This window comes from Acidovorax sp. FG42 (assembly GCF_057809195.1).
The window spans coordinates 1-106,395 of record NZ_JBMDJM010000022.1 but is presented as its reverse complement, the minus strand read 5'-3'; the positions used below and the strand labels follow the sequence as shown (position 1 = coordinate 106,395).

Annotated in this window: 96 protein-coding genes and 1 tRNA gene; 46 read left to right on the top strand and 51 right to left on the bottom strand. The window is 66.1% G+C overall.

The features are described 5' to 3' along the window. The coding region (locus tag ACODSM_RS20180) for a M48 family metalloprotease (protein ID WP_488806665.1) at positions 1–1,150 on the bottom strand (1,150 nt) is incomplete at its 3' end. A gap of 67 nt (positions 1,151–1,217) precedes the next feature. Here ACODSM_RS20180 and ACODSM_RS20175 point away from each other — a divergent pair. Continuing rightward, a complete protein-coding gene (locus tag ACODSM_RS20175; RefSeq protein ID WP_309825895.1) occupies positions 1,218–1,472 on the top strand; it encodes a DUF1653 domain-containing protein in 255 nt (84 codons plus the stop codon). Positions 1,473–1,562: 90 nt separating this feature from the next. Here ACODSM_RS20175 and purN read toward each other — a convergent pair whose 3' ends face one another. Then, the gene (gene purN, locus ACODSM_RS20170; RefSeq protein ID WP_488806664.1) at positions 1,563–2,144 is read right to left on the bottom strand and encodes a phosphoribosylglycinamide formyltransferase; all 582 of its coding nucleotides are present in this window, start codon (positions 2,142–2,144) and stop codon (positions 1,563–1,565) included. Between the two features lie 24 nt (positions 2,145–2,168). Between purN and ACODSM_RS20165 the strand changes: the two genes are divergently transcribed. The 4 genes from ACODSM_RS20165 to ACODSM_RS20150 all read left to right on the top strand — a co-directional run bounded on the left by ACODSM_RS20165 (position 2,169) and on the right by ACODSM_RS20150 (position 6,720). Then, positions 2,169–2,870, top strand: a complete 702-nt coding sequence (locus tag ACODSM_RS20165; RefSeq protein ID WP_488806663.1) for a YceH family protein — start codon at positions 2,169–2,171, stop codon at positions 2,868–2,870. Positions 2,871–2,915: 45 nt separating this feature from the next. Then, positions 2,916–4,097 (top strand): acyl-CoA dehydrogenase family protein, encoded by a 1,182-nt coding sequence (locus tag ACODSM_RS20160; RefSeq protein WP_488806662.1) that lies wholly within the window; start codon positions 2,916–2,918, stop codon positions 4,095–4,097. A 24-nt stretch (positions 4,098–4,121) separates the two neighbouring features. Then, on the top strand, positions 4,122–5,237 hold the full coding sequence (locus ACODSM_RS20155; RefSeq protein ID WP_488806661.1) for an acyl-CoA dehydrogenase family protein: 1,116 nt from the start codon (positions 4,122–4,124) through the stop codon (positions 5,235–5,237). Positions 5,238–5,325: 88 nt separating this feature from the next. After that, the gene (locus tag ACODSM_RS20150) at positions 5,326–6,720 is read left to right on the top strand and encodes an alpha/beta fold hydrolase (RefSeq protein ID WP_488806660.1); all 1,395 of its coding nucleotides are present in this window, start codon (positions 5,326–5,328) and stop codon (positions 6,718–6,720) included. A 154-nt stretch (positions 6,721–6,874) separates the two neighbouring features. Here ACODSM_RS20150 and ACODSM_RS20145 read toward each other — a convergent pair whose 3' ends face one another. Beyond that, on the bottom strand, positions 6,875–7,432 hold the full coding sequence (locus ACODSM_RS20145) for an HNH endonuclease (protein WP_015013076.1): 558 nt from the start codon (positions 7,430–7,432) through the stop codon (positions 6,875–6,877). 255 nt (positions 7,433–7,687) lie between these two features. Here ACODSM_RS20145 and ACODSM_RS20140 point away from each other — a divergent pair, with 255 nt between their 5' ends. From ACODSM_RS20140 to ACODSM_RS20125, 4 genes are all read left to right on the top strand, one after another. After that, positions 7,688–8,737, top strand: a complete 1,050-nt coding sequence (locus tag ACODSM_RS20140) for a bifunctional riboflavin kinase/FAD synthetase (RefSeq protein ID WP_488806659.1) — start codon at positions 7,688–7,690, stop codon at positions 8,735–8,737. 113 nt (positions 8,738–8,850) lie between these two features. Then, on the top strand, positions 8,851–11,736 hold the full coding sequence (gene ileS / locus ACODSM_RS20135; protein ID WP_488806658.1) for an isoleucine--tRNA ligase: 2,886 nt from the start codon (positions 8,851–8,853) through the stop codon (positions 11,734–11,736). After that, positions 11,736–12,239, top strand: a complete 504-nt coding sequence (gene lspA / locus ACODSM_RS20130; protein ID WP_291445070.1) for a signal peptidase II — start codon at positions 11,736–11,738, stop codon at positions 12,237–12,239. The genes ileS and lspA overlap by 1 nt, the downstream gene beginning before the upstream one ends. Positions 12,240–12,468: 229 nt before the next feature. Then, positions 12,469–14,124, top strand: coding sequence for a Na/Pi cotransporter family protein (locus ACODSM_RS20125; protein ID WP_015013072.1), 1,656 nt, complete (start codon positions 12,469–12,471; stop codon positions 14,122–14,124). 68 nt (positions 14,125–14,192) lie between these two features. On the opposite strand, the gene ACODSM_RS20120 is transcribed toward ACODSM_RS20125, so the two are convergent. Then, positions 14,193–15,173 (bottom strand): bile acid:sodium symporter family protein, encoded by a 981-nt coding sequence (locus ACODSM_RS20120; protein ID WP_056747466.1) that lies wholly within the window; start codon positions 15,171–15,173, stop codon positions 14,193–14,195. A 131-nt stretch (positions 15,174–15,304) separates the two neighbouring features. Here ACODSM_RS20120 and ACODSM_RS20115 point away from each other — a divergent pair, with 131 nt between their 5' ends. Continuing rightward, positions 15,305–16,228: a LysR family transcriptional regulator gene (locus ACODSM_RS20115; RefSeq protein WP_488806657.1), complete on the top strand. Its 924-nt coding sequence runs from the start codon at positions 15,305–15,307 to the stop codon at positions 16,226–16,228. 80 nt (positions 16,229–16,308) lie between these two features. Here ACODSM_RS20115 and ACODSM_RS20110 read toward each other — a convergent pair whose 3' ends face one another. After that, complete coding sequence (locus ACODSM_RS20110; RefSeq protein WP_488806656.1) at positions 16,309–17,241, bottom strand: LysR family transcriptional regulator; 933 nt, start codon at positions 17,239–17,241, stop codon at positions 16,309–16,311. Between the two features lie 97 nt (positions 17,242–17,338). Here ACODSM_RS20110 and ACODSM_RS20105 point away from each other — a divergent pair, with 97 nt between their 5' ends. After that, on the top strand, positions 17,339–18,433 hold the full coding sequence (locus tag ACODSM_RS20105) for an NAD(P)H-binding protein (protein ID WP_488806655.1): 1,095 nt from the start codon (positions 17,339–17,341) through the stop codon (positions 18,431–18,433). On the opposite strand, the gene ACODSM_RS20100 is transcribed toward ACODSM_RS20105, so the two are convergent. Both ACODSM_RS20100 and ACODSM_RS20095 read right to left on the bottom strand, forming a co-directional pair. Then, positions 18,387–19,220 (bottom strand): NUDIX hydrolase, encoded by an 834-nt coding sequence (locus tag ACODSM_RS20100; protein ID WP_488806654.1) that lies wholly within the window; start codon positions 19,218–19,220, stop codon positions 18,387–18,389. The two genes, ACODSM_RS20105 and ACODSM_RS20100, sit on opposite strands and share 47 nt — an antisense overlap. Next, positions 19,217–20,200 (bottom strand): quinone oxidoreductase family protein, encoded by a 984-nt coding sequence (locus ACODSM_RS20095; RefSeq protein WP_296337999.1) that lies wholly within the window; start codon positions 20,198–20,200, stop codon positions 19,217–19,219. Before ACODSM_RS20095 ends, ACODSM_RS20100 begins: the two co-directional genes overlap by 4 nt. A gap of 159 nt (positions 20,201–20,359) precedes the next feature. Here ACODSM_RS20095 and ACODSM_RS20090 point away from each other — a divergent pair, with 159 nt between their 5' ends. Beyond that, the gene (locus ACODSM_RS20090) at positions 20,360–21,259 is read left to right on the top strand and encodes a DMT family transporter (RefSeq protein ID WP_488806653.1); all 900 of its coding nucleotides are present in this window, start codon (positions 20,360–20,362) and stop codon (positions 21,257–21,259) included. A gap of 97 nt (positions 21,260–21,356) precedes the next feature. Here ACODSM_RS20090 and ACODSM_RS20085 read toward each other — a convergent pair whose 3' ends face one another. The 3 genes from ACODSM_RS20085 to ACODSM_RS20075 form a co-directional block, all read right to left on the bottom strand. Further along, on the bottom strand, positions 21,357–24,026 hold the full coding sequence (locus ACODSM_RS20085) for a bifunctional diguanylate cyclase/phosphodiesterase (RefSeq protein WP_488806652.1): 2,670 nt from the start codon (positions 24,024–24,026) through the stop codon (positions 21,357–21,359). Further along, positions 24,023–25,138 (bottom strand): TRAP transporter substrate-binding protein, encoded by a 1,116-nt coding sequence (locus ACODSM_RS20080; protein ID WP_488806651.1) that lies wholly within the window; start codon positions 25,136–25,138, stop codon positions 24,023–24,025. The genes ACODSM_RS20085 and ACODSM_RS20080 overlap by 4 nt, the downstream gene beginning before the upstream one ends. A gap of 150 nt (positions 25,139–25,288) precedes the next feature. Then, positions 25,289–26,119 (bottom strand): SDR family oxidoreductase, encoded by an 831-nt coding sequence (locus tag ACODSM_RS20075; RefSeq protein WP_488806650.1) that lies wholly within the window; start codon positions 26,117–26,119, stop codon positions 25,289–25,291. 63 nt (positions 26,120–26,182) lie between these two features. On the opposite strand from ACODSM_RS20075, the gene ACODSM_RS20070 reads away from it, so the two are divergent. Both ACODSM_RS20070 and ACODSM_RS20065 read left to right on the top strand, forming a co-directional pair. Further along, positions 26,183–26,809 (top strand): SH3 domain-containing protein, encoded by a 627-nt coding sequence (locus ACODSM_RS20070; RefSeq protein ID WP_488806649.1) that lies wholly within the window; start codon positions 26,183–26,185, stop codon positions 26,807–26,809. Positions 26,810–26,821: 12 nt separating this feature from the next. Then, positions 26,822–27,862 carry a M48 family metalloprotease gene (locus ACODSM_RS20065; RefSeq protein WP_209817287.1) on the top strand — a complete coding sequence of 347 codons (1,041 nt, stop codon included), beginning with the start codon at positions 26,822–26,824 and terminating at the stop codon, positions 27,860–27,862. Positions 27,863–27,918: 56 nt separating this feature from the next. Here the strand turns inward: ACODSM_RS20065 and ACODSM_RS20060 are convergent, their stop codons facing one another. From ACODSM_RS20060 to ACODSM_RS20025, 8 genes are all read right to left on the bottom strand, one after another. Beyond that, the gene (locus ACODSM_RS20060) at positions 27,919–28,818 is read right to left on the bottom strand and encodes a DMT family transporter (protein WP_343735185.1); all 900 of its coding nucleotides are present in this window, start codon (positions 28,816–28,818) and stop codon (positions 27,919–27,921) included. A gap of 189 nt (positions 28,819–29,007) precedes the next feature. Next, positions 29,008–30,306, bottom strand: coding sequence for a DUF3422 family protein (locus ACODSM_RS20055; protein ID WP_488806648.1), 1,299 nt, complete (start codon positions 30,304–30,306; stop codon positions 29,008–29,010). A gap of 119 nt (positions 30,307–30,425) precedes the next feature. Beyond that, a complete protein-coding gene (locus ACODSM_RS20050; protein ID WP_060984541.1) occupies positions 30,426–31,937 on the bottom strand; it encodes a tripartite tricarboxylate transporter permease in 1,512 nt (503 codons plus the stop codon). 15 nt (positions 31,938–31,952) lie between these two features. Then, complete coding sequence (locus tag ACODSM_RS20045) at positions 31,953–32,441, bottom strand: tripartite tricarboxylate transporter TctB family protein (protein ID WP_015013056.1); 489 nt, start codon at positions 32,439–32,441, stop codon at positions 31,953–31,955. A gap of 196 nt (positions 32,442–32,637) precedes the next feature. After that, on the bottom strand, positions 32,638–34,431 hold the full coding sequence (gene tfpB / locus ACODSM_RS20040) for a type IV pilus assembly ATPase TfpB (protein ID WP_488806647.1): 1,794 nt from the start codon (positions 34,429–34,431) through the stop codon (positions 32,638–32,640). Positions 34,432–34,444: 13 nt separating this feature from the next. Further along, entirely contained in the window at positions 34,445–35,209 is a 765-nt protein-coding gene (locus ACODSM_RS20035) for a class I SAM-dependent methyltransferase (RefSeq protein WP_209817291.1), read from the bottom strand. Beyond that, positions 35,210–35,839: a DNA-deoxyinosine glycosylase gene (locus tag ACODSM_RS20030; RefSeq protein ID WP_488806646.1), complete on the bottom strand. Its 630-nt coding sequence runs from the start codon at positions 35,837–35,839 to the stop codon at positions 35,210–35,212. Positions 35,840–35,965: 126 nt separating this feature from the next. Further along, the gene (locus ACODSM_RS20025) at positions 35,966–36,814 is read right to left on the bottom strand and encodes a TatD family hydrolase (protein ID WP_488806645.1); all 849 of its coding nucleotides are present in this window, start codon (positions 36,812–36,814) and stop codon (positions 35,966–35,968) included. Between the two features lie 147 nt (positions 36,815–36,961). On the opposite strand from ACODSM_RS20025, the gene ACODSM_RS20020 reads away from it, so the two are divergent. The 4 genes from ACODSM_RS20020 (at position 36,962) to ACODSM_RS20005 (ending at position 41,142) form a co-directional block, all read left to right on the top strand. Further along, positions 36,962–37,909: a S1C family serine protease gene (locus tag ACODSM_RS20020; protein ID WP_488806644.1), complete on the top strand. Its 948-nt coding sequence runs from the start codon at positions 36,962–36,964 to the stop codon at positions 37,907–37,909. 53 nt (positions 37,910–37,962) lie between these two features. Next, positions 37,963–38,979, top strand: coding sequence for an AAA family ATPase (locus ACODSM_RS20015; RefSeq protein WP_488806643.1), 1,017 nt, complete (start codon positions 37,963–37,965; stop codon positions 38,977–38,979). 11 nt (positions 38,980–38,990) lie between these two features. Further along, positions 38,991–40,028: a DUF58 domain-containing protein gene (locus ACODSM_RS20010; RefSeq protein ID WP_488806642.1), complete on the top strand. Its 1,038-nt coding sequence runs from the start codon at positions 38,991–38,993 to the stop codon at positions 40,026–40,028. A 67-nt stretch (positions 40,029–40,095) separates the two neighbouring features. Further along, positions 40,096–41,142: a VWA domain-containing protein gene (locus tag ACODSM_RS20005; RefSeq protein ID WP_015013048.1), complete on the top strand. Its 1,047-nt coding sequence runs from the start codon at positions 40,096–40,098 to the stop codon at positions 41,140–41,142. A 923-nt stretch (positions 41,143–42,065) separates the two neighbouring features. On the opposite strand, the gene lolD is transcribed toward ACODSM_RS20005, so the two are convergent. Continuing rightward, the gene (gene lolD, locus ACODSM_RS20000; RefSeq protein ID WP_488806641.1) at positions 42,066–42,752 is read right to left on the bottom strand and encodes a lipoprotein-releasing ABC transporter ATP-binding protein LolD; all 687 of its coding nucleotides are present in this window, start codon (positions 42,750–42,752) and stop codon (positions 42,066–42,068) included. 152 nt (positions 42,753–42,904) lie between these two features. Continuing rightward, on the bottom strand, positions 42,905–44,158 hold the full coding sequence (locus ACODSM_RS19995; protein ID WP_056646585.1) for a lipoprotein-releasing ABC transporter permease subunit: 1,254 nt from the start codon (positions 44,156–44,158) through the stop codon (positions 42,905–42,907). Positions 44,159–44,238: 80 nt separating this feature from the next. On the opposite strand from ACODSM_RS19995, the gene ACODSM_RS19990 reads away from it, so the two are divergent. Together ACODSM_RS19990 and recJ are read left to right on the top strand one after the other, a co-directional pair. Further along, the gene (locus tag ACODSM_RS19990) at positions 44,239–45,201 is read left to right on the top strand and encodes a phosphoglycerate mutase (RefSeq protein WP_488806640.1); all 963 of its coding nucleotides are present in this window, start codon (positions 44,239–44,241) and stop codon (positions 45,199–45,201) included. After that, on the top strand, positions 45,198–46,922 hold the full coding sequence (gene recJ, locus ACODSM_RS19985) for a single-stranded-DNA-specific exonuclease RecJ (protein WP_488806639.1): 1,725 nt from the start codon (positions 45,198–45,200) through the stop codon (positions 46,920–46,922). Before ACODSM_RS19990 ends, recJ begins: the two co-directional genes overlap by 4 nt. 74 nt (positions 46,923–46,996) lie before the next feature. On the opposite strand, the gene ACODSM_RS19980 is transcribed toward recJ, so the two are convergent. Both ACODSM_RS19980 and ACODSM_RS19975 read right to left on the bottom strand, forming a co-directional pair. Further along, a complete protein-coding gene (locus ACODSM_RS19980) occupies positions 46,997–47,158 on the bottom strand; it encodes a tautomerase family protein (RefSeq protein WP_488806638.1) in 162 nt (53 codons plus the stop codon). A gap of 127 nt (positions 47,159–47,285) precedes the next feature. Then, positions 47,286–49,058 (bottom strand): methyl-accepting chemotaxis protein, encoded by a 1,773-nt coding sequence (locus ACODSM_RS19975; RefSeq protein WP_488806637.1) that lies wholly within the window; start codon positions 49,056–49,058, stop codon positions 47,286–47,288. Between the two features lie 218 nt (positions 49,059–49,276). Between ACODSM_RS19975 and ACODSM_RS19970 the strand changes: the two genes are divergently transcribed. Both ACODSM_RS19970 and ACODSM_RS19965 read left to right on the top strand, forming a co-directional pair. Further along, the gene (locus ACODSM_RS19970) at positions 49,277–50,134 is read left to right on the top strand and encodes a 3',5'-nucleoside bisphosphate phosphatase (protein ID WP_110959833.1); all 858 of its coding nucleotides are present in this window, start codon (positions 49,277–49,279) and stop codon (positions 50,132–50,134) included. A gap of 97 nt (positions 50,135–50,231) precedes the next feature. Then, a complete protein-coding gene (locus ACODSM_RS19965) occupies positions 50,232–50,867 on the top strand; it encodes an L-threonylcarbamoyladenylate synthase (RefSeq protein ID WP_488806636.1) in 636 nt (211 codons plus the stop codon). Positions 50,868–51,009: 142 nt separating this feature from the next. Here ACODSM_RS19965 and ACODSM_RS19960 read toward each other — a convergent pair whose 3' ends face one another. Then, positions 51,010–52,158 carry a methyl-accepting chemotaxis protein gene (locus ACODSM_RS19960; protein WP_488806635.1) on the bottom strand — a complete coding sequence of 383 codons (1,149 nt, stop codon included), beginning with the start codon at positions 52,156–52,158 and terminating at the stop codon, positions 51,010–51,012. Positions 52,159–52,414: 256 nt separating this feature from the next. Between ACODSM_RS19960 and ACODSM_RS19955 the strand changes: the two genes are divergently transcribed. The 7 genes from ACODSM_RS19955 (at position 52,415) to ACODSM_RS19925 (ending at position 61,011) form a co-directional block, all read left to right on the top strand. Continuing rightward, positions 52,415–53,083, top strand: coding sequence for a site-2 protease family protein (locus ACODSM_RS19955; protein ID WP_488806634.1), 669 nt, complete (start codon positions 52,415–52,417; stop codon positions 53,081–53,083). Between the two features lie 59 nt (positions 53,084–53,142). Continuing rightward, positions 53,143–54,447 carry a tryptophan--tRNA ligase gene (locus ACODSM_RS19950; protein ID WP_488806633.1) on the top strand — a complete coding sequence of 435 codons (1,305 nt, stop codon included), beginning with the start codon at positions 53,143–53,145 and terminating at the stop codon, positions 54,445–54,447. A 196-nt stretch (positions 54,448–54,643) separates the two neighbouring features. Then, positions 54,644–54,904: a hypothetical protein gene (locus ACODSM_RS19945; RefSeq protein ID WP_015013035.1), complete on the top strand. Its 261-nt coding sequence runs from the start codon at positions 54,644–54,646 to the stop codon at positions 54,902–54,904. A gap of 47 nt (positions 54,905–54,951) precedes the next feature. Further along, complete coding sequence (locus ACODSM_RS19940; RefSeq protein WP_488806667.1) at positions 54,952–55,959, top strand: formylglycine-generating enzyme family protein; 1,008 nt, start codon at positions 54,952–54,954, stop codon at positions 55,957–55,959. Between the two features lie 118 nt (positions 55,960–56,077). Then, positions 56,078–56,776, top strand: coding sequence for a response regulator transcription factor (locus tag ACODSM_RS19935; RefSeq protein ID WP_488806632.1), 699 nt, complete (start codon positions 56,078–56,080; stop codon positions 56,774–56,776). 52 nt (positions 56,777–56,828) lie between these two features. Further along, positions 56,829–58,571 carry a FecR family protein gene (locus tag ACODSM_RS19930; protein ID WP_488806631.1) on the top strand — a complete coding sequence of 581 codons (1,743 nt, stop codon included), beginning with the start codon at positions 56,829–56,831 and terminating at the stop codon, positions 58,569–58,571. Between the two features lie 103 nt (positions 58,572–58,674). Then, complete coding sequence (locus ACODSM_RS19925) at positions 58,675–61,011, top strand: CHASE2 domain-containing protein (RefSeq protein WP_488806630.1); 2,337 nt, start codon at positions 58,675–58,677, stop codon at positions 61,009–61,011. A 3-nt stretch (positions 61,012–61,014) separates the two neighbouring features. Here the strand turns inward: ACODSM_RS19925 and mnmH are convergent, their stop codons facing one another. Both mnmH and selD read right to left on the bottom strand, forming a co-directional pair. Continuing rightward, on the bottom strand, positions 61,015–62,121 hold the full coding sequence (mnmH, locus tag ACODSM_RS19920; RefSeq protein WP_488806629.1) for a tRNA 2-selenouridine(34) synthase MnmH: 1,107 nt from the start codon (positions 62,119–62,121) through the stop codon (positions 61,015–61,017). Then, entirely contained in the window at positions 62,121–63,158 is a 1,038-nt protein-coding gene (selD, locus tag ACODSM_RS19915) for a selenide, water dikinase SelD (RefSeq protein WP_488806628.1), read from the bottom strand. The genes mnmH and selD overlap by 1 nt, the downstream gene beginning before the upstream one ends. 509 nt (positions 63,159–63,667) lie before the next feature. Between selD and ACODSM_RS19910 the strand changes: the two genes are divergently transcribed. The 9 genes from ACODSM_RS19910 to ACODSM_RS19870 all read left to right on the top strand — a co-directional run bounded on the left by ACODSM_RS19910 (position 63,668) and on the right by ACODSM_RS19870 (position 69,163). After that, positions 63,668–65,002: a tyrosine-type recombinase/integrase gene (locus ACODSM_RS19910; RefSeq protein WP_488806627.1), complete on the top strand. Its 1,335-nt coding sequence runs from the start codon at positions 63,668–63,670 to the stop codon at positions 65,000–65,002. A gap of 15 nt (positions 65,003–65,017) precedes the next feature. Beyond that, a complete protein-coding gene (locus ACODSM_RS19905) occupies positions 65,018–65,341 on the top strand; it encodes a type II toxin-antitoxin system RelE/ParE family toxin (protein ID WP_488806626.1) in 324 nt (107 codons plus the stop codon). Beyond that, complete coding sequence (locus ACODSM_RS19900; protein ID WP_488806625.1) at positions 65,338–65,628, top strand: helix-turn-helix domain-containing protein; 291 nt, start codon at positions 65,338–65,340, stop codon at positions 65,626–65,628. The genes ACODSM_RS19905 and ACODSM_RS19900 overlap by 4 nt, the downstream gene beginning before the upstream one ends. A gap of 92 nt (positions 65,629–65,720) precedes the next feature. After that, complete coding sequence (locus tag ACODSM_RS19895; RefSeq protein ID WP_488806624.1) at positions 65,721–66,455, top strand: hypothetical protein; 735 nt, start codon at positions 65,721–65,723, stop codon at positions 66,453–66,455. A gap of 97 nt (positions 66,456–66,552) precedes the next feature. After that, complete coding sequence (locus ACODSM_RS19890) at positions 66,553–66,807, top strand: hypothetical protein (protein WP_488806623.1); 255 nt, start codon at positions 66,553–66,555, stop codon at positions 66,805–66,807. A 185-nt stretch (positions 66,808–66,992) separates the two neighbouring features. Next, a complete protein-coding gene (locus ACODSM_RS19885; RefSeq protein ID WP_488806622.1) occupies positions 66,993–67,196 on the top strand; it encodes a hypothetical protein in 204 nt (67 codons plus the stop codon). Then, a complete protein-coding gene (locus tag ACODSM_RS19880) occupies positions 67,193–67,489 on the top strand; it encodes a hypothetical protein (protein ID WP_488806621.1) in 297 nt (98 codons plus the stop codon). Before ACODSM_RS19885 ends, ACODSM_RS19880 begins: the two co-directional genes overlap by 4 nt. Before the next feature lies 1 nt (position 67,490). Beyond that, positions 67,491–68,540, top strand: a complete 1,050-nt coding sequence (locus tag ACODSM_RS19875; RefSeq protein ID WP_488806620.1) for a plasmid recombination protein — start codon at positions 67,491–67,493, stop codon at positions 68,538–68,540. A 356-nt stretch (positions 68,541–68,896) separates the two neighbouring features. Next, positions 68,897–69,163, top strand: a complete 267-nt coding sequence (locus ACODSM_RS19870; protein ID WP_488806619.1) for a hypothetical protein — start codon at positions 68,897–68,899, stop codon at positions 69,161–69,163. Between the two features lie 157 nt (positions 69,164–69,320). Here ACODSM_RS19870 and ACODSM_RS19865 read toward each other — a convergent pair. The 3 genes from ACODSM_RS19865 to ACODSM_RS19855 form a co-directional block, all read right to left on the bottom strand. Then, positions 69,321–69,410, bottom strand: a tRNA-Ser gene (locus tag ACODSM_RS19865). Positions 69,411–69,443: 33 nt separating this feature from the next. Further along, on the bottom strand, positions 69,444–70,760 hold the full coding sequence (gene serS, locus ACODSM_RS19860) for a serine--tRNA ligase (RefSeq protein WP_488806618.1): 1,317 nt from the start codon (positions 70,758–70,760) through the stop codon (positions 69,444–69,446). Between the two features lie 32 nt (positions 70,761–70,792). Beyond that, positions 70,793–71,734: a threonine/serine dehydratase gene (locus ACODSM_RS19855; protein ID WP_488806617.1), complete on the bottom strand. Its 942-nt coding sequence runs from the start codon at positions 71,732–71,734 to the stop codon at positions 70,793–70,795. Between the two features lie 166 nt (positions 71,735–71,900). On the opposite strand from ACODSM_RS19855, the gene ACODSM_RS19850 reads away from it, so the two are divergent. Then, positions 71,901–72,632, top strand: coding sequence for a CBS domain-containing protein (locus tag ACODSM_RS19850; RefSeq protein WP_488806616.1), 732 nt, complete (start codon positions 71,901–71,903; stop codon positions 72,630–72,632). 131 nt (positions 72,633–72,763) lie between these two features. On the opposite strand, the gene ispH is transcribed toward ACODSM_RS19850, so the two are convergent. Beyond that, entirely contained in the window at positions 72,764–73,759 is a 996-nt protein-coding gene (ispH, locus tag ACODSM_RS19845) for a 4-hydroxy-3-methylbut-2-enyl diphosphate reductase (protein ID WP_488806615.1), read from the bottom strand. Then, the gene (locus ACODSM_RS19840) at positions 73,759–74,223 is read right to left on the bottom strand and encodes an FKBP-type peptidyl-prolyl cis-trans isomerase (RefSeq protein WP_015012908.1); all 465 of its coding nucleotides are present in this window, start codon (positions 74,221–74,223) and stop codon (positions 73,759–73,761) included. The genes ispH and ACODSM_RS19840 overlap by 1 nt, the downstream gene beginning before the upstream one ends. 97 nt (positions 74,224–74,320) lie before the next feature. Between ACODSM_RS19840 and radC the strand changes: the two genes are divergently transcribed. After that, a complete protein-coding gene (gene radC / locus ACODSM_RS19835) occupies positions 74,321–75,034 on the top strand; it encodes a RadC family protein (RefSeq protein ID WP_056641656.1) in 714 nt (237 codons plus the stop codon). Positions 75,035–75,219: 185 nt separating this feature from the next. Then, a complete protein-coding gene (locus tag ACODSM_RS19830) occupies positions 75,220–75,963 on the top strand; it encodes a Smr/MutS family protein (RefSeq protein WP_488806666.1) in 744 nt (247 codons plus the stop codon). Between the two features lie 140 nt (positions 75,964–76,103). On the opposite strand, the gene ACODSM_RS19825 is transcribed toward ACODSM_RS19830, so the two are convergent. The 9 genes from ACODSM_RS19825 to ypfJ form a co-directional block, all read right to left on the bottom strand. Next, complete coding sequence (locus ACODSM_RS19825) at positions 76,104–78,170, bottom strand: bifunctional 2',3'-cyclic-nucleotide 2'-phosphodiesterase/3'-nucleotidase (protein WP_488806614.1); 2,067 nt, start codon at positions 78,168–78,170, stop codon at positions 76,104–76,106. 120 nt (positions 78,171–78,290) lie between these two features. Further along, entirely contained in the window at positions 78,291–78,524 is a 234-nt protein-coding gene (locus tag ACODSM_RS19820) for a DUF7661 family protein (protein ID WP_099729467.1), read from the bottom strand. A gap of 11 nt (positions 78,525–78,535) precedes the next feature. Continuing rightward, positions 78,536–78,949 (bottom strand): GFA family protein, encoded by a 414-nt coding sequence (locus ACODSM_RS19815; protein WP_488806613.1) that lies wholly within the window; start codon positions 78,947–78,949, stop codon positions 78,536–78,538. Next, complete coding sequence (locus ACODSM_RS19810) at positions 78,946–79,419, bottom strand: RidA family protein (protein ID WP_199170872.1); 474 nt, start codon at positions 79,417–79,419, stop codon at positions 78,946–78,948. Before ACODSM_RS19810 ends, ACODSM_RS19815 begins: the two co-directional genes overlap by 4 nt. 41 nt (positions 79,420–79,460) lie before the next feature. Further along, positions 79,461–80,552, bottom strand: a complete 1,092-nt coding sequence (locus ACODSM_RS19805) for a M48 family metalloprotease (RefSeq protein WP_488806612.1) — start codon at positions 80,550–80,552, stop codon at positions 79,461–79,463. A gap of 19 nt (positions 80,553–80,571) precedes the next feature. After that, the gene (locus tag ACODSM_RS19800) at positions 80,572–81,165 is read right to left on the bottom strand and encodes a LemA family protein (protein ID WP_015012900.1); all 594 of its coding nucleotides are present in this window, start codon (positions 81,163–81,165) and stop codon (positions 80,572–80,574) included. 113 nt (positions 81,166–81,278) lie between these two features. Then, complete coding sequence (locus tag ACODSM_RS19795) at positions 81,279–81,701, bottom strand: group II truncated hemoglobin (RefSeq protein WP_110959517.1); 423 nt, start codon at positions 81,699–81,701, stop codon at positions 81,279–81,281. Positions 81,702–81,827: 126 nt separating this feature from the next. After that, positions 81,828–84,017, bottom strand: coding sequence for a SulP family inorganic anion transporter (locus ACODSM_RS19790; protein WP_488806611.1), 2,190 nt, complete (start codon positions 84,015–84,017; stop codon positions 81,828–81,830). A gap of 33 nt (positions 84,018–84,050) precedes the next feature. Further along, positions 84,051–84,935, bottom strand: coding sequence for a KPN_02809 family neutral zinc metallopeptidase (gene ypfJ / locus ACODSM_RS19785; protein WP_110959519.1), 885 nt, complete (start codon positions 84,933–84,935; stop codon positions 84,051–84,053). Between the two features lie 121 nt (positions 84,936–85,056). Here ypfJ and pcp point away from each other — a divergent pair, with 121 nt between their 5' ends. The 3 genes from pcp (at position 85,057) to ACODSM_RS19770 (ending at position 88,538) form a co-directional block, all read left to right on the top strand. Then, positions 85,057–85,731, top strand: a complete 675-nt coding sequence (pcp, locus tag ACODSM_RS19780; RefSeq protein WP_209817322.1) for a pyroglutamyl-peptidase I — start codon at positions 85,057–85,059, stop codon at positions 85,729–85,731. Between the two features lie 117 nt (positions 85,732–85,848). After that, entirely contained in the window at positions 85,849–86,838 is a 990-nt protein-coding gene (locus ACODSM_RS19775; protein ID WP_488806610.1) for a delta(1)-pyrroline-2-carboxylate reductase family protein, read from the top strand. Beyond that, positions 86,835–88,538: a diguanylate cyclase gene (locus ACODSM_RS19770; RefSeq protein WP_488806609.1), complete on the top strand. Its 1,704-nt coding sequence runs from the start codon at positions 86,835–86,837 to the stop codon at positions 88,536–88,538. The genes ACODSM_RS19775 and ACODSM_RS19770 overlap by 4 nt, the downstream gene beginning before the upstream one ends. A gap of 35 nt (positions 88,539–88,573) precedes the next feature. On the opposite strand, the gene ACODSM_RS19765 is transcribed toward ACODSM_RS19770, so the two are convergent. The 12 genes from ACODSM_RS19765 to ACODSM_RS19710 all read right to left on the bottom strand — a co-directional run bounded on the left by ACODSM_RS19765 (position 88,574) and on the right by ACODSM_RS19710 (position 102,288). Continuing rightward, complete coding sequence (locus ACODSM_RS19765) at positions 88,574–88,990, bottom strand: hypothetical protein (protein ID WP_488806608.1); 417 nt, start codon at positions 88,988–88,990, stop codon at positions 88,574–88,576. 147 nt (positions 88,991–89,137) lie between these two features. After that, on the bottom strand, positions 89,138–89,710 hold the full coding sequence (gene dcd, locus ACODSM_RS19760; RefSeq protein WP_015012892.1) for a dCTP deaminase: 573 nt from the start codon (positions 89,708–89,710) through the stop codon (positions 89,138–89,140). A gap of 80 nt (positions 89,711–89,790) precedes the next feature. Then, positions 89,791–91,089: a guanine deaminase gene (guaD, locus tag ACODSM_RS19755; protein WP_488806607.1), complete on the bottom strand. Its 1,299-nt coding sequence runs from the start codon at positions 91,087–91,089 to the stop codon at positions 89,791–89,793. Between the two features lie 112 nt (positions 91,090–91,201). Continuing rightward, positions 91,202–92,302 (bottom strand): BMP family ABC transporter substrate-binding protein, encoded by a 1,101-nt coding sequence (locus tag ACODSM_RS19750; protein WP_291444936.1) that lies wholly within the window; start codon positions 92,300–92,302, stop codon positions 91,202–91,204. A gap of 181 nt (positions 92,303–92,483) precedes the next feature. Next, on the bottom strand, positions 92,484–94,058 hold the full coding sequence (locus ACODSM_RS19745) for a methyl-accepting chemotaxis protein (protein WP_488806606.1): 1,575 nt from the start codon (positions 94,056–94,058) through the stop codon (positions 92,484–92,486). Positions 94,059–94,273: 215 nt separating this feature from the next. Beyond that, positions 94,274–95,326, bottom strand: coding sequence for an adenosine deaminase (locus ACODSM_RS19740; RefSeq protein WP_488806605.1), 1,053 nt, complete (start codon positions 95,324–95,326; stop codon positions 94,274–94,276). Continuing rightward, positions 95,326–96,309, bottom strand: coding sequence for an aromatic ring-hydroxylating dioxygenase subunit alpha (locus ACODSM_RS19735; RefSeq protein WP_488806604.1), 984 nt, complete (start codon positions 96,307–96,309; stop codon positions 95,326–95,328). The genes ACODSM_RS19740 and ACODSM_RS19735 overlap by 1 nt, the downstream gene beginning before the upstream one ends. A 118-nt stretch (positions 96,310–96,427) precedes the next feature. Beyond that, positions 96,428–97,594, bottom strand: coding sequence for a BMP family ABC transporter substrate-binding protein (locus tag ACODSM_RS19730; RefSeq protein ID WP_015012885.1), 1,167 nt, complete (start codon positions 97,592–97,594; stop codon positions 96,428–96,430). 109 nt (positions 97,595–97,703) lie between these two features. After that, entirely contained in the window at positions 97,704–98,624 is a 921-nt protein-coding gene (locus ACODSM_RS19725) for an ABC transporter permease (protein ID WP_488806603.1), read from the bottom strand. Next, a complete protein-coding gene (locus ACODSM_RS19720; RefSeq protein ID WP_015012883.1) occupies positions 98,624–99,697 on the bottom strand; it encodes an ABC transporter permease in 1,074 nt (357 codons plus the stop codon). The genes ACODSM_RS19725 and ACODSM_RS19720 overlap by 1 nt, the downstream gene beginning before the upstream one ends. Further along, the gene (locus tag ACODSM_RS19715) at positions 99,690–101,276 is read right to left on the bottom strand and encodes an ABC transporter ATP-binding protein (protein WP_015012882.1); all 1,587 of its coding nucleotides are present in this window, start codon (positions 101,274–101,276) and stop codon (positions 99,690–99,692) included. Before ACODSM_RS19715 ends, ACODSM_RS19720 begins: the two co-directional genes overlap by 8 nt. Before the next feature lie 79 nt (positions 101,277–101,355). Continuing rightward, the gene (locus tag ACODSM_RS19710) at positions 101,356–102,288 is read right to left on the bottom strand and encodes a LysR family transcriptional regulator (RefSeq protein WP_082522392.1); all 933 of its coding nucleotides are present in this window, start codon (positions 102,286–102,288) and stop codon (positions 101,356–101,358) included. A 104-nt stretch (positions 102,289–102,392) separates the two neighbouring features. Here ACODSM_RS19710 and xdhA point away from each other — a divergent pair, with 104 nt between their 5' ends. Continuing rightward, positions 102,393–103,904: a xanthine dehydrogenase small subunit gene (gene xdhA, locus ACODSM_RS19705; protein WP_488806602.1), complete on the top strand. Its 1,512-nt coding sequence runs from the start codon at positions 102,393–102,395 to the stop codon at positions 103,902–103,904. Beyond that, entirely contained in the window at positions 103,901–106,249 is a 2,349-nt protein-coding gene (gene xdhB, locus ACODSM_RS19700) for a xanthine dehydrogenase molybdopterin binding subunit (RefSeq protein WP_488806601.1), read from the top strand. The genes xdhA and xdhB overlap by 4 nt, the downstream gene beginning before the upstream one ends. Positions 106,250–106,395 lie beyond the last annotated feature (146 nt).

Sequence of the window (106,395 nt, the reverse complement as noted above, 5' to 3'; positions counted from 1 at the left end):
GGCGCCGCGCCCGCCCCAGCCAGGCGTGGTGCTGCTTCCATTCGCTGGCGTTGTCGCGGCACCATTGCTTGTCGAAATGCGCCACCCAGCGTTTGGCATCCGGACCCAGCAGGGCCAGCGCGTTGCCGCGCGACCATTCCGGCAGGGTGGGCGTGGCGTCCAGTGCCTCGATGCGGTCGCGCAGGCTGGGGTGGGTGTCGTCCAGATTGCTCAGGCGCTTGAGCGCCTGGCGCAGGGCGTCATTGGCAAAGGCGGCATCGGGCGCCTTGGCCAGGGCGCGGCGCATGCTGCGGTAGGGGCCCACCGGCAACGGGTTACCCGCCGCTGCACACCAGTGGTTGCCCCAGAACTCCGCCTGCAGCCACGCGCCCCGGATCTCGATCTCGGCCAAGGCCGCAGCGGTCACATCGCGGCCCAGCAGCTTGCCGGCGATGCGGTCGGCCTCGTATTCATCCTGGCGGGCCAGTGCAAAGGTCTTGGCCGAAAACCGTGGAAAGTACCAGCGCATGAACAGCTGCGTGGCGGCAGCCACCGGCCCTTCATCGTCGGCCAGGCTGTGGTTCAGGCGCATCCACGACAGGCGGGTGCGGTAGATCCAGGCCGCAAAGCGGCCGTGGTCGCCCCGCAGATGGCCGTACTCGTGCGCCAGCACCGCCAGAAAACGTGGCCGGTCCAGCGCCATCAGCAGGGGCAGGCCAATGCTCAGGTGGTTCACCGCCCCACCCAGCAGGCCGTAACGCGGCAACTGCTGGATGCTGGCATTGAACTCGTCGGTCAACGTGACCTTGTGAATGGGCGGGCCGTTGATCTTGCGGCGGATGCGCGCCAGGGCTTCAAACAGATCGGGCGCGTCCAGCGCAGTAATTTCCACCCCCTCCGGCGCCTCAAACCGCACCCACAGCGCACGCAGGCTGACCCACAGCAGACCTCCGGCCCCCAGCAAAGCCCAAACCATCGCCAACCGAAAGCGCCCATGGAGCAACTGGGGCACCACCCACAGCAAAATACTCACAGCGAGCGCCAGACACCCCAACACCCAGGCATAACCCAACGCCGCAAACGCAGCCACACTGCGGCGGTACGCACGGCTGTTGTCGGCGCTGGCATGCTCGCTTATGCGCACCATGTGCACAAAATCTGCCTGGTCCACGGGCTTCCCTCACTCTGGTTGGATTTTTTTCAGCCGCCATCCTAACCACTCACGCTACCGCAGCACCATGACCGACGACGACCTGCCCGAACTCATCCGCACGCCACCCGGCCTGTACCGCCACTACAAGGGGATGCTCTATGAAGTGATCGACACCGTGCGCCACAGTGAAACGCTGGAACCCATGACGCTGTACCGCGCGCTGTACGGACAGCGCGGCTTGTGGGTGCGGCCCGCCGCCATGTTTGAGGAGTTGGTGCTGATCGAAGGGGTGCTGCAGCCCCGCTTCCAGAAATGCGCAGAGGGGACGGCGCCCGTATAGTTGACACCCAAAAGCGGCTTCAGCGCCCGTCCGAAAAGCGCCTTAAGCTATATTTTCGATAGCAATCAGATCGCTGCAGCCGGGTGTTAGCTACAGCGTTTGAACCAGCGCCCGTACGGCACGCGGGTAGATCACATGCTCCTGGGTCAGCACCCGGGCAGCCAGCGTCTCGGCGGTGTCACCCGGCAGCACTGGCACCACGGCCTGGTCCAGGATGGGCCCCACATCCAGCTCTGCCGTCACCTGGTGAACGGTCACCCCGGCAAATTTGCAGCCTGCATCGATGGCGCGCTGGTGCGTGTGCAGCCCGGTGAACGCGGGCAGCAGCGAGGGGTGGATGTTGATGAGCCGCCCGGCGTAGTTCGCCACGAACCCCGGCGTCAGGATGCGCATGAACCCTGCCAGCACCACCAGCGCTGGCTGGTGTCGGTCGATGGTTGCGGCCAGCTCGGCATCGAACGCCTCGCGGCTGGCAAAGGTCTTGTGGTCCAGTACCTCCGTCGCGATGCCCTGCTCCCGCGCAAAAACCAGCCCCGCAGCATCCGGCTTGTTGCTGACGACGGCCGCCACGCGGGCGCCGTAGCGCTGCTCCCAGTGCTCCTGCTGAGCAGTCCGGACGATGGTGGCCATGTTGGAGCCGCCGCCAGAGATCAGAATGACGATGTTCTTCATAAATTGCCCCGGATTATCCCAGCCATGCCTTTTGATCCTGCAACCCGCCCCCTAACCCCCAACGAAGCCCGCGTGCTGGCCACTCTGATGGAAAAGGCGCGCACCGTGCCCGACAGCTATCCCATGTCGCTGAACGGCCTGGTCACCGGGTGCAACCAGAAAACCAGCCGTGACCCGGTGATGAACCTGAGCGACGCCGAGGCGCAGGAGGCGCTGGATTCGCTCAAGCTGCTGACCTTGGCGTTTGAGAGCAGCGGCAACCGCACCACGCGCTGGGAGCACAACTTTCAGCGCGGCGTGGGTGTGCCCGAGCAATCGGCCGTGCTGCTGGGCCTGCTGATGCTGCGCGGGCCGCAGACGGCGGGCGAGCTGCGCATCAACGCCGAGCGCTGGTACCGGTTTGCCGACATTTCCTCCGTCGAAGCGTTTCTGGACGAGCTGCAGGAGCGCAGCGCCAAAAAAGGCGGCCCGCTGGTCGTGCAGCTGCCCCGCGCGCCCGGCGCCCGCGAACAACGCTGGGCGCACCTGCTGTGCGGGCCGGTGGATACCTCCGCCAGCCCGGCACTCGCAGGGGGCGCGGGCGCCAGCCCATTGCCCGCACTGCAGGCCCGCGTGGACGCCCTGGAGGCTGAGGTGGCGAGCCTGCGCAACACCGTGCAGCGGCTGTGCGCCGAGCTGGGCATTTCCCCTGAGTTCAGTCCAATGTCGCCACCCGGACAGGAATAAAACGAACGACCGTGCTACAAATGCGGATCACTTGGAGACAAACCGATGGATCTCGCATTTACCCCCGAAGAACAGGCGTTTCGCGAAGAGATTCGCGCCTGGGTTCACGCCAACCTGCCCAAGGAAATTTCGCACAAGGTGCACAACGCCCTGCGCCTGACCCGCGAAGACATGCAGGGCTGGGCGAAGATCCTGGGCAAAAAGGGCTGGCTCGGCTTTGGCTGGCCCAAGGAGTTCGGCGGCCCCGGCTGGACGGCCGTGCAAAAGCACCTGTTTGAAGAAGAGTGCGCCCTGGCGGGCGCGCCTCGCATCGTGCCGTTCGGCCCGGTGATGGTGGCCCCGGTGATCATGGCGTTTGGCAATGCCGAGCAACAAAAGCGCTTCTTGCCCGGCATCGCCAGCGGCGAAGTCTGGTGGAGCCAGGGCTACAGCGAACCCGGTTCGGGTTCGGACCTGGCCAGCGTCAAAACCCGCGCCGAGCGCGTGGGCGACAAGTACATCGTCAACGGCCAGAAGACCTGGACCACGCTGGGCCAGCATGGCGACTGGATGTTCAACCTGGTGCGCACCAGCACCGAGGGCAAGCCCCAAACCGGCATCTCCTTCCTGCTGGTGGACATGAAGTCCAAGGGCGTCACCGTGCGCCCCATCAAGCTGCTGGACGGCGAGTGCGAAGTGAACGAAGTGTTCTTCGACAACGTCGAAGTGCCCGCCGAGAACCTGATCGGCGAAGAGAACAAGGGCTGGACCTACGCCAAGCACCTGCTATCCCACGAGCGCACCAACATTGCCGATGTGAACCGCAGCAAGCGCGAGCTGGAGCGCCTCAAGCGCATCGCCAAAACCGAAGGCATGTGGGACGACCTGCGCTTCCGCGACCAGATCGCCCTGCTCGAAGTCGACATCGTTGCACTGGAAATGCTGGTGCTGCGCGTACTGTCTGCCGAGAAGTCCGGCAAGAACTCGCTCGACATCGCGGGCCTGCTCAAGATCAAGGGCAGCGAGATCCAGCAGCGCTACGCCGAGCTGATGATGCTGGCCGCCGGACCCTTCGCCATGCCCTTCATCGAAGAGGCCATGGAAGCCGGCTGGCAAGGCAACTTCCCCGGCGGCGTCACCGCCAACGCGCCGCTGGCATCCACCTACTTCAACCTGCGCAAGACCACCATCTATGGTGGCTCCAACGAAGTGCAGCGCAACATCGTGGCTCAGACCGTCCTCGGCTGATCCCAAGTTCCAGGAGACAAGAACATGGATTTCGATTTTTCTGACGACCAGGAACAACTGCGCGACGCCGTTCGCAAATGGGTGGATAAGGGCTACACGTTTGAGCGCCGCCGCGCCGCCGTGGCCGCAGGCGGTTTTGACCGCACCGCCTGGGGCGAACTGGCCGAGCTGGGCCTGACCGCCCTGACGGTGCCCGAAGTGCACGACGGCATGGGCCAGGGCGCCATCGACGCGATGGTGGTGGCCGAGGAACTGGGCCGTGGCATCGTGCTGGAGCCCATCGCCCAGGCCTTCATCGCCAGCAGCGTGCTGTCGCACTACGCCCCCGCCGACGTGCAAGGTGCCTGGCTGCCCCGCGTGGCCAGTGGCGAAGCCCTGGTGGTGCTGGCCCAACAGGAGCGCAAGGCGCGCTACCGCCTGGATGTTTGTGAAGCAAAAGCGGCTAAAGCGCAATCAGGATATGCGGTAACAGCTATCAAAAGCGTAGTACCTGCGGGTGACAAGGCGGACGCCTTCATCGTGCCCGCACAACTGGACGGCAAGATCGCCCTCTTCCTCGTCGAACGCGCTGCGAGCGGCGTGACCACGCAAGGCTACGTCACGCAAGACGGCAGCCGCGCCGCCGAAGTGCACCTGGCCAACGCCCCCGCCACGCTCATCACCACCGACGGCCTAGCTGCGCTGGAACTGGCCGTGGACACCGGCATCGCCGCCGCCTGCGCCGAAGCCGTGGGAGTGATGGACAAGACCGTGGCCATCACCGTCGAATACATGAACCAGCGCAAGCAGTTCGGCGTGTTCATTTCCAGCTTCCAGGCGCTGCGCCACCGCGTGGCCGACATGAAGATGCAGCTGGAGCTGGCCCGCTCGATGAGCTACTACGCCAGCCTCAAGCTCGGCGCCCCTGCCGAAGAACGCCGCGCCGCCATGGCCCGCGCCAAGGTACAGCTGGGCCAGTCGATGCGTTTTGTGGGTCAGCAGGCCGTGCAACTGCACGGTGGCATCGGCGTGACGGACGAGTACATCGTGAGCCACTACTTCAAGAAGCTCACCCAGTTGGAAGTGACCTTTGGCGACACGCTGCATCACCTGGGTGAAGTGTCCGCCCGCATGCAAGACACCGCAGGCGTGTTTGCCTGACGGTCGCTGACGCAGGCGCGTCACAGCCATCAACGATGCTCGTGGATTCACCGGTCCACGGGCATTTTTTCTTTCTGGAGACACCTTGATGAACAACACCCTCTGGCTGCAACGCCGATCTCTCCTGCTGGCCACCGCTGCGGCAGCCACCCTCGCCCTGGCTGGCTGCGCCACCCAAAGTCCCAGCCTGGCCGAGGCACCGCCCATCGTCTTTGTGCACGGCAACGGCGACACCGCTGCGCTGTGGCAAACCACCGTGTGGCGGTTCGAATCGAACGGCTGGCCGCGCGAACGCCTGCACGCCATCGACGTGCCCTACCCACTGTCGCGCGACGAGGACGCCAAGCCCCAGGCAGGCCGCACATCGGCCGCAGAGCACATGGCCTACCTGAAGGCCGAGGTGGACAAGGTGCTCAAGGCCACGGGCGCCAGCCAAGTCGTATTGGTGGGCAATTCACGCGGCGGCAACGCCATCCGCAACTACATCTACAACGGCGGCGGCGACAAGACCGTGAGCCACGCCGTCCTGGGCGGCACCCCCAACCACGGCGTGTGGGCGATCCCGGGGTTCCGTGAAGGCAACGAATTTTCCGGCACCGGCCCCTTCCTCAAAGCACTGAACGCTCCCAAGAACGCAGCGGGCGACGAAGTGAGCGGCCCGGTGAAATGGATGACCATCCGCTCGGACAACAACGACAAGTTCGCCCAACCCGACGGCCTGTGGATCGGACAGAAAGGCACGGCCACCAACGTGACCGCTGCAGGCCCCGAACTCAAGGGCGCCACCAACGTGGTGATCCCGCGCATCGATCACCGCGAGACGTCGTACTCCCCGGCAGCGTTTGAAGCCACCTACCGCTTCATCACCGGCAAGGCGCCAACACGCACCGAGATCGCTGCAGAAAAATCTGTGGTGCTGAACGGCAAGGTCACGGGCCTGGGCGTGGATTCTGCCGACCCCAAGACCGGCAACTTCAGCAACAACCTGCCGCTGGCGGGTGCACAGCTGGAGGTATACGCCACCGACCCTGCGACCGGCGCCCGCAAAGGCAACCCGCTGCTGCGCAAGACGGTGGGGGCTGACGGCCAATGGGGTCCACTGATGGTTTCGCCGGGCGCACCCGTCGAGTTCGTGATCACTGCGCCGGGCTACGCCACCACCCACATCTACCGCAGCGGTTTCCCGCGCAGCAGCGACCTCATCCACCTGCGTCCCGAGCGCATCACAGACGCCGACAAGACGGCCGACTCCATCGTCACCCTGACCCGCCCGCGCGGCTACCTGGACCCGGCGCGCGACAAGATGCTGTTGGACGGCGCAGTGCCTGCCGGGGTGCCCGCAGGCGCCGGCGTGGCCTCGGCGAAGGTCAAGCCTGCCGGTGGCGTGCGCAGCATCGTTGCCGAATTCAATGGCGAGCGCTTGGTGGGGCAGACTTGGCCTGCGGCCAGCGGCCACCTGGTGTTTTTGGAATTGACGTATTGAAGGACAGGGCGCTGGGCAGTATCCACATTCTTCTCAGCCCCCCCAAGAGGAGTCAAGACGGCCCTTATGGCTAGGCGCTCCGTCGCAGACAGTACGCCTAGTACGGCAAGACGGAGCAACGACGCCAGAAGGGTCGTATTGGCCACTCCCCCAACTAAGCCAACAGCCTTGAAGACTTGGGGACATGGGCCATGAGGAATTCCATCTGATCGGCCAGGATGCGCCGATTGCGCAGGATGAAGTCCTCCCACAGGCTCGGCACATAGGGCGCGTACAGCAGCGGCATGTGCGCCTGCTCCGGGGTGCGCGGGCCCTTGCGGTGGTTGCAGGGGCGGCAGGCCGTGACCACGTTCATCCAGTGGTCCTGGCCGTTGCGCGCGAACGGCACGATGTGCTCGCGCGTGAGGTCCTCTTCGTGAAAACGCCCACCGCAGTAGGCGCACACATTGCGGTCGCGGGCAAAGAGCTTGCTGTTGGTCAGGCTGGGCTTGAGCTCGAACGGGTTGATGCTGGGCACGCCCTTGGTGCCGATGATGCTGTTGATGGCGATCACCGATTGCTCACCCGATATGGCGTTGTACCCGCCCCGGAACCGGGCAATCTGGCCGCCGGACTCCCAGCGCACTTCCCCGGCGGCGTAATGAATCACCGCCTGTTCCAGCGAAATCCACGATTGGGGCAGCCCTTGGGCTGACAGCTTCAAGACCTTCAAAACACGCCTCCTGGAACACAAAGTACACAAGGACATGACTTCCGCAAAACAGGACTCTGGCAAGTGGCTCGCCCCAAGGAAAAGGCGGTTGTTGCATCCCGATTTGTGCAAGTCCGAAAGGATTCTGAACGCAGATGTCTCGCGGGCAGCCCTGCGCGGGGCCAGCCGTGGGTCACAATATACTCTTTTTGTGACAAATTGGCGTCCTGCGCTTGATGGACCTGCGCATGGCGCTATCAAAAAGATAACAAACCGATGAAGATCTTTCGCGGATTCCACCACCCGGGCATTGCCGATGCCTGTGCGCTGACCATCGGCAACTTCGATGGCGTGCACCGGGGGCATCAGGCCATGCTGGCCCTGCTGAACAGCGAGGCGGCCCACCGGGGCGTGGAAAGCTGCGTGCTCACCTTCGAGCCCCACCCGCGCGACTACTTTGCCGGGGCCCACCACAAGCCGGAGCTGGCCCCAGCCCGCATAGGCACCTTGCGCGACAAGCTTACCGAGCTGGCCCGCTGCGGAGTGCAGCAGACCGTGGTGCTGCCGTTTGACGCGCGGCTGGCCGCCCAGTCGCCCGACGCTTTCATCGATGAAGTGCTGGTGCGCGGTCTGGGTGCACGCTATGTGTTGGTGGGTGACGATTTCCGCTTCGGCCGCCAGCGCGCGGGCGACTACGCCATGCTGGACACCGCCGGGCAAGCCCAAGGTTTTGACGTGGCTCGCATGAACAGCTACGAGGTGCATGGGCTGCGCGTGTCCAGCTCCGCCGTGCGCCAGGCGCTAGCCGCAGGCGACATGGAGGCAGCAGCGCGCTTGCTGGGGCGGCCCTACACCATCAGCGGCCATGTGGTGCATGGCCGCAAGCTGGGGCGCGAGCTGGGCGCCACGGCGGAAGGCGCGGGCGACGGCTTTCGCACCCTCAACCTGCGGTTTGCGCACTGGAAACCCGCCGCCAGCGGCATCTTTGCCGTGCTGGTTCATGGCCTGGCCGATGCCCCGCTGCCAGGGGTGGCCAACCTGGGCGTTCGCCCCTCGCTGGACCCGAACGACGTCAATGGCGGCCGCGTGCTGCTCGAAACCCATTGCCTGCACTGGCCCGCCGAACTGGGTGCCGAAGGGGCGTACGGTAAAATCGTGCGCGTGGAACTGCTGCACAAACTGCACGACGAGCTGAAGTACGACGGTCTGGACGCCCTGACAGCGGGCATTGCCAAAGACTGTGCGGATGCGCGCGCCTACTTTGCATCGGCCCACGCCCCCAATCACACCGAGACCCGGCGTCAGACCACGCGCGACCGAATTTAGGGGGCTGCCTGCGCAGCGCCTGCCCTGCAGGCCCGACACCTCTCGCGTTTCGCTCCCTGTTTCCCCGCATTGCTCCGGGCCTGCCCCGGAATGCCCCGTTTTAAGGCTCCCTCATGTCCGACAACGCCAGCACGCCCACCTCCACTGCCCCGGATTACCGCAGCACCCTGAACCTGCCCGACACCCCCTTCCCCATGCGCGGCGACCTGCCCAAGCGCGAGCCGGGCTGGGTGAAGGAATGGGAAGACAAAGGCATCTACAAGCGCCTGCGCGACGCTCGCCGGGGCGCGCCCAAGTTCATCCTGCACGACGGCCCGCCCTACGCCAACGGCCAGATCCACATGGGCCATGCGGTCAACAAGATCCTCAAGGACATGATCACCAAGGCGCGCCAGCTCGAAGGCTTTGACGCGCTGTACGTGCCCGGTTGGGACTGCCACGGCCTGCCGATCGAAAACGCCATCGAGAAGAAACACGGCCGCAACCTGAGCCGCGACGACATGCAGGCCAAGAGCCGCGCGTTCGCCACCGAGCAGATCGCGCAGCAGATGGTGGACTTCAAGCGCCTGGGCGTGCTGGGCGAATGGGACAACCCCTACAAGACCATGAACCCCGCCAACGAGGCGGGCGAAATCCGCGCGTTCAAGCGCGTGATGGAGCGCGGCTTTGTGTACCGGGGCCTCAAGCCTGTGTACTGGTGCTTTGACTGCGGCTCGTCGCTGGCCGAGTTCGAGATCGAATACCAGGACAAGAAGAGCACCACGCTGGACGTGGCGTTCAAGTCGCACGACCCGGCCAAGCTGGCGGCCGCCTTTGGTCTGCCTGCACTGACCAAGGACGCGTTCGTGGTCATCTGGACCACTACTGCCTGGACCATCCCCGCCAACCAGGCCCTGAACCTGAACCCCGAAATCACCTACGCGCTGGTGGACGCGGGTGAACGCATCCTGCTCGTGGCAGAGCCGCTGGTGGCGTCGTGCCTGGAGCGTTACGGCCTCACGGGCGGCGTGCTGGCTACCACCCTGGGCAAGAACCTGGGCGGGCTGGAGTTTGAACACCCCCTGTACGACGTGGCCAGCGAAGACGGCAGCTTTGGCTACCGCCGCCTGTCGCCCGTGTACCTGGCCGACTACGCCACGGCCGATGACGGCACGGGTATCGTGCACTCGTCGCCCGCCTATGGCCTGGAAGACTTCAACTCCTGCCGCGCGCATGGCATGGCGCTCGACGAGATCCTGAACCCCGTGCAGGGTAACGGCACCTACGCGGCCGACTTCCCGCTGTTTGGCGGCCAGCACATCTGGAAGGCAGTGCCCGTCATCATCGAGGCCCTGCGCAACGCGGGCCGCCTGATGACCACCAAGGACATCACGCACAGCTACCCGCACTGCTGGCGCCACAAGACGCCCGTGATCTACCGCGCGGCTGCCCAGTGGTTCATCCGCATGGACGAAGGCGAAGGCGTGTTCACTAAAGCAGGCATGAAGCCCGCCAAGACGCTGCGCCAGATCGCGCTCGATGCGATCGAGCACACCAGCTTCTACCCCGAGAACGGCAAAGCCCGCCTGCACGACATGATCGCCGGCCGGCCCGACTGGTGCATCTCGCGCCAGCGCAGCTGGGGCGTGCCCATCCCGTTCTTCCTGCACAAGGATTCGGGCGAACTGCACCCGCGCACCATGGAAATCATGGACCAGGCGGCCGACATCGTCGAAAAGGGTGGCATCGAGGCCTGGAGCCGTGTGACGACCGAAGAAATCCTGGGCGCTGAAGACGCGCCGCATTACACCAAGAGCACCGACATCCTGGAAGTGTGGTTCGACTCCGGCTCCACCTTCAGCCACGTGCTGCGCGGCACGCACCCCGAGGTGCACCACGACACGGGCCCCGAGGCCGACCTGTACCTCGAAGGCCATGACCAGCATCGCGGCTGGTTCCACAGCTCGCTGCTGCTGGCCTCCGCGCTGGAAGGCCGTGCGCCGTATCGCGGCCTGCTGACCCACGGCTTCACCGTGGACAGCCAGGGCCGCAAGATGAGCAAGTCGCTGGGCAACGGCATCGACCCGCAAGAGATCAACAAGAAGCTGGGCGCAGAAATCATCCGCCTGTGGGTGGCCGCGAGCGACTACTCCGGCGACATCGCGGGGGACGAGAAGATCCTGGCGCGCGTGGTGGACGCCTACCGTCGCATCCGCAACACGCTGCGCTTCCTGCTGGCCAACGTGAGCGACTTTGACCCGGCCAAGGACGCCGTGCCGTTCGACCAGATGCTGGAGATCGACCGCTACGCACTCACCCGCGCATCCGAGTTCCAGGCCGAGGTGCTGGCCCACTACAAGGTGTATGAGTTCCACCCGGTGGTGGCCAAACTGCAGCTGTACTGCTCGGAAGACCTGGGCGGCTTCTACCTGGACGTGCTCAAGGACCGCCTGTACACCACCGCGCCCAAGAGCCTCGCCCGCCGCAGTGCGCAGACCGCGCTCTACAACATCACGCACGCCATGCTGCGGTGGATGGCGCCATTCCTCTCGTTCACGGCCGAAGAGGCGTGGAAGGTGTTCGGCAGCTCCGACTCCATCTTCCTGGAGACCTACGGCAACGTGGCGGGCGTGGGTGCCGGTGCCGACGAAGGCCTGCTGGCCAAGTGGTCGCGCATTCGCGAGATTCGCGATGCGGTGAACAAGGAGATCGAGGCCCTGCGCGCCGCAGGTCAGGTGGGCTCCTCGCTGCAGGCGACGGTCACGCTGACGGCTGCGCCCGAGGACCATGCACTGCTGGCCAGCCTGGGCGATGACCTCAAATTCGTGTTCATCACATCCGCTATCGATTTGGTCGCTGGTAGCGCGTTACAGATCAGCGTCAAGCCCAGTTCTGACACCAAATGCGAACGCTGCTGGCACTACCGCAGTGATGTGGGCAACGATGCCGCCCATCCCACCATCTGCGGCCGCTGCACCAGCAACCTGTATGGCGACGGCGAAAGCCGGGCACACGCGTGATGGCGCGCTCTACACAAGCCGGTCGTACCGGCGTGGGCATGTGGCCCTGGCTGGCATGGGCGGTTTTTCTGATGGGCGCCGACCAGATCACCAAGACGCTGATCCTCAACCACTACCAGCTGGGCGACTCCACGTTCATCACCAGCTTCTTCAACATCGTGCGCGCGCACAACACCGGCGCAGCGTTCTCGTTCTTGTCGGACGCGGGCGGCTGGCAGCGCTGGCTGTTCACCGGTATCGGCTTGGCGGCCACGATCTTCATCGTGTGGCAGCTGCGCGCGCACCCGGGCCAGAAGCTGTTCAGCTTTGCGCTGTCCAGCATTCTGGGTGGCGCAGTGGGCAACGTGGTGGACCGGCTCATGCACGGCTATGTGGTGGACTTCTTGCAGTTCCACTATGCGGGCTGGTACTTCCCGTCGTTCAATCTGGCGGACTCGGCCATTACCGTGGGTGCGGCCTGCCTGATCCTGGACGAGCTGCTGCGGGTACGTCGCGAGCGCTGAGGCCCCACTGGCTTTTCCCCCTGAACGGCCCGCTGCATGCGGGCCGTGCTGTTTGTGCGCAGCAACGCACCCAGCGCCGACATGGGCATCTGCTCCGGCGCTATGGAATCAGGAGTATGCTTATGTGTCAGTTTTATGACAGCCCGGTGCGCGCGGTTCTTGCATTGGCCCCTGGGTCTGGTCATCGCAGGGTTTGCGCCCATCACAAGAAGAAGAAACAACGGTTTTCATGAAGCATCTCCTCAATCTCTTGGCAGCCGTGGCGCTGCTGATCTGGGGCACCCACCTGGTGCGCACCGGCATCCTGCGCGTGTTCGGCGCCAACCTGCGCCAGCTGATTGCGCACAGCGTCAGCAGCCGCTTCACCGCAGTGCTTTCCGGCATTGGCGTTACGGCCGTGGTGCAGTCCAGCACAGCCACCGCGCTCATCGTGTCGTCCTTCGTGGGCCAGGGCCTGGTGGGCCTGCCTGCAGCGCTGGCCGTGATGCTGGGCGCCGACGTGGGCACCAGCGTGATGGCCGTGGTGTTCTCCATGGATCTGTCGTGGCTGTCGCCCCTGTTCATCTTTGTGGGCGTCGTGCTGTTCATCTCGCGCAAGGACACCGCCGTGGGCCGCGTGGGCCGCGTGTTGATAGGCCTGGGGCTGATGCTGCTGGCGCTGCGCCTCATCACCGAATCGACCACGGTGCTCACCCAGTCGCCCACCGTGCGCACGCTGCTGGGAGCGCTCACCAGCGATTTGTTGCTGGAGATCTTTACCGGCGCCATTCTGGCCATCGTGGCGTACTCCAGCCTCGCCACCGTGCTGCTCACGGCCGCGCTAGCGGGCTCGGGCGGTATTCCGGCCGATGTGGCGCTGGGACTGGTGCTGGGCGCCAACCTGGGCAGCGGCGTGCTCGCCGTGTTGACCACCATGAAGTCCAACGTGCAGACACGCCAGGTGCCCCTGGGCAACCTGTTCTTCAAGATCATTGGCGTGCTCATCATGACGCCGCTCACCGGCCTGTGGCTGCAGCATGTGCGGCCCTACGTGCCTGAAACTGCCGCCCTGGTGGTGCTGTTCCACCTGGCCTTCAACATCGTGGTGGGCATCGTCTGCATCGGCCTGACAGGTACGGTGGCGCGGGCCGTGCAGCGCCTGCTGCCGGTTGAAAAGGCGCAGGCGGCCGCAGGCACCCGTCCCCAGCATCTGGACCCCTCCGCCCTGGCCACGCCATCGCTCGCCATCTCATGCGCGGCGCGCGAAGCCCTGCACCAGGCCGACGTGGTCGAATCGATGCTGCTGGGCCTGCACAAGGTGATCCGCACCGACGACCTGCAATTGGCGGAAGACCTGCGCAAGCTCGACGACGAGGTGGACGGCCTGTATTCGGCCATCAAGTACTACATGACCAAGATCTCGCGCGAGGCGCTGGACGAACGCGAGGGCCGCCGCTGGGCCGACATCATCAGCTTCACCATCAACATGGAGCAGATCGGCGACATCATCGAACGGGTGCTGATCGACATCGAGGACAAGAAGATCAAGAAGGGCCGCCAGTTCTCCGAGGCAGGCATGGAAGAGATCAACGAGCTGCACGCCCGCCTGATCGACAACCTGCGGCTGGCGATGAGCGTGTTCTTGAACGGCAGCGTGCGCGACGCACAAAAGCTGCTCGAAGAAAAAGCGCGCTTTCGCGACCTGGAACACGCCTATTCGGCCACCCACCTGGCACGCCTGTCAGACAACACGGTGCAGAGCATCGAGACCAGCTCACTGCACATCGACCTGATCAGCGAGCTCAAGCGCATCAACTCGCTGCTGTGCTCGGTGGCCTACCCCATTCTGGAATCGGCCGGCGCCCTGGCGCCGAGCCGCCTGCGCACGCTCAACGAACAAAGTTGAAGCCTTTTGGGCTGCAGGCGCATATTTCCCATGCGCTTTTAGCTACACAAAAGATAGCAAACTAGCGTCTACACACTGCGCCGCGCATAACGCTGCGCCAGCACCGCACACACCATCAGCTGCATCTGGTGGAACACCATGATGGGCAGCACGATGGCGCCCACCGCGTGCGACGCAAACAGCACTTTGGCCATGGGCACACCGCTGGCCAGGCTCTTCTTGGAGCCGCAGAACACCAGGGTGATTTCGTCCTCCTTGGAGAACCCCATGCGCCGCGCAACCCAGGTGGTGGTCACCAGCGCCAGCGTCAGCAGCACGGCGCACACCACCACCAGGCCCAGCAGCGCAGACGCTGGCAGCTGCCGCCACAGCCCCTCGACCACCGCAGCGCTGAAGGCGGTGAACACCACCAGCAGGATGGAGCCCTGGTCCACCAGCTTGAGCGCTGCCGCCCGGCGCTGCACAAAACCGCCAATCCACGGACGCAGCAGGTGGCCCGCCACAAAGGGCACCAGCAGCTGCAAGGTGATGCGGCCGATGTTGGCCAGCGTGTCATGCTGCGCAGCGCCTGCCTGCTGCTGCGCCTCGGGCAGCAACAGGCCCACCAGCAGCGGTGTGATCACAATGCCCAGCAGGGTCGATGCCGACGCGCTGCAGATGGCCGCCGGCATGTTGCCGCGCGCCATGGCCGTGAACGCAATGGCCGACTGCACCGTGGCGGGCAACACGCACAGGTACAGGATGCCGGTGTAAAGACCGGGCGTCACCAGCGGCAGCAGCACCGGCCGCAGCGCCCAGCCCAGCAGCGGGAACAGCACAAACGTGGTGCCCACGACCACCAAGTGCAGCCGCCAGTGCGAGAGCCCCGCCACGATGGCATCCCGCGAGAGCTTGGCCCCGTGCAAGAAGAACAGCAACGCCACCGCAGCCACGGTGATCCCCTCCAGCGCCTGGGCCGCAACGCCCGAGGCAGGCAACACACTGGCAAGGGTAACGGTGCCCAGCAAGGCCAGGGTGAAGTTGTCAGGGAGAAAACGGGAACGAGCCATGGGTGACAGCGCAGCGGCAGCGCAAAAAATGCAAAAGGACATGGGGCACACAAACCCCGAAGACACGCATTGGACCGCAGCCCGATTCCAAAGAGAAATGGATTTCTCTGATGGATTTATGATTCGAGCGCATGAATATCACTCTGCGCCAGCTGCATGTGTTTCAGTCGGTGGCCACCACCCGCAACTTCAGCCGCACGGGCGATGCGGTGGGCCTGACCCAACCGGCCGTGAGCCGCTGCATCACCGAGTTGGAAGCCCAGCTGGGCCTGAAGCTGCTCAACCGCACCACGCGCGAGGTGACGCTGACGGACGCGGGCCAGCGCCTGTCGGCCCGCCTGCCCCGGGTGCTGGAAGAGCTGGAGAACACGCTGCTGGACGTGCGGGAAATGGCCACCGAGCGGCGCGGACGCGTGCGCGTGGCGAGCAGCCCCACTTTGTCGGCCAACCTCATGCCCGACTGCATCGCCGAATGCCAGCGCACCCTGCCCGGGCTGGAGCTGGTGCTGCTGGACCGCATCCAGAGCGCGGTGCTGGCCAGCGTGCTGTCGGGCGAGGTGGACTTTGGCGTGGTCATCGACCCCAGCGAGCGCGAGGCGCTGCAATGCGAGACCATCCTGACCGAACCCTTCTGCCTGGCCTGCCCACCCGGCCACCGGCTGGCGGGCAAACGGCAGGTGCGCTGGACCGACCTGCAGGGCGAAGCGCTGGTGCTGCTGGACCACGACTCCGGCAGCCGCCGCCTGATCGACCGCGCACTGGCCGAGCACGGTGTGGCCTGCACGGTGGCCCAGGAGGTCGGCCACCCCACCACCATCTTTCGCATGCTCGACGCAGGTCTAGGCATCTCGGTGATCCCCACCCTGGCCCTGCCGCCCGAAGGCCTGGCACGGCTGGCGGTGCGCCCCCTGGTGCCGCGCGTGGACCGGGAGATCATGCTGGTGCACCGGAAGCACCGTGCGCTTTCGCCTGTGGCGCAAGCGGCGTGGGATCTGGTAAAGACGGTGGCGGTGCAGCGCAATGGCACGCAGGTTCTTAGTAACAAAGGCCGTTGAAAAAACTCCCAACGTATCTGCATGGGCGTCTCCAGCTGCTCAATAAATCGCAGCCTCCCACACCCATCCGATTCAGCGGACTAGCCGGCCGATGCGGAGCTGCCTAGTCCCTCAACAAGATACCGCTCCAACCCCACCACCAGCGCATCGAACGTGTGCCTGCAACGCGGGCTGGTGCGCAGGTCCTCGTGCATCACCACCCAGGTCTCCAGCCCGTATTGGAGCTGCTGCGACAGCACCCGCACCAGCGCGGGGGCGCTGCGGCGGGCCAGTGCGTCCTGGCAGATGCCTATGCCGGCGCCAGCGCGGATGAAGGCGAGTTGCGCCACATCGCTGTCGCTGCGCACGGCAAACCGGTCTCGCCGCCACGCGGGCAGGGCCTTTTGCGCCGCGCGCAGAAACGGGGTTTCGGCATCGAAGCCAATCAAGCGGTGGTGCGCCAGCTCCGCCAGGGTGGCGGGCGTGCCATGGGCGGCGATGTAGCTCGGATGGGCGTAAAGCCCCAGCGGGATGGTGCCCACGCGGCGGGCGATGAGCGCGTCCTGCCGGGGTTCGGTCATGCGGATGGCGATGTCGGCCACGCGCTGCAGCAGGTCGTGCACGCGGTTGCTCAGCACCAGCTCCACCGTCAACGCGGGGTGCTCGGCCTGCAACTGCGCAAGAAGGGGCGGCAGCACCTCGACCCCCATCACCTCGCTGGCGCTCACGCGCACCGTGCCGCGCACGCCGTCGCCCTGGCTGTCCGCCGCGCGCACCAGGGCTGCCGCAGAGTGGCCCATGGCTTCCGCGTAGCTGCGCAGGGCCAGCGCGGCCTCGGTGGGCAACAGGCCCTGCTGCGACCGGGTGAAAAGCACCAGCCCCAGGGCCTGCTCCAGCGCAGCAATGTGGCGGCCCACGGTGGGCTGTGTCACGCCCAGCGCCGGCGCGGCGCCCGACAGGGAGCCCTCCCGCAGCACGCCGAGGTACGAGCGGTACAGCTCCCAGCCAATGTCATGGCGATTCGGTTGTTCCATACATAAATGTATAGCCACCCACTCATTTTCAGCAATTCCATTGAATCGCTGGAGCGCAGACACTGCCTCCATCCATAGTTTTTGAAGGAGCATCGCGATGAACAACAACCCCCACAACCCCATCGGCAGCCGCCCCAAGGTACTGGTTCTGGGCGCCACCGGCGGCATTGGCGGCGAGGTGGCGCGCCAGCTGCGTGACCGGGGGTGGGAGGTGGTGGCAATGCACCGCAATGCAGCGCAGGCCAGAGAGCAGCGCGACGGGTTCACCTGGGTTCGGGGCGACGCGATGATCCGCGCCGATGTGATGGCTGCTTCCACGGGCTGCCAGGTGATCGTGCACGCGGTCAACCCGCCCGGCTACCGACACTGGAACGAGCTGGTGCTGCCAATGATCGACAACACGATTGCAGCGGCCCGCGCACACGGGGCCACGGTGCTGCTGCCAGGCACCGTCTACAACTATGGGCCGGACGCCTTCCCGGTGCTGCACGAAGACGCCCCCCAGCACCCCCGGACGCGCAAAGGCGCCCTGCGGGTGGAGCTGGAGCGCCGCCTGCTGCAAGCCACCGTGCCGCACCCGCTGGAGGAGACATGCCGCGTGATCATCGTGCGCGCGGGCGATTTCTTCGGGCCGCAGGCGGGCAACAGCTGGTTTGCGCAGGGCCTGGTCCGGCCGGGCCGACCCGTGACCACGGTGAAGCAGCCAGGCGCACCGGGCATCGGGCACCAGTGGTCGTACTTGCCCGACGTGGCGCGCGCCATGGTGCTGCTGCTGGAGCGGCGCGCCGAGCTGCCCGCGTTGGCCCGCTTTCACCTGGCCGGGCATTGGGATGCTGACGGCACGCAGATGGCGGCCGCCATTGGCCGTGCAGTGGTGGCGCAGGGCGGCCAAGCGCCGCGCGTGCAGGCGTTTCCCTGGTGGCTGGTCACGCTGGCCTCGCCGTTCGTGACCACCTTGCGGGAGCTGCGCGAGATGCGCTACCTGTGGCAGCAGCCCGTGCGCATGGGCAACGACCGGCTGCGGGCGGTGCTGGGCGAGGAGCCCCACACCCCGCTGGACGAGGCAGTGCAGGCCACCTTGCAGGGCCTGGGCTGCCTGCCGTCCAGCGCCGGCCCCAGCGGCAGCCCTCACGCTGAACGGGTGACTACACCCCCAGAAACCCCGCAATCACCAGCCCGGCTTCCAGCGTGAACGCCCCTTGGGCGACCCGCTCGCGGACCTCCTCCAGAGGCAGCAGGTCAAAACGCTCGACCTCACCGTCCTGGTTGTCGGGCTCCATGCCCTGGGGCACCTGCGCGCGGAACCAATCGATGCGTTCGACCATGAAGCCTGCGCCCCCGCCCTCGCGGCTGGGGCGGCTGAACAGCACCTGCCCTCCGTGCGCCACGTCGGCCAGTGCCTCGACCCGCAAACCGGCCTCTTCCCAGGTTTCGCGGGCCAGGGCCTGCGGCAGCGAGTCGGCCGCCGAGACCATGCCGCCCATCAGCGTGTCCCACAGCCCGGGGTTGTTGGGTTTGGTCAGGGAGCGCTTTTGCACCCACATGCGCCCGTCGGGCGCCAGACCCACCAGATGCACGGCACGGGTAGCCACGCCCAGCACGCGTACCGCCCCGCGCTCCACGGTGCCGATGACCTCGCCCGCCGGGTTGGTGACCGCCAACTGCTCATCACGCCAGGGGCCACACAGGCCCGCATCGCGCAGCGCGGCGGCCAGGGTGTTGAGGGCATCCGTGGTGTCGGCGGGCGATGCCTGCAAATGCCAAGCAAGGCCCTGAGAATGCTCTGCTTCTGATAGCTGGTAGCGCTTATTCATCAAGCGCTTCAGGCTGATTTGGCTGAAAAACCCGGGCGCTACCGAGCCCACCACCTGCCCCGCCACCACCAGGGGCTGGCGCGGCTGGGCCGGTGGCTGCTCCGCCGCCTGGCGTGCCCCTGCCAGCCACTGGTCGAAGGTGGGCGCCTGTGCAGCCGCGCTCACAGCGTGAGGATGGTGCAGCCGGTGGTCTTGCGCGCTTCCAGGTCCCGGTGGGCCTGCTGCACGTCGGCCAGCGGGTAGCGCTGGTCGATGTGGATCTTGACCTGCCCGCTGGCCACCACGGCAAACAGGTCGTCCGCCATGGCTTGCGTGGCCTCGCGCGTGGCAATGTGGGTGAACAGCGTCTGGCGCGTGACGTACAGCGATCCCTTGGCACCCAGGCTGCCCGGCGCAAACGGTGCCACGGGGCCGGAAGCGTTGCCGAAGCTGGCCATCAAGCCGAAGGGGCGCAGGCATTCGAGCGACTTGTCCCAGGTGTCCTTGCCCACCGAGTCATACACCACCTTCACACCCTTGCCGCCGGTGATCTCCTTCACGCGGGCTGCAAAATCTTCGGTGCTGTAGTTGATGGCGTGCGCCGCGCCATTGGCCAGCGCCAGCTGGCACTTGGCATCAGACCCCGCCGTGCCGATGAGCTGCAGGCCGAGCGCCTTGGCCCACTGGCAGGCGATCAGTCCCACACCCCCCGCTGCGGCATGGAACAGCACATGGTCACCGGGCTGCAGGCCTTCCACGGGCCGGGTTTTCTTCAGCAGGTATTGCGCCGTCAGGCCCTTGAGCATCATGGCCGCGCCAGTCTCAAAGCTGATCGCGTCGGGCAGCTTGCACACGCACTTGGCGGGCATCACGCGCACTTCGCAGTAGGCGCCAGGGGGGTTGCTGGCGTAAGCGGCGCGGTCACCCACCTTCAGGTGCGTGACGCCCTCGCCCACAGCCTCGATCACGCCGGCACCTTCCATGCCGATGGTGGCGGGCATGTTCAACGGGTACAGGCCCGTGCGGTGGTAGACGTCGATGAAGTTCAGGCCGATGGCGTGGTGGCGGATGCGGACTTCTCCAGGGCCGGGCTCGCCCACGGGGACGTCAACGATGTGGAGTTCTTCGGGACCACCGTGCTGGCGGATCTGGACGGCAAGGCTCATGGCAATCAATCTCCTCAAAAGGGGTGGGATGCTGACAACGGCGGCCATCCTGCCATGAATCTCTCGACCGTGCCGGGGGCATGGCCCGCACCGATTTGCCTTGGGGACATGAGGCCCCGCCGCAGCAGGGCCCTGCCTGCACCGTTACAGTGCAGCCCCATGACTCAAAAAATCACACCCGGCACGGCCGTGCTGCTGGTGATCCCGCCCCTGCTGTGGGCCGGCAACGCGGTGGTAGGGCGGCTGGTCCATGAACTGATTCCCCCCATCACCCTGAACTTCATCCGCTGGGTGCTAGCCTTTGCCATCCTGCTGCCCCTGGCCCACGGCGTGCTGCGCGCCGACAGCCCGCTGTGGCCGCACTGGCGCCGCTACGCGCTGCTGGGCCTGCTGGGCATCGGGGCCTACAACGCGCTGCAGTACATGGCGCTGCAGACCTCCACCCCCATCAACGTGACGCTGGTGGGGTCGAGCATGCCGGTGTGGATGCTGGCCGTGGGCGCGCTGTTCTTCGGCGCGGCCGTCACGCGGCGTCAGGTGCTGGGCGCGCTGCTGTCGGTATGTGGGGTGCTGCTGGTGCTGAGCCGGGGCGAGTGGTCGCAGCTGCTGGCCTTCCGCCTGGTGCCGGGCGATTTGTTCATGCTGCTGGCGACCATCTCCTGGGCGTTCTACAGCTGGCTGCTGTCACGCACCAGCGAGCCCACCCGCATCCGGGGCGACTGGGCCGCGTTCTTGATGGCACAGATGGTGTTTGGGCTGGCCTGGTCGGGCAGCTTTGCGGGGGCCGAATGGGCCAGCGGGCGCACGCATATCGAATGGGGCTGGCCGCTGTTTGCCGCCCTGGCCTTCATTGCCGTGGGGCCTGCGGTGCTGGCCTACCGCTGCTGGGGGGTGGGCGTGCAACGCGCCGGGCCTGCAGCCGCCGGGTTTTTCATCAACCTCACGCCCTTGTTTGCGGGGGTGCTGTCGGCGGCGTTTCTGGGCGACACGCCCAGGGCGTTCCATGCCGTGGCGTTCGCGCTGATCGTGGGTGGCATTGTGGTGTCGTCACGGCGTTGACGGGTTCAATTTTTGGCCCAAACCAGCGGTAGCGCCGATATTTATTGTCCCAATTGCTACACAAAGAATAGCAAACGGCGCGACCTTTCTGGACCCATCAACCCGGAGCAGTGACCGTGGTGGCCGACTCCATCAACGTCTCCAGGTCCACCACCGGGGTGGGGCGCCCCAGCAGATAGCCCTGGAAGTACACACAGCCGTGCCGGGCCAGGAAGTCCTTCTGTGCCTCGGTTTCCACCCCTTCGGCAATCACATCCAGCTCCAGGTTGCGTGCCATGCCCAGAATGGTCTGGACGATCACATCGTCGGTGTGCCGCACCCCCAGGTTGCGCACAAAGGACTGGTCGATCTTGAGCTGGTCCAGCGGAAGCCGCGTGAGATACGCCAGCGATGAATAGCCGGTGCCAAAGTCGTCCACCGAAAAGCGCACGCCCTTGGTCTTGAGCATGCCGATCTTGGCGATGGTGTCGTCCACGTTGTCCAGCACCAGCGATTCGGTGAGTTCAAGCTTGAGCAGGTGTGGCTTGGCACCCGTCTCGCGCAGCACCTCCACCACCCGGGCCACAAAGTCGCGCTGTCGGAACTGCCGCGCGCTCACGTTGACCGACACCTGCAGGTGCCGGTAGCGCTCGTCCCCCTGCCAGGCCGCCAGCTGCTCGCAGGCCGTGCGCAGCACCCAGTGGCCCATGGGCACGATGAGTTCGCTTTCTTCGGCCACGCCTATGAACTCGCCGGGCGCAACCAGCCCGCGCTCGGGGTGCTGCCACCGGATCAGGGCCTCGGCGCCCACCATGCGGCCATCCAGGTGGAACTGCGGCTGGTAGTGCAGCACAAACTGCCGCGCTGTGAGCGCCATCTGCAGGTCGGTCTCCAACTGCGCGCGCATGCTGATGACGATCTGCATCTGGGGGTCAAAAAAGCACAGCGCGTTGCGCCCTTGCGATTTGACCTGGTACATGGCGATGTCCGCCTCTTTCAGCAGGTCCACCGACGACTGCAGACTGCCGCCCATCAGCGTGGCGCCAATGCTGGGCGTGCTGTGGTGCGCATTGCCCCCCAGCGTGTAGGGCACGTTGAGTTTGCGCAGGATCTTCTCGCCCACCCGGCGCGCCTGGGCGGCGGCCTCATCACGGTGCACCGACAGGTCGCTGAGCATGACCACGAATTCGTCGCCCCCCAGGCGCGCCACCGTGTCCTCGCGCCGCACGCAGGTCTTCAGGCGCTGGGCCACCTGGCGCAGCAGCATGTCGCCCACCTCATGGCCCCGCGTGTCGTTCAGGGTCTTGAAGTGGTCCAGGTCCAGGAACAACAAGGCGCCGTACTGCCCGCTGCGCACACTGGCGGCAATGGCTTGCTGCATGCGGTCCATCAACAGACGGCGGTTGGGCAGGTTGGTCAGCGGGTCGTAAAAGGCCAGGCTCTCGATCTCCGTGCTGGCCTTGCGCAGCGCAGTCACGTCGTGGTAGCTGATGACGAGGCCGCCATCGGGCGTGGCGCGTTCGGTGATCTGGATGGTGCTGCCGTTGGCGTACGACTGTTCACGCGGCTCTGGCTGGTGCTTTTGCCGCTCCAGCCGCTGGCTCACCCACCGCTTGCGATCCTCGTCAGACAGGCGGGGCACATGGTGCTCCACCGTGGCTTCCAGCACCGCTCGGAACGGAATGAGGGGCGTGATCACGCCCTGCAGCCACGGGAGAATCGTCTCCAGCTGGCGGTTCCACTGCACCACGCGATGCTGGCTGTCCAATAGCAAGAAGCCGCTCACCATGGACTCCAGCGCCTGGTCCAGCGTGGCCTTGGACTGGGCGATGGCCAGGCGGGCCTGGGACATGCGGTCCACATACCGCAACGCCAGCACCCCGGCCGCAAAGATCATGGCAATGAACAGCGCGGTGGTCAGCGCAATGGCATCGCGCTGTTCGCGCCAGCCGGCAAGCGCCGCGTCCAGCGGAATGCTGGCCGCAATGCGCAGGTCCTGGTAAAGGATGGGCCGGAACACCACCAGCGAGGGCTCGCCCGTCAGTCGCGCCGGGGCTTGCCAAGCCAGGCCCTGATCGGCCAGATTGCCAATGGGGGGGGCAAGGGTGGGCGCGATCACGTCTTCGCGGTTGGGCACACTCAGCAGCAGTTGCCCGGTGGCGCGCTCGAGTGTGACCTGCAGGCCGCTGATGTCCACGCCCTGCACCAGCACTGAGCTCAGGGCCGACACAGGCAGCTCGGCCACGGCCACTACCCGCGAGCTGTCGGCCATGCGCAGATGGCGCGCGAAGTACAACACCTTCTCGGAACTGGCAAAGCTCACCACCGGCGCGCTGACCATCAGGGTGGATACCGGTTGCTCCAGCACGCTCTCCAGAAAACCGGCTGGCAGTTGCACCGACAGGCTGGCGCCCGCAGGGTCGGACGATGCCAGCGCCTTGCCGCTGCCGTCGAGCACCGCCACGTACCGCACCATGAGGTTCTGCCGCGCCGATCCGCGCAGCCGCTGGCTGGCCGTGTCGGGGTCCAGCCACTTGGGCATGGCGTTGGACAGGCCCAGCAATTCGTCCATGCTGGCCAGCAGCACGTCCACGGCGAGCAGAGAACGGTTGAGTGCGGCCTCTGCGCTGGCCACAAAACGCGTGGCCTGGGCCTCGCTGTCGGCCAGCGCGGCCTGGCGGGCGTTCCACGCCAGGGTGCCAGCGACCGCCACCACGGCCGCCACAAACACTGCGGCGCCCGCCCAGACGTAGGCCCTGATGCGGGAGGGGGCTGCGGACTCTGTCATTTCGCAGGCGCTGCCTGCAGGCCACGCGCCGGTCCGATGGTCTGGTTCCAGACCTGCGCACAGCGGGCACCGCAACGCTGCACCCAGCGCGGCAAAACGGTGGATTCAAGGATCTCCTGGCGGCTGCGCTCATCCTGGGGCGATACCGGCACCACCACCATGCTGCCCTTGGTGCCAGCGCTGCAGGTGGGTGCCCCCCGGTTGCAGGCCAAGCCATCCGCAGTTTCGCGCTCGGACTCGGCCCAGATGGCGGCCTCCAGGCGGGGCAGCTCCCGTTGGAGCAAGGTGCGCAAATCGGCCGGCAAGGCCGCCCAGGCGGCCTGGTTGGCCCCAAACACCGCCAGCCCCCAAGTAACCGGCAGGGTGTGCACATGGGTGGTGATGGAAGGCAGGCCCAGGATGTTGCCGGACATGGTGCCGGTGATGGCGCATTCGGTATTGCCGGCCGTCAGGCTGGGCACGATCTGCGAAAAACTGGTCAGCACCGGCACCCCGCCCAAGGCCCCCACAAAATCAGCCTGGCTGGCCGACGACACACGCACACGGCGGCCGGTCAGCTCAGACAAGGTACGCAGCGGCTTTTTGCAGAAGACCACCTGCGCCGGATACACGTAGATGGCGAGCGCCTCGACACCATGCTGTTCGCGCAGCGCCTTTTCGAGGTAAGGACGGAAGGCCGCCAGCGTGGTCTTGAGCGTGGCAATGTCGGGGTTCAGCCCCGCCAGGTCGGGCGCGGTGTATTCGGGGTATTGCGCCGTGAAGGAGCTCATCAGGGTGGTGCCGAATGGGACCACCCCCAGCTGCAACAGCCGCAGCATCTCGGCCCCGGGCACACCGGCACGGTCAAAGGGCACGATCTCGGCCTGGAAGCGTCCGGCGCTCAGGCGTGACAGCTCTTTGGTCCAGAAAGGTTCTTCCTGCCGGATGTACTGGCTGATGCCCGCCAGCCCGCCCACGATACGCAACCGGTAAGGTGCCGTCGCGGTGCTGCTTGCACCCGGCGTGCTGGCGGCGCCAGCCGCCTGCACAACCCCCGCCACACCCAGCGCCAGGCACAGCACGGCGCAGTGGCGTTTCAGGCGTAGCAGGATGGATGTGTGGGCAGGATGCATGGCGTCGGGCGATAGCGGGCGCTGGCCCGCAGTATTCCACCAATTATTCAGCGCTCCGGTAAAGCTGTCGGCAAAACACCACGACTGCCTCCCGTTCTGCAGAACCTCTGCGGCGGGTCAGCCCGCAGACCACTCCGGGCCCGAACCGCCTCAGAACGTGCCGGGATAGGCCCCGCCGTCGGCCAGCACGTTCTGCCCCGTCATGTAGCCCGCTTGCATACTGCACAGAAAAGCGCAAATGGCGCCAAACTCTTCCGCCGTGCCGTAGCGCCCGGCCGGAATCTGTGCCTGCTGGGCAGAGCGCACGTCCTGAACGCTCTTGCCCGCCTTGCTGGCGGCCGCGTTGACGGTGGCGGCCAGGCGGTCGGTATCGAACTTGCCGGGCAGCAGATTGTTGATGGTCACCCCGCGCGCTGCGACCTTGCTGCGCGACACGCCCGCCACAAACCCCGTGAGACCACTGCGTGCGCCGTTGGACAGGCCCAGGATGTCGATGGGTGCCTTCACGGCGCTGGAGGTGATATTGACGATGCGGCCAAACCCACGCGCAGCCATGCCATCCACGGTGGCCTGAATCAGTTCGATGGGGGTGAGCATGTTGGCGTCCACGGCCTTGATCCAGGCATCGCGGTTCCAGTCGCGGAAATCGCCGGTGGGCGGCCCCCCTGCGTTGGTGATCACGATATCGAAGTCCCGCCCCGGTCCTCCGGCCACCGAGAACACTGCCGCACGCCCCTCAGGGGTGGTGATGTCGGCCGCCACGGCCAGCACCTGCGGGCTTGCGCCCTTATGGCCGCTGCCGCCCATTGCAGCTGCGCCTTCAGCTATCAAACGGGTAGCAGCCTGGCTCAGCGCCTCAGCATTGCGGGCGTTGATGACCACATTGACACCCTCCCGCACCAGAGCCTGCGCGCAGCCATAACCCAGCCCCTTGCTCGCGCCACACACCAGCGCCCATTTGCCTGCAATACCCAAATCCATAACAATCTCCGGTTTCACGCTGCGAGCCGCAGCCACAACAAATCATAAGTGGAGAGATACAAAATGATTCGGCTGCACTGCAGAGCCCTGGCCTCCTGGCTGGCATCGGCCGCGATGGCCGTGCTGCCCTTGTTGGCTGCCCCAATACATGCCCAGGAGGCAGCCGTCGTCAAACGCGCGACCCAGCTGAGGGACAGTCCCGCAGAAAGCGGTGCCAGCGTGGCACCCCTGGAAGCCAATGCGGTGGTCACACGAACCAGCGAGCGCAAGGGCCCATGGACCAAGGTCAGCACACCCCAAGGCGCCACAGGCTGGGTTCACATGTTTGACCTGGGCCCCCAGTCCGGCGCTGCGCCCACCAGTGGAAATGCAGCCACCAGCGGAATTCGCGGTTTGGGTAGCCTTTTTGGCAACAACAGCGGCAGTACCACCACGGCCACCTCCACGGTAGGTATCCGAGGCCTGGGCGCTGAAGACATCGCGAAGGCTCAACCCAACCCTGCGGCGGTGACCCAGGCCGAGGGTCTGCGCGTGAATGCCGACCAGGCCCGCCAGTTCGCCAGCAATGCGTCGCTGCAGCCACGCAACGTCGCCCCGCTGGCTGAACCGCCCCGGCCCTCCTCCAGCGGCGGATCGGGAGCGACAGGCTCGTCCAACAATCCGTCCGACCCCAATTTCAGCCCCAACTGAGCGAGAGCTGCCATGCGCCTGCCCCATTCCCTTCCCCGCATCCGGCTGATCGCAACGGCCTGCACCGCCTTGGCCCTGACCCTGCTGCCCAGCCAAGGGCAGAGCCAGGGGGTCATGAACCTGCTCAACGCCCTCGGTGGCGGTGGCAGCACTACCAGCAACACGGGCGGCGGCCTCCTGGGGGCCATCACCGGCGGGGGCGCACCCGCAGGCCAGGGGGATGACCTCATCAGCATGCTCACCCGTTCGGTCGAGAGCATTGACGAGCCCCGCGAGATCGAGATCGGCCGGCAGCTGTCGGCCGTGCTGCTGGGTAGCAAGCCTTTGCACCCCGACATGGCGCTGCAACGCTACGTGAACCAGTTGGGACGCTGGATCAGCCTGCAATCCCCCCGCCCCAACCTGCCCTGGACTTTTGTCGTGCTGGACGACCCCGGCTACAACGCCTTTGCAGCCCCGGGGGGTTATGTGTTTGTGACCAAGGGGCTGATTGACCGTTGTGCCGACGAGGCCGAACTCGCGGGCATCCTGGCCCACGAAATCACCCATGTCACCGCCAAGCACCACCTGCTGGCGATCCGCAAGACGGCCCAGTCCGGCATGCTGACGCAGTTGGTGGCCTCCCAGATCAAGACCAACGCCGTGGGCAGCGTGGTGGCCTCGCAGTTCCTGGCCCTGGGACGCAATCTGTATGCGCGCGGCTTGGACCAGACCGACGAGTACGATGCCGACCGCACCGGCGTGGCCCTGGCCACCCGTGCAGGTTTCGACCCCTACGGACTGGTGTCGGTGCTGCAGCAGCTGCGCACCGCAACGCCAGACAACCCGGCCTTCACGCTGGCACTGGCCACGCACCCACCAGCACAGGCGCGCCTGGAGCAGCTGGAGCTGGCCATGGGCAAGAATCTCGATGGTTTCACCGGCTCGGCCCCAGTGACGGTGGCCCAGCGCATGAGCACCAAGGCAGCCCCCGCCGCCGCAGCGGTGCCATCACCCGCAGCACCTGCCGAGGCACCCGCCCGCAAGGCAGCCCCCAAGAAGAAGACGTCGTAAAGACAAGCAAGGCCGCCCCTGTACTAGGGCCCGAGAGGGCTGCCAGATGGGGTCTGTCAGGGCCTGCGCGCCATGCGGGTGAAAATGAAAATGCCTGTCACCACCAGCACCGTCCCTGCAGCCACCCACACCGTGAAGGGCTCCCCCAGAATCCACACGCCCATGAGGATGGTGGACAACGGGCCCACCATGCCGGTTTGTGCGGCCATACCCGCGCCAATGCGCTCGATGGCCATCATCACCATCAGCACGGGCGCGGCCGTGCACAGGGTCGCGTTGAGCACCGACAACCAGATCACCTCGGGAGCCACTATGGCTGCACTCAACGGGCGCAGCACCACAAACTGCAGCAGACAGCACAGGCACGCCACCGTGGTCGCCAGCCCCACCAGTCGCAGCGAACCGAGGCGCTGCACCATCTCGCCGCTGTAGACCAGGTAGATGGCGTAACTGACTGCGCTCAGGAACACCAGCAACGTGCCCCAGGCGGCATTGGCGCCTTGCAGGTTGGCCTCGTGCCCGAAGACCAGCACCACGCCGCTGTAGCTCACCAGCATGCCGGCGGCCTGGGCCCAGCGGATGCCGCGCCCATACAGCATCCATCCCAGCAGCACGACCAGAGTGGGGTTGAGGTACAGGATCAACCGCTCCAGGCTGGCGCTGATGTAGGCCAACCCCGCAAAGTCGAGAAAACTTGCCAGGTAATAGCCTGTGACCCCGAGGCCCAGCACGCCCAGCCAGTCCTTGCGGCTGAGCGGGGGCTTGCCCCGACTCGCCCACCAGGCCATCACGGCAAAGATGGGCAGTGCAAACAGCATGCGGTACATGATGAGCGTGACCGCATCCACCCCATAGCGGTAGGCCAGCTTGACGATGATGGCCTTGCCGCTGAAAGCAATGGAGCCCAGGAATGCCAGCGCCAGGCCGGTCGCAATACTCTTCTTTTCGGTGGTCACGGATATGCAGGGGCACGAGGCGCCCGGTGGATAGTCTGCCGGTCAAAGGGCGTCAGAAAGGTGCGCCCAGTGTGACACGATGAGGCGGCAGCAGGCCATCGAACCTCTGTGCGTGCGCCCCCTCGATCAGCGATGGCGCGCGGGCTTCACCGCTCCCGGTCAGCCCGACTGATCATCCAACCCGCATCCTCAGCGGTGTTGGTGGAACACCCGCTGGTGCAGCCGCCGCAGTGCCCACCACACCCCCACCGCCACCACCGGAATCGCCAGGGCTGCTGTGGTCTCCGGCGACAACGGCCAGCCCAGTTTTTGTGCGCCCTTGGCCAGATAGCTGACGAGCCCGACGATGTAATAGGTAATGGCCGCCACGGACAACCCCTCCACGGTGGACTGCATCTGCAACTGCAAATCCTGCCGGTGGTTCATGGTGGTCAGCAGCGCCTGGCTGCTTTGCTGCTGTTCGATCTCTACCCGGGTGCGCAGCAGGTTACTCATGCGCGACACGCGCTGCGACAGCGCATCCTGCCGCCGGGTGGCCCACTCGCAGGTGCTGCGCGCGGGGGTCAGGCGCCGGTCCATGAACTCGCGGATGGTCTGCATGCCCGCCAGACGCGACTCGGCAATGTCCTGGATGCGGCGGTCCAGCAATTCAAAGTAGGCGCTGCTGGCCGAGAAACGCGAATGTGTGGCTGCGTATTGGCTCTCCACCTGCCCAGCCAGGCGCGTCAGCCGGTCCAGCAAAGCAGGCTCGTCGTCGCGGTTGGCTGTGCGGATGGCTTCAGCCAGCGCCGCCAGTTCACGCTCGGCAAAGGCCAGCACGCTGGCTGCCTCGCGGGCGGCCGGCAGGCCCAGCAAAGCGGCCATGCGGTAGGTCTCTATCTCCAGCAGGCGCTGCACCAAGCGCCCCAGGCGCCTGGGTGTCATACCACCCGCTAGCAACACCATGCGCGAGAAACCGTCGGCATGGATCGCGAAGTCGGTGTACACCTCGCCATGGCCATCGGCCACGGTGGACGCCACCAGCGTGTCCTCATGCAGCACATGCTTGACCAGCGAGCCCGAGCCAAACGTATGGGTGGGCAGCACCCAGAGGTTCAGACTGCACAGGCACTGGCCCGGCAACGCGGCCAGCCAGTCGCGGGGCGCGGAGTCCACCGCACTGACCGGCTCCCGCTCTCCAAAAGCCTCGACCGGCGCCGGGACCATGAAGGTCCAGGTGACAAACTCGGTGTGCAGCTCCCACCGCAGGCGAAAAGCGCCCAGATCCATGCGCAGGTGGGTGGTCTGTGCATCAGGCAGCGCCATGTGATGGTCCCGCAGCAGCGCGGCCACATGGGCACGACTGGCCTCGCGCCCGGCAGCATCGGCCAGCATGACGATGTGTGCGATGGCCAGCGGCGCATTCATCGCCTCGGGCGGGCGGGCGTGGATTTCGTTGTGCAGCATCGCCCGGTGGGGATGCTGCGTGGGATGAAAGGGTGTGGACATGCGGACCTCTGCCCGCAATTGTGTACCGCAGACAGCCGTGCCATGTGGACGCCACTGCCCAAAAAACAACGGCACCCGAAGGTGCCGTTGGTCAGGGTGAGAAAGTCCGCAGAGAAGGATCAATCTTCCACGAAGGCTTCTTCGCGCTTGTTCTTCACGGCGGGCAGCAGCACAATGACGAGCAGCAGGGCTGCAGCTGCCAGCAGGCCAGCAGACAGCGGACGCGTCACGAACACGCTCCAGTCGCCACGCGACAGCAGCAGCGCACGGCGCAGGTTTTCTTCCATCATCGGGCCCAGAATGAAACCGAGCAGCAGTGGCGCAGGCTCCGTACCCAGTTTGTGGAAGATGTAGCCGATCAGACCAAACGCACCCACCATCCAGATGTCAAAGGTGTTGTTGTTGGTGGAATACACACCCACCGCGCAGAACAGCACGATGGACGGGTACAGCCAGCGGTAAGGCACGGTGAGCAGCTTGATCCAGATACCGATCAGCGGCAGGTTCAGGATCACCAGCATCGCATTGCCGATCCACATCGAGGCGATCAGGCCCCAGAACAGTTCGGGGTTGCTCGTCATCACCTGGGGTCCAGGCTGGATGTTGTGGATGGTCATGGCACCCACCATCAGCGCCATCACGGCGTTGGGAGGGATACCCAGCGTCAGCAGCGGGATGAACGAAGTCTGCGAACCGGCATTGTTGGCCGACTCAGGCGACGCCACGCCACGGATGTTGCCCTGGCCGAAAGGCACTTCACCAGGTTGCAGCTTGGTCTTCTTCTCGACCGTGTAGGCGGCAAACGCTGCCAGCAGTGCACCGCCACCGGGCAGGATACCCAGTGCAGAACCCAGGGCCGTACCACGCAGCACTGCGGGGAACATGCGCTTGAAGTCTTCCTTGGTGGGGAACAGGCCCTCGACCTTGGCGGTGAACACTTCGCGTTCGTCATCGGGACGCGACAGGTTGGCAATGATTTCACCGTAGCCGAACACGCCCATGGCGATGGTCACGAAGCCGATGCCGTCGGTCAGCTCAGGGATGTCGAAGCTGAAGCGGGCCACGCCCGAGTTCACGTCGGTACCCACCAAGCCCATCAGCAGGCCCAGCACGATCATGGCCACCGCCTTGAGCAGCGAACCCGAGGCCAGCACCACGGCACCGATCAGGCCCAGCACCATCAGCGAGAAGTATTCGGCAGGGCCGAACTTGAACGCGACTTCGGTCAGCGGGGGCGCAAAGGCCGCCAGGATCAGCGTACCCACGCAACCTGCGAAGAACGAGCCCAGGCCTGCAGCCGCCAGCGCGGGCCCCGCCCGGCCCTTGCGCGCCATCTGGTAGCCGTCGATCACGGTCACCACCGACGAAGACTCACCTGGCAGGTTCACCAGGATGGCGGTGGTCGAACCGCCGTACTGGGCGCCGTAGTAGATACCGGCCAGCATGATCAGCGCAGCCACGGGGGGCAGCGCATAGGTGGCGGGCAGCAGCATGGCGATGGTCGCCACGGGGCCGATGCCTGGCAGCACGCCGATCAGCGTACCGAGCAAACAGCCGACAAAACAGTAAATCAGGTTCTGGAAGGTGAACGCAACACCAAAACCCAACGACAAGTTGTTAATCAAATCCATGGTCGGTGCTCCTGCTTAACCTGCGATAAAACTCGGCCACACAGGAAACTGCAGCTTGAGCGCCCACACAAAAGCCACATAGCTGCCGATGGCGAGCACGGTGGCCAGAACAAACACACCCTTGGCATTGAACTCATTGCCAGCCAGGCTGGAGATGAAGGTCAGTGCATAGATGCCCACGATGAGCCCCATGGCCGGGATGCCCAGGCTGGGCAAGCCGCCCAGCAGAATGCCGAAGGCAAAGTTGGCAGCCAGGATGAAGAACAGCGGCTTCCAGGCCCATTTGCCGATCTTGTCGCCATCGGCGGTTTCCACAGTCATCGCCTTGAAAGTGATCACCAGACCAATGATGGCCAGCAAAATGCCCAGCAGCAACGGGAAGTAGCCAGGGCCCATGCGTGCACCGGTCCCTACGTTGTAGGTGGTCGCACCCCATGCAAATGCGGTACCGACGCCCATGAACATGAGCCCGGACGCAAAGTCTTTGTTACTCTTGATTTTCACGAATTGTCTCCTTGACGGAATTCTCGACTGCGCGATTGTGCTGGCAAGGAGGGGGCGGCGCGATGTGGATTCCACCTACATCCGGTAACGCCTTGCAGGCCTGCACCGCAGGGCTTGTCGCCCTGGAGACTGTCTCAAAAACCACTCTGGAAGACGGCTGGCCAACCGCAGAGGAATGCCCGCCCCTCCCCTTCGCTCACTCCAAGGGCGGTGTGGCGGCAATCACCTCTTCCATCGTGGTCAGCCCCTCGGCTACGCGCAGCGCGCCCGCCAGGCGCAAGGGGCGCATGCCGTCCTGCACGGCCTGCCGGCGCAGCACGTCAATGGAAGGCGCCTGGGTGATCTTGTCCTTGAGCGCCTCACTGACGGTGAGCAACTCATAAAGCCCCATGCGGCCTCGGAAACCACCCATGCGGCAATCCACGCAGCCCACCGGCTTGTACGGGTGGTAGCTGCCGCTGATCTTCCAGGGCTTGACCACCTCGGTCAGCGCTTCGCGGCTAGCGGACTCGTCCTTTTGTTTGCACTGTTTGCACAGCGTGCGCACCAGCCGCTGTGCCAGCACGCCCAGCAGGGTGGCATTGATGAGGTATGACGGCACCCCCAACTCCATCATGCGGGTGATGGCGCTGGGGGCATCGTTGGTGTGCAAGGTGGAGAACACCAAGTGGCCGGTCAGCGCGGCCTGGATGGCCATCTCGGCGGTCTCCAGGTCACGGATTTCGCCCACCATGATGATGTCGGGATCCTGCCGCATGAGGGCACGCAGGCCTTCGGCAAAATTGAAGTCGAGCTGCGGCTGCACCTGGGTCTGGTTGAAGCTGGGCTCGATCATTTCGATCGGGTCTTCCACTGTGCTCACGTTGACCTCTTCGGTCGCCACGCGCTTGAGGGTGGAGTACAGCGTGGTAGTCTTGCCCGAGCCAGTGGGTCCCGTCACCAGGATGATGCCGTGCGGGCGCTTGACCAGCGCCTCCCAGCGCTGTGCATCGTGCTGCGCAAAGCCCAGGGCATCCAGGTCCTTGACCGCGTTGTCGGGGTCAAAAATGCGCATGACCATCTTTTCGCCAAACGCCGTGGGCAGGGTGGACAGGCGCATTTCCACCTCTTCGCCCCGCTGGTTGCGGGTCTTGATGCGACCGTCCTGAGGGCGGCGCTTTTCCACCACGTCGATGCGGCCCAGCAACTTGATACGCGCCACCATGGCGTTGTGCACACCCATGGGCATCTGGTAGACCGGGTGCAGCACACCGTCGATGCGAAAACGGATCACGCCCTGGTCGCGGCGCGGCTCCAAGTGGATATCGCTGGCCCGCTGGTCAAACGCGTACTGCCAGAGCCAGTCCACCACCTTGACCACGCCCTGGTCGTTGGCGTCGAGCTGCTTGTTGCTCTTGCCCAGTTCCACCAGTTGCTCAAAGCTGCTGCCCCCCGAGTTGCCGCCAGCCTTCTGCGCTGCACGCACCGACTTGGCGAGCGCAAAAAATTCGGCCGTAAAGCGGTGAATGTCCTGCGGGTTGGCCACCACCCTGCGCACCGAACGGCGGGACTGGCGCTCCACCTCGGCGACCCAGTCGTCGATGAAGGGCTCGGCCGTGGCCACCACCACTTCTTTGCTGGTCACCTGCACGGGCAGCACCTTGTGGCGCTCCGCATAGGTAGCGCTCATGGTGTCGGCCACACGGCCCACATCCACCTTGAGCGGGTCGATGCGCATGTAGGCCAGACCCGCCCGCTGGGCCAGGTACTCAGTCAGCGCCTCGATGTCGAGCGGCTTGCCGTCGCTCGCACGCTCCATGGCCACGTTGGCCAAGCGCACCAAGGCGTGCTGAGAGCTCTCGGCCTGCGAACAGCGGCCCACGGTGCGCTGCGCTTCCTCGTGCGAGATCACCTTGTCATCACTGAGCCACTGCACCACACGGCGCCAGTCCACCGGGCCAATGTGCGAAGCCGATTTCAGCCGTTCCGGCGTCACGACGGGAGCATTCATTGCAAGAATCCTTTCAAGGCTTTACGGGCTTGAACACCCGCAGCCATTTGGAAGTGGGCAGGTCCCAGCGCGCCTGGATGGCCTCGGCCTTTTCGGCCAGCTCCGCGCGCTTGGGCCGCGTGGGGGTGCGCTGCGCCAGCACCACCGTGTTGCCTTCGCGTGTGGGCTTGAACGCCCACAGCGCATCGTCGCCAAACGCTTGCGCCATGCTCTGCAGGCTACGGTCAAAACTCGACGCGCGGCCGAACAGGTTCACGGTCATGCAGCCTGTTTCTGTGAGCAGCGCGCGGCAGTCGGCATAAAAGTCGGGGCTGTCGAGCACGGGGGCCGCGGCCTCGTGGTCATACAGGTCCACGGCCAGTGCATCCACCGTGCCCAGCCACATGGGGTTCTGGATCTCCTTGGACGCGTCGGCCAGCACCACGCGCAGCTTGGGGCCGTCGGGCGGCAGCTTGAACCACTGGCGGCACACGGCCAACACCTGCGGGTTCAGCTCGATGGCGGTGGTGCAGATGCGCAACTTTTTGTGGCAAAACTTGGTAATGGCACCCGCCCCCAGGCCCAGCTGCATGGCATGGCCCTTGGACACCTGCGCCAGGTCGGCAAACAGCAGCCAGGCCATCATGCGCTGCACGTACTCCAGCTCCAGGGCAAAGGGCTCATCGATGCGCATGGAGCCCTGGATCCAGGGGGTCCCCAGGTGCAGGTGGCGCACTTCGCCATCATCAGACACGCTGACTTCGGGCAGTTCTTGCAAGGTTTCTTTTTTACGGGCCATTCACAGCAATCCGTGCCGGGCCATGACATCGGCCCAGGCGGTCAATTTACGTTCAAAACTCCAGGAGGCATTGGCCGGGCTGGTCGATGGCAGCCGCACGGCCTCGATGGGCCGCGCGCCTGATGCCCCCACATCATGTTGCAAGCGCGTCTGCTGCCCGCCGACGCCCAGCGCGGCAAGTGCCGCTGGGGCGTGCCGAAAACTCTCCGCACCGTTGTGCGCCAGCGCGGCCAGCTGAGGGCACACACCGCGCAGCGCGGCAAAGTCGTTGAGCCGGGCATTGCGGATGCTGGTGTCCAGGCTGCCCTCGCGCTCGCAGCTCTGGTACACGTCCCACAGGCCCAGGCCGCGGTCCAGCAGCCAGACGCAGCGGTCCGCATAGCCGTCAGGCCCGGCCGGGGGCAACGGATGCTGGGGCCACAAGGCCTGCAGGATCTTCCAGAAGTGGTTCTGGGGGTGCGCGTAGTACTGGCGGGCTTGCAATGACGCAGCCCCCGGGAAACTGCCCAGCACCAGCACCACGGTGCGCGCACCGGCCACTGGCGGCAGGCCCAGCCAGCGCGTGGATGGGCCGACGGCGTCAGGAGTGGAGGCCACAGACGGTTCGGCGGCAACAGGGGCTGGAGGCATGGGGCAATTTTGGCCCCAAAGGGCCCTCAGCCCCGTCCGGCAGCACAAAAAAGATAGCTGTCGGCCCTTTGCCACAGGGCGTCGAACTCCCAAATTTCTCCCCATTCATTTTTTCTTGGCGATCCCTTATCCACCCCGCGATGGCTGCCCGTCTGCCAGCAATCCCTCCAACCGGGGCAAGGCGGCCAAGGCATTGGCCCTGGTGCTGCCAGCCAGCGCCTGCACAGACTCGCCGCGCAGCTGGGCCACCACGGCCGCAATGCCGGGTAGCTCCCCCGGGCTGTTGCGGCCCTGGGCCTGCCCTGCAGCGCGTTCTGCGGCAGTGGTGTAAAGCCAGTGGGGAGGAATGTCAGGCGCATCCGTCTCCAGCACGAGGGCATCGCCGGGCAGCTCGGTGGCCAGGCGGCGCAGCTGCAGGGCGCGGTCGTAGGTCACCGCACCGCCAAATCCCAGCTTGAAGCCCAGCGCACTGAACGCCTGCGCTTGCTGCAGGCTGCCATTGAAAGCATGGGCGATGCCACCGCGCACCGGCAAATCCCGCAGGCCCTTGAGCAGCTTGTCGGCAGAGCGGCGCACATGCAGGATCACCGGCAGGTCAAACCGCCGGGCCAGCTGTAGCTGCGCGCGGTAAAACCGCTCCTGGCGCGCCGGGTCGAGGCCCGGCACAAAATAATCGAGACCGATCTCGCCAATCGCCACCAGGCGCGGGTCAGCATGGTGCTGCTCCAGGTACCGGGCCAGATGCTGCAGGTCCTCCTCCTCGGCGCGCCCTGTGTAGAGGGGATGAATGCCCAGCGCATAGCTGTCCCCATGCTGGTGCGCCAGCGTCCGCACGGTGTCCCAGTTGCTGCGCTCTACCGCCGGAATCACGCAATGGCAGACGCCTTGCGCCGCCGCCTGGGCGCGGACCGCGCTGCGGTCGGCATCGAACTCAGGGGCGTCGAGGTGGCAGTGGGTATCGATCCAGGCGGTCATGCGCCGATGATGCCCGATGCCGTCTGCAAAGGCTGCGTTCTTTAGGGACTGTGCGCCTGTGTAGCCCTGCATGTGCATTTGCCTGCAAACCGTGCTACTGTCGTTTGCGTGCGCCAGGCCCTGGCGTGTACGAGCAAAGGTGACAGGATGCCCCGGCCCGCCCTCTACAGCAGCTCCCGCTCCGCCCGCAGCCGCACGCCTGCGGTAGTGGACCCCACCGAAGCCGTGGCCTCCGCAGCGCCGCCCGCAGATGATTCGCCTGCGACGAACGCCGCCACCGCTGCCTCCACGCCCCCGAATTCCCGGGCATTCAAACGCCAGCTGATCGCCCTGTGGACCATCGTGGTGCTGTTGGCGGCCTTGCTGGTCGCCAGCGCCTGGCACAACACCCGCAGCCCCGCCCGCAAGATCACCCAGGACGACATCGACGCGGCCGTGCTGCGCACGCTGGAGACCACCACCCCACCCTCTGCCGCGGCGCGGGCTGTGGAGAGCATCGGCCCCTCGGTGGTGCGCGTGGTGGGCTACGGGCGTAGCAAGAACGGCAAGGAAGAGGTCGAGCGCGGCATTGGCACGGGCGTGGTCATCGTGGACAAGGGCGTCATCCTGACCAATCTGCATGTGGTGGCGGGCTCGGACCGCATCGGCATCACCTTCCACGACGGACTGGAGACCACGGCCAGCATCACCGGCGTGCAGCCCGAAAACGACCTGGCCGTGCTGCAGGCCCACAAGGTGCCCGACGATCTGGAAGCCGCCACCCTGCGGTCCACCCAGAACCTGCGCCCAGGCGACCATGTGGTGGCCGTGGGTTTTCCTTTTGGCATCGGCCCCTCGGCATCGGCGGGGGTGGTGTCCGGCCTGCAGCGCGAGTTCACGTCGCCCGAGGGCAAGCGCCAGCTCAGCAATTTGATCCAGTTTGACGCGGCCGCCAACCCGGGCAACTCGGGCGGCCCGCTGGTGACGCTGGACGGCGAGGTGGTGGGCATCGTCACCGCCATCCTCAACCCCACCCAGGCGCGCACCTTCATCGGCATCGGATTTGCAGTGCCCATCGAGAACGCAGCGTCTGCCGTCGGCATGCCTCCGTTCTGATCGCACACCGCCCCACCATCACCACCTTCCTACCCGCCATCGCAAGGAGCCCCATGTCGTCCAGCACATCGCCCAATGCATCGAACGCCGCCACCGCCACGCTGATGGAACAGGTGCTCTACGAGGTCAAACGCGTGGTGGTCGGGCAAGACCGCTTTCTGGAGCGCGTCATGGTCGCCATGCTGGCCCAGGGCCACCTGCTGGTCGAAGGCGTGCCGGGCCTGGCCAAGACGCTCACCGTGAAGACGCTGGCCAGCACCATCCAGGGCAGCTTCAAGCGCATCCAGTTCACGCCCGACCTGGTGCCCGCCGACCTGGTGGGCACCCGCATGTACAACCAGAAGACCGGCGAGTTCAGCATCACGCTGGGCCCCGTCTTTACCCACCTGCTGCTGGCCGACGAAATCAACCGCGCGCCCGCCAAGGTGCAAAGCGCGCTGCTGGAGGTGATGCAGGAGCGCCAGGTGACCATTGCGGGCGAAACGCACAAGGTGCCCGAGCCCTTCCTGGTGATGGCCACGCAGAACCCCATCGAGACCGAAGGCACCTACGCGCTGCCCGAGGCGCAGGTGGACCGCTTCATGATGAAGGTGCTGCTGGGCTACCCGACCGAGGAGGAAGAGTTCGTGATCGCCCAGCGCGCGCTCGATGTGCCCGTGCAGGTGTTGCCCGTGGCCACCACGGCGCAGCTGGCGGCGCTGCAGGCCGAGTGCCGCACGGTGTACGTGGACCCGTCGATGCTGCAGTACGCCGTGAAGCTGGTGTCCGCCACCCGCGAGCCCGCGCGCCATGGCCTCAAAGACCTGGCCGGCTACATCAGCTGCGGCGCCAGCCCGCGCGCCACCATTGCCCTGGCCGAGGGCGCGCAGGCACTGGCCATGCTGCGCGGGCGCAACTACGTACTGCCCGAAGACATGACCGACCTGGCCGCCGACGTGCTGCGCCACCGGGTGGCGCTGTCGTACGAAGCGCTGTCCGAGGGGCTGGATGCCGACGCGCTCATCCAGCGCATCATGGCCAAAATCCCGGCACCGGCGCGCCCCTTGCACCACGAACAAAAGGCCGCGTGAGTCCACCCGCCATGACCCGCAAGCCACACGAAGCCTCCGCCACGGTGCACCCCCTGCCCACACTGCCCGGGCAGGCCGACCGGCTGCTGCGCGAGCTGGAGTGGAAGGTGATCCGCCGCCTGGACGGCCTGCTGCAGGGCGACTACCGCACGCTGATGCGCGGCAGTGGCTTGGACCTGACCGACCTGCGCGAATACCAGCCCCACGACGACGTGCGCCACATCGACTGGAACGTGACTGCGCGGCTGAACCAACCCCATGTGCGCGTGTTCACCGAAGACCGTGAAATGTCGGCCTGGTTTCTGCTGGACCTGAGCCCATCCATCAGCTTCGGCCCCACCGGCCATGCCAAGCGCGACATCCTGACCGGCTTTGTGGCCGTGCTTTCGCGTCTGCTCACCCGCCACGGCAACCGTGTGGGCGCCGTGCTCTATGGCGGTGCCAGTCCACAGGCCGAACGCGCAGTGGACGCCGTGCTGCCCCCGCGCAGCAGCCGTGCCCATGTGCTGCACCTGGTGCACAAGCTTCTGCCCTCCAAAACCCCTGTGCCGCCGCACAAGACGGGTGGCGGCGCTACTGAGCTGCACCGGCTGCTGCAGACTGGCCTGGCCACGCTCAAGCGCCGGTCCACCGTGTTTGTGGTGTCCGACTTCATCAGCGCGCCCGGCTGGGAAAAGCCCCTGGCCCAACTGGCCCAGCGGCATGACGTGGTGGCCGTGCGCCTGCTCGACCCGCTGGAGCTGGAGCTGCCCGACGTGGGCCTGGTGACGCTGCGCGATGCCGAAAGCGGCGAGCAGCTACAGGTGGACACACACGACGCGGGCTTTCGCCGCCGTTTTGCGCAGCTGGCCGCCGACCGCGAGGCCGCGCTGCGCGAAGGCCTGACCCGCGCGGGCGCCGACACGCTGGAGCTGTGCACCGACGACGATCTGGTCGATGCCCTGCTGCGCTTCATGGACCTGCGCCAGCGCCGGGTGCGGGCGCACAGCAACCCTCTCATCCCCGCATCGGCATCCGCAGGCCCCGCCACACAGGCGGCCGCCGCCTGACCGACCAATGGATTGATTAGTTAGTCACCCGCCGCACACGCTGTACTCGCCACCAAGGACACACACCATGGTTTTTCTCTGGCCCACCCTGCTTTGGCTGCTGCTGGCGGTGCCCCTCCTGGTACTGCTGTACTGGTGGCTGCTGCACCGGCGCAAGAAAACAGCGCTGACCTACTCCAGCCTGTCCCTGGTGCGGGAGGCCATGGGCCCCAGCCAGCACCTGCGCCGCCACATCCCGCCCGCGCTGTTCCTGCTGGCCCTGGTGGCGCTGCTGCTGGCCGCCGCGCGCCCGCTGGCCGTCATCACCCTGCCCTCGCAGGACCAGACCATCATGCTGGCCATGGACGTGTCGGGCAGCATGCGCGCTGCTGATGTGGAGCCCGACCGCATCACCGCCGCCCAGAACGCCGCCAAGGCCTTTATCGCCGACCTGCCGCGGCATGTGCGCGTGGGCATCGTGGCCTTTGCGGGCAGCGCCCAACTGGCCCAGCTGCCCACCCAGAGCCGTGAAGACCTGGTCAAGGCCATCGACAGCTTCCAGCTGCAGCGCGGCACGGCCACGGGCAACGGCATCATGCTGTCGCTGGCCACGATCTTCCCCGACGCGGGCATCGACATCGCCGCGCTGGGCGGCCGCCAGGCCATGCGCCCCAGGCCCATCGAAGAGCTGGGCAAGCAACAAGACCCCGCCAAGACCTTCACGCCTGTGGCCCCGGGTTCCTACAACTCAGCCGCCATCATCATGCTGACCGACGGCCAGCGCACCACAGGCGTGGACCCGCTGGAAGCCGCCAAGTGGGCAGCCGACCGGGGGGTGCGTGTGTACACGGTGGGGGTGGGCACAGTGCAGGGCGAGACGATTGGCTTCGAGGGCTGGTCGATGCGGGTGCGGCTGGATGAGGAAACGCTGAAGGCGGTGGCTGCGCGGACCAATGCCGAGTACTTTCATGCGGCGACGGCGGCGGACCTGAAGAAGGTGTATGAGACGCTGAGCTCGCGGCTGACGGTGGAGAAGAAGGAGACGGAGATTTCTTCTTTGCTGGCGTTGTTGGGGGCGGTGCTGGCGTTGGTGGCGGCCGGGTTGTCGGTGTGGTGGTATGGGCGGGTGATGTGATCTTTTTTGGGTGATTTTGGCTGGATGTGCTAGTGGGATATGCGCTGGCAGCTATGCTTTTTGAAGCACTCTCCCTCCGTGCAAAGGGCTGTTTGCCCGATTAACGGCATGCCTTGATGAAGGGCGGAGGCCGGGAGTCGCCCGGCGTGCGAGTAACTTTCTTTCGCGTCGCCGAAAGAAAGTCACCAAAGAAAGGGCGACCCTACTGCGCGCGTCCCTTCGCTGCGCTACGGGCAACCTGCGATGCTCGGACAGAGGGTGCGCCGCAGAACTCACTGCGCGCTACGCGCTTCGTTCAAACAACTGCGGCAAGTCAGTGCACGAAGTGCGTGTGTCCTCCGGCACACGCACGCCCCCCCTGCCCTGCGCTTCTCGGCACGCGCAGAAGGGAACCCGGGGAGCGGACATCCACACGGGCCATTGCTTCGCTCGGCCGCATCTCGCGGGCGCAAGCGCCACGCGCTGCGCAGGCCAGGCCGAGCGCAGCGATGGCCCGAATGGATGTCCGGCTGTTCGGTTGTTTGGATGTTCGGCTGTCCCACCCCTGCTGGCTGCGCCTGCGGCGGGGCGGTTGCGGGGTGAGCACGCGCGTCGAAGCGCGCGTGCTTCGTGAACTGACTCGCCGTGGCTGTCTGAACGAAGCTGCACCGCAGCGCAGTGAGTTCCACGGCGCACCCCGCAACCGCCCCGCCGCAGGTTTGCCCCTTCGCACAGCGAAGGGGTCGCAGACTGGGGGTCGCCTTTCTTTTGGGTACTTTTCTTTGGCGAAGCAAAGAAAAGTACCTCGCCCGCCGGGGCGACTCCCGGCCTCCGCCCTCCATCAAGGCATACCGTTAACCAGGCACACAGCCCTTGGCACGGAAGGAGAGCGCTTCAAAAAGCATAGCTATCAGCGCATATCCCACTGGTGCATCCAGCCAAAATCACCCCAAAACCCCAGACACCAACCGCATCACACGGTCACACCGCGCCGCCAGCGACTCATCGTGCGTCACCATCACAAACGCCGTCCCCTGATCCCGCGCCAACTGCAGCATCAAGTCAAAAACCCCGTCAGCCGTACTCCGGTCCAGATTGCCCGTAGGCTCATCCGCCAGCACGCAAGCCGGCCGCGTCACCAAGGCCCGCGCAATGGCCACCCGCTGGCGCTCACCGCCCGACAGCTCGGCCGGCCGGTGCATCAGCCGCTCCTTCAAACCCACCGACGCCAGCACCCGCTCCGCCTCGGCATGGCACTGCGCCAACGGCAGACGGCGAATGCGCAGCGGCATGGCCACGTTGTCCAGCGCACTGAACTCCGGCAGCAGATGGTGAAACTGGTAGATAAAGCCCAGGTGCTGATTGCGCAACTGCCCCTGGCGCTCTGCCGACAGCGACGACATCTCCTCGCCCTTCAGGCGCACGGTGCCCGCCGTGGGTGCATCCAGCCCGCCCAGCAGGTGCAGCAAGGTGCTCTTGCCCGAGCCCGAGGCACCGACGATGGCCAGCGTTTCGCCCGTATGGATCTGCAGGTCCACGCCCCTGAGCACGGTCACATCCAGGCGGCCTTCGCTAAAGCGTTTGGTCAGGCCCTTGGCTTCCAGCACCACGGTGTTGTTTACAGCATTCATCTCAGTGATCCATGGCATGAAACTGGCGCTCGCCAGGTCGGGGCAGCCGCGCAAGGGCCGCCCCGCCGCGCTGGCTGCGTCCCTCTGCCCGCATTGCGCAGCAATGCGAGAGCGGGGGGAAGACGCGGAGCGTCTCAGGGGGGTGTTTCTCATCATTCATAACGCAGCGCCTCGGCAGGGTTCACACGGCTGGCGCGCCAGCTGGGGTACAGGGTGGCCACAAAGGCCAGCACCAGCGAGATGACCGCAATGGGCACGATGTCGCTGCTCTGCGGCTCGCTGGGCATCTTGCTGATGAGGTAGATGTCCTTGGGCAAAAAGCTCGCGTTCAGCGCGCGCTCGATGGCCGGCACGATCACGTCGATGTTGAACGCGATGCCCAGGCCCAGCAGCAGGCCGACCAGGGTGCCAATCACGCCCACCATCGCGCCCTGCACCACAAAGATGCCCATGATGCTTTTGGGGCTGGCGCCCAGCGTGCGCAGGATGGCGATGTCGGCGCGCTTGTCGGTCACCGTCATCACCAGCGTGGAGACGAGGTTGAATGCGGCCACCGCCACGATGAGCGTAAGGATGATGAACATCATGCGTTTTTCGAGCTGCACCGCGGCGAACCAGGTGCGGTTTTGCTGCGTCCAGTCGCGGATCAGCAGCTGGCCGCTCAGGGACTGCGCCAGCTGCTGCGCCACCTCGCGGGCCTGGTGCAGGTCCTTGAGCTTCAGGCGCACGCCCGTGGGGCCTTCCAGGCGGAAGATGCGCTGCGCGTCCTCATGGTGCAGCAGCACCAGGGCCGAGTCGTATTCGTAGTGGCCCGAGTCAAACGTGCCCGCCACCGTCATCTGCTTGAGGCGTGGCACCACGCCTGCGGGCGTCACCTGGCCGGCGGGCGCAATCAGCGTCACCGGGTCGCCCACGCGCACGCCCAGGGCACGGGCCAGCTCGCCCCCCAGCACCACGCGGAACTCGCCGGGCACCAGCAGGTTCAAGGTTTTCTCATTGGTAGCGGCCAGGTCGGTCACCGCGCCTTCCAGGGCCGGGTCGATGCCGCGCACCAGTGCGCCCTTCATGTCTTCGCCACGCGCCAGCAGGGCCTGGGCCGCAACAAAAGGAGCGGCACCGATCACGTTCGGGTTCTTCTTGGCCTCGGCCAGGGTGAGCGCCGGGTCGGGCAGTGCGGCCCCCAGGGGCGCAAAGATCTCGATGTGCGAGACCACGCTCAGCATGCGGTCGCGCACGTCTTTCTGAAAGCCGTTCATCACCGACAGCACGATGATCAGCGCCGCCACCCCCAGCGCGATGCCCAACATGGACACGCCCGAGATGAACGAGATGAAGCCATTGCGCCGCGTGGCGCGGCCCGCGCGGGTGTAGCGCCAGCCCAGGGCCAGTTCGTAGGGAATTTGCATGGATATGGGAAGAAGGGCCTGCGCGGTGCGGAATGCGCGCCACAGGCGGGGCAGATTGTGGCATCCCGGACAATAGAGGGATGTCGGACACCACCCATTTGCTCATTCCCTACGCCGCCAGCGCCTCGCCGGGATGCCAGCAAGCCCAACAGGGCCTGGCCCTGCCCCACCTGGACCGGCTGCTGGCCCGGCTCAGCCCCCGCCCCGAATACAACGACACCGGCGAAGAAACTAGCTTCTCAGCCCCCCATGAACGCGCCCTGGCCCGCGCCCTGGGCCTGCCTGCGCAGGACGGCCGCATCCCCTGGGCGGCCTGGCACCGCCATCAGCAAGGTCTGACCACCCACGGCGAGGCCTGGGCCTTCGTCACCCCCTGCCAATGGCAGGTCAGCACCGACCACGTCACGCTGCGCGACCCGGCGCAACTGGGCCTGGATGAAGCTGCATCCCGCGCGCTGCTGGCCATCGTGGCGCCCTGGTTTGCCGAGGACGGCATCACCCTGCACTACGACCAGCCCACGCGCTGGCTGGCCAGCGGACCGCTGTTTGCCGACCTGGCCACCGCGTCGCTGGAGCGCGTTCTGCTGCGCGACGTGCGCGCCTGGATGCCCGATGCCAAACAGGCCCGCACCCTGCACCGCCTGCACAGCGAAATGCAGATGCTGCTGTACACCCACGCCTTCAACGAGGAGCGCTCCGCGCAGGGGCTGCCGGTCGTCAATTCGTTCTGGGTGCACGGCACGGGCGCACTGGCTGGCCCACCGCCCGCCACCCCATCCACTCCACCGCCCCACATGCCCACCACCCTGCGGGACGCCGCCTTGCGCGACGACTGGCGCGCCTGGGCCAGCGCCTGGGCCGCGCTGGACGCTGGCCCCGTGGCCGACCTGCTGCGCCGGGCCGAAAGCGGCTCGCCCGTGCAGCTGACCCTGTGCGGCGAACGCAATGCGCTGGGCTTCCACGCCGCTCCACGCAGCCTTGTGCAGCGGTTTAAAGGCCTTTTTCGCCCCATGCGCTTGTCGAACATGTTGGTGCAGCTATGAAAATAATAGCGAGAGACATTCCGCCCCGCGCCGCCTGGGCGCTGGAGCAGGCTGGCGTGCACCCGCTGCTGGCGCGCCTGTACGCCGCGCGCGGTGTGCAGGCCAAGGACGAGCTGGACGATGGCCTGGGCCGCCTGCTGCCGCCCAGTGGCGACCAGGGCTTGAAGGGCATTGACGCGGCCGCCCGCCTGCTGGCCGATGCCATGGCACAGAACAAACGGCTCATCATCGTGGCCGACTACGACTGCGACGGCGCCACCGCCTGCGCCGTGGGCGTGCGCGGCCTGCGGCTGCTGGGCGCCCAGAACGTGGACTACCTGGTGCCCGACCGCGTGACCGACGGCTATGGCCTCACCGCGTCCATCGCCCGCCGCGTGGCGGAGCGCGGGGCCGACATGCTCATCACCGTGGACAACGGCATCGCCAGCGTGGACGGCGTGGCCGAAGCCAAGGCGCTGGGCCTGCAGGTGCTGGTGACCGACCACCACCTGCCCGGGCCCGAACTGCCGGCGGCCGACGCCATCGTCAACCCCAACCAGCCCGGCTGCCCGTTCGAGAGCAAGTCCATGGCCGGCGTGGGCGTGATGTTTTATGTGCTGCTGGCCTTGCGCGCCGAGCTGCGTGCGCGTGGCGTGTTTGACGCCGCCACCCAGCCCAAGCTCGACCCCTTGCTCACCCTGGTGGCGCTAGGCACCGTGGCCGACGTGGTCAAGCTCGACGCCAACAACCGCCGCCTGGTCGCCCAGGGCCTCAAACGCATCCGCGCGGGCCAGATGCCCGCAGGCATCGCCGCGCTGTTCCATGCCGCAGGCCGCAAGGCGCCGGCGGCCACCACCTTCGACTTTGGCTTTGCCCTGGGCCCACGCATCAACGCTGCGGGCCGCCTGGCGGACATGACGCTGGGCATCGAATGCCTGCTGACCGACGACGCGGGCCGCGCAGCTGAACTGGCCGCCACGCTGGACGGTATCAACCGCGAGCGCCGCGACATCGAAAGCGGCATGCGCGAGCAGGCCATGCTGATGGCCGAGAGCCTGTTTGACGAGAGCGAGGAGCCCCCGCCTGCCATCAGCGTGTTCGACCCCGACTTTCACGAAGGCGTGGTCGGCATCGTGGCCAGCCGCATCAAGGACAAACTGCACCGCCCCACCTTCGTGTTTGCAGCCAGCAGCGCGCCGGGCAAGGAGCACGAGCTCAAGGGTTCAGGCCGCTCCATCCCCGGCTTTCACCTGCGCGACGCGCTGGACCTGGTGGCCAAGCGCCACCCGGGCGTGATCCTGAAGTTTGGCGGCCACGCCATGGCGGCGGGCTGCACCGTGGCCGAGGAATCATTCGACGTGTTCGAGCAGGCGTTTGCCCAGGTCGCGCAGGAATGGCTGGACGCCGCCACCCTCACCCGCCGCATCGAGACAGACGGCCCGCTGGCCCCTGAATACTGCCGCGCCGACATCGTCGACACCCTGCACCGCGAGGTCTGGGGCCAGGGCTTTGCGCCGCCCACCTTCAGCGAAGAGGTGCAGATCGTGAGTCAGCGCCTGGTGGGTGAGGCCAAGAACCACCTGTCGCTCAAGCTCATCCACCAGGGCAACCCTGTGGATGCCATCTGGTTCGGCCACACCGAGCAGTTGCCCGCCCGGGTGCTGCTGGCCTTCCGCCTGGATGTGAACGAGTGGAAGGGCGAGCGCAAGGTGCAGTTTCTGGTCGAAGGCGCGCAGGTCTAGCGCGCCACGGCTCAAGCCTGCGTGGGACCCTGGCTTCGGCGCCTGATCTCCGTTACCGGCTCGCCGCCTTGGCCCTAATTCTCAGGGTCTATCTCGTCAATGATGACGGTGACACTTTCCGGCCGCTTGTCCAGCACCTGCTGCATGAGCTGGGTCACGCCGGCAATCAAGGCGGCTTTCTGAGCGGCTGTGGTGGGCACGTCGCGGCACGCCAGGCGGATGTTGACCAGGGGCATCGGAGAATCCTTTCAAGGGGCACCAAAACAAAAGGCAGCTCACGCTGCCTTGCTGTCAATTCGGCCGGAATACCGACCACAAAAATAGCCGCCAGCGCTTGATGGTCATGCGCTGGCAGCTATCGATTTAGAAGCTTTCCCAATCATCATCGCCGCCCTGCGCTGCTGCCTTGGCTGCGGGCGCTGGGGCTGGTGCCTTGGCTGCAGGCAGGCGCGCCAGGGCGGGCGCTGGGGCCTTCGGCGCAGCGGCCGATGCCACGCGGGGCGCGCTGGTCGTTGCCTTGGCCACGGCGGGCCGTGGTGCGGGGGCAGGTGCTGCGGCGCGGGGCGCCGCTGCCGGCGCCCGGGTCGCCACCGCGCCTACGTTGAACACCGACACCACCTCTGCCAGGTGCTGCGCCTGGTCGCGCATCGAGGCGGCTGCGGCCGTGGATTCTTCCACCAGCGCCGCGTTCTGTTGTGTCATCTGGTCCAGGTGCGTGACCGCCTGGTTGACCTGCGCGATGCCGTCCCGCTGCTCGGTGGCCGAGGCGGTGATCTCGCCGATCAGGTCGCTCACGCGCTGCACGCTGGCAACGATCTCTTCCATGCTTTGCCCGGCCTGTGCCACCTGGGCCGAGCCCGATTCCACGTTCTCCACGCTGGCGCTGATCAGGGTCTTGATCTCCTTGGCGGCCTCGGCGCTGCGCTGGGCCAGGCTGCGCACTTCGCTGGCCACCACCGCAAAGCCCCGGCCTTGCTCGCCCGCTCGGGCGGCTTCCACCGCTGCGTTCAGCGCCAGGATGTTGGTCTGGAAGGCGATGCCATCGATGGTGCCGATGATGTCGCTGATCTTGCGGCTGCTGTCGGTGATCTGCTGCATGCTGGTGACCACCTGGCTCACCACTTCGCCGCCCCGCGCCGCCGCCTGGGCTGCCGTGCCAGCGAGCTGGTTGGCCTGGCGGGCCGTGTCGGCCGACTGGCTCACGGTGGCAGTGAGTTGTTCCATGCTGGCTGCCGTCTCTTCCAGGTTGGAGGCGGTCTGTTCGGTGCGCGCCGACAGGTCGTGGTTGCCGTTGGCAATCTCCACCGACGCCGACGACACCGAGTCCACCCCCTGGCGCACTTCGCTCACCACCCCGCGCAGCCGTGCCGACATGGCCGACAGCGAGCGCAGCATGTGACCGAACTCGTCCTTGCGGGTGGATTGCAGTTCGCGCGTCAGATCGCCTGCTGCAATGGCATCGATGGTCTCGACCGCTTCGTTCAGCGGCAGGGTGATGGAGCGCACCAGCTTCCAGGCCAGGAACAGGCCGGCGGCCATCAGCACCATGGAGCTGATGATGCCGGTGATGGCGTATTCAATGCGGCGCTGGGTGGCTTCGGCGCGGATCACGTCGCGGCGCTTTTCGAGCGTGGCCACAAAGTCGTCCTGCGCCTTGAGGTACTTGGTGACCAGGGGGGCGAATTCCTCGTCCGCATAGCGCTGGGTGGCCACAGCGTCGCCCGCGCCCTTCAGTTCCCAGGTCTTGGCGGTGGCGGCCAGCACGGCCTTGCGGGCCTCCAGCACTTTGTCGAGCGAGGCTTTTTCCTCGGGCGCGGTGGCAGCCGCCACGATGCCTTCCTGCACCTTGTTGATGTTGCCAATGATCTCCTTGACCTTGGCACCGTATTGCTCAGCCAACACGGAATCGGTGGTCACCGCGCCGCCCATGACCATGGTGACGGCGGTTTCGGTGGCGCCCCGCCAGCGCACGGCAGCCGAGATGCGGGCCTCGATCTCGACCACGGCGTCCATGGCCGCCGACATCGACGAGTTGCCGCGGTTCTGCGCAAACGCAGACAGCAGCAACATGGCAATCATGAGCCCCAGAAAGGCGCCCCACAGCTTGCGGGAGACGCGGATATTGTCAAATTGCATGGCTCTTTTCCTCGTGGATCGTTCTTCATGGTCGGTCATTCACCACCATGAAACATTCGATTACATCCAATGTCGGCCGTAAGCCTACGCCAGCCCGTTGCTTCAACAGGCCTCGGACCCATCGGTACAAACCCGTATACCCATCGGTACCAGCACTGCTGCAGCGCCTGGCAGCCCCGCCCCCGGCACGCTGGCGGCGCAAAGCCTAAAATGGGTTGGTGACTTCCATCCTCAACGCCGACCTGCACTGCCATTCCGTCGTTTCCGACGGAACCCTCACGCCCGAAGACCTGGCCGCGCGGGCCAAAGCCAACGGGGTCGAGCTGTGGGCGTTGACGGACCATGACGAAATCGGCGGCCAGCACCGCGCTGCTGCTGCTGCCCGGGCCCAGGGCATGGCGTACCTCACCGGCACCGAGATTTCGGTCACCTTTGCCGACACCACCGTCCACATCGTCGGCCTGGGCTTTGATCCCGACGACGCCCAGCTGGCCCAGGGCCTGGCCGCCACACGCGGCGGGCGCGGCGAACGGGCGCAGGAGATGGCGGCCCAGCTGGCCCAGGTGGGCATCAAGGGCGCCTACGAAGGCGCGTTGCAGTTTGTGGGCAACCCGGCCCTCATCTCGCGCACCCATTTCGCGCGGTTTCTGGTCGAAACCGGCGTGTGCAAGGACACCTCCGAGGTGTTTCGCAGGTTCCTGACCGAAGGCAAGCCCGGCTATGTGCCCCACCGCTGGGCCAGCCTGGGCGACGCCGTGCGCTGGATCACGCAGGCGGGGGGCATGGCGGTGATCGCTCACCCCGCGCGCTACAAGTTCAGCGCCAACGAAGAATTCGCACTGTTCTCCGAGTTCAAGCAGCACGGTGGCCGGGCGGTCGAGGTCGTCACGGGCAGCCACAGTGCGGCCGAGTACGTGACCTATGCCGACATGGCGCAGGAGTTTGGCCTGGCCGCATCGCGTGGCAGCGACTTCCACAGCCCCGACGAATCGCACACCGACCTGGGCACGCTCCCATTGCTGCCCGGTGCACTGACCCCCGTGTGGGAACTGCTGTCCGACCGGATTTTGCGATGACCCCGCGCTGCCGCAGCCGCGCCAGCCGCCCCCTGGACGACCTGCCACCCGGCAAGGCACCCGCACGCAGCGCCGCGCATCACTGAGAACCTGCCCCATGGCCCAGTACTTCGAAGCCCATCCCGACAACCCGCAACCCCGGCTGCTCAAGCAGGCCGCACTGCTGCTGCAAAAGGGCGGCATCGTGGCCGTGCCTACGGACTCCAGCTACGCGCTGGTCTGCCACCTGGACGACAAGGACGCAGTAGACCGCCTGCGCCGCATCCGCCAGGTGGACGAAAAACACCACCTCACCCTGCTGTGCCGCGACCTGTCGGAACTGGCCAACTATGCGCGGGTGGACAACCGCCAGTACCGCCTGCTTAAGCTGGGCACGCCGGGCCCCTACACCTTCATCCTCGAAGCCACCAAGGAAGTGCCCCGCCGCGTGAGCCACCCCTCGCGCAAGACCATTGGCCTGCGGGTGCCCGACCGCAAGGGCCTGCAGTTGCTGCTGGAGCTGCACGGCGCCCCGCTGCTGGCCACCACGCTGATCCCTGCGGGCGAGACCGAGCCCCTGAACGACCCGCAGGAAATCCGCGAGCGCTACGAAAAGCTGGTGGATGCCATCGTGGATGCCGGGGCCTGCCCGCTGGAGCCCACCACGGTGGTGGACCTGACCCCCATGGGCACCGGCGGCGACCCGGTGGTGGTGCGCAAAGGCCGGGGCAGCCTGCAGGCGCTGGGGCTGTAAGAGCCCCTTAAAAAAGCCCGCTGAAAGAGCCCGCCGCAAGAGCGGCACCCCGCCCGATACATTCGCCGCCGTCCAGCGCTCTTCGCCCTGCCGCCGGTAACGCGCCTTGGAGGGGAGAGCCGCGCGGCGGCTCAGAGCGTCGTCAGAGCTTGAACGCTCCGACCGCCTGCTCCAGGTCGCGGGCCTGCGCCGACAGGGCCGACGCCGTGCTCACCGCATGCTGCACCAGCGAGGCCGTCTCCTGCGTGCTGCCGTCCATGTGCGAAACGGCCACGTTGACATGGCTGATGGCTTCGCTCTGCTCGCGCAGGGCGGTGGAGATTTCGCCCAGCAGCGCGCTGACCTGGCCCACGGCGCCGACGATCTCTTCCATGGTCTTGCCCGCCTTGCCTACCTGACCAGCGCCGCTTTCGACCTGTTCGACCGACGCGCTGATCAGCGCCTTGATCTCACGGGCCGCCACCGCGCTGCGCTGCGCCAGGTTACGCACCTCGCTGGCCACCACGGCAAAGCCACGGCCCTGCTCGCCAGCACGGGCGGCCTCCACCGCAGCATTGAGTGCCAGGATGTTCGTCTGAAAGGCAATGCCTTCGATGACCTGGATGATGTCCACGATCTTGCGCGAGCTGCCGCTGATGGCCTGCATGGTCTGCACCACCTCGCCCACCACCGACCCACCCTGCTCGGCAATCGCCGACGCCTGCACGGCCAGGCCACTGGCCGAGTGGGCGCGCTCGGCGTTCTGGCGCACGGTGGCCGTCAGCTGCTCCATGCTGGCCGCCGTCTCGGTCAGGGACGACACCTGGTCTTCCGCGCGGCGCGACAGGTCGGTATTGCCGTGGTCAATGTCTGCCGCAGAGGCGGTGATCGAATCGGTGCTTTGCTTGATGCGGGACACCAGGTCGGTCAGCGTGTCCTCCATGGTGCCCAGCGCACCCAGCAGGCGGCCAAAGTCGCCCTCCAGGTCAGAGTTGAACTCCTGGCTCAGGTCGCCAGACGCCACCGTTTCGGCAATTAGAATGGCCTGGTTGAGCGGCGCCACGATGCTGGCGCGCAGGCTGAGCGTGGCCACCAGGGCCAGCACAAACACCACCACACTGCAACCAATGACCCAGTTGCGCGCGCTTTGCAACTGTGCCAGCGCCGCCTGGGCCGGAGGCGTGGCGCCCTGCAGCGCCTGTTCGGCACTGCCGATGCCGGACAGCGCCATCACCATCAGCAGCAGCACGACCAGTGCGAGGCCGCCAAACGCCAGCAACAGGCGCGTTCCGATCTTCAAGTTGTTCCACATGGCTTCAATGTCTCCAGGCCTGTTGTATGTCGTTGTGGGAGGGGCCGCCGCGCGGCGCTGCACGCCAAAGGGCACGAACTCGCTCAAACTGGCAAGGGGCTGCGGGCAAGAGGTTGATGCTAGCAACGAACACCCCGCCTGGAGACCCATCGGCATACGTACAACCCACAATACGCGGTTGCCCCCAGACGCCTGAACACCCGCCGGGTCACCCTGGCAACGCCGGGGACAGCGGGGCGTCTGAGACAATCCCGGCGTGGACACCTCCAATCTCATCCAAACCGTTCTGATCTACGCCCTGCCGGTGCTGTTTGCCATCACCGTGCACGAGGCGGCCCATGGCTACGCGGCGCGCCACTTTGGCGACAACACCGCCTACATGATGGGGCGCATCACGCTCAACCCCTTCAAGCACATCGACCCGGTCGGCACCATCCTGATGCCGCTGCTGCTGTACTTTGCGACCTCGGGCGCCTTTTTGTTCGGCTACGCCAAGCCGGTGCCGGTCAACTTCGGCAATCTGCGCAACCCCAAGAAGCACATGGTGTGGGTGGCCTTGGCCGGGCCTGCGTCCAATTTCATCCAGGCCATCGCCTGGGCCGTGCTGCTGGTGGTGCTGGTGGGCACGGGGCTTGAGGAGCGCTTCTTTCTGGAAATGGCACGTGCCGGGGTCATGGTCAACCTGGTGATGTGGGCCTTTAACCTGTTTCCGCTGCCACCGCTTGATGGCGGGCGCATCCTGGTGGGCCTATTGCCCTGGCGGCAGGCCCACATGGTGTCGCGCATCGAGCCCTGGGGCTTTTTCATCGTGATGGGCCTGGTGATCGCCGGGGTGGTGGGCACGCTGTGGCTGCGCCCTCTGATGGCTGTGGGCTACACCGCCATCAACCTGTTGCTCACCCCGCTGACGGCCCTGCTGCGCTGAGCGCAGCAGAAAAAGCACGCCACTTCCTGTTCATTTGATCTGCTGAGTTTTTGTTTCCCATGAGCACCACCCGTTTTCTCACCGGCATCACCACCACCGGCACCCCCCACCTGGGCAATTTCGTCGGCTCCATCCGCCCGTCAGTGGCGGCCAGCCTCACGCCCGGCGTGCAGAGCTTTTACTTTCTGGCCGACTACCACGCACTGATCAAGTGCGAGGACCCGGTGCGCATCCAGCGCTCCACGCTGGAGATCGCAGCCAGCTGGCTGGCCGCAGGTCTCAACCCCGAGAAAGTCACGTTCTACCGCCAGTCCGACATCCCCGAGATTCCCGAGCTGACCTGGCTGCTGACCTGTGTGACCGGCAAGGGCGTGCTGAACCGCGCCCACGCCTACAAGGCCAGCGTCGACAAGAACACCGCCGCCGGGCGCGAGCAGGACGACGGCGTGACCGCAGGCCTGTTCATGTACCCGGTGCTGATGGGCGCGGACATTCTGATGTTCAAGGCCCACAAGGTGCCGGTGGGCCGCGACCAGATCCAGCACATCGAGATGGCACGCGACATGGCAGCCAGCTTCAACCACCTGTACGGCGAGCACTTCGTGCTGCCCGAGGCGGCCATCGACGACCATGTGGCCACTCTGCCCGGGCTGGACGGCCGCAAGATGAGCAAGAGCTACGACAACACCATTCCGCTGTTCAGCTCGCGCGCCCAGCTGCAAAAGCTGATCGGCGGCATCCTGACCGACTCGCGTGCGCCCGGTGAGGCCAAAGAAGTCGAAGGCTCGGCCCTGTTCCAGATCTACCAGGCCTTTGCCACGCCCGAAGAGACCGAGGCCCTGCGCAAGGCCTATGCCGACGGCATTGCCTGGGGCGACGCCAAGCACCTGCTGCTGGAGCGCGTGGACCAGGTGATCGCCCCCATGCGCGCGCAGTACGAGGAACTCATCCACAACCCCGCCCGCATCGAGCAGACCCTGCTGGCCGGCGCCGAGCGCGCCCGCGCGCTGGCCACACCCTTCATCCGCGAGCTGCGCAGCGCCGTGGGCCTGCGCAGCCTAGTGCAGGCCAGCACGGCCGCCAAACCGGCCAAGGCCGCCAAGGCCTCTCTGCCCGCTTTCAAGCAGTACCGCGAGAACGACGGCAAGTTCTACTTCAAGCTCGTGGCCGCCGACGGCCGCCTGCTGCTGCAGAGCACGGGCTTCGACGCGCCCAAGGAGGCCGGCCAGGCGATTGCCCAGTTGCAAAAGGACAGCGCAGCGCTGCAGACCCTGGCCCCGCGCCTGGCACCGGTGGACGGCGTGGACGCCGCCGAGGTGACGGCCGCCCTGCAGGCGCTGGCCGAGGCAGCGGCAGCGGCCTGAGCCGGGACCCTGAGATCGAGTGGATACCTGCGTCGATTTGCTACTTTTTTGATAGCAATTAAGACATATAGTGATTGCACCTCTGGCCTGAATGGGCAAAAAATGGCTTCATCCACCGTCTCTTGACTGCCACAAGCGTGCGTGGCGTGCAGGCAGGTGCGTAAACTGGGCGCCCTGATCTGCTCGGGAGACTCCCATGAAACTGCTATGTGCCTCCGTGTCCGTGCTGGCTCTGCTGGCGGGCTGTAATGCCACCAACCCCTACGGCCCATCGGGCCCCATGGCCTCGGGCCGCGACCGCACCTTCAGCGTGCCGGTCTACGGGCCCGACACTTCCCAGGCGTATGCGGCGGCCAGCCGCGAATGCCAGCGCATGGCCTTGCACGCCAAACTGCTGCGCAACGATGGCTCGCGCCTGGTGTTTGAATGCGTGAGCGAGTTGCAGGACAAGCCTTGAGGCCAGCCGCCCCACCAGCATGCCGCAGCTGGGCGAGCGGTGCGGCCTTGCTGGCGCTGTCCGCGCTGCTGGCGGGCTGCCAGCACACACCGTCCACCCAGGCGGGCACGGTCACATCGCCCTGGGTCAACAGCCTGGGCATGGCCTTTGTCCGTGTGCCTGCGGGCACCTTCTGGATGGGGGGCGTGCCCACCGTCGAAACGCTGGAAAAGAACTTCCCGCTGCTGGAGCGCAAGCGCCTGACCGACCTGGCAGATGAATCGCCTGCCCATGAGGTGCAGATCACGCGCGACTTCTACCTGGGCCAGCACGAGGTCACCGTGGGGCAATTCCAGCGCTTCCTGGAGGCGTCTGGCTACCAGCCAGAGTCAGAGGCCGACGGCACCGGGGGTTATGGCTACAACCCTGCCTACGACCCGGCCACCACGCGGCGCGGCGATGCGTTTGAGGGGCGCGACCCGCGCTACTCGTGGCGCAACCCTGGCTTCGCGCAGGGCCCGGACCACCCCGTGGTGAACGTGACCTGGAACGACGCGCAGGCCATGGCCCAGTGGCTCAGTCGCACCGAGGGCCACCGCTACCGCCTGCCCACCGAGGCGGAGTGGGAATACGCCTGCCGTGCAGGCAGCCGCAGCCTGTACCCCCACGGCGACAACCCGCAAGAGCTGGTGTCTGCAGGCAACACCTTCGACCAGGCTGCGGCCCCGCAGTGGCCACGCTGGCGACAGCAAGCGCTGGCGGGCAACGATGGGTACGCGTTCACCGCCCCGGTAGGCCGCTTTGCACCCAATGCGTTCGGGCTGTACGACATGCTGGGCAACGCCTGGGAGTGGACGGGCGACTGGCATGGCGACACCTACTACGCCGAGTCCCCACGCAATGACCCCACCGGTCCAGCAGAGGGCAGCGTGCGCGTGCGCCGGGGCGGCTCGTGGCACACCTGGGCGCTCTATGCACGCTGCGGATACCGCAACTGGAACAGCCCGCAGACCCGCTACACCCTTGTCGGCATGCGGCTGGTGCGCGAGATAGCAGCAGAGCCCCCCGCGCGGTGACCACCACGTGCGGGGATGGTTAACAAATGTCAAAACCCTGCTCGCCCCGCGCGGCGCGCGCCTGCACCGTGGTAGTTATCGCCAATAATGCCCAGTTCGATTTTGGATGGGGAGAAACATGCGCATAGCCGCTTTGGACGACGATGCGCTTCAGCTGGATCTGATCAAGCAGGCCACGGAGGCGATGGGTCATGTGTGCCACACCCACCTGACCGGTGCGGAGTTGTTGCGCACGCTGCGCCGCGAGACCTTTGACCTGCTGATCGTGGACTGGCACCTGCCCGACACCACCGGGCCTGAGGTGGTGCGCTGGGTGCGCCAGAACGTCGCGGCCCGCGTACCCATCTTGTTCGTCACGCACCGCCAGGAAGAGCGCGACATTGTCGAAGGCCTGGGCAGCGGCGCGGACGACTTCATGGTCAAGCCGGTGCGCATCGGCGAGCTCAATGCCCGCGTGGCCGCCCTGCTGCGCCGCGCCTACCCTGAAAACACCGGCGGGATGATGGAGTTCGGCCGCTACCGCTTTCTGCCCGAAACCCGGTCCATCGAAAAGGACGGGGTGGCGGTGGAGCTGAAAAACCGCGAATACGACCTGGCGCTGTTCCTGTTCCAGAACATGGGCCGATTGCTGTCGCGCGACCACCTCAAGGAAGTGGTCTGGGGCCAGGTGGCCGATGTGATGTCGCGCTCGCTGGACACCCACATCTCGCGCCTGCGCACCCTGCTCGACCTGCGCCCTGCCAACGGCTTCATCGTGACGGCGGTGTATGGCGTGGGCTACCGTTTTGAAGCCGTCGAAGGCCAGGACAAGGGCTGACGCAGTGCCGCGACGGAGTCCGGCGGGCACTGCCCCCTGAAGGAGACATGACTTGATCACCCCCCTGCCATTTCGCATGCACTCGATTGCTGCAGCCCTGTTTTTTCTGGCAGCGAGTACGGCCTTCTCGGCCCAGCCGGTCGCTGCCCCGGCAGCCCCCCAGCAAGACGATGAAATTGCCCACGCCGTGAAAGAAGGCGACACCCTGGAAGGGCTGGCCCGCAGCTACCTGACCAACCCGCGCCAGTGGCCGCTGCTGCAGGCCCGCAACAAGGTGGCCGACCCGAGGCGCCTGCAACCGGGCTCGTTGATCTTCATCCCCGTGCGGCTGCAGCCCAGCGAATCGGCCACCGTGCAGTTTGTGCAGGGCGAGGCCACGGCGCAGGCGCGGGGCAGCAGCACACCCGCCCCCATTGCAACCGGCAGCAAGCTGGAAGAAGGCACCGAGCTGAAAGTAGGCCCCGAGTCCTTCGTGGCCGTGCAGCTGGCGGACGGCACCGTGGTGCGGGTACAGGCGCAGTCCGAGCTGCAGCTGCGCCAGTTGCGCCGACGAGGCCGCGCAGGCAGCGTGCAGTCGGTGCTGGAGATGCACAAGGGCGGCGTGGAATCGACCGTACCCCCCAGCGCCGAGCCGCAGCGCCGCATGGAGATCCGCACACCGCTGGCGGTGACCAGCGTGCGGGGCACGCAGTTCAGCGTGGCGTTGGCCGATTCGGGCCAGACCACGGCGTCGGTAGAACATGGCTCGGTGGCCGTGCAGTCGCGGCGCGACACCGACCGTGAGCCCGGTGCCGCACTCAAAGCGCCCACTGCGCTGCTGGCGCCCGGACAAGGCCTGGCGGTGGCCACCGATGGCACCGTCGGCGCCGCCCGCGCGTTGCTGCCCGCCCCCGATACCTCCAGCATGCCCACCACGCTGGGCGATGCAGGCCTGATGACCATCGACCTGCCGATGGCCGCAGGCGCCACGCGCTATGTGGCGCAGGTGGCGCAAGACCCCGCCTTCACCCAGGTGCTGCGCCACGGCAGCTTCCCCGATGGCCGCCTGCGCTGGAAGGCGCTGGACGATGGCCGCTACTACCTGGCCGTGCGGGCGCTGGACGATGCGGGCATTGCGGGCCTGCCGGCCGTGCAGCCGTTCACCGTCAAGACCCGCCCGGTCGCACCGCTGTACCAGCACCCTGCGCCTGGCGCGGTAGTGCCCAGCGGCGCGGCCGAGCTGCGCTGCACGGAAGTCCCCGGCGTGCGCTGGTACCGCGTGCAGGTGGCCGCCGACGCCCAGTTCACCCAGCCCCTGCGCGACGAGCAGCGCCTGACCGAATGCCGCCTGCCCTTGGGGGCGCTGCCCGCAGGCAGCTACTTCTGGCGCATCGCCAGCCTGCTGGCGCTGCCCGACGGGCAGGCAGACCAGGGACCGTTTGCGCCGCCACAGCCCTTCACTGTGGCCGACCGGCCGACCGCCTTGTCCCTGCAGGCGCTGCAGGCAGAGGACGGAGATCCGACCGTGCGCCTGCACTGGCCTGCCCAGGCTGGCCAGCGCTTCCGGCTGCAGCGCACCGAGGCCACCGACCTGGACTTTGCCAAGGTTGCCGAGGACACCGTGCTCGACGCCCCGACCTGGACGGCCAGCAACCTGGCTGCCGGCGAGTACCTGGTGCGCATCCAGGTGCTGGACGCCAGTGGGCTGGAGAGCGACTTCTCCCCACCGCGCAAGATCCGCGTGGGCACGGGCATCCGCACGGGTGCGGGCTTGCCGGTGTCCACCAGCAGCGGCACACCCGTGGGCCGGCCTTGAGCGGGCCATGGAGCCTGCTCAGCCCCGCCGTACCAGTTGCACCAGCGCGTGCTGCTTTCGCGGCACGTGCTGAGCAAACGTCGCACACCCCACCACCCCTGCCATGGTGACCATTGCCCACCTGCGCCGCCGCCGACGCCGCCTGGAATGGGCGCTGCTGGCCTGCGCGCTGATGGCGCTGGTGGCATGGCTCAGCACCGCCGACAGCCTGGGCCGCGTCAACCATCTGGTGCAGGACGCAGGCATGCGGCTGGTCTCGCGGCCCGCCCACCCCGACATCGTGATCGTGGCCATCGACGACGCCAGCATCGCCGCCATCGGCCGCTGGCCCTGGCGCCGGGCCCTGCATGCCGAGCTGATCTCGCGCCTGACCGCCCAGAACCCGCGCGCCATTGGCATGGACGTGCTGTTCAACGAAGCCGACCTGGACTACCCCGAGGACGACCTGCTGCTCACCGACGCCATCCGGCGCAGTGCGCGCGTGGTGCTGCCCGTGCTGCGGCGCGGCTATGGCCCCGTCAGCAACCAGGCCGACCTGCCGTGGCCCGCCTTTGCCGATGCTGCCGCCGGCCTGGGCCACGTGCATGTGGCACCCGACAGTGATGGCGTGGTGCGCAGCCTGTACTTGCTGGAAGGCCCGGCGGCCGCCCCCTGGCACCACTTCAGCACCGCGCTGCAGTGCGTGGCAGACCGGCAACCTGCGGCTGCCTGCAGCCGCTCGCCCGCCAGCGCCACCGACACCAGTCCCTGGCAGCGCACTGAGCCCACGCTCATCGCCTATGCCGCCGGGCCATCGCCCTTCACCACCTACTCGTACATCGATGTGCTGCGCGGCCAGTTGCCGGCCGGGGCGCTGGACGGCAAGTACGTGCTGGTGGGCGCAGCAGCCTCGGGCCTGGGCGACATGTTTGCCACCCCCGTCAGCCAGCAGTCGCGCCTGATGCCGGGCGTGGAGGTGGTGGCCCATGTGCTGGATGCCCGCTTGGCCGGCGAACATATCGTGCGCGCACCGCAGGCACTGAACATCGCCTTCAACCTGGTGCCGATAGCCTGTGCGCTGCTGGCCTTGCTGCTCATTGGCCCCCTGGCGGCCTTGCTGACCAGCGCCGCACTGGCGGTGGCCACCTTGCTGCTGAGCATGGCCCTGCCCTGGTGGGCAGGTTTGCAGTTCGCACCCGCAGCGGCCTTGCTGGGCCTGGCACTGGCCTACCCGCTGTGGAGCTGGCGGCGCCTGAGTGCGGCCGCGCACTTTCTGCGGCTGGAGATGGAGAACCTGCAACGCCAGGGCCTGGCCATGCGCTTGCGCAGACGGCCCGGAGACTCCGCCGACTTTCTGGAGCGCCGCATCAATGCCGTGGAGCGCGCATCCCGCCAGCTGCGCGACCTGCACCAGTTTGTGAGCGAGAGCCTGCAGCAGCTGCCGTCCCCCACCATCGTCTGCGCCCCCGACGGTGAAATCCTGCTGGCCAACCAGGCGGCCCGCCAGCATCTGGGAGGCACCACCCAGCCCTCCCTGCAGGGGCTGTCGGTGGTGGACCTGCTGGCTGATCTGGTCGAGTCAGGAACCGAAGCGCCGATCGTCACCCAGGCGGCCTTGCAGCATGGCAACCTGCCCGAGCAGGCCGAGGGCACGGACGCCCAGGGCCGCAGCCTGTTGGTGCAATGCAAGCCTTTCACCAACCTGGCCAATGCAGGCTGGCTGCTGACCCTGGTGGACCTGACCGAGATGCGCCGTGCGCTGCAACAACGCGACCAGGCGATGCACTTCATCTCGCACGACATCCGTGCGCCCAACGCGTCCATCCTGACGCTGCTGGAGATGCGGCGTGCCTACCCCGGCCGCCTGTCGGACCAGGAGTTGCTGGAGCGCATTGAGCGTTACGCGCAGGCCTCGTTGGGCATGGCCGAGAGTTTTGTGCAACTGGCCAGCGCGCAGTCGCAGCCATACCGCATGGTGCCGCTGGACCTGGCCGCCCTGCTCTCCGAAACCACTGACGACCTCTGGACCCTGGCCCGCGACCGCAATGTGGACGTGCGCACGGTTGCCACGCCAGACTCTGCGCCCTGCCTGGGCGACCGCGCCCTGCTGTCCCGCGCCCTGACCAACGTGATCCACAACGCCATCAAGTTCAGCCCCGATGGCGGCACGGTGCAGTGCGCCATCGTGGCGCGGGGCGCGCACTGGGTCGTGTCGGTGCGAGATCAGGGCCCTGGCATCGCGCCCGAGCAACAGGGCCGCCTGTTCACCCCCTACCAGCGGTTGCACGACCACAGCCACCCCGCCATCGCCGGGGTGGGCCTGGGCCTGGCACTGGTGCAGACCGTGGTGCTGCGTCACGGCGGGACGCTGGAGGTGGACAGCGATGTCGGGCGGGGGGCCGAGTTCCGGCTGGTGCTGCCGCAGCAGTTGGATGTGCCTTCGGACGACGAAGAGGCGTAGTAGCTAGCCGCGAGGCGCCGACTGCGACTGCAGAAAGTCGAGCACCGCCCGGTGGTCACCCTGGAAAACGATGCGGTCGGCGCGGCTCAGCCGCTGGTAGGCGTACATCGGGTCGTAGTAGTCACGCATGAGTGCGGCAATCCAGTCCCGGTGCAGCGACAAATCGCCCCGGCAGCGCTGCTGCACGAGCGCCGCCTGCATCGACCCGCGAAGCGCCTGGTAGCGGTCGCCTCCCAGACGCTTGGCGAGTTTGCCCAGGCTGTCGAGCAGCCGCGCCGCAAACAGGTCGGTCCCAGCCACCTCTCCATGGGTCGCCACAAAATCAGCGCATTGCTGCTGCACATAGTCGCGCAGGATGCGCTCCACACGGGCGTCAAAAGCATCCTCCAAGCAGACGATGGGTACCCGTTCCAGCCGCTGACGCAGCTCCAGCGGCACAGAACAGCTACCCACATGGCGACCCTCGTCCTCCAGCACAAAAGTCTTGTGGCCCAGTGCACGCTTCTTGAGCACGTCGATGGCCAGCCGGTTCTCAAAGTCGATCTGTGTGGGCTGACCGCTGACGCGCTGGCCAAAACTGGAACCACGGTGGTTGGCATGGCCTTCCAGATCCAAGCCGTTGGCCAGTTGCGCAATCACTTCGGTCTTGCCGGTGCCGGTCAGGCCACTGAGCACCACAAACCCGCACTCTGCCGCCGCAGCCTGCGTGGTGCCGATGAGGAACCCGCGCATGGCCTTGTAGCCCCCCACCACCCGGGGGTAGTCGATGCCCGCTTCGTTCAGCAACCACTGCTGCACGATCTGCGAGCGCAACCCGCCACGAAAGCAGTACAGCACGCCCTGCGGATGCGCCCGCGCAAACTGCGCCCACGCCTCAATGCGCTGGCGCTTGATGGTGCCCGACACCAGCTGGTGCCCCAGCGCAATCGCGGCCTCCTGGCCCTTGTGCTTGTAGCAGGTGCCCACCTGCTGGCGCTCGCCATCGTCCATCAGGGGAAGGTTGGCAACACCAGGAAACGCGCCCTGCCCAAACTCCACCGGCGCGCGCACATCCATCATGGGCACATCGTTCAAAAAGATGTGCCGGTAGTCCGTGAGGTTGGTGGGCATCAGCGCAGCGCGACGGCAAAGGCCTGTCGCGGGGTGAGCTCACCGATAGGCTGCAGCGCCAGGCCCAGTTCTGCGGCCACCTGCAGAAACTCGGCCTCGCCCTCCGGGCTCACGGCCACCAGCAGCCCCCCGCTGGTCTGGGGGTCGCACAGGAGGTGCTTTTGCACCTCCGTCAGGGGCGCAATCTTGGCGCCATAACTGTCAAAGTTGCGCAGCGTGCCGCCGGGCACACAGCCCTGGTCCATGTAGTAGTCCACCCCCTCCAGTCGCGGCACGGCCGCGTAGTCAATCACGGCGCTCAAGCCGCTGCCCTCGGCCATCTCGACCAGGTGCCCCAACAGGCCGAAGCCGGTCACATCCGTCATCGCTTGCACGCCGGCCAGCCGGCCAAACCGGCTCCCTGGCTGGTTGAGCGTGCACATCAGGTCGCGCGCCACGCCCACATCCTCGGGCCTCAGCTTGGCCTTTTTTTCGGCGGTGGTCAGGATGCCGATTCCGAGGGGCTTGGTGAGATAAAGACGGCAACCCGCCGTGGCCGTGTCGTTGCGCTTGAGGTGGCGCTTTTCGACGATGCCCGTCACCGCCAGGCCGAAGATGGGCTCCGGCGCATCGATGGAGTGCCCGCCCGCCAGGGGAATGCCCGCCGCGTCGCACACCGCACGCCCCCCGCGCACCACCTCACGCGCCACCTCGGGCGGCAGCACATTCACCGGCCATCCCAGGATAGCGATGGCCATCAGCGGATCAGCCCCCATGGCGTAGATGTCGCTGATCGCGTTGGTGGCAGCAATGCGCCCGAAGTCATACGGGTCATCCACGATGGGCATGAAAAAATCGGTGGTTGACACCACGCCGCGCTCCGCATCCAGGGCATACACCGCCGCATCGTCGCGCGACGTGTTGCCCACCCAAAGCCGGGGGTCCAGGTGCTGCGCCCCGCTGCCCGCCAGGATCACGTCCAGCACCTTGGGGCTGATCTTGCAGCCACAGCCGGCGCCGTGGCTGTACTGGGTCAGGCGGATGGGGGGTGTTGTCAAGGTGTCTAGGAGCATGCAAGGTTCTTTCATGGCATCAGGCGCGGGCCGCGCAAACCGTATTCTGGCGCTGCAGGGAAATGCGGCCATGCATCGCAATCAATACCCTGTCATTCCCGCATCTGTACGGCAATACCCACACAGCGGCGAATCTGCGAGTCTCTTCAACCGCAGCGCCCGAAGCGGGCCATCCAGCCGCCTGAAATGTTCCAGCGGACCCAAAGAAAAAGGCCCTGTGCTATCGATTAAATAGCTACAGGGCCTTGATACTGGCGGGAGGGTGGGATTCGAACCCACGGTAGTGTTGCCACTACGCCTGATTTCGAGTCAGAGGAAATTGACATTTCATAGTGTTGATTGATGCTGATAGAATCAATACAAATCAACAACTTAAATGGAATTTGCTGTGTTTACATCCATGCTACATGTTGATTGAAATTCGGCATTTTTTGGCAAATAGTCTTACATCCTCCCTTACATCTTGGCCGATGTAATACCGAAAGGGGCAACGCATGGCAAAGGTTGCGTTCACCGCTGGCCGGGTATCGGGGTTCAAGTGCCCGCCCGACAGGAAACAAGCTTTCATGTGGGATGCGACAACGCCGGGGCTGGGGTTGCGTGCCACGCCAGCGGGTAAGCCCGCCTACGTTTTTCAGGGCGTGTACCAAGGCAAAGACGTTCGTGTGACCATTGGCAGCCTTGGTGCCTGGAGCATCCCCCAGGCACAGACAAAGGCCCGTGAACTGCAACGCCTGATTGACGAAGGCACCGACCCACGCACCCTCAAGCGGAAAGCACTGGCCGCCGCCGTGGCAGAGGAACAAGCCCAGGCCGCCGCTGCGGCCAAAGCCGTAACCGTGGGCGAGGCGTGGGCCGTGTACTTGGAGGCCCGCCGCCCGCGCTGGGGAGACCGGCATTACAACGAGCATCTTTTGCTAGTGAAGGCGGGCGGGGTTGCATCCAAGCGCGCCGCTGGTGGCGTGACTGCGCCCGGCATCCTGCACCCGCTGATGGCGCTTGCGCTGCGTGACCTGACCGCGCCCGTCATCGAGGCATGGGCCGCACGCGAGACCCAAACCCGCCCCGCTGCTGCCCGCCTTGCATGGCGCTGCCTGAAAGCCTTTTTGAGCTGGTGCGCTGAACAGCCGGAATATGCCCCCGCGCTGACCGGCGCGAACCCCGCAAAAACGAAGAAGGCCCGCGAGTCGTTGGGTAAAGCCGGGGTCAAGCAAGACGCATTGCTGAAAGAGCAATTGCCCGCTTGGTTTGCTGCCGTTGGACAGCAACAAAACCCAGTGGTGGCGGCCTACCTGCAAACGTTGCTTTTGACGGGTGCCCGTGCGGGTGAAGTGCTGGGCCTGCGCTGGGACGACGTGAATACCAAGTGGCGCGGCCTGACCATCCGAGACAAAGACGCCAGCAAAGGCGGGGCCGATGGTGTGCGCGTCATTCCCTTGACGCCCTACGTTTGGCACCTGCTGCAAGCCCTGCCACGCCGCAATGAGTGGGTTTTTTCAAGTGCCAGCGCCGAAGGTGGCCGCATTGTCATTGCCAGAAACAACCACCATGACGCCTGCGCCGTGGCTGGTATCGAGGGGCTAACCATTCACGGCCTGCGCCGGTCATTCAAGAGCCTGACCGAGTGGCTAGAAATCCCTGCTGGTGTGGTGGCTCAAATCATGGGACACAAGCCCAGCGCTACCGCTGAAAAGCATTACACCGTCCGACCACTTGACCTGCTGCGCGTGCACCATGAGCGCATCGAGGCTTGGATACTGGAACAGGCCGGGATTGTGTTTGACGCACAAGCAGAGCCGGGCAAGCTGCGCGTGATAGCGAACACATAGCAAAAAAGAGATAATATGAGTGATTGGACGGTAGCCCTTCACCCGCTGGCCGAGCCGGAGCTATTGGCCTTGCCTGCCGACATGCAGGCCCGGTTTCTGCACATTGCCGAGATGCTGCAAGACTTTGGGCCGCAGCGCGTGGGCCTGCCGCATATTCGCCCGCTGGAAAGCAAGCTGTGGGAAATGAGGATGCAAGGCCGCGATGGCATCGCCCGCGCCGTGTATGCCGCCGTCCAAGGCCGCCGCCTGCTGGTGCTGCATGTGTTTGTGAAAAAGACCCAGACCACGCCCCGCAAGGCCATAGAAACCGCCCTGAACCGACTGGAGGCGCAAGAATGAAAACGCTCAACACCTTGAAGGCCGAACTGCTGGCGTGCCCGGACACCCGCACCGAGTACCAAGCCCAGGCTGATGAATTTGCATTGGCCCGTGAGCTGATTGCAGCGCGCACCCGCGCCGGGCTGACGCAAGCCGAGGTAGCGCAGCGCATGGGCACGACGCAAAGCACCGTTGCCCGCCTGGAGGGTGGCAAGGCCGCACCTTCCCTGCGCAGTGTGCAGCGCTATGCCCAGGCCGTGGGAGCCCGCGCCGTGGTGCACATCGAGCCTCAGGCCGCACACGCCTGACCGTTTCGCCCCAGCTAGGGCCGCGAACCGAAAAGCGGGTATCCCTGCCCGCCTGCTGGGGCTCCTGTTCAGGGTTGCACTGAGGGGGTGCTATGCAAGCAATGAGCTATCAATATCCGAAGTTTGAGCGCCTGCAACCGCGCAGCGAATGGCGCGGGGGGCGATTGGCCGATACAGACCTTTTGACACTGGAAGAAGCCGCAGGGTTTGCCAGCAAACACGCTGGGGAGGAAATTACCGCACGCGATTTTCTGCGAGCCGCAGGACGAGGCGAAATCACGCTGCGCGCCATCGTGCACCATGCCGCAAAGGTTCGCAAACATGATGGAGGCGTTCTATTCAACAAGGACGAGCCCAATGAAAACATCGTGCCCGCTGGTTCCATCCCAACATTGCCGCTTTCCGCCTGCCAACACCTAGCGAACGTAGGCCGCGCAAGCTGGCGCACGTTTGATAGTTTCGAGGAACGCAACGGCATATTGATGCGCTACACCAAGGGCATGTTGACCGACGATGAACCCGACTTTGAAACGGTGCCCGATGATTGCCGCGTGGGGGGCTATGACGTTCACGCCCTGGCCGATGAATACATTGCCCCCGAAGCAAAGCAAGCCGAGCCCCAGGCAGCGCCAATGGTGGCAGAAAACGCAGAACAACGGCAGGCGCGCCGCTGGCAAATGTGCATTGATGAGGGCCTGACCATGCCGATAAACACCTACTCAGCCTTGCCGCGCGGCATTGGCAGGATTGCCAAGGCCCTGCGCATCACCCGGCAAGCGCTGGCACAAGACCTGAACGCACACCGCGAACGCCTTTTCGGCAAGTAAACCGGAAAGCGAACGGCAGGCGCTTACCTGCCGACATATGCGAAGAATTGGGAACCGTCCTTAATCAACGCCCGCAAGGGCAGAAAGACGGTAACCAATGCAGACCGCATCCCTTCACAGCACAGACACCCGCCGCGCTGTACCTGAGCCCCAACAGTTCCCCCCGCTGGAACAGGTGAGCCGCCCCACGGTTCCGACCGAGCAGGCCGCCCATTACCTGCTGCGCAAGCCGCAAACCCTGCGCGGCTGGGCCTGCGCAGAAACCTTCCCCGATGGCCTGCGCCCCGTGCGCATCAATGGTCGCTTGGGCTGGCCCGTTGCTGGCATCAAGGCCGCATTGGGGGTGGCTTAAATGGTGGCCGCCGTCTTTTACCTGCTGCTGCGCGTGCGCACTTGGAGGGCTGGCAAATGAAAACGCCCGAGCCCCCAAAAGAGAACCCGAGCGCCCCGAACAGCGCGAAGTTTACCGGCACAGACAACCCGCGCCACCTGCGTGCAATCGCAGCCCTACTGCGCCGCCCCCTGCCCCGTGAGAACTTGGACACCTTTGCCGGTTGCAGCAATGGCCCTGAGCTCGTCGCGGAGCTGCGTCGCCGTGGCCTGGAGCTGCCCTGCAAGCGCATCAACTTCGTTGACCGCGACGGCCACATCTGCCGCCCTGGCGTGTACTTCTTAACCATTGCCGACCGCCGCAAGCTGCACCAGTGGCAGGCACGCCGCATGAGAGGCGGTGCAGCATGAGTGCACCAGTGCACCCGACCATGCAGCAATTGGCCCAAAGCATCGGCGTCTCGCGCCGCTTGATGTTTCAGGCCGCCGCCGTGCACCGCTATGGCTGCCCCGAGCTGCTCAAGGCTGCACACGCTGGCCTGCTGGCGATGAAGCATTGCGAGACGCTGGCCAAGGCTCTGCCGCATGACGAACAGCGCGAGTTTCTGGCCGAGCTGCCCGGCATGACGAACCGCCAGCACCATGACCTGCTGGCATTGCTCAAAGGCGACCTGCTGCACCGCCAGCGCAAGGGGGGCTGCTGACATGGCCGGTGACGTTGCCTACTTTGCCGCAAAGACCATCGGCCTGAGCCGAGTCAATGGACGCAAGCCCTGCGACCTGCTGACAGCCGCCCGCCACAACCTGCGCGAGATTCAGGCCGAGCATGGCAGCGTGGGCCGGATTGACCCAGGCCGCAGCTCCGCCAATGCCATCCTGGCCGGGCCTGCGGGTGCTGCCCAGGTGCAAGCCCTGGCCGTGTCCTTGCTGGCCGCTGCCGAGCTCAATCCTGCCGTCATGCGCCGTGACCACGTTCAGGCGCTGGAGTTTGTTTTCAGCCTGCCGCCATCGTCTGGGGTTGAACCTGCCACCTACTTTGCCCACTGCCTGGCCTGGCTGGCGCAGGCCCTGCCGCTGCCGGTGCTGTCTGCCGTGCGCCATGCCGACGAGGTTGCGCCGCATCTTCACGTCCTGCTGCTGCCGCTGGCTGATGGCATATATGCAGGAGGCAAGCCAATAGAGCGCCCCAAGCTGCTGCGACTGCGCGAGAGCTTTTTCAACAGGGTGGCCGGGCCTGCCGGGTTGCAGCGTGAATCGGCCAAGCTGCGCGGAGAGCCCAAGCGCTGGGCTGTGGCCGCCGTCCTGGCCCACTGTGAGGCAATGGGACTGCCTGCTGCCAATGGCCCGTTGTGGCCTGTGCTGGTGGCCGCCATCGAGCGCGACCCGACCGCCGCAGTGCGTGCGCTGGGGATAGAACTGAGTGCCCCCAAAGACTGCCAAACCCTGACCGCGCCAAACCCTATAGGGATTGAAGGGAGCGCGATGGGCAGCGCAGCAAACCCTATAGGGATTGCAAAACAGGGTGAAAAAGTCCAATCCCTATCCTGTGTAGGGATTGACCCAAAAACCACCTTCAAAACCGCCACAGCTTCCCAGCGCCTGACCGTGGCCCGCGTAGCACAGCAGGCCGCCATTGAACGACAAGCCCGCAAGCCTGCCCGCACCGCCCCAGTGCCCGCCGTGCATGTTGGCGACGACGGCACGACCCGCGAACGTGACGACTACGCACACGACCTAGCCGCTTGGGATGATTGACCGCAGCCACCACGCACAGGTGGGGGGCTGCGAATCTTGCAACCCTTCAGGACGTAAACCGAGAAGTTCCCTTGCTTGTGCTAACCGTCCACAAAAAAGGAGGGGGGCTCAAAAGTTTGGAGCCTTGCGAAGCCAGAAACCCCGCAGTTCCGCACGCGCAGAAAAAACCCCGCATTGAAAAGAATCAAACCGTATCAAACCCAGGCGCAGACGGCAGACGGCGGCAAAGCAAGCGAGCCGCCTGTTAACGAATGTCAAGGTTTCGGATGCCATTCAAGCCGCGATGAAAGACCGCAGCGAGCGCCTGAGAAAACCTGAGTGTCAGAACAGCCCCAACCCTGAAAGGTGCCGCACCAATGAATCAAACCGCACAACTTGAAGCCGTGGCCGCTGCTGCACTGGCGTGGAACCGCGCCCGACTGCATCGCATCGCTGTCACAAAGAAAAACGCGGATACTTTGCGTTGGTTCACCGTGCCCGTGGTGAACGATGCGCGCAAGGCTGAGGCCACAGCAAAGGCCAGACTGCGCAAAGCCTGCGCCGCTGCTGACCCGGCAAGCCTGACGCTTGATGTAGAGGCTTGCGAGGTTATCGAGGCGGTCACACCGCTGGCCTGCCGCTAGAGCGCATCCGCGAAACACACCACTCAAGCCCCCGCCGTGGGGCTTTTTTGTTGCAGTAGCTGGCGATGCATTTTCAGAATCGTCTTACATCTACCCTTACATCGGACGGAAAAGAAAAAACCCCGCTATCTTTTAAATAGCAGGGTTTCTTTTGTACTGGCGGAGAGGGTGGGATTCGAACCCACGGTAGTGTTGCCACTACGCCTGATTTCGAGTCAGGTACATTCGACCACTCTGCCACCTCTCCTGTGTGTCGAAGCCTTCGATTATAGCCAGATTTTCAGGGCTTGAGCACGGCGGTGCCGCCCAGGTAAGCCCGCAGCACCTCGGGCACCACCACACTGCCATCGGCCTGCTGGTAGTTTTCCAGCACCGCCACCAGTGCGCGGCCCACGGCCAGGCCGGAACCGTTCAGAGTGTGCAGCAGCTCGTTCTTGCCTTGGGCATTCTTGAAGCGGGCTTGCAGGCGGCGCGCCTGGAACGCTTCGCAGTTGCTCACCGAGCTGATTTCGCGGTAGGTGTTCTGCGCGGGCAGCCACACTTCCAGGTCGTAGGTCTTGGCGGCGCCAAAGCCCATGTCGCCCGTGCACAGGCTCATCACGCGGTAGGGCAAGCCCAGCTTTTGCAGCACGGCCTCGGCGTGGCGGGTCATTTCCTCCAGCGCTTCGTAGCTCTTGTCGGGGTGCACGATCTGGACCATCTCGACCTTGTCAAACTGGTGCTGGCGGATCATGCCGCGCGTGTCGCGGCCGTAGCTGCCTGCTTCGGAACGGAAGCATGGCGTGTGGGCCGTGAGCTTGATGGGCAGGTCGGCCTCGGCCACCACCACGTCGCGCACGAAGTTGGTCAACGGCACTTCGCTGGTGGGGATGAGGTACAGCGCCGCGTTGTCCGGCACGGGCTCGCCATCCTGGCCGCCCTTCTTGGCTGCAAACAAATCGCCTTCAAACTTGGGCAGCTGGCCGGTGCCCTTGAGCGAGTCGGCGTTCACAGCGTAAGGCACGTAGCACTCGGTGTAGCCGTGCTCTTGCGTCTGCACGTCCAGCATGAACTGGCTGAGCGCGCGATGCAGGCGAGCGATAGAGCCCTTCATCACGGTAAAGCGCGAGCCCGAGAGCTTCACGCCCATGTCGAAATCGAGACCCAGCGGGGTGCCCACATCGACATGGTCCTTCACTTCAAAATCGAACTTCGCAGGCGTGCCCCAGCGGCGCACTTCGACATTGCCCGCTTCGTCGCTGCCCACGGGCACGGATTCGTGCGGCAGATTGGGCACGGCCACCAGCATGGCCAGCAGCTCGGACTGGATCTGTTCCAGGCGGGCAGCCGATTGTTCCAGCTCGACCTTGCCTGCGGCCACCTGGGCCTTGACGGCTTCGGCGCCGTCCTTGTCACCCCGGCTCATCAGCATGCCGACCTGCTTGGACAGCTGGTTGCGCTGGGCCTGCAGCTCTTCGGTGCGGGTCTGCAGCGTCTTGCGCTCGGACTCCAGGGCCTGGAAAGCGGAGACGTCCAGGAAGGCCTGGGGCTTTTTGCGGGTTTCCAGCCGCGCGATGGCGGTGTCGAGGTCTTTGCGGAGGAGAAGAATGTCAAGCATTGCAGGATTTTAAGGGGGTGGTCGGCACCAGCTCAGGCCAAGCTTGCGGGGTCAAAGTTGGCGCCGCAGAGAATCAGGGCCACCGTCTCTTGCGGCTGGGGCTTGTAGGCGCGGGTTTGCAATGCGGCCAAGCCCAGCGCGGCAGCGGGCTCCACAGCCAGTTTCAGCTCCTTCCACAGCCACAGCTGGGCCGCCCGGATGGCGTCGTCGGGCAGCAGCAACGCGTCGTGCACATGGCGCTGGCTCACCTCCCAGCTGATCGCCCCGATGCGGCGGGCACCGAGCGAGTCGGCGGCCACGCCACCCACCTCCACATCCACCGGCTGGCCCGCAGCCCGCGCGGCATGCAGGGTGGGCGCGCGTTCGGGCTCCAGCGCCACCACATGGGCGCGGCTTTCCACCCAGGCGGCCACCCCGCCAATGAGGCCACCACCGCCCACGCTGACCAGCACCGTGTCGGGCAGGCGGCCGCCCTGCTCTTCCATCTCCAGCGCCAAGGTACCCGCGCCGGCCACCACTTCGGGCTGGTCGTAGGCATGGGCCTGCAAGGCACCGGTGGTTTGCTGGCGGGCCACGCAGGCTTCAAAGGCTTCGGAATACGCAGCGCCGGTGACGACCACCTCCGCCCCCAGGGCGCGCAGGCGGGCGCGCTTGGCCTCGGGCGAAACCTCGGGCACAAACACCTCGCAGCGCACACCCAGCGCCTGGGCGGCCGCCGCCACGGCGATGCCCGCGTTGCCGCCCGAGGCGATGATCACGCCGCTCTCAGGCACCGGGTTGGCCAGCAGGCGATACAACGTGCCGCGCGCCTTGAAGCTGCCGCCCACCTGCAGATGCTCCAGCTTGAGCCAGACCTCGGCACAGTCCACGCCCAAGGATTTGCCGGACAGTCGCATCAGCGGCGTGGTGCGCAAAAAGTCGGGCTGGATGGCCAGTTGGCGGCGGGCTGCAGCAATGGCGGCGCGGTCGATCATGCAGGGGCTCCGGATGGCAGGTGGTGTCAAAAGAAGGGGCAGTGTAGGGGCTGCCCGCAACATGCAGACACAACGTGGACTGCACGTGCGCCTCACAACTGCCGATAACATGGGCAAAGCAGTTCCAAACCCACCCGTCCGGCGGTTCTGCACACAGGAGAAAAGCATGTTCTTTGTGTTCGGCCCGTCGGGCCAGATGTACCGGGGCGGCCCCGAAAACCTGGCACGTATTTCTGCAGTGCGCAGCGTGCAACGCCCGCAGGCCCTGCGCACGCGGGCCATGGACGCACAAGACGGGCAGCCGGTACCCGTCTTCACGGCCCCGCCCCGCCCCACCGCCGCCGACCACACCCATGCGGCGGCACCCGGCGCCGTCGTCAACCTGCGCCTGCAGGATGCCGTGAGCGCCTACGCGCAAACGGAACAAGGCCACCAGGCCAGTGCCCGCCAGCCGTTGACCAAGGTGAGCGATGTGATGACCACCGGCGGCGTGAGTGTGGCACCCGATGTGCGCGTGAACGATGCCTGGCAGACCCTGGCCGAGCACCGGGTGGCACAGGCCCCCGTCGTGGACGCGCTGGGCCGCGTGATCGGTCTGCTGCTGCGGGCCGACATGGCGCCGCTGGACCTGCTGCCCGAGCCCGGCGCCGTCAAGCAGGCCATCGACCTGGCCCGCCGCCCGGTGGCCGAGGTGATGGTGAGCCCGGTGCCCACCGTGTCACCCGACACCGAACTGCGCCGCGTGGCCGCCGTGCTGCTGGACACCGGCCTGCCCGGCCTGCCGGTGACGGACGAGGCGGGCGTGCTGTCGGGCTTTATTTCACGCACCGACATCCTGCGCGCCGTGGCGGCCGACCCGCCGCTGGACCTGTGGAGCGGGCCGGCCGTGCCTCTGTAGGGGCAGATTGGAACCAAATTGGCTGGTAGCGCTAGAGGAATATGCGCCAGCAGCTATCAATTCAGGAGCAAATAAAAAAAGGGCGCCTGCTGGCGCCCTCGCACGATCAGCGGTAGCCCCGAACGGCGCAGTCAGCGCGCAGATGGCCCTGTCTCCGGCGTGCGCTCACGAATTTCCAGACCCGTGGCCGCGTCGATCTTGAGCCCCTTGGGCAGCGGGAACTTGATGGTCTCCTCAATGCCCGCCATGCTGCGCACCGACACCGCGCCCAGCGCCTTGATGCGGTCGATGACCTGCTGCACCAGGATTTCCGGCGCCGAGGCTCCGGCGGTCAGCCCTACGCGTGCAAGGCCCTTGAACCATTCGCCCTGCAGCTCGTCGGCACTGTCCACCATGTAGGCCGTGGTGCCCAGCTTGGCCGCCAGCTCGCGCAGGCGGTTGCTGTTGGAGCTGGTGGGGCTGCCCACCACGATCACCACGTCCACCTGCGGGCTCAGCACCTTGACGGCGTCCTGCCGGTTTTGCGTGGCGTAGCAGATGTCCTGCTGCTTGGGTTCGCGCACATTCGGAAAGCGCGCCCGCACGGCGGCAGAGATTTCAGCCGCGTCGTCCACACTCAGCGTGGTCTGCGTGACCACGGCCAGCTTCTCGGTCTGCGCGGGCTGCACGCGGGCCACATCTTCCACGTCTTCCACCAGGTGGATACCGTGGTCGAGCTGGCCCATGGTGCCCTCCACCTCGGGGTGGCCCTTGTGGCCGATCATGATGAACTCGTAGCCCTCTTTGGCGAGCTTGGCTACTTCGACGTGTACCTTGGTCACCAGCGGGCAGGTGGCATCGAAGATGCTGAAGCCGCGCGCCTCGGCCTCTTGCTGCACCGCCTTGCTCACGCCATGGGCGCTGAACACCAGCGTGGCGCCCGGGGGCACGTCCGACAGCTCTTCAATGAAGATCGCGCCCTTGGCCTTGAGGTCGTTCACCACGTAGGTGTTGTGCACGATTTCGTGGCGCACATAGATGGGGGCGCCAAACTTCTGGATGGCGCGCTCCACGATCTCGATGGCGCGGTCCACACCGGCGCAAAAGCCGCGCGGCTCGGCCAGCAGGATTTCTTTCGGCGCCAGCATCACAGGATCCCGATCAGCTGCACTTCAAAGGTCACAGGCTGGCCCGCCAGCGGGTGGTTGAAGTCGAACAGCACGGCGCCGTCTTCGCGCACCTGCATCACGGCCCCGGCGTAGCTGCCCTGGCCGTCGGGCGTGGGGAACTGCACCACATCGCCCACGTTGTACTTTTCGTCGGGGTCACCCAGCTCGTTCATCAGCTTGCGCGCCACCCACTGCTGCATGTCGGGGTTGCGCTCGCCAAAAGCCTCGCCTGCAGGCAGCTCGAACGTGGTGCGCGTGCCCTCGGCCAGGCCCAGCAGGCGCTGCTCCATGGCGGGCGACAGCTCGCCCGTGCCCAGCGACAGGGTGGCCGGCTTGTCGGCAAAGGTGTTGATCACATCCCCCGCTGGGCCAGCCAGGCGGTAGTGCAGCGTGAGGAAGGAGCCCGGCTGAACGGTGGGAAGGGGGGTGGAAATAGAGGTCATGAGAGTCCCGATAAACTGCCCCGATTGTAGAAAACCGGGGAAACCCCTATCGGCTGGGTCCATCGGTGCCCTGCCCCGTACGTACTTTCTTCGCGCCATGCCCCTCAAAGACCTGCCCGCCGACGCCCAGCCCCGCGAAAAACTGCTGGCGCGCGGCCCCGCTGCGCTGGCCGATGCCGAACTGCTGGCCATCCTGCTGCGCACCGGCATCGTGGGCAAGGGCGTGCTGCAGATGGCGCAGGAGCTGCTGGACCCGCCCGGCATCGACCCGGACACGGGCGCTGTCACCGGCGGCTTTGGCGGCATTGCCGGGTTGCTACACACCAGCGCGGCCGATCTGGAGCGGATCAAAGGCCTGGGCCCCGCCAAACGCGCCGAGCTGGTGGCCGTGCTGGAGCTGGCCCGCCGTGCCCTGGCCCAGCAGCTGCGTGAACGCGAAGTGTTCGACTCGCCCGATACCGTCAAGCACTACCTGCAACTGCACCTGGCCGCCAAGGGGCACGAGGTGTTTGCGGTGCTGTTTCTCGATGCGCAAAACCGCCTGCTGGCACTGGAGGAGCTGTTTCGCGGCACTCTCACGCAGACCAGCGTGTACCCGCGCGAGGTGGTGCTGCGTGCCCTGCACCACCAGGCCGCCGCCGTGGTGCTGGCCCACAACCACCCGAGCGGCAGCGTACAACCCAGCCGTGCGGATGAGGCGCTGACCCAGACCCTGAAGACCACGCTGGCCCTCGTGGACGTGCGCGTGCTCGACCATGTGATCGTGGCACCGGGCCAGGCGCTGTCAATGGCTGAAAAGGGCCTGGTGTGACCGCCCCAGCCCCCACGCCCGCCCAGCCGCCCACGGCCCTGCAAGCCGCGCTGGCGCGTGCTGCGCGCGCTGTTCCCGGCAAGGCGCCCCCGGTGGAAGCCACAGCCGCCGCCCCGGCCCCCAGCGCACCCCGGTCCGCCCGGCGCGCAGGCCTGGCTGACAAAAAGGCAGCCGCCAAGGCAGCGATGCGCCCGCTGCGCCAGGCCCCCGCCGGGCCCACAGCCGCAGCGAGCCCCTCACCACCCCGCCGCCGAGCCCCTCCGGCCCCGCGCCGTGCGGGTGAGCGCATCACCCAGCTGCAGGACCTGGCCACCGTGGCCCGCCGCCTGCGCGAGGAGCAGGAGCGCCGCGAGGCCGAAGACAAAGCCCGACGCGAAGCGGCAGCACGGGCCGAGGCCGAGCGCTACCTCTTCAGCCGCAGCGTGGGCCCTGTCACCCCGCTGCGCAACCCCAATGTGGCGCGGCTGCGGCGCCACCTGCCGCCGCCGCTGCCGGTGCAGCACTGGCTGGACGAGGAGCGGGTGCTGCTCGAATCCATCAGCGACGACTTCGACGTGAGCACCCTGCTGGACACCGACGACCAGCTCAGCTTTCGCCGCCCAGGCATCGGCGTGGAAGTGACGCGCCGCCTGCGCTCAGGCCACTGGAGCATTCAGCGCCACCTGGACTTGCACGGCCTGCGTGTGGACGACGCGCGCGAGGCGCTGGGTGAATTCATCCGCCACGCGCACAAGATCGGCCTGCGCTGCGTGCGCGTGGTGCATGGCAAGGGACTGGGCTCGCCCGGCAAAAGCCCTGTGCTCAAGGGCCGCGTACAGCGCTGGCTGGTGCAGAAGAACGAGGTACTGGCCTTCGTGCAGGCGCGGCCCATGGATGGCGGCGCGGGCGCCCTGGTGGTGCTGCTGCAACCCGTTTTGCGCAAAAATTGATGAAAATAGCCGCAAGCTCTAGATCCATATGCGTTTGCAGCTATTAAAAACAGAGCAACTCAGTGCTCTACAACAGACCGCACCGTGGCGGCGCTGCGAACGCACGCACCGCCACGGCGCCCACAACGGCAGGGGGACGACTACTTGGACAAGTCCACGCCGTACTTCGACGTGCCCTTGCCTGACCCATCATCGGCCGCCAGCAACGACACGTTGCCCAGCCCGGCCGCTTGGGCCACGCTGAGCGCATTGGCGCCTGAGCTGAACACCACCGGCCCCGCCACTGTGGCCTTGGCAAAGCGCCAGCTCTTGGCCGCGCCGTTGGCTGCGCGGGTCACCGCCGGGTTCTTGCGGATGTAGTCGATCACCACGTCGCGGTTGGCATCGGGCGAGGCCCAGATGGTGCCCGAGCCGTCCAGCTTGTCGATAAAGCTCTTGCCGCTGATGGCGCGGTAGTTGTTGGTAGCGATCACAAACTCCTGCGCCCCATCGATGGGTTTGCCCAGGTAGGTCAGGTTCTTGATGCGGCTGCCCACGGGCTGGGTCACGTCGATCTCGTACTGCATGTCCGCAGTGGTGAACATGTCGAAGTTGTAGCCCGGGAAAGTGCTGATGAGCTGCTGCTCGGTGGTCTTGGCCGGGTCGATCTGGTTGAAGCGCTTGGCAGCGGCTTCAAGCCAGTTCTTGATGTCCGCGCCGTTCACCTTCACCGCGTACACCGTGTTGGGATACAGGTACAGGTCGGCCGCGTTGTTGATGGCCAGCGGGCCCACGGCCACGTCGGTGTAGTCGGCACCGCCCTGGAAGCCGCTCTTGAACGGCGCGCTCACCGACAGCACGGGCAACGCAGCGTACTGCGGCAGGCTGGCCTTGATGTAAGCCGCCACATAGGCCTGCTGGGCCTGGTTCACGATCTGGATCGCACCGGGGTCACCCACATCAGCAAACAGCGTGCTCATGCGGAAGTCAGTCTGGCCGATCGGTGTCTTCACATACTGGATTGCAGCTTGGTGCTGTGTCTCGATCAGCGGGGCGATGGCGGGGTCTGCATCCACAGTCACCGTGGCGCCAGCGGCATTCTTGCTCTGGATGTTGCGCAGCTCGCTCTTGCTGGCGGTCTTGTTGACCACCCACTTGCTGCCGTCCCACTGCAGCGCCAGTTGCACCACACCCAGGGCCTTGCCCCAGGAGCTGGCCATGACGGCAGGCACGCCGTTGATGGTGCCCGCCTTGTGGTCCACGCCGGCCAGGTTGAAGCTGGGCGTGGCGGCCGTGTCGGGGAACACGCCATGCTGGTGGCCCATCACCATCGCGTCGATACCTGCCACCTTCGACAGGTACAGGCCGGGGTTCTCCATGGTGGCCGAGTAGGCGGCACTGTCGAGACCGCCGTGCAACAAGGCCACCACGATGTCAGCCCCCTTGGCACGCAGCTCGGGCACGTACTTGTTGGCGGATTCCACGGCGCCTTCGGTGTAGACCTTGCCTTCCAGGTAGCGCTTGTCCCAGTTCATGATGCCGGGGGTGGTAAAGCCGATCACGCCGATCTTGATCGGCAGCTTCACCTCCTTGCCATCCGTACCCTTGGCCACCAGCGTGCGCTCCAGCAGCGTGTAGGGCTGCACCAGCGGCTTCTTGGTCTTATTGCTGTACACGTTGGCCAGCACGGCGGGGTAGCCAGAGCCTGCGCACTTCTTGGAGGGGTCCACGCCGTCCACATCCAGCCCGCCGCCCAGCACCTGGTTCAGGAAGGGCAGGCCGTAGTTGAACTCGTGGTTGCCCAGCGTGCCCGCATCAAAGCCCAGCGCGCCCATGGCCTTGTACATGGACAGCTGCTGCGTGCACGGGATAGGGCTGATGCTGGCCTCGTAGTCGGCCAGTGCGGTGCCCTGGATGGTGTCACCGTTGTCCACCAGCAGCGTGTTGGCAAACTCCTTGCGGGCCGCGCGCACCAGCGTGGCCGTGCGCTCAAAGCCGTAGCTTTTGTCTTCGGCCAGCTTGAAGTAGTCGTAGCTGCGCACGTTGAAGTGCAGGTCGGTGGTCTCCAGCACGGCCAGCGTGGCCGTGGCGCCCGCGTTGCTGCTGGCGTTGTCGCTACTGCCGCCGCAGGCAGCCAGCGACGCAGCGAGCGCCACCACACCCAGTGTGGCGACACGGCGTGAAACCTGCGAAGGAAAAATCAGAAAACCCAGAATGCGTTCAGACATGAACAGTCCCTGTTGGAAACAAGGGACCGAGTGTCTGGGCCGGGTTTGACAGCGGTGTGACGTGGCAACGTGGCCGCAACACTTGTGCCTCGTGTTGCGACCAGTGCGCCTTGCAGCGACTCAATCGATACGGTACACGTCGCCGTTGTGCGGCGAGGCGCTTTCGTGGAACAGGTCTTCCAGAAACTGTGCCAGCTCATGCTCTTCGACAAAGTCGGGGATCACAAAGCCCGACGGCAAGCGCTTGCCATCTGCGCCCACTCGGTAGGCCTGCCACAGCGCACCTTCGCGGCGCACTTCGACGATGCGGCCGAAAACATTAAAACGGGGGTAAGAGTTCAACGGTGCTGCCATGGGGTACCGATCTATCCTTCGGCCTCTTGCCGAAAACCATCACAGATCACTACCCATGCGGCTTTGGAGGCCACGTGGATGTGCTTTTGGGGAGGGGCCTCGTAGGCGGTGTCCAAGGTACCCAGCGGCACGGCCACCCACTCGGTATAGGAACCTTCGCTGTGCCACAGCAAGGGCGAGCCACACACCGAGCAAAACGTGCGCGTGACCGGGGGCGAAGACCGGTAGGTGCGCGTCAGCCCTTGCCCAGACACGAAACGATGGTACACACGCAACACGCTGCCATAGCTGCCAAACGCCGCACCATGCGCCTTGCGGCACATCGAGCAGTGGCAGTGCGATGCACCCTGCAATGGCGCCGTGGTTTCGTAACGCACGCCACCACACAGGCAACTGCCTCGGTGCACAGCAGCAGGCGTCGTCATGGCGCCACCGACGCGATCAAGTCCACCTCCACCGTCGCGTTCTTGGGCAGCTGTAGCACACCCACCGAGGTGCGGGTGTGGGCACCAGCCTCGCCCAGCACGGCAAACAGCACCTCGGAGGCACCGTCGGCCACCTCGCTTTGCTGCGTGAAGGCAGGCGCCGACTGCACGTACACGGTGATGCGCAAAATGGATTGCACGGCATCGAGCGAACCCAGCGAGCGCTGCAGCAAGGCCAGCGCCCGCATCACACACACCTTCGCTGCTTTTTGCGCATCGGCCAGCGTGGCGACCGCCCCGGCAGCGCCCGTGACCACCACGGTATCGCCCACGCGCGGGATCTGCCCGCTCAGGTAGATGTGGTGGCCGTCCCGCACGAGCGGGACGTAGTTGCCACCAATCTTGATCTCGCCATCAAAGCAGTAGCCCAGTACCTGGGCTTGTTCCTGAAATCTCGCGTCGCGTGACATGGACATGGGTCTCCTGAAAAAACTGCAGCCTTCGCAGCGGGCTACATGAAGCGCGCAAAAGGGTCTACCAGCGAGGCGATCGACACGGTGACGGGCGCCCCACCCTCGTCACGCCGCGCCGATTCATGCCCTGCGTGCACGGGCACGGCGGGCAAAGGCTGCATGCGGCGGCCATACACGCGCTGCACGCGGTCGTCGAGCGTGGGGTGGGTATCCAGCCAGCGCTCCATGCGGCTGCGGCCGGGTACGTCCACCAGCAGCATGTGTTGCACGGCCGGGTGGGCCAAGCCAGTGTGGACGGGGTTCTCGGCATACCCAGCCGGTGTGTCGCGGCGCTGGGCCATGACCTTGCGCAGCACGCCACCCAGGCCATCGCGGCTGCGGGTCCATTGCACGGCGCGTGCGTCGGCCAGGTATTCGCGCTGTCGCGATACGGCGGCCTTGAGCATGCGGCCGGTGAGCCAGCCCGCAAAGCCCGCCACCATGATGGCCGAACCGAACCACCAGGCCAGGCCCCGGCGCTCGCGCATCGTGTCGCCAAAGTTGTAGACCAGCTCCAACCCGAACACCATGCCCGCCAGGCGCATCTTCAGGCGCGTGTCGCCCTCGTGCAGATGGCTCAGCTCGTGCGCCACCATGCCCTGCATCTCTTCGCGGGTGAGGTAGTCCAGGGCGCCCTGCGTCACGGCAATGACGGCGTCGCTCTCATCCCACCCGGCAGCGAACGCGTTGATGGCATCGGTGCGCGGCATGACCATGATCTGCGGGCGTGGCATGTGCGCAGCAATGCACAGCTCGTCCACGATGTTGGACAGCCGCTGCTCGGCGCGCGACAGCGACGGGCGCAACTCGCGCGCGCCCACACGCTGCGCCAGCTTGACACCACCTGCGCGCAAGTTGGACGTCTCCACCCACCAGCCGCCCAGCACCAGCATCAGCGAGACCCCCACATTGGCGGCCAGAAAACCTTGGGGGAAGGGCAAGTGCACGGGCAGCACCGCAACCATCAGCCACCAGGCCAGCGCCAGGGCCGCATGCACGGCGGCCACCAGCACGACCACAGCGAAGGCAAAACCCAGCAGCAGGCGGCGTGTCTCGCTGCGTGCGTTGTGCTGGTGATCCCAGAACTTCATGGGTGTGGCAGTGGAAGGGTCAGAACTTCACCCGGGGCGCGGCGCGCTCTTCATCGGACTGCGTGGACGCCAGCATGGGCGCAGGCGCAAAACCCAGCAGGCGCGCGACGATGAGGTCCGGGAACTGCGCCGCCGCATCGTTGAACTCCAGCGCCTGGTCGTTGTAGGCCTGGCGCGCAAACCCTAGGCGGTTTTCGGTGCTGGTGATTTCTTCGGACAGCGACTGCATGGTGGCGTCGGCCTTGAGTTCAGGGTAGCTCTCGGCCACCACCATCAGGCGGCCCAAGCTGCCGCCGAGTACGCCCTCTGCCGCTGCCAGCGCGCCCATGGCGCTGGCGCTTTGCGGTGCGGCACGCACCGCTGCAGCCGCGCCCTGCGCCTGGCTGCGGGCCTTGATGACGGCCTCCAGCGTGGCGGCCTCGTGCGCGAGATAGCCGCGCGCCACCTCCACCAGATTGGGAATCAAGTCATACCGGCGCTTGAGCTGCACATCAATCTGGCCAAACGCGTTGGCAATGCGGTTGCGCAACTGCACCAGCCGGTTGTAGACCGCCACAGCCCACAACCCCACAGCGACCAGCACAACGACCACGACCCATGCAGTTGCCGACATACCCCACCTCCTGAATTTGTTGTAGGGAGCATCTTAGAGCCTGTGGGCGAAGCCTCGGGAAACCCGTAAGGGCGCCCTTCAAGGGCGCAAAAGAGGGCCGCCTTGCGGGATGGCTACACCCCTTTGTTGCGCATCCAGTCGGCCGTGCCCATGAAGCTTTCCTTCAGCCGCACGCGCAGGTCGGTGGGCACGCCGGTCTCGCCCATGGCCTGGTCCATGCAGGCCACCCACTGGTCGCGCTCCTTGATGCCGATGGCAAACGGCATGTGGCGCGCACGCAGGCGGGGGTGGCCAAACTGGTCGGTGTAGTACGACGGCCCGCCCAGCCAGCCGCACAGAAACATGAACAGCTTTTGCCGGGCCTGGCCCAGATCGCTGCCATGGGCGGCACGCAGCTCGGCGTAACCGGGCTCCAGGTCCATCAGGTCGTAGAAGCGCTCGGTCAGGGCGCGTACGCGTTCTTCGCCGCCGATCCATTCAAAAGGGGTGGTGGCCACGGGGGCCTCTGCGGCGGAGGACGAGGGGGTGGATTCCATGGGGTTGGCAAAAAGAGGTTGCCAGGCGGTGTCGGGAAGCCTTGGATTATAGAAATCCGGGCCTTGTCATGCGCCTGCAGCGCGTGGGGGACAGCCGCGCATCGACACCCGTTGCCCTGTGCCCCGTTACTCCAGCACCGCCCGCAGCTGCCGCGTGGTCACCGCCAGGCGCCGGGCGCCGATCTGGGCCAGGTTGTTCATCACCGTGAGGGCCGCCTCAGGATACTGCCGGGCCCAGGCGTCGAAATGCGCGCGCGACAACCGCACCAGGTGCGCCGGGCCACGTTCGGCGCCCGCGCAGGCACTGCGGGCCGCACCGTTGAGGAAGGCCATCTCGCCAAACGCCATGCCCGGACCGACGGTGGCCAGGCGCAAGCCCTTGTCGGGCGGCCATTGGGTCACCAACGTGATGTGGCCGGACTTGACCACGAGAAGGTCATGGTCCGTATCGCCCGCATGGAACACCACACCATGGGGTGCAACGGCCTGCGGCACCAGCAGCGCCTGCAAGGCCTCGGCCGCGGCCTTGGGCACGCCCTCGCCCACCTCGCCCAGCACATCCCGCTCGGGGTGCACGGGGCGCTGCTCGATGGGCCGCTGGGACAGGATGCCCACCTCGGCCCATTCCAGCGCCCGGTCCAGGTCGGCAAAGGCGCGCACATGCTCTCCGGCATGCTCGGCGGCCATGGGGTCCAAGGCTGCCACGGCTGCGGCGATGCCCTGCTGGTCCAGGTCACGCACCAGCGCCCGCAGTTGGGCCATTGCCGTGCTGTCCCACGCGGGCACACGGCCCGCGTCCAGAATGACCCAGCGATGGCGCGGCAGGAGCAGCATGCGCACCTGCTCGGCCAGATGGGCGGCCACCCCAAAAGACATCACGCCTTGCAGCTCAAACACGGCCACCTGGTTCATGCGCGGCGTCAGCCAGCTGTCCGACCCGGCACGGCGCAAGCGCCGCGAGCGCAGCTCGCCATCCAGACGCACGTGGCGCAGCACCGTGGCGGCAGAGTCGTGCAGCAGCACAAACGTGGCCACGACCAGGCCAGCCACCAGCGCCCCCACGCCCCCCATCACGGCAAACACCAGCGCCACCAGCCAGCTTTGCGCCCAGGTCACCCGCGACCGGCGGGCGTAGCCCAGCGACCACATGAGCCCCGGCACCTGCATCAGCCCCGCCAGCACCAGCCCCCCTGCCAGACAGGCCATGGGCACCCAGTGCAGCCACCACGCGCCAGTGACCGCCACCCCCAGCATGATGGCGGCGTGCCAGCGCGGGGCTTCGCGCGAGGCTCCCGCCTGCGCCAGCACGATGCGCGAACGCGAGGCGCTGGTGGACGCCGGAATCATGCCCACGAGCCCGCACAGTGCACCCAGCAGGCTCTCGCGGCGCAAGGCCAGGTTGGCGTTGCCACGCAGGCCGTGGTCCAGCTCCAGCTCCTGGTTGAACACCAGAATCTCCAGGCTGTTGACCAGCGCCATCAGCACTGCCAACACCACCAGGGCCGAGCCCTGCTGCCGGGCCAGGGCCATCCAGGGAATGCCCGTCCAGTCGGGCAACATGGGCCAGGCAAACACGCTGGGCGGCACGGCCGGCACGAACACGCTGCCCAGCCCCACGCCCCAGACCCCCGCCAGCGCCACGGCCAGTGCCACCACGGCCACGGCCGTCAGCAGCCCCGGCATGCGGGGCCAGCGCCGGCGCAGCCCCCAGGCCAGCGCCACCACGGCCAGCGCCGCCAGCAGGTGCCAGCCGGTGCGTGCGTCCCACAACGCATCAGCCCCCGCGCCAAAACCATTGCGCACCTGGCCCACCACCATCGACAAGCCCACACCGGCTGCAAATCCGTGGGTGACCGAGATGGGAAGAAACCGCGCCACCGACGCCAGCCGCAACACCCCCAGCAGCCACTGGAACACAAAGGCCAAAGCCACTGTGGCACCGCTGACCGCCAGCACCTGGCGCGCGCTCAGGCCCAGGCTGGGGGCCGCGCCGTGGGCGGTCGCCAGCACGGCAGCAAACAGCAATGCCACCACCGTGGTCGGTGCATACACCACCCCGGCGCGGGGCGTCGCCAAGGTCAGCAGCAGGCCGGGTAACGCGGCCGACCACAACGCCAGCGCGGCCAGAGAATGCTCACCCGCCAGCGGGGCAAATGCCAGCAGCCCCAGCCCCACGGCATGGGGCACGGTGACCGCCGCCGCAGACCACGCCGCTGCGGCGCCCGAGGGCTGCGGCGCTGACGGCCCGACCTCAGCACCCGCCGAAGGCCCGGTACGGCGTTGCAGCGCGGCAGTCACGGGTGCGGTCGGTGGCATGGAGGTGTCTAGCAAGCCCCGGGCATTGCGCGCCTACAGGCTGCGCGCTGCAAACGTGTCGCAGGTCTTGACACTGCCGCTTTGCAGACCGCTGTTGAACCAGCGCTGCCGCTGGGCGCTGGTGCCGTGCGTGAAGCTCTCGGGCACCACGGCGCCGCCGTTGGCCCGCTGCAGTGCATCGTCACCAATCTTGGCGGCGGCGTTCATGGCTTCTTCCACATCGCCCTGCTCCAGGATCTGCCGGGCCTTCTGGGCGTGGTGGGCCCAGACCCCCGCAAAGCAGTCGGCCTGCAGTTCCAGCCGCACCGACAGCGCGTTGTATTCGACCTTGCTCACACGGCCCCGCATCTGGTCCACCTTGGCGCTGATGCCGAGCTGGTTCTGCACATGGTGGCCCACCTCGTGGGCAATCACGTAGGCCTGGGCAAAGTCGCCGGGGGCTCCCAACCGGGTCTTGAGGGTTTCGTAAAAGCCGAGGTCGATGTAGACCTTCTGGTCAGCCGGGCAATAGAACGGCCCCATCGCGGCCTGGCCCGTGCCACACGCGGTGGGCGTGGCGCCCCGGAACAACACCAGCCGCGGGTCCTGGTAGCGACCGCCGCCCTGGCGGAACAACTCGCCCCACACGTCCTCCGTGTCCGCAAGCACCGTGGACACAAAACGTGCCATGGTGTCATCGGCCGGTGGCCGGTGGGCGGGGGTATGGGGCTGTGTCTGGACCTGGGGCGCCGGGCCGCCACCGCTGAGCAACCCCAGGATGGTCAAAGGGTTGATGCCCAGCACCCAGCCGCCCACCAGCGCGATCACGATGGTGCCGATACCGATGCTGCGCCCCCCGAAAACCGGCGATCCACCGCCACCTCCGTCATCGCGGCGGTCTTCCACGTTGTCGGACTCGCGATTGCCTTCCCATCTCATTGCATCTCTCCAGCGCCCTCACGGCGGGGCGACCAAGCCTGCATGTTACGCGCCGGGACGGCCGCGGCGTGGACGATTTACGATGTGTTCCACCCCGCTTCAGCCCCCTTTCCTGACGTCCATGGCCCCTGACACTCCCTACAGCGCGCCCCAGGCCGGTCCGGCCATCCTGCTAACCGGTTTTGACCCCTTTGGCGGCGACGCGCACAACCCCAGCTGGCTCATAGCGCAAGCGCTGCACGGCCAGCGCATTGGATGGCACCAGGTGGTGGCGGCACAGTTGCCCACGGTGTTCGGACAGTCGTTGCAGCGGCTGCAGTCGCTGCTGCAGGAGCACCAGCCCGCCATCACGCTGTGCCTGGGCCTGGCAGGCGGCCGGGCAGCGCTGTCCATCGAGCGCATTGGCATCAACATCAACGATGCGCGCATTCCCGACAACTGCGGCGCCCAGCCCATCGACACCCCGGTGCAGGCCGACGGGCCCGCCGCCTACTTTGCCAGCCTGCCCATCAAGGCCATGCTGCGTGGCGTGCAGCGGGCAGGCGTGCCCTGCGAGGTATCGCAGACCGCAGGCACCTTTGTCTGCAACCATGTGTTGTACGGGCTGATGCACTTGCTGGCGCAAGGGACCGCCCCCCGGGGGGCGCGTGGCGGCTTTGTGCATGTGCCCTGGCTCAGCGGCCAGGGCGAGCCCCACCTGCCCCTGCGCGACATGGTGCGCGGCATCCATGCGGCCCTCTGGGCGGCGGTGCTGGCCCCGCAGGACATTGCGCTGCAGGCAGGGGCCACGCATTGATGAAGTACTGCGTACAGCCACCCTGAGCCGAGACCGCCCTGCCCTGTGGTCCCGTACCCGGCGTCGGTGAGGGGTTCTCCGCTCCCAGGCAGCCTGCACGCTGTGTAAAGTCCGCGCATGCCTTTTGCCCCCTCTTTCGCCCCCCCTGGCCCGCTGGACGCGGCAGCCACCGCTGCGCGCCTACCCTGGTCCGCACTGGCCGATGAAATTGCTGCCTTGCTGCAGGACAACAGCGTGGTGGTACCCCAGCGGGCCGTGCTGCCGCTGGCACAAGGCGGCAGCCTGTTTGTGATGCCCGCCACGGATCAGGCGGTGGCCATGACCAAGCTCATCACCCTGACCCCGGGCAATGCAGGCACCGGGCGCCCGTCGATCCAGGGCGACGTGGTGGTGTTTGACATCGCCACGGGCGAGCGCCGGCTGGTCCTGGATGGCCCCACGGTCACCGCACGGCGCACCGCCGCAGCGTCGCTGCTGGCCGCCCAGCGGCTGGCGCCGGTGCCACAAGGGCCTTTGCTCATCGTCGGCGCGGGGGTGCAGGGCCTGGCGCATGCCGAGGCCTTCATCCACGGCCTCGGCGTGCGCGACGTGTGGATCGCCTCCCGAAGCCGCGCCAGCGCCGAGGCCCTCGCGGCGCAAGTGCAAGCGCTGGGCGCCCAGGCCCGGGTGGTGCCCGACGCCGATGCCGCCGTGCCTCATTGCCCGCTGATCGCCACCTGCACCACCGGCAAGGCCGTGGTGCTGAGCGCCCCGCCCCGGCCCGACACGTTCATCGCAGCGGTCGGCGCCTTCACGCCCACCATGGTGGAGCTGGCCCCGGGCCTGTGCCAGCACATCGCGCAGCACGGACGCATCGTGGTGGACACCAGCGATGCACTGCACGAGGCGGGCGATCTGCTGCAGGCGGGCCTGGATGTGGCCGCGCTGCCCACACTGGGCGATGTAGTGCGTGACCACCGCAATGCGGCGCTGAAGCACCCACCGGGCCCCGTGCTGTTCAAAAGCTGCGGCTGGGCCGGCTGGGACCTGGCGGCCGCCCGGCTGGCACTGCGCCATGGCAGCCCGGCCCTGGCAGCGATGGAATCCGTGACCGCAACGCCTGCATGATGCTCATCAAACGCTTTTCAGACCACAGCTTGCGCATGCAGATTGCGCTGGTGTTTGGCGCGCTGGTGGTGGGCTTGTCGGTGTTGCTGTCGCTGGGGTTCGGCGAACTGCTCAAGCACCGCATCCAGCGCGATGCAGGCAACTCGTTGCAGGTGGTGGCCGAAAACGCCGGCAAGCTCTTGGCCCTGGGCCTCATGCAGCGCAGCCTGGAGGCCGAGGTGATGGCCAGTGCCGAAGTGGTCTGGTCCAAGGGGCTCGACTCTGCCGAAGCGCAACACATGCTGGCTCGCAGCCAGGCCATGCAACCCACCAATGTGTGGATTGGCGTGGCCGACGCGCAAGGCGTGGTGCGCAATGCCACGAACGGCCTGCTGGTGGGGCAGAGCGTGGCGCAGCGCCCCTGGTTTCAGCACGGCCTGCAAGGAGTGCATGTGGGCGACGTGCATGCAGCACAGTTGCTCGAATCCCTGCTGCCTCCCACCGCGACGGGCGAGCCGCACCGTTTTGTGGACTTTGCCGCCCCCATCCGCATCGGCCCCACCACCGTGGGCGTATTCGCCATCCACGGCAGCTGGCAATGGACCCGCGAGGTGCTCGAAAGCCTCACGCCCGCTTCGTCTGACGAGAGCGCGCTGGAACTGTTCATCTTTGACCGGCAAGGCACCCTGATCTTTGCCCCCGGCGGGCGGACCGAGGTGATGCGGGCCGCCGGGCAGCGGCTGCCCGAGGGCATTCAGATCAACAACAACCGCGATGGCGGCGGCAGCACGCAGACCGCCGTGGCACGGTGGCAAGACGGCAAACGCTACCTGACCGCAGCCACCCAGCTGCAACCACGCAACGCTGCCAGCGACCTGGGCTGGCGCATCGTGGCGCGCCAACCCGTGGAGCTGGCTTTTGCTGAGGCGGATGACACTGTGCAGCTGGCACTCGCCATCGGTCTGGCCGCTGCGCTGTTGGCCTCTGCCCTGGCCTGGCTGGCCGCCCGGCGCCTGAGCGTGGACCTGTATGCGCTGGCCGATGCCGCCAGCGCGGTGGAGGCAGGCCGCCCGGGGAGTGACATCCCGGCCATGCAGAGCAGCCGCGAAGTGCAGCAGCTCTCGCAGTCTCTGGGCCGCATGACGCACCACTTGGTGGCCGCCCGTGAAGCCATGGAAGAAAAGGTGCGGTTGCGCACACTGGAACTGGAGGCGGCTAATCGCGCTCTGGACCTGCAGGCGCGCACCGACGCCCTCACCGGCCTGCTGAACCGGCGCGGCTTCGAGACACAAATGGCCTTTGCCGTGGCACTGGCGCGGCGCAGCAGCCGTCCGTTGAGCCTGATCACGGTGGACGTGGACCACTTCAAGCGGGTGAACGACACCTACGGGCACGAGGCAGGGGATGAGGTGCTGCGGCGTTTGGCGCGCACGCTGGAGTCCCGCCTGCGGGGCTCGGATGTGGTGGCCCGGCTGGGGGGCGAGGAGTTTGTGGCGCTGTTGCCCGACACCGACCTGAACGGCGCCCAATCGATTGCACAAGCCCTAGTCACGGCCATGGCGGAGCAGCAGGACCCGGTGGTGGGGACCATCACCGTGAGCGCGGGCGTGGCCACGATGCGCGGCGCAGATGACAATGGTGCCGCCATGCTGCGGCGGGGCGACGCAGCGCTCTATGAGGCCAAGGGGCAGGGACGCAATCGGGTTTGTGTGGAAGCTTAATTGGGCATCAGAGCCTTCCAAGAACAAGCCCCCGGTCAGTGCCCGCTGGATACTGCCCCCGCCTCCAGCACTGGCGCATCGAAGTACAGCCGCAGCTGGCCCGCCAGTTCCTGCAAGCTGGCATCCGGCCCCTGGGCTGCGAGCGCCAGCCGCTCCAATGCGTAAGGCCGGTGGCCCAGCATCATTGACATGTTCACGCAATGGCCTTGGGCGGCCATGCGCAGCACAAAGTCGTTGAGGAGTTCACAAGGCCAATAGGTGGGGGTGTGGGTGTGGTGGGCGTGACAGTCCGCGTCTGCAGGGTCCGGCGCCGTATCAGCCCGCTGAAACGCTGAGGCCACCGGCGAAGCGGCTGGCATTTTGGCTTTGGCGGCGACCGCAGCGCCCTGCGCAGGTGCCAGGGCACGGACGGGCGCAAAGAAAAAACTTGAGGCAACAGCGGACATCAGCATGGTGAGGCTCCATCAGCCCCCATCTCCCGGGAGGCATGTCACCGATGCTAAAAAACTTACCGATGCTTGCATTTCAGCCAAGGCGCATGGCGTTTGTAGGACACCGCCCCTGCTCACAGGGGGGGGTCCAGCGCGCCGCCGAGGCTGTCAGGCCTTGGGCAGCGTCACGCCCACCTGGCCCTGGTACTTGCCGCCCCGGTCGCGGTAGCTGACCTCGCACACGTCGTCCTTGTCGCTTTCGAAGAACAGCACCTGGGCACAGCCTTCGCCGGCATAGATGCGTGCGGGCAACGGCGTGGTGTTGCTGAACTCTAGCGTCACATACCCTTCCCACTCAGGCTCGAACGGGGTCACGTTGACAATGATGCCGCAACGCGCATAGGTGCTTTTGCCCAGGCAGATGGTGAGCACGTTGCGCGGGATGCGGAAGTATTCGACCGTGCGGGCCAGCGCAAAGCTGTTGGGCGGGATGATGCAACTGTCGCCTTCGAAATCGACAAAGCTCTTTTCGTCGAAGTTCTTGGGATCCACCACGGTGCTGTGGATGTTAGTGAACACCTTGAATTCAGGCGCGCAACGGATGTCATAGCCGTAGCTGCTGGTGCCGTAGCTGATGATCTTGCGGCCCTCGACCTCACGCACCTGACCGGGCTCGAAGGGCTCGATCATGCCGTGCTCGGCCGCCATGCGGCGGATCCATTTGTCGCTCTTGATGCTCATAGCAGAACTCCCTGCGCTGTGGCCCGCACAGTGGTGGTCTGCCGGGCGCTATTAAATACGTAGCTGGTAGCGCATGAATATCAAGCGCTGGAGCCGTATTTTGCTTGAGAAATCACCGTTTCCTGCACCACGCGGTCGTCACCGAGCACGATCAGCGCAAACAAAAGCTCATCCAGGTTGCGCGCCTGGCGCGTCTTGCGCGCCAAAAGCGGCGTGGCCTCGGGGTTCAGCACCACAAAATCGGCCTCGCAGCCCGGCTGCAAATTGCCCACTACACCGGCCAGGCCCAGCGCCTTGGCGGCCCCAGCCGTGTGTTGCCACCACAGTTGCTGGGGCGACAGGCTCAGGCCCTGCTTGGTATGCCCCTCCCGCCCCACGTAGTACGCGGCCAGCATGGTGTGGAACGGGCTGAAGCTGGTGCCCCCGCCCACATCGCTGGCCAGGCCGTAGCCGAAGCCCAGCCGGTCGGCCCCCGCGTAGTCGAAGAACCCGCTGCCCAGAAAAAGATTGCTGGTGGGGCTGACCGCAGCCACCGCGCCGGTGTCGCGCATCAGCGCCCGGTCGTCGTCGTCGAAGTGGATGCAGTGGGCATACACCGCACGCTCGCGCATCAGGCCAAAGTCGTCGTACACGCCCAGGTAGCTGCGTGCGGCGGGGAACAGTTCGCGCGCCCAACGGATTTCGTCGCGGTTTTCGGCCACGTGGGATTGAATCCACACATCGGGGTAGCGCGCAGCCAGCTCGCCCGCCCCACGCAATTGCTCATGGGTGCTGGTGGGCGCGAAGCGGGGGGTGATGGCGTAGCCGAGCCGGTCCACACCGTGCCAGCACCGGATGAGCGCCTCGGTGTCGATCAGGCTCTGCTCGGTGTCGTCGCGCACACCGTCGGGCGAGTGGCGGTCCTGCAGGACCTTGCCGGTGATGAGGCGCATCTGCTGCCGTTGGGCCTCGGCAAACAAGGCGTCCACCGACGCGGGGTGAGACGTCGAGAACGCCAGGGCTGTGGTCACACCGTTGCGCAGCAACTCGGCCACAAAAAATTCAGCCACCTGGGCGCTGTAGCCAGGGTCTACAAACCGTGACTCGTGGGGAAAGGTGTAGTTCTCCAGCCAGGGCAGCAGGCCATCGGCGGGCGAGCCAATCACGTCCGTCTGCGGAAAGTGGATATGCATGTCCACAAACCCCGGGGCCAGAATGCGCCCCGGCAAATGCACCACCGGCTCCCCGGCAAATTGGGGCGCGAGGGTCTGCCAGGCGCCTGCCGCCAGCACACGCTGGCAGCCCTGAGCGTCGGGGCCGATGGCCAACAGGCCATCTTCGTCATAGAGGGCGCGGCCATTGTCGGCAAAACGCAAAAGGGCGGAACGGTAAACAGGCATGGCGGCAAGCTTAGCGGCAGGGGGTGCCGTTTGTATATGCAGCACCCCATAGTGGCTATGGGGTTCGGGGAGCGCCGATGAGTGACAACGATGGGCGATATGTCTTGCAGGATCAGCGGGACACCTTACCCACCACGCCTTCCACCAGCCAGTTCATCTGCAAGATTTGTGCATCCGACAGCGCCTGGCCTGCGGCAATCCGCTCCTGCCCCTCGTTGTCGCGCACCGGCGCCTTGCCTGCGCGGAAGGGCTGCAGCTTGCCCGCGCCCACGGCCTTTTGCGCGTTGAGCACCTCTTGCTGGACGGCCGCTGGCACCCGGGTACCAAAGTCGCCCACGCGGATCATGCCCTCTCGCACGCCGCCCCACAGGTTGGCACTTTTCCAGGTGCCGTTTTGCACAGCGCGCACGCGCTCGGTGTAGTAGGCGCCCCACTGGTGCGTCACGGCCACGATCTGGGCATCGGGCCCGGTCTTGCGCATGTCGGAGTGGTAGGCCACGGCCATCTTGCCGCGCTCTTGTGCGGCCGCCATCACGGCGGTGGAGCCCGTATGGAAAGCGATCACGTCCACGTCCTGGTTGAACAGCGCCATGGCGGCATCCCGTTCCTTGGGCGGGTCGAACCACACGTTGAGCCACACCACCTTGACAGTGGCCTGGGGGTTGATCGAGCGCATGCCCAGCGTGAAGGCGTTGATGCCCTGCAGCACTTCCGGGATGGGAAACCCAGCCACGAACCCGGCCACGCCGGTCTTGCTCATGCGGCCTGCCGCAATGCCCGCGAGATAGCGCCCCTCGTAGTAGCGCGCATTGGCGGCAGCCACATTGGGGGTGGTCTTGTAGCCGGTGATGGACTCGAACTTCACCTGCGGATAGTCCTGCGCCACCTTGAGCGTGGGCTCCATGTAGCCAAAGCTGGGGGTGAAGATGATCTGGTGGCCGGTGGCGGCCAGGTCGCGGATCACCCGCTCGGCGTCGGCCCCTTCGGCCACGTTCTCGACAAACGTGGTCTTCACCTGGTTGCCCAGCGCGGCCTCGACGGCCTTACGGCCTTCGTCGTGCTGGCGCGTCCAGCCTGCCTCGGTGATCGGTGAGACATAGACAAAACCGGCTTTGACCGGCTCGGTCACACTGCCCTTGGCGGGCGTGGTCTGGGAAAAAGCGGGGGAGAAAAAACAGGCGGCCACGAGCGTGGCTGCGAGGTTTTTGTACATGGTGTTCCTCTACATGGCCCTGATGGAATGGAACGGAAGCACCGCAGGACGACGGTGCCACCGGGACGGTCAGACTGTGCGAAAACTACATGGAGCGGTGTTGCAAAGACTGCCGGGTTAAGAAAACAGGATTCAAGTGTGGGCGTGCGCTGCAGCAGCGCACAGAGCCCCGCCATTCATTTCAATTCAGACGCAGCGCCTGTGGGCCTGCGCCCAGGCGGAAGGCACCCACCACTTCGGCCAGGCGCGAAGCCTGGTCTTTCAGGCTCTCTGCGGCGGCGGTGGACTCTTCCACCAGGGCTGCATTTTGCTGGGTCATCTGATCCAGCTGGGTCACGGCCACATTCACCTGGCCAATGCCCTGGCTCTGCTCCGAAGCGGCTGCGCTGATCTCGCCAATGATGTCGGTCACGCGGCGCACCGAGCTCACGATCTCGCCCATGGTGGTGCCGGCGTTCTGCACCAGCGCAGCACCCGACTCGACCTTTTCCACGGACACGCCGATCAGCGTCTTGATTTCCTTGGCCGCCTGGGCCGAGCGCTGGGCCAGCGAGCGCACTTCGCTGGCCACCACGGCAAAGCCACGGCCCTGCTCGCCCGCACGGGCGGCTTCCACAGCCGCGTTCAGCGCCAGGATGTTGGTCTGGAAGGCGATACCGTCGATGGTGCCGATGATGTCGGCGATCTTCTTGCTGCTGGTATTGATCTCGTCCATGGTGGTCACCACCTGGGCCACCACATCGCCCCCGCGCTGGGCCACCTGCGCCGCCGACACGGCCAGCTGGTTGGCCTGCACGGCCGAATCCGCGCTCTGGCGCACGGTGCTGGTCAGCTCTTCCATGGAGCTGGCGGTCTCCTGCAGGCTGCTGGCCGTCTGCTCGGTGCGTGCGCTCAGGTCCTGGTTGCCGATCGCGATCTGGGTACTGGCTGTGGAGATGCTGTCCACCACGCCCCGCACTTGCTGCAGCGAACGGTGCAGCGCACTGCGCATGGCATCCAGCGCGCGCAGCAGGTGGCCGGTTTCATCGTTGGCATAGCTCGCCTGGGGAGCCCCTGTCAGGTCCATGTTGGCGATGGTTTCGGCAATGGCCTCGGCCTGGCGCAGCGGACGCGTGATGCTGGTGGTCAGCAGCCAGGCCAGCAAGGCGCCCAGCAACAGCGAAACCCCGGTGCAGATTTGCAGCAGCAGCGTGGTCTGCGCACGCAGCTCTTCGCTGCGCTTGCCGGCCGCATCCAGTTCGGCGCGCTGGCCGTCCACCATCTGCTGCACGCCTGCCAGATAACTGCGGGAGGTGGGCTCAAAACGCTCGGTGAACACCTTGTTGGCGTTCTCGGCATCGCCCGCCTGCTTGAACTTGCTCACCTCCTCGCGGGCCGCCAAATAGTCCTTGCGCAGGTCACCTACCTTGGCAAAAAGCTGCTTCTTCTCCGGCGTGTCCATCTTGGACTCGATGAACTTCTGAAGCTCATTGGTTTCGCTGATCGACGCCGCCGTGGCAGGCGCAAAGTAGGGTATCAGGCTGGCGTCACTGCTCTTGGCGATGGCCGCAGCGCGCTGCACGCCCGATGTGGTGTGGCGCAGCCAATCCGAGCCAGCACGCTCGGTCTTGATGTTGTCGTTGACCATGGCGTCGATCTCTCGGCCCAGCTGGCTGAGCTTGACCACAGCCACCACGCTGCTGGCAAAAAACAACGCCAGGATCAGGCCGAGCACCAGCGTGAGGCGCTTGCCAATGGAAATTTGACTGAGAAACATGGAAGGCTCCAAAAAAGGGGGCAACACGGCACCCGTGCACTCCGCAAAGAAGCTGTTCAAGGTCTCAAGGGGCGCAGGGTAAGGGCCATGGTGGTGGATCACCCCGTGGGCCTGGGCCGGACGCAATTCGAACGAATGCTTACTATTTTAAGGGTTTACCCAGATCAGCCCCCTGCCGCACAGGCGACAGGCCCTCCGTGCGGGCTACGCCCACCTCAGTAATCGTGCTCCACACACCGCTCAAACGCCTCCTTGAGCTTGTGCTCCCACACCCGCTTGTCGGCATTGCCTGCAAAGCTGGCTTCAAAGCTGTTGAACGCCAACTGGTAGGCATGTTTGGCCGTGAGGCCCGTGGCCGCAAACACCTGGGTGAAGTTCTCGTTGATGTAGCCGCCAAAGTAGGCCGGGTCGTCGGAGTTGACAGTGGCGGCTAGCCCGGCGTCGAGCAGCTTGCCGAGGTTGTGGTCGGCCAGATTGGGGAACACACACAGCTTCTGGTTGGACAGCGGGCACACCGTGAGCGCAATGCGGTCTTGCGCCAGGCGCTGCATCAGCGCCGCGTCGTGCACGGCCTGCACGCCGTGGTCGATACGCTCGACCTTGAGCACATCGAGCGCGCTCCAGATGTAGGCGGGAGGGCCCTCTTCGCCCGCATGGGCCACCAGGTGCAGGCCCAGTTCGCGGCAGCGGGCGAACACACGGGCAAACTTCTCGGGCGGATGGCCCAGTTCGCTGGAATCGAGCCCTACACCCACGATCTTGTCGAGCAGCGGCATGGCCTGCTCCAGCGTTTCGAACGCAGACTCCTCGCTCAGGTGGCGCAGGAAGCACAGGATCAGCGTGGCGCTGATGCCCAGTTCGGTGCGGGCATCCTGGCAGGCACGGTGCAGGCCGTTGATAACGGTCTCCATCGCCACGCCACGCGCGGTATGGGTCTGGGGGTCGAAGAAGAGTTCGGTGTGCAGCACGTTGTCGCGCGCCGCGCGGCCCAGGTAGGCGCGCGCCATGTCGTAGAAGTCCTGCTCATGCAGCAGCACGCTGGCGCCCGCGTAGTAGATGTCCAGAAAGCTCTGCAGGTTGGTGAACGCATAGGCGCTGCGCAAGGCGTCCACACTGGCATAGGGCAGCGTCAGCCCGTTGCGCTGCGCCAGCGCAAAGATCAGCTCAGGCTCCAGCGAGCCCTCGATGTGGATATGCAGCTCGGCCTTGGGCATGGCACGCAGCAGGCTGGGCAGGCGCTCGGCGGAGATGGGGGGGATCTTGAACATCAGCAGACTCCAAAGGTGATGCCACTCTGGCGCAGAAAGCGGCGGTAAGCAGATGATGCCTTGTCGGCAGCGGTATGCAACTCCGCGCGCAGGTCGAGTGGCAGGCACTGTGGCATCTGCGACTCCAGCACGGGCTGGTCCTGCGTGAAGATGGTGTACTGGAAGGCCTGCAGCTTCTCGTCCGGCGAATCAAAATCCGCCACCGCCAGCCGGAACCACACCCGGCTGCGCACCGGCGTCACCGGACAGATGAACAGCGCAATGGACTCGCGCCAGCCCTCCACCGCCGTGGAGCCCGCCTCGGGCACCTTGGTCAGCACGGCCGCATAGGGCGCGGTGACTTCGTAGGTGTATTCGACCTGGGCGGCCGCCGTGGAATGCAGGTTGGATTGCGGTTGCCAGGCCTTGCAGCCCGTGGCCAGCAGGCCCGTGGGCGTGGGCTCCACGCGGTAGTCGTCGATGGCCGTCGCTTCGCGGCTGCCCAGCCAGCCTTCGTGCACAAAGCCGAAATGCGACATGTCCAGAAAATTTTCGATGATGCGCGGCGCGCTGGCCGCCACATCGTAAGGACCGCAGTTGAGCTTGCGCAGGCGGGCGTCCCCTTCCGCCGCAAACACAGGCAGCCCCTGCTCACCCGGTGCGATGCGAACCCAGACCATGCCATAAGCCTCCTGCGTCTCAAAGTGCCTAGCGCAGTGGGTGGCCGGAGGCACAAAGCTGGGCAGTGCGGGCACATGCGTGCACTGCCCACCGGCCGCAAACTGCCAGCCATGGTAGGGGCACTCCAGCTGGCCCTGGGGCGTGACGCGGCCCAGCGACAGGCGGGCGCCCCGGTGCGGGCACTGGTCGGCCAGCGCGTGCACGGTGCCTACGCTGTCGCGCCACAACACCACGGGCTGTTCCAGCAATTGCACAGCCAGTGGTGCCTGCGCCGCCACGGCCTCTGACAGGGCCACGGGGTGCCACAACGTTGATTCCACCATCGTCCTTGCTCCTCAAAAAGCCATGGACCGCAAAAGGCCCCTGCAAAACAAAAGGGCCACCCCAGGGCGGCCCTTTGTCACAGCAGCCCGCAAGAGCTGCTGATGAAGGCGGTGCAAATTACTTCTTGTCGCCGCCGGGGATCTTGCCTTCCACGCCCTTGACGTAGAAGTTGATGCCGCCCAGGAACTTGTCGTCGGCCACAGCGTCCTTTTCCAGCACGGGCTTGCCGTCCTGACCCATGATGGGGCCCTTCCAGATGCTGAAGCTGCCGTCGGCCAGGCCCTTCTTCACTTCTTCCACCTTGGCCTTGGTTTCGGCAGGCACGTCTTCAGCGATGGAGACGATGTCGATCGCGCCTTCCTTCACGCCCCACCAGCTTTGGCCCGAAGCCCAGGTGCCGTCCAGCACGTCCTTGGTGGCCTTGACGTAGTACGGGCCCCAGTTGATCACAGCCGATGCCAAGTGGGCCTTGGGACCATAGGCGGTCATGTCGCTGTCCCAGCCGAAGGCGCGCTTGCCCTTCTCTTGAGCAGTCTTGAGCACGGCGGGAGAGTCAGTGTTCTGGAACAGGATGTCAGCGCCGCCGTTGATCAGGCTGGTTGCCGCTTCGGTTTCCTTCGGTGGGCTGAACCATTCGTTCACCCACACCACCTTGGTCTTGATCTTGGGGTTGACCGACTGCGCACCCAGCGTGAAGCTGTTGATGTTGCGGATCACCTCAGGAATCGGCACCGAGCCCACCACGCCCAGCGTGTTGGACTTGGTCATGGCGCCAGCGATGATGCCGGCCATGTACGCGCCTTCGTAGGTGCGGCTGTCGTAGGTGCGCAGGTTTTCGGCCGTCTTGTAGCCGGTGGCGTGCTCGAACTTCACGCCCTTGTTGTCTTCCGCAACCTTGAGCATGGACTCCATGTAGCCGAAGGTAGTACCGAAGATCAGCTTATTGCCCTGGCCGGCCAGGTCGCGCAGCACGCGCTCGGCGTCAGCGGACTCGGGCACGCTTTCCACAAAGCTCGTCACGACCTTGTCGCCAAATTCCTTCTCGATGGCCTTGCGACCGTTGTCGTGTGCAAACGACCAGCCGCCGTCGCCCACAGGGCCGACATAGGCAAACGCGATCTTCAGTGGCTCGGGCTTGGGGGCCGGTGCTTCTGCGGCAGGGGCCGGTGCAGGCGCGGGGGCCGGTGCCGGTTCTTCCTTCTTGCCACAACCCACGAGGGCGGCAGCGGCCACAGCGGAGAGCGCTGCCACTTTGAGCATGGAGCGTTTCTGCAGATCAGTCATGTCGGTTTCCTTATCGAAGAAGTAAGACTTGCAAAGGTTGGGGGACGAAACTATCAATTATGGTGCGATCTACCGCAGGGTAACCAGATTTTCGCGTGCGCAATCCCTATCACGAGCCCGGATAAAACGGTTTGCCGAGCGATGCCGGCATGTTGATGCGAATCCAGGTCGGATTGCGCGAGATCAACGCCAGCACCACGATGGTGGCCACATACGGCAGCATGCTCAGCAACTGGCTGGCCACCTGCACGCCCGTGGCCTGCAAATGGAACTGCAGCATGGTCACGCCACCAAACAGATAAGCACCAAGCAACACCCGTGCCGGGCGCCAGGTGGCAAAGGTGGTGAGTGCCAGCGCAATCCAGCCGCGCCCGGCCACCATGCCCTCGACCCACAGCGGCGTGTAGACGGTGGAGATGTAGGCCCCGGCCAGCCCGCACAGGGCACCGCCCACCACCACGGCCGCCAGCCGGATGCGCCGCACCGGGTAGCCCAATGCATGCGCCGACTCGGGCGACTCGCCCACCGAGCGCAGCACGAGCCCGGCGCGCGAGCGGTACAGGAACCAGATCAACCCCGCCACCAGCAGCATGGTGAGATACACCAGCGGATGCTGACGGAACAGCGCGGGGCCGAGCAGCGGCACATCGCCCAGCACCGGAAGCGCGTACTTGGGCAGCTCGGGCAGTTTGGCCTGCACGTAGCTGATGCCCGCAAACGCCGAGAAGCCCACGCCGAAGAGGCTGAGCGCCAGCCCCGTGGCGTACTGGTTGGTGTTGAGCCAGATCACCAGCACGCCAAAGATGGCGGCCAGCACGGCACCGGCCGCCATGCCTGCAGCAAAGCCCAGCCAGGTGTTGCCGGTGTGCACCACCGTGGCAAACCCGGCGATGGCGGCGCAGAGCATCATGCCCTCGGCGCCCAGGTTGACGATGCCCGCCTTCTCGTTGATGAGCAGGCCCAGGGCCGCAATGGCCAGCACGGTGCCCGCACTCAGTGTGGCGCCGATGAGGAGTGCGTACGATTCCATCAGGCCACCACCTTTCTGGTGCCCACCCAGCGGATGCGATAGGCAATCAATGTGTCGCAGGCCAGCAGCGTGAACAGCAGCAGGCCCTGGAACACGCCGGTGAGCGACTTGGGCAGGCCCAGGCGCGACTGCGCCAGTTCACCGCCGATGTAGAACATGCTCATGAGGATGGCGGAAAGAATCATTCCAACAGGATGCAGCCGCCCCACAAAGGCCACGATGATGGCCGCAAAACCATAGCCTGCCGGCACATAGGGCGTGAGCTGGCCGATGGGCCCGGCCACCTCCAGCGCCCCCGCCAAACCGGCGGCACCACCCGAAATCAGCAGCGCCGTCCACAGCGCACGGCGCGACGAAAAACCCGCATAGCGCGCCGCCGCCGGTGCCAAGCCGCCCACCTGCTGGGCAAAGCCCGCCCGGGTGCGGAACAGGAACACCCACAAGGCCCCAGCGCCTGCGAGCGCCAGCAGCAACCCGATGGACACGCGCGAGCCCTGCATCAGGCGCGGGATCTGCGTGACCTTCTCGAACGTCTTGGTCTGCGGAAAGTTGTAGCCCATGGGGTCCTTCCACGGGCCATAGACCAGGTAGCCCAGCACCAGCGTGGCCACATAGACCAGCATCAGGCTCACCAGGATTTCATTGGCATTGAACTTGTCTCGCAGCAGCGCCGTGAGCCCCGCCCAGACCATGCCACCCAGCACCCCGGCGAGCAGGATGGCGGGCACGATCCAGGGGCCCGTGGTCTTGTCGGCCAGCAGCGCCACGCCACCCGCCACCACGGCGCCGATGACAAACTGGCCTTCGGCACCGATGTTCCACACGTTGGAGCGGAAACACACGGCCAGCCCCAGCGCAATCAGCAACAGTGGCGTGGCCTTGACCATGAGTTCGCCAATGGCGTACTGCGTCTTGATGGGCTCCCAGAAGAACACCTGAAGCCCGCGCACCGGGTCTTTGCCCAGCGCAATGAACAAGGCCACACCGATCAGCACGGTAAAGGCCAGCGCCAGCAGCGGCGAGCCATAGGTCCAGAGCTTGGACGCCTGGGGGCGTGGTTCCAGCTTAAGCATGCTGCACCTCCCCTGCCTTGGCCTGTTGTGCGAGGTGCGCTTGGACATCGGCATGCCACAGCCCGCTCATCCATTCACCGATGCGCTCCACCGTGGCCTCGGCGCGGGGCACCGAGGGCGACAGATGCCCCTTGGCCACCACATGCAGCCGGTCGCAGATTTCAAACAATTCGTCCAGCTCCTCACTCACCACCAGCACCGCACAGCCCGCATCGCGCAGCGCCAGGATGGAGCCGCGAATCTGCGCCGCCGCCCCCACGTCTACACCCCAGGTGGGTTGCGAGACGATGAGCAACTTCGGGTTGGCGTCAATTTCGCGCCCCACGATGAACTTTTGCAGGTTGCCGCCCGACAGCGACTTGGCCGCTGCATTGGGGCCGCCCGCCTTCACATTGAAGCGGGCAATGATGTCCGCTGCATGTTTTTGCAGCGCCCCCACCTTGATCCAGCCACTGCCGCTGACCGAATTGGTGCGCGTAAGCAGCAGGTTGTGCGCCAGGCCCATGGTGGGCACCGCCCCCCGGCCCAGGCGCTCTTCAGGCACAAAGTGCAGGCCCAGCGCGCGGCGCTGGCCCGGGCCCATGCGGCCCGCGTTCTGGCCCGTCACCTGGATGCTGGCCGGCTCGGCGCGCTGGTCTTCGCCCGACAGCGCGTAGAGCAGTTCTTTTTGCCCATTGCCTGACACCCCGGCAATGCCCACCACCTCGCCCGCCTTCACCTCGAACTGCAGGTCGATCAAATCCACGCCAAACTGATCGGCACGCGGCAGCGACAGGCCCTGCACGCGCAGCACGGTAGCGCCGGTCTGCACCGCGCGGTGTTCCAGCGCTGGCGGTTCGGCGCCAATCATCAGGCGCGACAGGGACGCATTGGATTCCTCGGCCGGGTTGCACACACCCGTGACCTTGCCGCCCCGCAGCACGGTGCAGGCGGTGCACAGCGCGCGGATCTCATGCAGCTTGTGGCTGATGTAGAGGATGCTGCAGCCCTCAGACGCCAGCTTGCGCAGCACCACAAAGAGCTTTTCGACGGCCTGGGGCGTGAGCACCGAGGTGGGCTCGTCCAGGATCAGCACCTTGGGGTTGGTGAGCAGCGCGCGGATGATTTCCACCCGCTGCATCTCGCCCACGCTCAGGGTATGCACGGGGCGCAGGGGGTCGATGTCGAGGCCGTATTCGGCGGCCTTGGCGGTGATGCGGCCGGTCACTTCGGCCAGCGTCAGGCTCTTGTCCAGGCCCAGCCACACGTTCTCGGCCACCGTGAGGGTGTCGAACAGGCTGAAATGCTGGAACACCATGGCAATGCCGAGGGCCCGCGCTTCTTGCGGGTTGCGCACCTGCACGGCCTGGCCGTTGAAGAACACGCTGCCTTCGTCGGGCTTGACCGAGCCGTAGATGATTTTCATCAGCGTGGACTTGCCCGCGCCGTTTTCGCCCAGCACGGCGTGGATTTCACCCGGCAGCACCGTGAGCGACACGCCGCTGTTGGCCACCACGGCCGGGTAGCGCTTGGTGATGCCCACCAGCTGCAGCCGTGGCGGCGCCGCACCAGGCGCTGAAGGATTGGGGGGAGAACTCATGCGGGGATTGTCTCTCAGTTTTACAACTTGTTATAAGAATGAAAATACCTCATGGCGCTTGTTCAGCATGCCCAAGCAGCTATTCTTTTCGTAGCGAAGCAGCCACGGTTTTCACGCAATCTCGCAGCCAGGCGGCCGCCGCCGAGTGGTGCGTGCGGGCATGCCACAGCTGGTAATACATGAGCCGGGGAAACGGCACCGGGCACGGCAGGATGGCCAGGGGCAGCTGGTCCACATACCGCTCGCAGTACTGGCGGCCGGTGGTCAGCACAAGCAAGCTCGATGCCACGATGCTGGGGATGAGGCTGAAATGCGCGCAGCGCGCCGTGATGTGGCGCTGCATGCCCAGGCTGTCCAGGTGGGCGTCGATCACGCCCCGCGCGCCAGGGTGGGTGGGCGTGGGCGCGATGTGTTCGGCGGCCAGCCAGCTCTCCACATCCCAGCCGCGCCGCACGGCAGGGTGGTCCTTGCCGACCAGGCACACCACCTCGTCACCAAACAGGCGTCCCATGTGCAGGTCGTCGGGCGGCTGGGGCCAGTTGCCGATCACCACGTCCACATCGCCCTGGGCCAGGTGCGCGTGGTAGTGCGCGTCGGCCGACAGGGGCAGGATCTCGATGGGGCACAAAGGGGCCTCAACCTTGATGCGGGCCACGAGCTGTGGCAGGAACAGCGGGTCGAGGTAGTCGCTGGCCGCCACGCGGAAGGTGCGGGTGGCCGTGCGCGGGTCAAACCCGCGTGCATCCGAAAACAGGGCCTCGGCCGCACGCAGGATGGCCCCGGCGGGCTCCACCATGCGCAGCGCAGCGTCGGTGGGCATCATGCTGGCGCCGGAGCGCACCAGCAGCGGGTCGCCCGACAGGTCGCGCAGCCGCTTGAGCGCAGCCGACACCGCCGGCTGGTGCATGCCCAGGCGGACGGCGGCCCTCGATACGCTGCGTTCTGTGAGCACGGTGTGCAAGACCCTTATGAGATGGAGGTCTATCTTGTCGAAAAGGGCGTGGTCTCTCATAGCGGTGTGGGCATGGGTGCCATAAGCTTGCGCATATGCCGGTAGCGGTACTGCGTTCTACCCTCTGCTGAACCTTTCCATCCAAGATCGAAGTGGCGTTTGTCATGACAACAAGACCCTTGCAATTCCTGCGCCGAGGCCAGCCCGTGGCGCTGGGCAATGTACCACCCGACCGCACCCTGCTGGAGGTGCTACGCGAAGACCTGGGCTGCACCGGCACCAAGGAAGGCTGCGGCGAAGGCGACTGCGGCGCCTGCACCGTGGTGCTGGGCGAAGAACGCGATGGCCAGCTGCACTACAGCGCCGTGAACAGCTGCATCCGCCTGGCCCATTCGGTGGATGGCATGGCACTGTGGACGGTGGAAGACCTGGCGGAAGATCCGCTGATCCAGCCCGTGGGCGATGCCCCCGCTGCGGCCCGGCAAGCCATCACCCTGCACCCCGCCCAAGAAGCCATGGTCCAGTGCCACGGCTCGCAGTGCGGCTTCTGCACCCCAGGCTTTGTGATGAGCCTGTTCGGCATGTACCAGAACCACGTCTGCCACGGCCAACCCATCACCCGCGAACTGGCCCAGGAAGAACTCTCGGGCAACCTGTGCCGCTGCACCGGCTACCGCCCCATCCTCGATGCCGCCCAGCAGATGGCGTCGCTGCCCGGCATGGCGCTCAATGAATCCGAAGTGCTACAAAAACTGAAGCTGCTGAGGCATGATGCACTAGCGCATGCGGCCGATTCGGCCTATATCGCGCCCTCCACCCTCCCAGAGCTGCTTGCAGCACGCGCCGCCCACCCGGGTGCCCAGGTGGTGGCGGGCTGTACCGACGTGGGACTGTGGTTGACCAAGCAGCACAAGCAGTACGCCCAGGTGCTGGACGTGACCCGCGCGGCCGAGCTGCGGCAGGTGGTGCAACACCCTGACGCCATCCACATCGGTGCCGCCGTCACGCTAACCGACGCGTTTGCGGCCCTCACTGCACAGTGGCCGCAGCTGCACCGATTTGCCACGCGGTTTGCGGGGCTGCCGGTGCGCAACTCGGGCACGCTGGGCGGCAACGTGGCCAACGGCTCGCCCATTGGCGACTCCATGCCCCTCTTGATCGCCCTGCGCGCCCAGGTGGTGCTGGCCAGCCAGGCCCGGGGCGAGCGCCAGCTGCCGCTGGAAGACCTGTACACCGGCTACCGGCAGAACGTGATGGCCGCAGACGAGCTGCTGGTGCGCATTGTGGTGCCCCGCCCCTCGGCGCAAGAACAGCTGCGCGCCTACAAGATTTCGAAACGCTTTGACGACGATATTTCTGCCGTGTGCCTGGTGCTCAACCTCGACATCGCGGACGGCACGGTGCAACGCGCCAGCATTGGCGCAGGCGGCGTGGCCGCCACACCGGCCCGCGCGCGGCAGACCGAGGCAGCACTGACCGGCCGCCCCTGGACCGAGGCCACCGCGCAGCGCGCCGCTGCGGTGCTGCAGGCCGAGTTCAGCCCCATCTCCGACATGCGCGCCAGTGGCGCCTACCGCCGCCAGGTGCTGGGCAGCCTGCTGCAGCGCTACTGGCTGGAGAGCCAGGGCCAGCCCTCGGTCAGCCTGGACACTTTGACACTGGAGGCCGCCGTATGAACGCCCCCCACACCATCGCCGAAACCGCCCTGCCCGCACCCGCCCGCGCCGCCATGGGCCAGTCGCACATCCACGAAAGCGCCCGCGCCCAGGTGGCGGGCGCCGCGCACTACATCGACGACCTGCCGGAGGTGAAGGGCACGCTGTATGCCGCGCCCATCCTCTCGACCGTGGCCCACGGCACCCTGAACAGTGTGGATGCCACCGCCGCACTGGCCCTGCCCGGCGTGCGTGGTGTGGTGCTGGCAGCCGACGTGCCGGGCGACAAGATCCTCGCCGCGTTCGGACACGACGAGCCCGTATTCGCACTGGACAGCGTGCAGTTTGTCGGCCAGGTGATCGGCCTGGTGGTGGCCGACTCGGTCATGCAGGCGCGCCGCGCGGTGCGGGCCGTGAAGCTCGACATCACCCCCCTGCCCGCCGTGCTGACGGTTCAGGACGCACTGAAGGCACAAAGCTATGTGCTGCCGCCGGTGTTTGTGCGCCGGGGCGATGCGACCACGGGCCTCGCGCAATCGGCGCACCGCATGCAGGGAGCGTTTGAAGTCGGCGGCCAGGAACATTTCTACCTGGAGGGCCAGATCGCCTACGCCATGCCACTGGAGCAAAAGCAGTGGTGGATCTACTCCAGCACGCAGCACCCCGGTGAGGTGCAGCACTGGGTGGCGCACGCGCTGGGCATCGACAACCACGCGGTCAAGGTGGAATGCCGCCGCATGGGCGGCGGCTTTGGCGGCAAGGAGACGCAGGCCGGGCACCTGGCCGTGTGGGCCGCCGTGGCCGCCAACAAGCTGGGCCGCCCCATCAAGCTGCGGCTGGACCGGGACGAGGACTTCATGGTCACCGGCAAGCGCCACCCGTTTGCGTACGAGTACGACGTGGGCTTTGACGGCACCGGCCGCATCACGGGCCTGAAGCTGCAGATGGCCGCCAACTGCGGCTTCAGCGCCGACCTGTCGGGCCCCGTGGCCGACCGCGCGGTGTTCCACGCCGACAACGCGTATTACCTGAGCGATGTCGAGATCGCGTCGTACCGCTGCAAGACCAACACCCAGAGCCACACCGCCTTCCGCGGCTTTGGCGGCCCGCAGGGCGTGATCGTGATCGAGGCGATCCTGGGCGACATCGCCCGCGCGCTGGGCCGCGATGCGCAGGACGTGCGCCTGGCCAACCTCTATGGCAAGGACGCGAGCAGCGGCCGCAACGTGACCCACTACCAGATGGCGGTGGAAGACAACATCCTGCACGAGCTGCTGCCCACGCTGGAGCAGACCTCGCACTACCGCCAGCGCCAGGCCGCAATTGCGGACTGGAATGCGCGCAACGCAGTCATCAAGCGCGGCCTGGCCATCACGCCCGTCAAGTTCGGCATCAGCTTCACGGCCACGCTGTTCAACCAGGCGGGTGCGCTGGTGCATGTGTACACCGACGGCAGCGTGCAGGTGAACCACGGCGGCACCGAAATGGGCCAGGGCCTGCACACCAAGGTGGCGCAGATCGTGGCCGACGAGCTGGGCGTGCCGCTGCACCGCGTGCTGGTGACGGCCAGCGACACCAGCAAGGTGCCCAACGCCAGCGCCACCGCCGCCAGCAGCGGCACCGACCTGAACGGCCGCGCCGCCCAGTACGCTGCGCGCAACGTGCGCGACAACCTGGCCTCGTTTGTGTGCGGCCTGGACGGCTGCGGCGCAGGCGCGATCCGGTTTTCGGGCGGCCAGGTGATATCGCCCAAGACGGTGCGCAGTTTTGAAGAGGTGGTGCAGGCCGCTTATGCCAACCGCATCCAGCTGTGGAGCGACGGCTTTTACCGCACGCCCAAGATCCACTATGACAAGACGACCCTTACCGGGCGCCCGTTCTATTACTTTGCCTACGGCGCCGCCTGCACCGAGGTGGCTATCGACACCCTCACCGGCGAGAGCCGCGTGCTGAAGGTGGACATCCTGCACGACGTGGGTCACAGCATCAACCCGGCCATCGACATCGGTCAGATCGAGGGCGGGTTTGTGCAGGGCATGGGCTGGCTGACGACCGAGCAACTGGTGTGGAACGACAAGGGTTATCTGGCCACTCACGCGCCGAGCACCTACAAGATCCCGGCCACGGGCGATATTCCGGAGCACTTCAACGTCCACCTGTGGCCCGAGGCGAATCGGGAGGACAACGTGGGTGGTAGCAAGGCGGTGGGAGAGCCGCCGTTCATGCTGGCGATCAGTGTGTATGAGGCGCTGCGCAATGCGGTGGCGGCGGGGCGTAGCGGGGTGGATGCGGCGGCGCCAGTGTTGCTGACAGCGCCGGCGACTGCGGAGAATGTGCTCAGGGCGTTGGGGCGGGTGGGAGAGTGATGTTTTGGGCTGCTGGCGCTGAAGGGATATGCGCTGGTAGCTATTGATTTTGCAGTGTTTGGTGGGATGGCTGATTGGGCCGCATGCCTTGGTTGAGGGCGGAGGCCGGGAGTCGCCCGGCATGCGAGTCCCTTTCTTTCGCGTCG

Excerpts from the sequence above, each read along its gene's own strand:
- ACODSM_RS20160 (WP_488806662.1), top strand. The coding sequence starts at position 2,916 with ATGGATCTCGCATTTACCCCCGAAGAACAGGCGTTTCGCGAAGAGATT.
- ACODSM_RS19815 (WP_488806613.1), bottom strand. The coding sequence starts at position 78,949 with ATGACGACGCCTGCTGCTGTGCACCGAGGCAGTTGCCTGTGTGGTGGC.
- ACODSM_RS20085 (WP_488806652.1), bottom strand. The coding sequence starts at position 24,026 with ATGACAGAGTCCGCAGCCCCCTCCCGCATCAGGGCCTACGTCTGGGCG.
- ACODSM_RS19770 (WP_488806609.1), top strand. The coding sequence starts at position 86,835 with ATGATGCTCATCAAACGCTTTTCAGACCACAGCTTGCGCATGCAGATT.
- ACODSM_RS20090 (WP_488806653.1), top strand. The coding sequence starts at position 20,360 with ATGACTCAAAAAATCACACCCGGCACGGCCGTGCTGCTGGTGATCCCG.
- ACODSM_RS20035 (WP_209817291.1), bottom strand. The coding sequence starts at position 35,209 with ATGGCCCGTAAAAAAGAAACCTTGCAAGAACTGCCCGAAGTCAGCGTG.
- ACODSM_RS20095 (WP_296337999.1), bottom strand. The coding sequence starts at position 20,200 with ATGAGCCTTGCCGTCCAGATCCGCCAGCACGGTGGTCCCGAAGAACTC.
- ACODSM_RS20065 (WP_209817287.1), top strand. The coding sequence starts at position 26,822 with ATGCGCCTGCCCCATTCCCTTCCCCGCATCCGGCTGATCGCAACGGCC.
- ACODSM_RS19850 (WP_488806616.1), top strand. The coding sequence starts at position 71,901 with ATGTTCTTTGTGTTCGGCCCGTCGGGCCAGATGTACCGGGGCGGCCCC.
- guaD (WP_488806607.1), bottom strand. The coding sequence starts at position 91,089 with ATGCCTGTTTACCGTTCCGCCCTTTTGCGTTTTGCCGACAATGGCCGC.
- ACODSM_RS19870 (WP_488806619.1), top strand. The coding sequence starts at position 68,897 with ATGAATCAAACCGCACAACTTGAAGCCGTGGCCGCTGCTGCACTGGCG.
- lspA (WP_291445070.1), top strand. The coding sequence starts at position 11,736 with ATGGCGCGCTCTACACAAGCCGGTCGTACCGGCGTGGGCATGTGGCCC.
- ACODSM_RS19825 (WP_488806614.1), bottom strand. The coding sequence starts at position 78,170 with ATGTCTGAACGCATTCTGGGTTTTCTGATTTTTCCTTCGCAGGTTTCA.
- ACODSM_RS19795 (WP_110959517.1), bottom strand. The coding sequence starts at position 81,701 with ATGGAATCCACCCCCTCGTCCTCCGCCGCAGAGGCCCCCGTGGCCACC.
- ACODSM_RS19875 (WP_488806620.1), top strand. The coding sequence starts at position 67,491 with ATGGCCGGTGACGTTGCCTACTTTGCCGCAAAGACCATCGGCCTGAGC.
- ACODSM_RS20125 (WP_015013072.1), top strand. The coding sequence starts at position 12,469 with ATGAAGCATCTCCTCAATCTCTTGGCAGCCGTGGCGCTGCTGATCTGG.
- ACODSM_RS19750 (WP_291444936.1), bottom strand. The coding sequence starts at position 92,302 with ATGTACAAAAACCTCGCAGCCACGCTCGTGGCCGCCTGTTTTTTCTCC.
- ACODSM_RS19820 (WP_099729467.1), bottom strand. The coding sequence starts at position 78,524 with ATGGCAGCACCGTTGAACTCTTACCCCCGTTTTAATGTTTTCGGCCGC.
- ACODSM_RS19900 (WP_488806625.1), top strand. The coding sequence starts at position 65,338 with ATGAAAACGCTCAACACCTTGAAGGCCGAACTGCTGGCGTGCCCGGAC.
- ACODSM_RS19720 (WP_015012883.1), bottom strand. The coding sequence starts at position 99,697 with ATGCTTAAGCTGGAACCACGCCCCCAGGCGTCCAAGCTCTGGACCTAT.
- ACODSM_RS19775 (WP_488806610.1), top strand. The coding sequence starts at position 85,849 with ATGCCTTTTGCCCCCTCTTTCGCCCCCCCTGGCCCGCTGGACGCGGCA.
- ACODSM_RS19905 (WP_488806626.1), top strand. The coding sequence starts at position 65,018 with ATGAGTGATTGGACGGTAGCCCTTCACCCGCTGGCCGAGCCGGAGCTA.
- ACODSM_RS19810 (WP_199170872.1), bottom strand. The coding sequence starts at position 79,419 with ATGTCACGCGACGCGAGATTTCAGGAACAAGCCCAGGTACTGGGCTAC.
- ispH (WP_488806615.1), bottom strand. The coding sequence starts at position 73,759 with ATGCTGGCGCCGAAAGAAATCCTGCTGGCCGAGCCGCGCGGCTTTTGC.
- ACODSM_RS20080 (WP_488806651.1), bottom strand. The coding sequence starts at position 25,138 with ATGCATCCTGCCCACACATCCATCCTGCTACGCCTGAAACGCCACTGC.
- ACODSM_RS20020 (WP_488806644.1), top strand. The coding sequence starts at position 36,962 with ATGCCCCGGCCCGCCCTCTACAGCAGCTCCCGCTCCGCCCGCAGCCGC.
- lolD (WP_488806641.1), bottom strand. The coding sequence starts at position 42,752 with ATGAATGCTGTAAACAACACCGTGGTGCTGGAAGCCAAGGGCCTGACC.
- ACODSM_RS20005 (WP_015013048.1), top strand. The coding sequence starts at position 40,096 with ATGGTTTTTCTCTGGCCCACCCTGCTTTGGCTGCTGCTGGCGGTGCCC.
- ACODSM_RS19960 (WP_488806635.1), bottom strand. The coding sequence starts at position 52,158 with ATGTGGAACAACTTGAAGATCGGAACGCGCCTGTTGCTGGCGTTTGGC.
- ACODSM_RS20120 (WP_056747466.1), bottom strand. The coding sequence starts at position 15,173 with ATGGCTCGTTCCCGTTTTCTCCCTGACAACTTCACCCTGGCCTTGCTG.
- ACODSM_RS20055 (WP_488806648.1), bottom strand. The coding sequence starts at position 30,306 with ATGTCCACACCCTTTCATCCCACGCAGCATCCCCACCGGGCGATGCTG.
- xdhB (WP_488806601.1), top strand. The coding sequence starts at position 103,901 with ATGAACGCCCCCCACACCATCGCCGAAACCGCCCTGCCCGCACCCGCC.
- ACODSM_RS19975 (WP_488806637.1), bottom strand. The coding sequence starts at position 49,058 with ATGCAATTTGACAATATCCGCGTCTCCCGCAAGCTGTGGGGCGCCTTT.
- tfpB (WP_488806647.1), bottom strand. The coding sequence starts at position 34,431 with ATGAATGCTCCCGTCGTGACGCCGGAACGGCTGAAATCGGCTTCGCAC.
- ACODSM_RS20050 (WP_060984541.1), bottom strand. The coding sequence starts at position 31,937 with ATGGATTTGATTAACAACTTGTCGTTGGGTTTTGGTGTTGCGTTCACC.
- ACODSM_RS20110 (WP_488806656.1), bottom strand. The coding sequence starts at position 17,241 with ATGGAACAACCGAATCGCCATGACATTGGCTGGGAGCTGTACCGCTCG.
- ACODSM_RS19805 (WP_488806612.1), bottom strand. The coding sequence starts at position 80,552 with ATGAAGTTCTGGGATCACCAGCACAACGCACGCAGCGAGACACGCCGC.
- ACODSM_RS19765 (WP_488806608.1), bottom strand. The coding sequence starts at position 88,990 with ATGCTGATGTCCGCTGTTGCCTCAAGTTTTTTCTTTGCGCCCGTCCGT.
- serS (WP_488806618.1), bottom strand. The coding sequence starts at position 70,760 with ATGCTTGACATTCTTCTCCTCCGCAAAGACCTCGACACCGCCATCGCG.
- ACODSM_RS20025 (WP_488806645.1), bottom strand. The coding sequence starts at position 36,814 with ATGACCGCCTGGATCGATACCCACTGCCACCTCGACGCCCCTGAGTTC.
- ACODSM_RS19745 (WP_488806606.1), bottom strand. The coding sequence starts at position 94,058 with ATGTTTCTCAGTCAAATTTCCATTGGCAAGCGCCTCACGCTGGTGCTC.
- ACODSM_RS20175 (WP_309825895.1), top strand. The coding sequence starts at position 1,218 with ATGACCGACGACGACCTGCCCGAACTCATCCGCACGCCACCCGGCCTG.
- mnmH (WP_488806629.1), bottom strand. The coding sequence starts at position 62,121 with ATGCCCACCAACCTCACGGACTACCGGCACATCTTTTTGAACGATGTG.
- ACODSM_RS19725 (WP_488806603.1), bottom strand. The coding sequence starts at position 98,624 with ATGGAATCGTACGCACTCCTCATCGGCGCCACACTGAGTGCGGGCACC.
- ACODSM_RS19895 (WP_488806624.1), top strand. The coding sequence starts at position 65,721 with ATGCAAGCAATGAGCTATCAATATCCGAAGTTTGAGCGCCTGCAACCG.
- ACODSM_RS19710 (WP_082522392.1), bottom strand. The coding sequence starts at position 102,288 with ATGAGAGACCACGCCCTTTTCGACAAGATAGACCTCCATCTCATAAGG.
- ACODSM_RS20030 (WP_488806646.1), bottom strand. The coding sequence starts at position 35,839 with ATGCCTCCAGCCCCTGTTGCCGCCGAACCGTCTGTGGCCTCCACTCCT.
- dcd (WP_015012892.1), bottom strand. The coding sequence starts at position 89,710 with ATGAGCATCAAGAGCGACAAATGGATCCGCCGCATGGCGGCCGAGCAC.
- ACODSM_RS20155 (WP_488806661.1), top strand. The coding sequence starts at position 4,122 with ATGGATTTCGATTTTTCTGACGACCAGGAACAACTGCGCGACGCCGTT.
- ACODSM_RS19990 (WP_488806640.1), top strand. The coding sequence starts at position 44,239 with ATGTCGGACACCACCCATTTGCTCATTCCCTACGCCGCCAGCGCCTCG.
- pcp (WP_209817322.1), top strand. The coding sequence starts at position 85,057 with ATGGCCCCTGACACTCCCTACAGCGCGCCCCAGGCCGGTCCGGCCATC.
- ACODSM_RS19735 (WP_488806604.1), bottom strand. The coding sequence starts at position 96,309 with ATGGTGGAATCAACGTTGTGGCACCCCGTGGCCCTGTCAGAGGCCGTG.
- ACODSM_RS19840 (WP_015012908.1), bottom strand. The coding sequence starts at position 74,223 with ATGACCTCTATTTCCACCCCCCTTCCCACCGTTCAGCCGGGCTCCTTC.
- ACODSM_RS20165 (WP_488806663.1), top strand. The coding sequence starts at position 2,169 with ATGCCTTTTGATCCTGCAACCCGCCCCCTAACCCCCAACGAAGCCCGC.
- ACODSM_RS19740 (WP_488806605.1), bottom strand. The coding sequence starts at position 95,326 with ATGTTCAAGATCCCCCCCATCTCCGCCGAGCGCCTGCCCAGCCTGCTG.
- ACODSM_RS19790 (WP_488806611.1), bottom strand. The coding sequence starts at position 84,017 with ATGCCACCGACCGCACCCGTGACTGCCGCGCTGCAACGCCGTACCGGG.
- ACODSM_RS20140 (WP_488806659.1), top strand. The coding sequence starts at position 7,688 with ATGAAGATCTTTCGCGGATTCCACCACCCGGGCATTGCCGATGCCTGT.
- ACODSM_RS19965 (WP_488806636.1), top strand. The coding sequence starts at position 50,232 with ATGGCCCAGTACTTCGAAGCCCATCCCGACAACCCGCAACCCCGGCTG.
- ACODSM_RS20070 (WP_488806649.1), top strand. The coding sequence starts at position 26,183 with ATGATTCGGCTGCACTGCAGAGCCCTGGCCTCCTGGCTGGCATCGGCC.
- recJ (WP_488806639.1), top strand. The coding sequence starts at position 45,198 with ATGAAAATAATAGCGAGAGACATTCCGCCCCGCGCCGCCTGGGCGCTG.
- ACODSM_RS20015 (WP_488806643.1), top strand. The coding sequence starts at position 37,963 with ATGTCGTCCAGCACATCGCCCAATGCATCGAACGCCGCCACCGCCACG.
- ACODSM_RS20105 (WP_488806655.1), top strand. The coding sequence starts at position 17,339 with ATGAACAACAACCCCCACAACCCCATCGGCAGCCGCCCCAAGGTACTG.
- radC (WP_056641656.1), top strand. The coding sequence starts at position 74,321 with ATGCCCCTCAAAGACCTGCCCGCCGACGCCCAGCCCCGCGAAAAACTG.
- ACODSM_RS19995 (WP_056646585.1), bottom strand. The coding sequence starts at position 44,158 with ATGCAAATTCCCTACGAACTGGCCCTGGGCTGGCGCTACACCCGCGCG.
- ACODSM_RS19925 (WP_488806630.1), top strand. The coding sequence starts at position 58,675 with ATGGTGACCATTGCCCACCTGCGCCGCCGCCGACGCCGCCTGGAATGG.
- ypfJ (WP_110959519.1), bottom strand. The coding sequence starts at position 84,935 with ATGAGATGGGAAGGCAATCGCGAGTCCGACAACGTGGAAGACCGCCGC.
- ACODSM_RS19910 (WP_488806627.1), top strand. The coding sequence starts at position 63,668 with ATGGCAAAGGTTGCGTTCACCGCTGGCCGGGTATCGGGGTTCAAGTGC.
- ACODSM_RS19855 (WP_488806617.1), bottom strand. The coding sequence starts at position 71,734 with ATGATCGACCGCGCCGCCATTGCTGCAGCCCGCCGCCAACTGGCCATC.
- ACODSM_RS20075 (WP_488806650.1), bottom strand. The coding sequence starts at position 26,119 with ATGGATTTGGGTATTGCAGGCAAATGGGCGCTGGTGTGTGGCGCGAGC.
- purN (WP_488806664.1), bottom strand. The coding sequence starts at position 2,144 with ATGAAGAACATCGTCATTCTGATCTCTGGCGGCGGCTCCAACATGGCC.
- ACODSM_RS19980 (WP_488806638.1), bottom strand. The coding sequence starts at position 47,158 with ATGCCCCTGGTCAACATCCGCCTGGCGTGCCGCGACGTGCCCACCACA.
- ACODSM_RS20150 (WP_488806660.1), top strand. The coding sequence starts at position 5,326 with ATGAACAACACCCTCTGGCTGCAACGCCGATCTCTCCTGCTGGCCACC.
- ACODSM_RS19890 (WP_488806623.1), top strand. The coding sequence starts at position 66,553 with ATGCAGACCGCATCCCTTCACAGCACAGACACCCGCCGCGCTGTACCT.
- ACODSM_RS20115 (WP_488806657.1), top strand. The coding sequence starts at position 15,305 with ATGAATATCACTCTGCGCCAGCTGCATGTGTTTCAGTCGGTGGCCACC.
- xdhA (WP_488806602.1), top strand. The coding sequence starts at position 102,393 with ATGACAACAAGACCCTTGCAATTCCTGCGCCGAGGCCAGCCCGTGGCG.
- ACODSM_RS20010 (WP_488806642.1), top strand. The coding sequence starts at position 38,991 with ATGACCCGCAAGCCACACGAAGCCTCCGCCACGGTGCACCCCCTGCCC.
- ACODSM_RS19830 (WP_488806666.1), top strand. The coding sequence starts at position 75,220 with ATGCGCCCGCTGCGCCAGGCCCCCGCCGGGCCCACAGCCGCAGCGAGC.
- ACODSM_RS19730 (WP_015012885.1), bottom strand. The coding sequence starts at position 97,594 with ATGACTGATCTGCAGAAACGCTCCATGCTCAAAGTGGCAGCGCTCTCC.
- ileS (WP_488806658.1), top strand. The coding sequence starts at position 8,851 with ATGTCCGACAACGCCAGCACGCCCACCTCCACTGCCCCGGATTACCGC.
- ACODSM_RS19715 (WP_015012882.1), bottom strand. The coding sequence starts at position 101,276 with ATGAGTTCTCCCCCCAATCCTTCAGCGCCTGGTGCGGCGCCGCCACGG.
- ACODSM_RS19950 (WP_488806633.1), top strand. The coding sequence starts at position 53,143 with ATGAGCACCACCCGTTTTCTCACCGGCATCACCACCACCGGCACCCCC.
- ACODSM_RS19800 (WP_015012900.1), bottom strand. The coding sequence starts at position 81,165 with ATGTCGGCAACTGCATGGGTCGTGGTCGTTGTGCTGGTCGCTGTGGGG.
- ACODSM_RS19880 (WP_488806621.1), top strand. The coding sequence starts at position 67,193 with ATGAGTGCACCAGTGCACCCGACCATGCAGCAATTGGCCCAAAGCATC.
- ACODSM_RS19935 (WP_488806632.1), top strand. The coding sequence starts at position 56,078 with ATGCGCATAGCCGCTTTGGACGACGATGCGCTTCAGCTGGATCTGATC.
- ACODSM_RS19945 (WP_015013035.1), top strand. The coding sequence starts at position 54,644 with ATGAAACTGCTATGTGCCTCCGTGTCCGTGCTGGCTCTGCTGGCGGGC.